This window comes from Rhodococcoides kyotonense, assembly GCF_900188125.1.
Classification (GTDB): Bacteria; Actinomycetota; Actinomycetes; order Mycobacteriales; family Mycobacteriaceae; genus Rhodococcoides; species Rhodococcoides kyotonense.
The window spans coordinates 342,265-427,587 of record NZ_FZOW01000003.1 but is presented as its reverse complement, the minus strand read 5'-3'; the positions used below and the strand labels follow the sequence as shown (position 1 = coordinate 427,587).

112 protein-coding genes and 3 tRNA genes (1 of these 115 only partly in view) are annotated in these 85,323 nt (G+C 64.3%); 93 read left to right on the top strand and 22 right to left on the bottom strand.

What is annotated here, in order from left to right; genetic code table 11:
• Positions 1-170 precede the first annotated feature (170 nt).
• From glfT1 to CHB96_RS07700, 4 genes are read right to left on the bottom strand one after another with little or no spacing between them, the layout of a single operon-like run.
• Complete coding sequence (gene glfT1 / locus CHB96_RS07715) at positions 171-1,070, bottom strand: galactofuranosyltransferase GlfT1 (protein ID WP_089244684.1); 900 nt, start codon at positions 1,068-1,070, stop codon at positions 171-173.
• On the bottom strand, positions 1,063-1,860 hold the full coding sequence (gene wzt, locus CHB96_RS07710) for a galactan export ABC transporter ATP-binding subunit Wzt/RfbE (RefSeq protein ID WP_089244683.1): 798 nt from the start codon (positions 1,858-1,860) through the stop codon (positions 1,063-1,065). The genes glfT1 and wzt overlap by 8 nt, the downstream gene beginning before the upstream one ends.
• An 8-nt stretch (positions 1,861-1,868) precedes the next feature.
• Positions 1,869-2,744: a galactan export ABC transporter permease subunit Wzm/RfbD gene (gene wzm, locus CHB96_RS07705; RefSeq protein ID WP_089244681.1), complete on the bottom strand. Its 876-nt coding sequence runs from the start codon at positions 2,742-2,744 to the stop codon at positions 1,869-1,871.
• Between the two features lie 18 nt (positions 2,745-2,762).
• A complete protein-coding gene (locus CHB96_RS07700) occupies positions 2,763-3,350 on the bottom strand; it encodes a bacterial proteasome activator family protein (protein ID WP_089244679.1) in 588 nt (195 codons plus the stop codon).
• Positions 3,351-3,562: 212 nt separating this feature from the next.
• On the opposite strand from CHB96_RS07700, the gene CHB96_RS07695 reads away from it, so the two are divergent.
• A complete protein-coding gene (locus CHB96_RS07695) occupies positions 3,563-4,762 on the top strand; it encodes a cysteine desulfurase-like protein (protein WP_089244677.1) in 1,200 nt (399 codons plus the stop codon).
• A 44-nt stretch (positions 4,763-4,806) separates the two neighbouring features.
• On the opposite strand, the gene CHB96_RS07690 is transcribed toward CHB96_RS07695, so the two are convergent.
• A complete protein-coding gene (locus CHB96_RS07690) occupies positions 4,807-5,778 on the bottom strand; it encodes an NAD(P)H-quinone oxidoreductase (protein ID WP_089244675.1) in 972 nt (323 codons plus the stop codon).
• Between the two features lie 82 nt (positions 5,779-5,860).
• Complete coding sequence (mgrA, locus tag CHB96_RS07685; RefSeq protein ID WP_089244673.1) at positions 5,861-6,895, bottom strand: L-glyceraldehyde 3-phosphate reductase; 1,035 nt, start codon at positions 6,893-6,895, stop codon at positions 5,861-5,863.
• An 85-nt stretch (positions 6,896-6,980) separates the two neighbouring features.
• Here mgrA and CHB96_RS07680 point away from each other — a divergent pair, with 85 nt between their 5' ends.
• From CHB96_RS07680 to CHB96_RS29360, 5 genes are all read left to right on the top strand, one after another.
• Positions 6,981-7,478 (top strand): MarR family winged helix-turn-helix transcriptional regulator, encoded by a 498-nt coding sequence (locus CHB96_RS07680; RefSeq protein ID WP_371828989.1) that lies wholly within the window; start codon positions 6,981-6,983, stop codon positions 7,476-7,478.
• Between the two features lie 50 nt (positions 7,479-7,528).
• Positions 7,529-7,618, top strand: a tRNA-Ser gene (locus tag CHB96_RS07675).
• Positions 7,619-7,778: 160 nt separating this feature from the next.
• Positions 7,779-9,566: a TIGR03767 family metallophosphoesterase gene (locus tag CHB96_RS07670; protein WP_089244669.1), complete on the top strand. Its 1,788-nt coding sequence runs from the start codon at positions 7,779-7,781 to the stop codon at positions 9,564-9,566.
• 20 nt (positions 9,567-9,586) lie between these two features.
• A complete protein-coding gene (locus CHB96_RS07665) occupies positions 9,587-9,898 on the top strand; it encodes a hypothetical protein (RefSeq protein ID WP_089244667.1) in 312 nt (103 codons plus the stop codon).
• On the top strand, positions 9,895-10,476 hold the full coding sequence (locus tag CHB96_RS29360; protein ID WP_141136462.1) for a hypothetical protein: 582 nt from the start codon (positions 9,895-9,897) through the stop codon (positions 10,474-10,476). Before CHB96_RS07665 ends, CHB96_RS29360 begins: the two co-directional genes overlap by 4 nt.
• Here the strand turns inward: CHB96_RS29360 and CHB96_RS07655 are convergent.
• The 3 genes from CHB96_RS07655 to CHB96_RS07645 all read right to left on the bottom strand — a co-directional run bounded on the left by CHB96_RS07655 (position 10,364) and on the right by CHB96_RS07645 (position 12,720).
• Positions 10,364-11,326 carry a pseudouridine synthase gene (locus CHB96_RS07655; protein ID WP_176444190.1) on the bottom strand — a complete coding sequence of 321 codons (963 nt, stop codon included), beginning with the start codon at positions 11,324-11,326 and terminating at the stop codon, positions 10,364-10,366. The two genes, CHB96_RS29360 and CHB96_RS07655, sit on opposite strands and share 113 nt — an antisense overlap.
• 26 nt (positions 11,327-11,352) lie before the next feature.
• Complete coding sequence (locus CHB96_RS07650) at positions 11,353-12,258, bottom strand: hypothetical protein (RefSeq protein WP_089244661.1); 906 nt, start codon at positions 12,256-12,258, stop codon at positions 11,353-11,355.
• A 111-nt stretch (positions 12,259-12,369) separates the two neighbouring features.
• Positions 12,370-12,720, bottom strand: coding sequence for an excalibur calcium-binding domain-containing protein (locus CHB96_RS07645; RefSeq protein WP_089244659.1), 351 nt, complete (start codon positions 12,718-12,720; stop codon positions 12,370-12,372).
• Positions 12,721-12,846: 126 nt separating this feature from the next.
• On the opposite strand from CHB96_RS07645, the gene CHB96_RS07640 reads away from it, so the two are divergent.
• The 4 genes from CHB96_RS07640 (at position 12,847) to CHB96_RS07625 (ending at position 16,290) form a co-directional block, all read left to right on the top strand.
• Positions 12,847-13,050 carry a DUF3072 domain-containing protein gene (locus CHB96_RS07640; RefSeq protein ID WP_089244780.1) on the top strand — a complete coding sequence of 68 codons (204 nt, stop codon included), beginning with the start codon at positions 12,847-12,849 and terminating at the stop codon, positions 13,048-13,050.
• Positions 13,051-13,109: 59 nt separating this feature from the next.
• On the top strand, positions 13,110-14,492 hold the full coding sequence (locus tag CHB96_RS07635; RefSeq protein ID WP_089244657.1) for a DUF2252 domain-containing protein: 1,383 nt from the start codon (positions 13,110-13,112) through the stop codon (positions 14,490-14,492).
• A gap of 2 nt (positions 14,493-14,494) precedes the next feature.
• Positions 14,495-15,112: a hypothetical protein gene (locus CHB96_RS07630; protein ID WP_089244655.1), complete on the top strand. Its 618-nt coding sequence runs from the start codon at positions 14,495-14,497 to the stop codon at positions 15,110-15,112.
• Positions 15,113-15,255: 143 nt separating this feature from the next.
• Entirely contained in the window at positions 15,256-16,290 is a 1,035-nt protein-coding gene (locus CHB96_RS07625) for an alpha/beta hydrolase (RefSeq protein ID WP_089244778.1), read from the top strand.
• Here CHB96_RS07625 and hisC read toward each other — a convergent pair.
• The gene (hisC, locus tag CHB96_RS07620; protein ID WP_089244653.1) at positions 16,287-17,348 is read right to left on the bottom strand and encodes a histidinol-phosphate transaminase; all 1,062 of its coding nucleotides are present in this window, start codon (positions 17,346-17,348) and stop codon (positions 16,287-16,289) included. The genes CHB96_RS07625 and hisC overlap by 4 nt on opposite strands.
• A gap of 90 nt (positions 17,349-17,438) precedes the next feature.
• On the opposite strand from hisC, the gene CHB96_RS07615 reads away from it, so the two are divergent.
• From CHB96_RS07615 to CHB96_RS07605, 3 genes are all read left to right on the top strand, one after another.
• Positions 17,439-18,182 carry a dienelactone hydrolase family protein gene (locus tag CHB96_RS07615; protein ID WP_089244651.1) on the top strand — a complete coding sequence of 248 codons (744 nt, stop codon included), beginning with the start codon at positions 17,439-17,441 and terminating at the stop codon, positions 18,180-18,182.
• A gap of 85 nt (positions 18,183-18,267) precedes the next feature.
• Positions 18,268-18,357, top strand: a tRNA-Ser gene (locus CHB96_RS07610).
• Between the two features lie 63 nt (positions 18,358-18,420).
• A tRNA-Arg gene (locus tag CHB96_RS07605) sits at positions 18,421-18,493 on the top strand.
• Here the strand turns inward: CHB96_RS07605 and CHB96_RS07600 are convergent.
• Positions 18,459-18,794, bottom strand: a complete 336-nt coding sequence (locus CHB96_RS07600) for a helix-turn-helix domain-containing protein (RefSeq protein ID WP_141136461.1) — start codon at positions 18,792-18,794, stop codon at positions 18,459-18,461. The genes CHB96_RS07605 and CHB96_RS07600 overlap by 35 nt on opposite strands.
• A gap of 139 nt (positions 18,795-18,933) precedes the next feature.
• On the opposite strand from CHB96_RS07600, the gene CHB96_RS07595 reads away from it, so the two are divergent.
• The 43 genes from CHB96_RS07595 to CHB96_RS07385 all read left to right on the top strand — a co-directional run bounded on the left by CHB96_RS07595 (position 18,934) and on the right by CHB96_RS07385 (position 46,797).
• Entirely contained in the window at positions 18,934-19,161 is a 228-nt protein-coding gene (locus CHB96_RS07595) for a helix-turn-helix domain-containing protein (protein ID WP_089244647.1), read from the top strand.
• Between the two features lies 1 nt (position 19,162).
• Positions 19,163-19,948: a BRO family protein gene (locus CHB96_RS07590; protein WP_089244645.1), complete on the top strand. Its 786-nt coding sequence runs from the start codon at positions 19,163-19,165 to the stop codon at positions 19,946-19,948.
• Positions 19,945-20,157: a hypothetical protein gene (locus CHB96_RS07585; protein ID WP_089244643.1), complete on the top strand. Its 213-nt coding sequence runs from the start codon at positions 19,945-19,947 to the stop codon at positions 20,155-20,157. The genes CHB96_RS07590 and CHB96_RS07585 overlap by 4 nt, the downstream gene beginning before the upstream one ends.
• A 31-nt stretch (positions 20,158-20,188) precedes the next feature.
• Entirely contained in the window at positions 20,189-20,422 is a 234-nt protein-coding gene (locus CHB96_RS07580; protein WP_089244641.1) for a hypothetical protein, read from the top strand.
• Positions 20,419-20,634, top strand: coding sequence for a hypothetical protein (locus CHB96_RS07575; RefSeq protein ID WP_089244639.1), 216 nt, complete (start codon positions 20,419-20,421; stop codon positions 20,632-20,634). The genes CHB96_RS07580 and CHB96_RS07575 overlap by 4 nt, the downstream gene beginning before the upstream one ends.
• Positions 20,631-21,059, top strand: a complete 429-nt coding sequence (locus CHB96_RS07570; protein ID WP_089244637.1) for an ASCH domain-containing protein — start codon at positions 20,631-20,633, stop codon at positions 21,057-21,059. The genes CHB96_RS07575 and CHB96_RS07570 overlap by 4 nt, the downstream gene beginning before the upstream one ends.
• Complete coding sequence (locus CHB96_RS07565) at positions 21,056-21,238, top strand: hypothetical protein (protein WP_089244635.1); 183 nt, start codon at positions 21,056-21,058, stop codon at positions 21,236-21,238. The genes CHB96_RS07570 and CHB96_RS07565 overlap by 4 nt, the downstream gene beginning before the upstream one ends.
• On the top strand, positions 21,238-21,510 hold the full coding sequence (locus tag CHB96_RS07560; protein WP_089244633.1) for a hypothetical protein: 273 nt from the start codon (positions 21,238-21,240) through the stop codon (positions 21,508-21,510). The genes CHB96_RS07565 and CHB96_RS07560 overlap by 1 nt, the downstream gene beginning before the upstream one ends.
• Positions 21,507-22,004 carry a hypothetical protein gene (locus CHB96_RS07555; RefSeq protein ID WP_089244631.1) on the top strand — a complete coding sequence of 166 codons (498 nt, stop codon included), beginning with the start codon at positions 21,507-21,509 and terminating at the stop codon, positions 22,002-22,004. The genes CHB96_RS07560 and CHB96_RS07555 overlap by 4 nt, the downstream gene beginning before the upstream one ends.
• A complete protein-coding gene (locus CHB96_RS07550; protein WP_089244629.1) occupies positions 22,001-22,288 on the top strand; it encodes a hypothetical protein in 288 nt (95 codons plus the stop codon). The genes CHB96_RS07555 and CHB96_RS07550 overlap by 4 nt, the downstream gene beginning before the upstream one ends.
• A 33-nt stretch (positions 22,289-22,321) precedes the next feature.
• The gene (locus CHB96_RS07545) at positions 22,322-22,765 is read left to right on the top strand and encodes a hypothetical protein (protein WP_089244627.1); all 444 of its coding nucleotides are present in this window, start codon (positions 22,322-22,324) and stop codon (positions 22,763-22,765) included.
• Positions 22,762-24,360, top strand: coding sequence for a hypothetical protein (locus tag CHB96_RS07540; RefSeq protein ID WP_089244625.1), 1,599 nt, complete (start codon positions 22,762-22,764; stop codon positions 24,358-24,360). Before CHB96_RS07545 ends, CHB96_RS07540 begins: the two co-directional genes overlap by 4 nt.
• A gap of 99 nt (positions 24,361-24,459) precedes the next feature.
• The gene (locus CHB96_RS07535; RefSeq protein WP_089244623.1) at positions 24,460-24,663 is read left to right on the top strand and encodes a hypothetical protein; all 204 of its coding nucleotides are present in this window, start codon (positions 24,460-24,462) and stop codon (positions 24,661-24,663) included.
• On the top strand, positions 24,660-24,896 hold the full coding sequence (locus CHB96_RS07530) for a hypothetical protein (RefSeq protein ID WP_089244621.1): 237 nt from the start codon (positions 24,660-24,662) through the stop codon (positions 24,894-24,896). The genes CHB96_RS07535 and CHB96_RS07530 overlap by 4 nt, the downstream gene beginning before the upstream one ends.
• Positions 24,897-24,905: 9 nt before the next feature.
• Positions 24,906-25,079, top strand: a complete 174-nt coding sequence (locus CHB96_RS29615; protein ID WP_176444189.1) for a hypothetical protein — start codon at positions 24,906-24,908, stop codon at positions 25,077-25,079.
• Positions 25,076-25,465 (top strand): hypothetical protein, encoded by a 390-nt coding sequence (locus tag CHB96_RS07525; RefSeq protein ID WP_089244619.1) that lies wholly within the window; start codon positions 25,076-25,078, stop codon positions 25,463-25,465. The genes CHB96_RS29615 and CHB96_RS07525 overlap by 4 nt, the downstream gene beginning before the upstream one ends.
• On the top strand, positions 25,462-26,259 hold the full coding sequence (locus CHB96_RS07520) for a DUF6551 family protein (protein ID WP_089244617.1): 798 nt from the start codon (positions 25,462-25,464) through the stop codon (positions 26,257-26,259). The genes CHB96_RS07525 and CHB96_RS07520 overlap by 4 nt, the downstream gene beginning before the upstream one ends.
• Positions 26,256-26,546, top strand: a complete 291-nt coding sequence (locus CHB96_RS07515) for a hypothetical protein (protein WP_089244615.1) — start codon at positions 26,256-26,258, stop codon at positions 26,544-26,546. Before CHB96_RS07520 ends, CHB96_RS07515 begins: the two co-directional genes overlap by 4 nt.
• The gene (locus tag CHB96_RS07510; protein ID WP_089244613.1) at positions 26,543-27,151 is read left to right on the top strand and encodes a hypothetical protein; all 609 of its coding nucleotides are present in this window, start codon (positions 26,543-26,545) and stop codon (positions 27,149-27,151) included. The genes CHB96_RS07515 and CHB96_RS07510 overlap by 4 nt, the downstream gene beginning before the upstream one ends.
• On the top strand, positions 27,148-27,513 hold the full coding sequence (locus tag CHB96_RS07505) for a VVA0879 family protein (RefSeq protein WP_089244611.1): 366 nt from the start codon (positions 27,148-27,150) through the stop codon (positions 27,511-27,513). Before CHB96_RS07510 ends, CHB96_RS07505 begins: the two co-directional genes overlap by 4 nt.
• Positions 27,510-27,749 (top strand): hypothetical protein, encoded by a 240-nt coding sequence (locus tag CHB96_RS07500; RefSeq protein ID WP_089244609.1) that lies wholly within the window; start codon positions 27,510-27,512, stop codon positions 27,747-27,749. Before CHB96_RS07505 ends, CHB96_RS07500 begins: the two co-directional genes overlap by 4 nt.
• Entirely contained in the window at positions 27,746-28,381 is a 636-nt protein-coding gene (locus CHB96_RS07495; RefSeq protein ID WP_089244607.1) for a molecular chaperone DnaJ, read from the top strand. Before CHB96_RS07500 ends, CHB96_RS07495 begins: the two co-directional genes overlap by 4 nt.
• The gene (locus tag CHB96_RS07490) at positions 28,378-28,707 is read left to right on the top strand and encodes a hypothetical protein (RefSeq protein WP_089244605.1); all 330 of its coding nucleotides are present in this window, start codon (positions 28,378-28,380) and stop codon (positions 28,705-28,707) included. The genes CHB96_RS07495 and CHB96_RS07490 overlap by 4 nt, the downstream gene beginning before the upstream one ends.
• Positions 28,704-29,051 carry a hypothetical protein gene (locus CHB96_RS07485; protein ID WP_089244603.1) on the top strand — a complete coding sequence of 116 codons (348 nt, stop codon included), beginning with the start codon at positions 28,704-28,706 and terminating at the stop codon, positions 29,049-29,051. Before CHB96_RS07490 ends, CHB96_RS07485 begins: the two co-directional genes overlap by 4 nt.
• Before the next feature lie 121 nt (positions 29,052-29,172).
• Positions 29,173-29,421, top strand: a complete 249-nt coding sequence (locus tag CHB96_RS07480; protein WP_141136460.1) for a hypothetical protein — start codon at positions 29,173-29,175, stop codon at positions 29,419-29,421.
• 274 nt (positions 29,422-29,695) lie between these two features.
• Positions 29,696-29,992: a hypothetical protein gene (locus tag CHB96_RS07470; RefSeq protein WP_089244597.1), complete on the top strand. Its 297-nt coding sequence runs from the start codon at positions 29,696-29,698 to the stop codon at positions 29,990-29,992.
• Positions 29,992-31,644 (top strand): hypothetical protein, encoded by a 1,653-nt coding sequence (locus CHB96_RS07465; RefSeq protein WP_089244595.1) that lies wholly within the window; start codon positions 29,992-29,994, stop codon positions 31,642-31,644. Before CHB96_RS07470 ends, CHB96_RS07465 begins: the two co-directional genes overlap by 1 nt.
• A complete protein-coding gene (locus CHB96_RS07460; protein ID WP_089244593.1) occupies positions 31,641-31,985 on the top strand; it encodes a hypothetical protein in 345 nt (114 codons plus the stop codon). Before CHB96_RS07465 ends, CHB96_RS07460 begins: the two co-directional genes overlap by 4 nt.
• Entirely contained in the window at positions 31,982-32,203 is a 222-nt protein-coding gene (locus CHB96_RS07455) for a hypothetical protein (protein ID WP_089244591.1), read from the top strand. Before CHB96_RS07460 ends, CHB96_RS07455 begins: the two co-directional genes overlap by 4 nt.
• Positions 32,190-34,208: a phage minor head protein gene (locus tag CHB96_RS07450; RefSeq protein ID WP_089244590.1), complete on the top strand. Its 2,019-nt coding sequence runs from the start codon at positions 32,190-32,192 to the stop codon at positions 34,206-34,208. The genes CHB96_RS07455 and CHB96_RS07450 overlap by 14 nt, the downstream gene beginning before the upstream one ends.
• A complete protein-coding gene (locus CHB96_RS07445) occupies positions 34,205-34,498 on the top strand; it encodes a hypothetical protein (protein ID WP_089244588.1) in 294 nt (97 codons plus the stop codon). Before CHB96_RS07450 ends, CHB96_RS07445 begins: the two co-directional genes overlap by 4 nt.
• Positions 34,499-34,587: 89 nt before the next feature.
• Positions 34,588-37,431: a 2'-5' RNA ligase family protein gene (locus CHB96_RS07440; protein ID WP_089244586.1), complete on the top strand. Its 2,844-nt coding sequence runs from the start codon at positions 34,588-34,590 to the stop codon at positions 37,429-37,431.
• A complete protein-coding gene (locus CHB96_RS07435) occupies positions 37,428-37,829 on the top strand; it encodes a hypothetical protein (protein WP_089244584.1) in 402 nt (133 codons plus the stop codon). Before CHB96_RS07440 ends, CHB96_RS07435 begins: the two co-directional genes overlap by 4 nt.
• Positions 37,830-38,077: 248 nt before the next feature.
• On the top strand, positions 38,078-39,970 hold the full coding sequence (locus tag CHB96_RS07430) for a major capsid protein (protein WP_089244582.1): 1,893 nt from the start codon (positions 38,078-38,080) through the stop codon (positions 39,968-39,970).
• 71 nt (positions 39,971-40,041) lie between these two features.
• Positions 40,042-40,860: a hypothetical protein gene (locus CHB96_RS07425; protein ID WP_089244580.1), complete on the top strand. Its 819-nt coding sequence runs from the start codon at positions 40,042-40,044 to the stop codon at positions 40,858-40,860.
• 12 nt (positions 40,861-40,872) lie between these two features.
• A complete protein-coding gene (locus CHB96_RS07420; protein WP_089244578.1) occupies positions 40,873-41,289 on the top strand; it encodes a hypothetical protein in 417 nt (138 codons plus the stop codon).
• 3 nt (positions 41,290-41,292) lie between these two features.
• Entirely contained in the window at positions 41,293-41,712 is a 420-nt protein-coding gene (locus CHB96_RS07415; protein ID WP_089244576.1) for a hypothetical protein, read from the top strand.
• Positions 41,712-42,215 (top strand): hypothetical protein, encoded by a 504-nt coding sequence (locus CHB96_RS07410; protein ID WP_089244574.1) that lies wholly within the window; start codon positions 41,712-41,714, stop codon positions 42,213-42,215. The genes CHB96_RS07415 and CHB96_RS07410 overlap by 1 nt, the downstream gene beginning before the upstream one ends.
• Positions 42,208-42,582 (top strand): hypothetical protein, encoded by a 375-nt coding sequence (locus tag CHB96_RS07405; protein ID WP_089244572.1) that lies wholly within the window; start codon positions 42,208-42,210, stop codon positions 42,580-42,582. Before CHB96_RS07410 ends, CHB96_RS07405 begins: the two co-directional genes overlap by 8 nt.
• A 12-nt stretch (positions 42,583-42,594) precedes the next feature.
• Positions 42,595-43,008: a hypothetical protein gene (locus CHB96_RS07400; RefSeq protein WP_089244570.1), complete on the top strand. Its 414-nt coding sequence runs from the start codon at positions 42,595-42,597 to the stop codon at positions 43,006-43,008.
• Between the two features lie 9 nt (positions 43,009-43,017).
• Complete coding sequence (locus CHB96_RS07395) at positions 43,018-43,461, top strand: hypothetical protein (RefSeq protein WP_089244568.1); 444 nt, start codon at positions 43,018-43,020, stop codon at positions 43,459-43,461.
• 3 nt (positions 43,462-43,464) lie between these two features.
• Entirely contained in the window at positions 43,465-44,436 is a 972-nt protein-coding gene (locus tag CHB96_RS07390; RefSeq protein WP_089244566.1) for a LamG-like jellyroll fold domain-containing protein, read from the top strand.
• Positions 44,437-44,505: 69 nt separating this feature from the next.
• Positions 44,506-46,797 (top strand): SGNH/GDSL hydrolase family protein, encoded by a 2,292-nt coding sequence (locus tag CHB96_RS07385; protein ID WP_089244564.1) that lies wholly within the window; start codon positions 44,506-44,508, stop codon positions 46,795-46,797.
• Here the strand turns inward: CHB96_RS07385 and CHB96_RS07380 are convergent.
• Both CHB96_RS07380 and CHB96_RS07375 read right to left on the bottom strand, forming a co-directional pair.
• Complete coding sequence (locus CHB96_RS07380) at positions 46,794-47,369, bottom strand: hypothetical protein (RefSeq protein ID WP_089244562.1); 576 nt, start codon at positions 47,367-47,369, stop codon at positions 46,794-46,796. The genes CHB96_RS07385 and CHB96_RS07380 overlap by 4 nt on opposite strands.
• Positions 47,370-47,381: 12 nt before the next feature.
• On the bottom strand, positions 47,382-47,585 hold the full coding sequence (locus CHB96_RS07375; protein WP_089244560.1) for a hypothetical protein: 204 nt from the start codon (positions 47,583-47,585) through the stop codon (positions 47,382-47,384).
• A 193-nt stretch (positions 47,586-47,778) separates the two neighbouring features.
• On the opposite strand from CHB96_RS07375, the gene CHB96_RS07370 reads away from it, so the two are divergent.
• The 3 genes from CHB96_RS07370 to CHB96_RS07365 all read left to right on the top strand — a co-directional run bounded on the left by CHB96_RS07370 (position 47,779) and on the right by CHB96_RS07365 (position 49,638).
• Positions 47,779-48,309: a DNA N-6-adenine-methyltransferase gene (locus CHB96_RS07370; protein ID WP_217899930.1), complete on the top strand. Its 531-nt coding sequence runs from the start codon at positions 47,779-47,781 to the stop codon at positions 48,307-48,309.
• Between the two features lie 32 nt (positions 48,310-48,341).
• Positions 48,342-48,515 (top strand): hypothetical protein, encoded by a 174-nt coding sequence (locus tag CHB96_RS29610; protein WP_176444188.1) that lies wholly within the window; start codon positions 48,342-48,344, stop codon positions 48,513-48,515.
• A 169-nt stretch (positions 48,516-48,684) separates the two neighbouring features.
• Complete coding sequence (locus CHB96_RS07365; protein ID WP_089244556.1) at positions 48,685-49,638, top strand: tyrosine-type recombinase/integrase; 954 nt, start codon at positions 48,685-48,687, stop codon at positions 49,636-49,638.
• Positions 49,639-49,646: 8 nt separating this feature from the next.
• On the opposite strand, the gene CHB96_RS29355 is transcribed toward CHB96_RS07365, so the two are convergent.
• Entirely contained in the window at positions 49,647-49,880 is a 234-nt protein-coding gene (locus CHB96_RS29355; protein WP_141136458.1) for a hypothetical protein, read from the bottom strand.
• 111 nt (positions 49,881-49,991) lie between these two features.
• Between CHB96_RS29355 and CHB96_RS07360 the strand changes: the two genes are divergently transcribed.
• The 30 genes from CHB96_RS07360 (at position 49,992) to CHB96_RS07230 (ending at position 74,528) form a co-directional block, all read left to right on the top strand.
• Positions 49,992-50,684: a hypothetical protein gene (locus CHB96_RS07360; RefSeq protein WP_089244554.1), complete on the top strand. Its 693-nt coding sequence runs from the start codon at positions 49,992-49,994 to the stop codon at positions 50,682-50,684.
• A complete protein-coding gene (locus tag CHB96_RS07355; RefSeq protein WP_089244552.1) occupies positions 50,684-51,460 on the top strand; it encodes a hypothetical protein in 777 nt (258 codons plus the stop codon). The genes CHB96_RS07360 and CHB96_RS07355 overlap by 1 nt, the downstream gene beginning before the upstream one ends.
• A complete protein-coding gene (locus tag CHB96_RS07350) occupies positions 51,460-52,011 on the top strand; it encodes a hypothetical protein (RefSeq protein WP_141136457.1) in 552 nt (183 codons plus the stop codon). Before CHB96_RS07355 ends, CHB96_RS07350 begins: the two co-directional genes overlap by 1 nt.
• A 34-nt stretch (positions 52,012-52,045) precedes the next feature.
• Complete coding sequence (locus CHB96_RS07345) at positions 52,046-52,447, top strand: hypothetical protein (protein WP_089244548.1); 402 nt, start codon at positions 52,046-52,048, stop codon at positions 52,445-52,447.
• Positions 52,448-52,455: 8 nt separating this feature from the next.
• On the top strand, positions 52,456-52,929 hold the full coding sequence (locus CHB96_RS07340) for an HK97 gp10 family phage protein (RefSeq protein WP_089244546.1): 474 nt from the start codon (positions 52,456-52,458) through the stop codon (positions 52,927-52,929).
• A 12-nt stretch (positions 52,930-52,941) separates the two neighbouring features.
• The gene (locus CHB96_RS07335; RefSeq protein WP_089244544.1) at positions 52,942-53,460 is read left to right on the top strand and encodes a hypothetical protein; all 519 of its coding nucleotides are present in this window, start codon (positions 52,942-52,944) and stop codon (positions 53,458-53,460) included.
• Between the two features lie 30 nt (positions 53,461-53,490).
• The gene (locus CHB96_RS07330; RefSeq protein WP_089244542.1) at positions 53,491-53,841 is read left to right on the top strand and encodes a RyR domain-containing protein; all 351 of its coding nucleotides are present in this window, start codon (positions 53,491-53,493) and stop codon (positions 53,839-53,841) included.
• Positions 53,842-53,844: 3 nt separating this feature from the next.
• Positions 53,845-54,414, top strand: a complete 570-nt coding sequence (locus tag CHB96_RS07325) for a hypothetical protein (protein ID WP_089244540.1) — start codon at positions 53,845-53,847, stop codon at positions 54,412-54,414.
• A gap of 112 nt (positions 54,415-54,526) precedes the next feature.
• Positions 54,527-58,753 carry a phage tail protein gene (locus CHB96_RS07320; protein ID WP_141136456.1) on the top strand — a complete coding sequence of 1,409 codons (4,227 nt, stop codon included), beginning with the start codon at positions 54,527-54,529 and terminating at the stop codon, positions 58,751-58,753.
• Positions 58,750-59,688: a hypothetical protein gene (locus CHB96_RS07315; RefSeq protein WP_089244536.1), complete on the top strand. Its 939-nt coding sequence runs from the start codon at positions 58,750-58,752 to the stop codon at positions 59,686-59,688. The genes CHB96_RS07320 and CHB96_RS07315 overlap by 4 nt, the downstream gene beginning before the upstream one ends.
• A complete protein-coding gene (locus CHB96_RS07310; protein ID WP_141136455.1) occupies positions 59,685-61,325 on the top strand; it encodes a Gp37-like protein in 1,641 nt (546 codons plus the stop codon). The genes CHB96_RS07315 and CHB96_RS07310 overlap by 4 nt, the downstream gene beginning before the upstream one ends.
• A gap of 60 nt (positions 61,326-61,385) precedes the next feature.
• A complete protein-coding gene (locus tag CHB96_RS07305; protein ID WP_089244532.1) occupies positions 61,386-61,871 on the top strand; it encodes a hypothetical protein in 486 nt (161 codons plus the stop codon).
• The gene (locus tag CHB96_RS07300; protein ID WP_089244530.1) at positions 61,868-62,941 is read left to right on the top strand and encodes a hypothetical protein; all 1,074 of its coding nucleotides are present in this window, start codon (positions 61,868-61,870) and stop codon (positions 62,939-62,941) included. The genes CHB96_RS07305 and CHB96_RS07300 overlap by 4 nt, the downstream gene beginning before the upstream one ends.
• Positions 62,938-63,393, top strand: coding sequence for a hypothetical protein (locus tag CHB96_RS07295; protein ID WP_089244528.1), 456 nt, complete (start codon positions 62,938-62,940; stop codon positions 63,391-63,393). The genes CHB96_RS07300 and CHB96_RS07295 overlap by 4 nt, the downstream gene beginning before the upstream one ends.
• Positions 63,380-63,694 (top strand): hypothetical protein, encoded by a 315-nt coding sequence (locus tag CHB96_RS07290; protein ID WP_089244526.1) that lies wholly within the window; start codon positions 63,380-63,382, stop codon positions 63,692-63,694. The genes CHB96_RS07295 and CHB96_RS07290 overlap by 14 nt, the downstream gene beginning before the upstream one ends.
• Positions 63,695-63,805: 111 nt before the next feature.
• A complete protein-coding gene (locus CHB96_RS30055) occupies positions 63,806-64,762 on the top strand; it encodes a peptidoglycan DD-metalloendopeptidase family protein (protein WP_245865327.1) in 957 nt (318 codons plus the stop codon).
• Positions 64,762-65,241 (top strand): hypothetical protein, encoded by a 480-nt coding sequence (locus CHB96_RS30050; protein WP_245865325.1) that lies wholly within the window; start codon positions 64,762-64,764, stop codon positions 65,239-65,241. Before CHB96_RS30055 ends, CHB96_RS30050 begins: the two co-directional genes overlap by 1 nt.
• The gene (locus CHB96_RS07275; protein ID WP_141136454.1) at positions 65,238-65,900 is read left to right on the top strand and encodes a C1 family peptidase; all 663 of its coding nucleotides are present in this window, start codon (positions 65,238-65,240) and stop codon (positions 65,898-65,900) included. Before CHB96_RS30050 ends, CHB96_RS07275 begins: the two co-directional genes overlap by 4 nt.
• A 38-nt stretch (positions 65,901-65,938) precedes the next feature.
• Entirely contained in the window at positions 65,939-66,319 is a 381-nt protein-coding gene (locus CHB96_RS07270) for a phage holin (RefSeq protein ID WP_217899929.1), read from the top strand.
• 190 nt (positions 66,320-66,509) lie between these two features.
• Positions 66,510-67,469: a hypothetical protein gene (locus CHB96_RS07265; protein ID WP_089244522.1), complete on the top strand. Its 960-nt coding sequence runs from the start codon at positions 66,510-66,512 to the stop codon at positions 67,467-67,469.
• Positions 67,466-67,591: a hypothetical protein gene (locus tag CHB96_RS30285; protein WP_281254399.1), complete on the top strand. Its 126-nt coding sequence runs from the start codon at positions 67,466-67,468 to the stop codon at positions 67,589-67,591. Before CHB96_RS07265 ends, CHB96_RS30285 begins: the two co-directional genes overlap by 4 nt.
• Positions 67,588-68,376 carry a hypothetical protein gene (locus CHB96_RS07260; protein ID WP_089244520.1) on the top strand — a complete coding sequence of 263 codons (789 nt, stop codon included), beginning with the start codon at positions 67,588-67,590 and terminating at the stop codon, positions 68,374-68,376. The genes CHB96_RS30285 and CHB96_RS07260 overlap by 4 nt, the downstream gene beginning before the upstream one ends.
• A complete protein-coding gene (locus tag CHB96_RS29605) occupies positions 68,373-68,540 on the top strand; it encodes a hypothetical protein (RefSeq protein WP_176444187.1) in 168 nt (55 codons plus the stop codon). Before CHB96_RS07260 ends, CHB96_RS29605 begins: the two co-directional genes overlap by 4 nt.
• A complete protein-coding gene (locus CHB96_RS07255) occupies positions 68,537-68,941 on the top strand; it encodes a hypothetical protein (RefSeq protein ID WP_089244519.1) in 405 nt (134 codons plus the stop codon). Before CHB96_RS29605 ends, CHB96_RS07255 begins: the two co-directional genes overlap by 4 nt.
• Before the next feature lie 307 nt (positions 68,942-69,248).
• A complete protein-coding gene (locus CHB96_RS29600) occupies positions 69,249-69,425 on the top strand; it encodes a zinc finger domain-containing protein (RefSeq protein WP_176444186.1) in 177 nt (58 codons plus the stop codon).
• A gap of 305 nt (positions 69,426-69,730) precedes the next feature.
• Positions 69,731-70,720, top strand: coding sequence for a PD-(D/E)XK nuclease family protein (locus CHB96_RS07250; RefSeq protein WP_089244517.1), 990 nt, complete (start codon positions 69,731-69,733; stop codon positions 70,718-70,720).
• 68 nt (positions 70,721-70,788) lie between these two features.
• Positions 70,789-71,028, top strand: a complete 240-nt coding sequence (locus tag CHB96_RS07245; protein WP_089244514.1) for a hypothetical protein — start codon at positions 70,789-70,791, stop codon at positions 71,026-71,028.
• Between the two features lie 59 nt (positions 71,029-71,087).
• Complete coding sequence (locus CHB96_RS07240) at positions 71,088-72,113, top strand: helix-turn-helix domain-containing protein (protein WP_089244512.1); 1,026 nt, start codon at positions 71,088-71,090, stop codon at positions 72,111-72,113.
• The gene (locus CHB96_RS07235) at positions 72,110-73,405 is read left to right on the top strand and encodes a replicative DNA helicase (protein WP_089244510.1); all 1,296 of its coding nucleotides are present in this window, start codon (positions 72,110-72,112) and stop codon (positions 73,403-73,405) included. Before CHB96_RS07240 ends, CHB96_RS07235 begins: the two co-directional genes overlap by 4 nt.
• A 169-nt stretch (positions 73,406-73,574) precedes the next feature.
• Entirely contained in the window at positions 73,575-74,528 is a 954-nt protein-coding gene (locus CHB96_RS07230) for a recombinase family protein (protein ID WP_089244508.1), read from the top strand.
• Between the two features lie 268 nt (positions 74,529-74,796).
• Here the strand turns inward: CHB96_RS07230 and CHB96_RS07225 are convergent, their stop codons facing one another.
• From CHB96_RS07225 to CHB96_RS07205, 5 genes are read right to left on the bottom strand one after another with little or no spacing between them, the layout of a single operon-like run.
• Positions 74,797-75,045, bottom strand: a complete 249-nt coding sequence (locus tag CHB96_RS07225; RefSeq protein ID WP_089244506.1) for a hypothetical protein — start codon at positions 75,043-75,045, stop codon at positions 74,797-74,799.
• 13 nt (positions 75,046-75,058) lie between these two features.
• Positions 75,059-75,421: a hypothetical protein gene (locus CHB96_RS07220; protein WP_089244504.1), complete on the bottom strand. Its 363-nt coding sequence runs from the start codon at positions 75,419-75,421 to the stop codon at positions 75,059-75,061.
• A 47-nt stretch (positions 75,422-75,468) separates the two neighbouring features.
• Positions 75,469-75,903, bottom strand: a complete 435-nt coding sequence (locus tag CHB96_RS07215) for a DUF2637 domain-containing protein (protein WP_089244502.1) — start codon at positions 75,901-75,903, stop codon at positions 75,469-75,471.
• Positions 75,904-75,912: 9 nt separating this feature from the next.
• Positions 75,913-76,137: a helix-turn-helix transcriptional regulator gene (locus CHB96_RS07210; RefSeq protein ID WP_089244775.1), complete on the bottom strand. Its 225-nt coding sequence runs from the start codon at positions 76,135-76,137 to the stop codon at positions 75,913-75,915.
• A 35-nt stretch (positions 76,138-76,172) separates the two neighbouring features.
• Entirely contained in the window at positions 76,173-77,054 is an 882-nt protein-coding gene (locus CHB96_RS07205; protein WP_089244500.1) for a tyrosine-type recombinase/integrase, read from the bottom strand.
• Positions 77,055-77,558: 504 nt separating this feature from the next.
• Between CHB96_RS07205 and CHB96_RS07200 the strand changes: the two genes are divergently transcribed.
• Positions 77,559-78,251, top strand: coding sequence for an IspD/TarI family cytidylyltransferase (locus CHB96_RS07200; protein ID WP_089244498.1), 693 nt, complete (start codon positions 77,559-77,561; stop codon positions 78,249-78,251).
• 24 nt (positions 78,252-78,275) lie between these two features.
• Here CHB96_RS07200 and CHB96_RS07195 read toward each other — a convergent pair whose 3' ends face one another.
• Positions 78,276-78,995, bottom strand: coding sequence for an IspD/TarI family cytidylyltransferase (locus CHB96_RS07195; RefSeq protein ID WP_089244496.1), 720 nt, complete (start codon positions 78,993-78,995; stop codon positions 78,276-78,278).
• Positions 78,996-79,279: 284 nt separating this feature from the next.
• Between CHB96_RS07195 and CHB96_RS07190 the strand changes: the two genes are divergently transcribed.
• The gene (locus tag CHB96_RS07190) at positions 79,280-80,728 is read left to right on the top strand and encodes a glyceraldehyde-3-phosphate dehydrogenase (RefSeq protein ID WP_089244494.1); all 1,449 of its coding nucleotides are present in this window, start codon (positions 79,280-79,282) and stop codon (positions 80,726-80,728) included.
• A gap of 76 nt (positions 80,729-80,804) precedes the next feature.
• Here the strand turns inward: CHB96_RS07190 and CHB96_RS07185 are convergent, their stop codons facing one another.
• Positions 80,805-81,134, bottom strand: coding sequence for an MmcQ/YjbR family DNA-binding protein (locus CHB96_RS07185; RefSeq protein WP_089244492.1), 330 nt, complete (start codon positions 81,132-81,134; stop codon positions 80,805-80,807).
• 89 nt (positions 81,135-81,223) lie between these two features.
• Here CHB96_RS07185 and CHB96_RS07180 point away from each other — a divergent pair, with 89 nt between their 5' ends.
• The gene (locus tag CHB96_RS07180) at positions 81,224-82,708 is read left to right on the top strand and encodes an adenylate/guanylate cyclase domain-containing protein (protein ID WP_089244490.1); all 1,485 of its coding nucleotides are present in this window, start codon (positions 81,224-81,226) and stop codon (positions 82,706-82,708) included.
• Between the two features lie 59 nt (positions 82,709-82,767).
• On the opposite strand, the gene CHB96_RS07175 is transcribed toward CHB96_RS07180, so the two are convergent.
• Positions 82,768-83,922 (bottom strand): beta-ketoacyl synthase N-terminal-like domain-containing protein, encoded by a 1,155-nt coding sequence (locus tag CHB96_RS07175; RefSeq protein ID WP_089244488.1) that lies wholly within the window; start codon positions 83,920-83,922, stop codon positions 82,768-82,770.
• Positions 83,923-84,149: 227 nt separating this feature from the next.
• Here CHB96_RS07175 and CHB96_RS07170 point away from each other — a divergent pair, with 227 nt between their 5' ends.
• Positions 84,150-85,323: the 5' portion of a sensor domain-containing diguanylate cyclase gene (locus CHB96_RS07170; RefSeq protein WP_176444184.1), read on the top strand. Its footprint extends 422 nt past the window's final position; 1,174 of the gene's 1,596 nt are visible here — the first part of the coding sequence; the start codon lies at positions 84,150-84,152; the stop codon falls past the right edge of the window.

Below are 85,323 nucleotides of genomic sequence, written 5' to 3'. Positions count from 1 at the left end.
GCAGCAGCAGACACATCACGAGGAAGACAGCCATCGGCGTCAGAGCGAAAACGAGTCAAACTCCTGCATCGACGAACAACTCCAGTATCACTGAGCGAAAATGTGTAGCGCCTTCTGGTCGCTCCGCAGGCTACGCTCCTGCCCTCTATACATTTTCACTCACGTAGGCGTCACCGCCTGAAATGCTCCCGACGCCCCAATCGACGCAGCCGCAACCACTCGGCCAACCCCTTCGGATTGTGAGTCGTCACGAGGAAGAACCAGCCGAATCGAATCCATTCCTGCGGCAGCAGCTTTCGCATACCGGGCTGGGACATGAGGTATCCGCGGTTGCGGTAGGTGAAATACCGCTTGGTCTCGTCGTCGGGATACTGCGTGTGCATGCGGCCGCCGAGGATCGGTTTGAACTCCTCGGCGCCGTTCGGGTGCACGTATGCCGTCGTCAGGCACGTACCGAACTTGAGGCCCGAGCGCTGCAGCCGGCGATGCACTTCCACCTCGTCGCCACGCACGAACAGCCGCAGGTCCGGAACGCCGACGGCATCGATCGTCGACGCCTTGAACAGGGCCCCGTTGAACAGCGACGCGATTCCTTCGAGCAAGTCGTCGTCGGGATTGCGCGGGTCGATCAGCTCGGACCGCAGCCGACGCCACTCGACGCCGCGTCGCAGTGGGAACGCCAGTCGGTCGGGATCGTCGATGTCGCAGACGACGGGGGAGACCTCGTCGAGTCCGTGTTTCAGCGCGCAGTCGTGCAACGTCTTCAGGACGTCGGGTCCTTCGGGGCGGCCGTCGTCGTCGGCGAGGAAGACCCAGTCGGCACCGAGCGACAGCGCGTAGAGAATGCCGAGGGCGAATCCGCCTGCGCCACCGAGATTGTGATGCGACCCAAGATAGGTCGTCGGTACCGAGGCCGACTCGACGAGCTCACGCACTGCATCCTCGTGCGCGTTGTCGACGACGACGAGATGATCCAGCGGGCGCGTTTGGCCGGTGATCACGTCCAAGGACGTGGCAAGGAGCTCGCGACGCTTGTGCGTCACGATCACCCCGATGATCTTTTCACTCACCGTCGCGCTCTAGTTCTTTCAGAATGGTCGCGACGTGATCGCCTGCATCGTCACCCTCGTAGGCGCGGACGACGTCCTCGATGCCGCCTTCCTGACGCACCTGGCCGTGGTCGATCCACATCGCGCGGTCGCACAGCTGGGCGAGGAACTCGTTCGAGTGGCTCGCGAAGACGAGGATGCCGGAACGCTTGACGAGCTCCTGCAAGCGGATACGCGCCTTCTTCATGAACTCGGCGTCGACGGCACCGATGCCTTCGTCGAGCAGCAGGATCTCAGGATCGATGCTGGTGACGACGCCCATCGCGACACGCACGCGCATACCCGTCGAATAGGTGCGTAGTGGCATGTCGAGGTACTCACCGAGTTCGGTGAAGTCGGCGATCTCGTCCATCTTGGCGAGCATCTGCTTGCGCGTCTGGCCGAGGAACAACCCACGAATGATGATGTTCTCGTAGCCGGAGATCTCGGGGTCCATGCCGACGCCCAGGTCGAACACGGGCGCCACGCGGCCGCGCACGGACGCGGTGCCTCGGGTCGGCTCGTAGATACCCGACAGCAGTCGCAGAAGCGTCGACTTGCCGGCTCCGTTGTGCCCGACGAGTCCGACGCGGTCGCCTTCCTTCAGGTTCATCGTGATGTCCCGAAGAGCTTCGACGACGACGACATCGCTGCTGTTGCGGTCGATCGTGCCGCCGGCCTTGCCGAGGAACGCCTTCTTGAGCGACCGAGTCTTCGCGTCGAAGATCGGGAAGTCGACGCACGCGTTGTGCGTCGTGATGCTGACTGACATATGAGCCCCTAAACCCAGTAGGGCACGCGGGCCCGGTACTTCTTGAGCGCGACGATCGTCAGCACCCACCCGACGATCGTGCAGCCGATCACGATGTACCAGTGGTACGCCTCCTGCGGCTCACCGATCATCGGGGCGCGGACGATGTCGAGGTAGTGGAACAGCGGATTGATCTCGACCAGACGCGCGCGTTCCGCCGCCTGACCGCCCTGATTCAACAGGCCTTGCGTCGTCCACACGATCGGCGTCATGAAGAACAGCAGTGTGACGAGCGAGCCGAGGATCGGCGCGATGTCGCGGTAGCGCGTGGCGATGATTCCGAACAGCAACGCGACCCACACGGCATTGAGCGCGAGCAGCGCGAACGCCGGGAACGCGGACAGATCGGTCCAATGGAACGACGGCCTGAAGATCGCGATGATGATCACATAGACGATCAGGTTGTGTGCGAACAGCAACACCTGACGCCACACCAGCCGGTACACGTGCACCGACAGCGCCGACGGCAACTGTTTGATCAGGCCTTCGTTCGCGACGAAGACGTCGCCGCCTTCGAGGATCGCGGCGCTGATGAAGTTCCAGATGATCAGCCCGACGGCGACGTGCGGGAGGAACGTCTTCAGGTCCATGTCCAGCAGCACCGAATACAGCAGACCCATGGCCGTGGCCTGGACCGCAGTGGCGATCGTGATCCAGAACGGGCCGATCACCGACCGTCGATACCGCTGTTTGATGTCCTGCCAACCGAGGTGCAACCACAGCTCACGCTGGCGGAACCCGGTCTTGAGATCACCGAACGCGCGCTTGAGGGTCTGCGAGTCCGAAACGGGCACGGGCACGCGCTCTCCTGCTTCGTTCTCGGGGTTCTTCGCTGGAGCCGACACGACGGTCGACCTTACCCGTCAGAGATACTGCCCGGTACCTGCGCCGCCACCTGGGGTAGCAGTCCCCGGGTTGATGCTGACCCCGGGAGGCAAGGCGCCCTGCCTCATCTGCTCGAGCTGAGCGCGCGCTGCCATCTGCTGCGCAAACAGGGCCGTCTGAATTCCGTGGAACAGACCTTCCAGCCAGCCGACGAGTTGGGCCTGCGCGATGCGCAGTTCCGCATCCGACGGGATGGCATCCTCGCCGAACGGAAGTGCGAGACGCTCGAGCTCGTCGCGCAGTTCGGGTGCGAGTCCCTGCTCTAGCTCGCGGATCGACGACTTGTGGATCTCCTTCAGCCGAGTGCGGCTGGCGTCGTCGAGCGGTGCTGCACGTACCTCTTCGAGGAGCTGCTTGATCATCGTGCCGATACGCATGACCTTCGCCGGCTGTTCCACCATCTCGGACAGTGGCGGTTCGGCGGTGTCGGAGTTCGCAGCTCGGGCGGCCGCAGCGGTTGCTTCCTCGCGGCTCAGTGCGAGAGGCTGTCCGTTCGGGCCGATCACGACGACGTGGTCACCGTTGTCGGAATTCGGGAACGAGTCCGATTGCGTCATACAGCCCATCCTTACGCGTCACGAGGGATTGCGCGACGAGCGGGGCCGATTATCCTGTTCAGGGGTCGGGTGGAGTGAAGAAGATCGTGCGACGAGCTGAAACCGTGATCCCTTTCGTGGGCCGGTAGGAGGTATGTACAGCGTGCAAGACAGCAATGCCGCCCTGTCGAACAAGGGGCGTGGCATACGCGCTCGCGAAATCAGCGCTTAGAGTGTCCGGCATGGGGTACGACGTCGCACGGGTAAGAGGGTCGATTCCCTCGTTGGGCGACGGTTGGATCCACCTCGATCCGCAGAACGGTATGCAGATACCCGATCGTGTGTCGACGGCCGTGTCCACAGCGTTTCGCGGAAGTGCTCCGACTCACACCTCCGGCCACATGTCGTCGAGACGAAGTGCAGGACTGCTCGACGCGGCGAGAGCTGCCGTCGCCGACCTCGTCGGTGGAGATCCCGCGGGAGTCGTTCTCGGTCCCGACCGCGCGACGATGTTGGCGTGGCTCGCAGAGTCGCTGTCGTCGCGCCTGGGTCTCGGGACCGGTCTGGTTCTGTCGAGGCTCGACGAAGAAGCCAATGTCGCGCCGTGGCTGCGCATCGCCAACCGTTACGGCGCACAGGTCCGCTGGGCCGAGGTCGAGATCGACACGTGCGAGCTTCCGAGTTGGCAGTTCGAGGAACTGATCACCTCGACGACGCGTCTCGTCGCTGTCACTGCCGCGTCGCCCATCGTGGGTTCCGCGCCCGACGTTCGAGTCGCATCCGATCGTGTCCATGCCGTCGGCGGTCTGATCGTCGTCGACGCCGCCGGAGCTGCGCCGTACGCGCACGTCGACATCAACGAGCTCGCTGCCGACGTCGTCGCGGTCAGTGCGTCGGCGTGGGGCGGGCCTCAGGTCGGAGCCCTCGTGTTCCGCGATCCCGGACTGCTCGACCGCATTCCGTCGATGTCGCTCAATCCGTTCGCGAAAGGTGCCGAGCGCCTCGAGGTCAGCGGACATCAGTACGCGTTGCTGGCCGGCGTCGTGTCGTCGATCGACTATCTCGCCAACCTCGACGAAGCCGCAACGGGGACGCGTCGGGAACGGCTGGAGCTGTCCATCGGGTCACTGCAGGACTATCACGACCGCCTCTTCGACTACCTGATGCGCTCGCTCGCCAAGCTGGATCACGTCATGGTCCTCGGCAACGCACCGAGCCGGATCCCGACGCTCAGCTTCACCGTCGCCGACATCTCGGCCGAGAAGGTCGCCGAGCACCTCGCGCAGAACCGCATCGGAACCGTCAGCGGAATTCACAGCGGAAGCCGTCTGCTCGACGCCCTCGGCGTCAACGACGAGGGCGGCGCCGTCACCATCGGTCTCGCGCCGTACACGACGAGGCACGAGATCGATCAGTTGGTGAAGGCGCTCCGCGCCTTGTGAGCGAAAATGTATAGAGGAGTACACATTTTCACTCACAAGGGGTTTCATCCCACCCGCAGAATCACCTTCCCGATGGCATCCGCGTCGAGAAGCCGGTGACCCTCGGCCGCGTCGGCGATCGGGAGTTCGGCGTGCACGATCGGCGCGACGCGTCCCTCCTCGATCATCGGCCACAGACGCTCGGTCATGTCGGCGACGATGTCGGCTTTGCTCGACGGTCCGGTCTCCGGTCGTCCGCGTAGCCCGGCCGCGTGTATGGTTCCACGCTTGGCGAGCAGTGCGCCGAAGTTCAGTTCGCCCTTGACGCCGCCCTGCATTCCGATGGTGATGAGCTTGCCGTCCTTGGCGAGGGCATTCACGTTGCGCTCCAGGTACTTTGCGCCCATGTTGTCGAGGATCAGATCGGCTCCGTTCGGGAGTGCGTCGACGAAATCCTCGGTCTTGTAGTTCACGAGAATGTCGGCGCCGAGCGACGCGCAGAAGTCGAGCTTGGCTGTCGATCCGGCAGTCACGGCGACGGTTGCCCCCAGCGCCTTCGCGACTTGGATTGCGTGCGTACCGATTCCGCTGCCACCGCCGTGGATCAGCACGGTGTGGCCCGATCGCATCCCGCCGAACTGGACGAGATTCGACCACACCGTCGACGCGACCTCCGGAAGTGCCGCTGCCGCATGAAGATCCAGCCCCGCGGGGACGGGGAGAAGCTGCGTCGACGGTACCGCGACCTGCTCGGCGTAGCCGCCACCGGCGAGCAGTGCGCACACTCGGTCGCCGACTTTCCAGTGGTGCACACCGTCGCCGAGTTCGGCTACGACGCCGGAACATTCGAGCCCGAGAATGTCACTCGCGCCCGGGGGCGGCGGGTACTTGCCCTGACGCTGCATCAGGTCGGCGCGATTGACCGCGGTGGCGGCGACGTCGACGATGACCTGCCCCGGCGCGGGTCGTGGATCGGGCACCTCGGTCCACTGCATGACGTCGGGGGAGCCGAACTCTGTCAGTGTTATCGCATGCATGACCAAAGCTTATGCGGCTTCGCCGCCCGTGCGTGCATAGTTGGGCACTGGGCCAACTATGCACGCACGGGCGCGCAGTGCATCAGATATCCCACAAATTGATCCCGAAATCCTTGGCGTGCTGGTCGATTCGGGCCAGTTCGTCGTCCGAGAAGTCCAGGTTCTGCAGCGCCTCGATGTTGTTCTCGAGCTGCTGCACGCTCGACGCGCCGACGAGCACCGACGTCACCCGAGGATCTCGCAACGCCCAGCTCAGCGCGAGCTGCGCGAGAGACTGTCCCCGCGACGCGGCGATCGAGTTCAACGAGTTCAACTCCGCGACGTGGTCGTCGGTGAACCAATCCGGGTTCAAGGACTTGCCTTGCGTCGCGCGGGACCCGTCGGGGATACCGTGCAGGTACTTGTCCGTGAGCATTCCCTGCGCGAGCGGTGAGAACGCGATCGCCCCGGCGCCGACGTGCTCGAGTGTGTCCAGCAGGCCGTCCTCGATCCACCGATTCACCATGGAGTAGCTGGGCTGGTGGATCAGCAGCGGAACTCCGGCGTTCGACAGCAGCTCCGCCATCTTCGCCGTGTTCTCCGGTGTGTACGAGCTGATGCCGACGTACAGAGCCTTGCCCTGCTCGACCGCGCTGACCAACGCGCCTGCGGTCTCTTCGAGCGGAGTGTCGTGATCGGGACGGTGGCTGTAGAAGATGTCGACGTAGTCGAGGCCCATCCGCTGCAACGACTGGTCGAGCGACGACAGCAGGTACTTCCGCGACCCACCGAAACCGTACGGGCCGGGCCACATGTCCCAGCCGGCCTTGCTCGAGATGATCAGCTCGTCGCGGTACCCGGCGAAGTCCTCGGCCAGGATTCGACCGAAGTTCTTCTCGGCGCTGCCGTACGGCGGACCGTAGTTGTTCGCGAGGTCGAAGTGCGTGACACCCAGATCGAATGCGCGACGCAGCACGGCCCGTTGCGTCGCGAGCGGGGTGTCGTCGCCGAAGTTGTGCCATAAGCCCAGCGAGATCGCCGGAAGCTTCAGGCCGCTCGTGCCGGTCCGTCGGTACTGCATCGACTCGTAGCGGTCGGCGGCGGCGACGTAAGGGGGTTCGATATGTGGTTGGGACATGCCACGACAGTATGCGTAACCGTGGGAATCGGACATCGTCCGTGGCGAGCTACTCATCGGTAGCTTCGTTGCTTAATATGGTCCGGTGACGGCCGAACGATCCTTTGGTCCAGGGGGGGACCCGCAGTGGCTCGATGCTGCGGAAATGAGAGCGTGGCGCGCCTATGTCGACGGCGGCCAACGATTGATGGGGGTACTCAACAAGGATTTGCAGGACGGGCACGACCTGACCATGGCGGAATACCGCATCTTGGTGATGTTGTCCGAATCGTCGGACGGGTCCCTGCGTATGAGCGATCTCGCCGACGGCGTGCTGTCCTCACGCAGCAGGCTCACGCATCAGATCCGCAGGATGGAAGCCGACGGCATGGTCGGCCGCAGCACATGCGTCGACGACGGCAGAGGCGTCCTGGCCGTCATCACCACCGAGGGGCGACGACGGCTCGCCGACGCGGCCCCGACACACGTGGCCAGCGTCCGTAAGCACCTGGTGGATCTGTTGACGCCGCACCAACTCGCGGTGTTGGGGGACATCTTCGAGAAGGTCGACGAGGCGATGACGAGCTCAGGGGCGAAGGGGTGATTGGCCCCGGCTGATCGCAGCGTTTAGGATCGTCCACGTCAGTAGACGATGGAAGCGTGGCAGAGCGGCCCAATGCACTCGCCTTGAAAGCGAGAGACGTGTAAAAGCGTCCGGGGGTTCAAATCCCTCCGCTTCCGCCAACGACGAAGGCCCCGGCAATGCCGGGGCCTTCGTTGTTTTTCAGGCGAGAGCTTCGACCCGTCGTGTGCCGCGTGGCGCGGGGATCGGTGGAGACCGGGTAACTCACCCGAACTGCCACTTCTGGCTATATTCTTCCGCTAGCCAAGATCGAGGAGCTCGATGCCCGGACTATCTCGTCGTCAGTTCATGAGTCGGACGGCTGCGTTGGCCACGGTGTGGGGAGTCGCGCCTGCCGTGCTGGGAAGTCGAGTCGCGTTCGCGCAGACACCCACTTCGAACGCTGCGTCGACCCTGACCGGAACCATTCTTCGAGCAGCCGGAGACGCGCACTCGTATCGGACCTTGCGGGCGGGACCCGGTGAGGAACACCTGCCGCGCTTGGACATTCTGCGTCGTGCGCCCTCCGAAGCGAGGGTGCAGGCCCGGCGGTCGATTCTGTACCTCGGCCACTTGTCCGACATGCATGTCATCGACGCACAGTCACCTGCCCGCATCGAGCCGATGATCGTCCAAGATCACGCGACATGGGGTTCGGCGTTCCATCCGCAGGACCCGCTGACCGTTCACGTGACCGCTGCGATGGTCAAGTCGTTCGCCGACAACACCATCAGTCCTGTCACCGGTGCGCCCCTCGGTGCGGCAACGGTCACCGGGGACAGTGCGGACATGCACTCGCATCTCGAACTACGGTGGTACATAGACATTCTCGACGGCGTCCCGGTCACACCGAACAGCGGATCGCCGACGGCGTTCGAGGGCGTCCAAGCCTGGCCCGACGCGCAGTGGGCATATCGCCCGGACGACCCGTCGGGAGGATCGTTCGGCGACTACGGATTCCCGACGCTACCGCGACTGCTGAGCGACGCGATCGCCTCGCCTGTCGAATCGGTCGGCCTCCCGGTGCCGTGGTATGCAGTGTACGGCAATCACGACACCCTGCTGCTCGGAACGTTCGACCTGTCGTCGCAGCTCTATGCCCTCGCCGTCGGTGGGGAGAAGGCATACACATTCCAGGCGACGGCAACATCGGCTCTCGCCGGATATGCGTCGACGGCCAGTCCGCTGCAGAGAATGGTCGACACGCTCGGCGTGCAAGCCGGGACTCGAAGCGGATTCCGCAGTGTCACAGCGGATCCGCAGCGTTACCTGTTCGAGCAACGCGAGTTCATGGCGGAACATTTCGACACGACCGACGCGCCAGGACCTGTCGGACATGGATTCACTCAGCACAATCTGGACTCGGGTGAAACGTGGTGGTCGACGGACATGACGGCGCACGTTCGTGCCTTCGGTCTCGACACGTGCAACGCGGTTGCCGGTGCCGACGGAGCCGTCCCGGCCGACCAGTTCGATTGGCTTCGTGGTCAATTGGAGCGAGCGCAGTCGGAGAAGAAGCTCGTGCTGATCCTGACGCACCACAACAGTCTCACCTTGGAGAATCGTGCGCAGCGACCGGGGTCGAATCAGAAGCTCTACGGGGCAGACGAATTCGTCGATCTATTGCTGAAGTATCCGGTGGTGATCGGCTGGCTGAACGGCCATACCCATCAGAACCAAATTCTCGCGCACCGAGGTGAGGATCATGGATTCTGGGAGATCACCACGGCGTCGTGCATCGATTTTCCGCAGCAACAGCAGACTGTAGAGATCGTCGACAACCGCGACGGAACACTGTCTCTGTTCACCACGGTGCTCGACCACGCATCGCCGATCACTCCAGGAACGTCCGGCGGCTACCTCGATCTCGCGTCGCAGAGCCGCGAACTGGCAGCCAACGACTGGGCCGAAAACCCTTTGATGAGACGAGGATCGGCCTTGGATCGCAACACCGAACTCCTGCTGCCTGCGCCGTTCGACATGGACACCGTCACCGACGCTTCGCTCGAGCAGCAGCATTTCGACGAGCACGCTCGGTTGCTCGCCTATGAACAGCGGGCATCGAGGTGAGGCGCCTGGTCATAGGAGTTGTGCTGGTGCTCGCTGGATGCTCGCAGGTCGATGCCCTGGCGCCGGTGGGTGGTGGTGGGATCGCCGACATGCGTTACGCCACCAACGAAGTCCTGCTCGAGAAGGGCGTCGACATCCTTGTTGCGCCGGTGTGTTCCGGGGAAGGACTCGAACTGAAGTGCACAGGTGAGACCGTGACCAACGAAACCATCACCGCGACATCCACATCCGAGGACGAGGGTACGTTCGACCTGGTCGTCGGGACCGCGACGATCTACTCGGGAGACGTGCAGAGTGTCCTCGAACGCAACGGGACGGTCGGTGCATCGTGAAGCGCGTCCTCGTGTTCGTACCGATCATCCTGGTGGGAGCGGTAATTCAGGCGTTATTGGTGGTCGGTGATCCGGTCCCGACGACATCGTGGGGCTTCATGGTCCGAGCGCTCGCTTCGACGGTGGTGTCGATCGCACTCGTCTGGCTCATCGTCGGTATCGCCAACAACCGGCTCTCCGGACGATTGTTGGTGGCTACGGCTGTTGCTGTGATCGCGGGAATCGCGGCAGGAGTCCTGAATCCCGTTCTGGCTCTTCTAGTTGCAGTGATCGCGCTGCCGGTGCTGACCGCAGCGGGATCGCTGAAGAATTCAATTCGAACGATCAGGTTCGCCCCCATTCGGAGCTTCCTCGGATTCGCATGGGCCGCTATGCTGCTCATCGTCGATGTGGTTGCGGCACTGTTACTCGGATTCTTCGTCACCGGACCTGTAGCGGCTGGACTCACCTGGATCGTGTTCGGAATCAGTGCCGTGATTCTGGCAGTGCACTGGGCGTCTCTTCACCGGAGGGCGCACGCGTCGCGACCCATTTCTCCAACGAGCGTCGCGTCTCGAATCTCCGAGGAGCGCCGCTGAGAGGATCCTCGAATTCGATTGTCGAAGCGAGCAGTTGAAGCGGATTGGTGAAATCGTCGACGGCCCGGCCCGACGGTGTTGGATACAGGTCGTCACCGATGATCGGAGTGCCGAGGGAATTCATGTGCAACCGCAGCTGGTGAGTACGGCCTGTGCGTGGATATAGTCGATAGCGGCCCAATCCATCGCGCTCATCGATCAGCTCGACCAAGGTTTCGGCATTGGGCTCTCCATGGACCTCCCGCGCCTCGAATGTGCCCTTTTCCTTCACGATTCGGCTCCTGACGGTGAGCGGATACTCTCGATTCGACGCCGCAGCGACTGCCTCGTATTCCTTGCGCACCTTACGTTCCTGGAACAGCGCTTGGTACGCACCGCGGCAGGACGGGTCTGCGACGAACAGCACCAATCCTGCTGTGACTCTGTCCAATCGATGGGCGGGCACCAAGAAGGGCAGTTCCAGATCGCGACGCAGCCGCACCAACGCGCTCTCGAGGACATGGCCGCCGCGCGGGATGGTCGACAGGAAGTGCGGCTTGTCGGCGACCACCAGCGTCTCGTCGCGGTACACGACGGACACCTCGAACGGGACGGGCGTCTCGTCGGGCAGATCGCGGTGGAACCAGACGGCCTCGCCGGGGACGTACGGAGCATCGGATGCCACGGGCCCGGACATGTCGACGATCTCGCCGGAGGAGAACATCTCGTCGAGCCTCGCCGCGGGAATCCTGCGCTGATCGGCGAGCAGGAACTCACGAATCGTCGTCCACGATCCGTCCTCCGGCATTCGAACCCTCGCCGGGTCCAGCCCATGCCGCTTCGGTAGCGGAGGTTGCTGGCGTCGTCTCACCTGTGAAGTCTAGACGCCGATCGCATTCAGATCTGCAGTGCGTCTGCGGCGGCAGTCGCCAGTTCGGTTGCATCGGTGCAGTTCTCGGCGCTCACGTAGAGCTGAGGCTGGATGCGGGCGAATGCAGCTGCGGTCTGGTTTCGCTCGGGCATGCCCTCGACCGGTTCGCCGAAGTCATATGTCAGCGAGCAGCTCGTGGTTCCGGGCCGCGTCGCGAAGGTGCGGTTGCCGTCCTGAACCATGGTGACGTCGGTGATCGGCGCGGGGGCCCGCGAGGCAATGGTGCCGAGCTGGATGCGGATGGATTCGCCCGTTTCGAACTGGCAGGAGTAGGGCGAGGTGGCCTGGGAATCGACGGTCATATCGCCCGGGAGCGCGTCGACTACCGAGCACGGATCGATGGACGCGGCCGGCTCGTCGTACGCGGATCCGATGCGCTGTGATCCGCCGGAGGAAATGTTGTCCAGGGCGGTCACAGCCACCGAAGTGGCAACCGCGCACGACCTGCCGTCGGCCATCAGCGTCAGAACCTCCCCGTAGCCACCCCGCACTGGGAAGAACACCGAGCAATAGGGAGCGTCGGACTCGTCCAGAAAGCCTTCGACGGTACCGAGTTCGATCGCGGCGAGGCCGTCGGCGGGATCGGCGTTCAGGTCGACGTCGATTTGGTCGGGCATCACCGACTGGTCTTCGGGTCGATCGGTCAGCTCGACCGAGCAGACGGCGAAGCTTCCCCACGGCCGCAGTTGTGCCACGTTCCCGAGGCCGTCGAGGTAGTCGCGATCCAGTAGGCCGCACGGTTCGAAGCTTCGAATCGACGATGCCTGGTCCTGCGGTGGATCGGTGTGCTCGGGAGCCACTTCGGGTGCGTCCGACGCACAACCAGTGATCAAGGCCGCCAGCGCGACACCCACGACCCACTTCTTCAGCACACTTGCCCCCTGAACGGCGCCCGATTTGTCCGTTACCTTAGGCCATGTGCCGAGTCCGCACTTGTGCAGGCAAAAATGCCGATGACGCCTGCACAAGTGCGGATTCGCGGACTACTCGCAGCCGATGCCGTCGCTGTCGCGGTCGAGGTGCGGGCCGTAGCCGTAGTCCCCGCGGTAGACGGGCGCCGCGCCCGCGTTACGGGCCTCGGTGCAGTTCTTGTACTGGAATCCGCTCGGGGCGGGTGCGGGCCGCGGGGCTGCCTGGGGAGCTGGTGCCGGTGCCGGTGCCGGTGCTGGGATGAACTGGGGAGCAGGCGGAGGCGGGCAGAACTGTGCCGATCCTGAGTTGCACAGGAAGTCCGTGATCGGGTCTGCCGACGCGACGGCCGGGGTGGTCACCATTGCCGCAGCGAGGACGATGCCACCGAGGCCGGCGCGTACCAGCAGGTTCTTGCGCTTCATGAAAGATGCTCCTGACGAAAAGGGGGTATTGGGTCTGATTTTCGAGCCAGAAGATTGAACAGTCAATCGAATTCATTCCCGCGAATGAACGAGTTTGAGAAGCCGGCCGGAGGCGTATACGAACGTATGAGCGAAAACAGCAAGGTCAACCAGAACCCCGAAAAGGACCCCGCGAAGTGGGTCACCGGCGACGAACCGGCCACCGGCCCGCAGGAAAGCTATCTCGGCACGCTGGCGCAGGAGGCCGACGAGGAAGTGCCCGAGAACCTGACCAAGGCCGAGGCGTCGGAGATGATCGACAAGCTGCAGGACGAGACCGGCCGCGGATAGCTCGAAATCCACCCGTATCGGATGACGACGACTCCACGCGAGAGCGCCACGATCGATGCATGACCACAACGCTCGACCGCGATGCCCGGCGTAGACGGGGTAAGACTGCCCGGCGCGCGACGCCCCTCGAATCTCTCGCCGAGCATCGCGTCGTGCGTCGTGATCCGGTTGCGTTGCTCGAACAACAGGCGGCGACGCGTGTGCCCGAGCTCGTCCCGATTCGATACGGAAGGATGTCGGCGGCGGAATTTCCGTTCTTCCGTGGGGCTGCGTTGGTCATGGCCGACGACCTGTCCCGTGCGCCCAATTCCGGCATCGCAACACAACTGTGCGGCGACGCACACCTCAGCAACTTCGGTGTCTATGCGACACCGGAGCGTCGACTTGCATTCGACATCAACGACTTCGACGAGACCCATCCCGGCCCCTTCGAGTGGGATGTCAAGCGTCTCGCGGCAAGCCTGGCGATCGCGGCCAATTCGCAGGGCTTCTCGGGCAAACAGCGACGACGCATTGTCCGCCTGTCGGCGTGCGAGTATCGCGAAACGATAAGAAGGCAAGCCGAACTCGGTAACCTTGCTGTCTGGTACTCGAACGTCGAGGTCACCGACGAACTCGAATCGGTGCACCGTCAACTGGATTCGACGCAGCGCAAGCGCACCGAGCAGATGGTCCGAAAAGCGCGGTCCCGCGACAGCATTCAAGCACTCGGCAAGCTCACCGAAGTGGTCGACGGCACGAGGCGCATCATTGCCGATCCGCCTCTCGTCGTCCCCATCGAGGACCTCGCCGACGATACCGCCGACATCTACCGGGAACTCGAAAAGCGTTTGCAGGCATACCGTTCGACGTTCCAGCACGACAAGCAGGTGCTGTTCGATTCGTTCCGGCTCGCTCAGTTCGCGCGCAAGGTGGTCGGCGTCGGGAGCGTGGGAACCAGAGCATGGATACTGCTGATGGTCGGCGCCGACGAGACCGACCCACTGTTTCTCCAGGCGAAAGAGGCACAGCAATCGGTCATCGCGCCGTACTGGCCAGGTCCGGACTACGACAACGAGGGCCGACGCGTCGTCGAGGGGCAGCGGCTGATGCAGGCGTCGAGCGACATCTTTCTCGGATGGCAACGCGGCCACGACCCCGATGGTGCGACGCGTGACTTCTACTTGCGTCAGCTGCGCGACGGCAAGGGATCGGCCGTCGTCGAGGCGATGGAGCCCAGCGGAATGGAGTTGTACGGCAAGCTGTGTGGGAAGGTGCTCGCGTACGCGCATGCGAGGTCGGGCGACCGCGTCGAGATCGCGGGATATTTGGGTTCGAGCACCAAGTTCGAGGATGCGATCACCGATTTCGCCGAGGTGTACGCGGTGCAGAACGCCGCCGATCATGCCGCATTGGTGGCGGCGATCGACGGTGGTCGGGTCGTGTCGCAACCGGGAATCTGAGGATGCTCCGACGCGAATCCTGGGGTTTCGTCATCGGTTCGCTGCTGTTCGGACTTGCGGCGGTCCCAGGCTATGCGCAGTGGGTCGGCGTGGATGCAGACAACATCACGTACTTCGTCGGCTCACTGTTCTTCACTGCTGCGGCGTTCATCGCGTTGCGGCTGAGCGGGCGACCGGTGCCGGGCGAGGAGTCACGCAGCATCGAGGTCTGCGATTGGTGGGCCGCAGCCGTCCAGTTCGTCGGCACGCTGCTGTTCAATCTCAGCACCGGCATCGCGATGGTCAGCGGGCTGACGGCGCTGCAGGCGGACAAGTGGGTGTGGCGGCCGGACGTCTTCGGATCGGCAGCCTTCCTGATCGCCAGCGGACTCGCCGTGTTCGCCACCACGGAAACGGATGCGCTGTGGGATCCGGAGGCGCGCAATTGGCGCACGACGTGGCTCAACATGATCGGGTCGGTCGCATTCGGTGTGTCGGCGATCGCTGCGTTCGTCGACCCGTCGACGGGAGAGTTGAGGAATGCGGCAGCCGCCAACCTCGGAACCTTCGTCGGAGCTGTGTGTTTCCTGGTTGCGGCCCTGCTCATGAGGCCCTTTGTAGATGTCCCAAAGAACGCATGAAACTTTTGTAGGGCCGTTGTCGCGACTACTCTGGGCGAATCTGCGGCTTGCGGCATGCCCCACCTACCGGTGGGTAAGGTGCGAGACCGATGTTGTTCGTGCCGGCGTTGCTTGCGACGCGGCGGGGGAGGATGGATCAGTCGATGCACCGTCGTGTTCTGGCTGCGCTGGGAGCCAGCGTCGTGATGACGATATTCGGTACCGGAGTCGTGTCCGCGCAGCCTCTGCCCGGAACAGGCAGCTCGGACGGCGCACTGCCGCCGTCCGCGGAGTCCCCGATCACATCCGCGCGCATCGACCATGTCGACATGATCACCCCGCGTCGTGCAGCGGTCTTCGTCGAGTCGCCTGCGATGAACAGGATCATTCAGGTGCAGGTGCTTCTGCCTGCCGCGCAAGCCGTATCGAGGCCGACGCTCTACATGCTCGACGGTGTCAGCGCAGGCAAGGAGTCCAACTACACCGAGAGCACGTGGACGCAGAAGACCGACATCGTCGACTTCTTCGCGAACAAGAACGTCAACGTCGTACTGCCGGTCGGTGGGTCCAGTAGTTACTACACCGACTGGAACGCGCCCGATCCGATTCTCGGTGTGAACAAGTGGGAGACGTTCCTCACCGCCGAGCTTCCGCCGCTGATCGACGCGCGCTTCAACGGTAACGGCACCAATGCGATCGCGGGCGTCTCGATGGGCGCGCAGGCCGCGATGGACCTCATCACCCGTCATCCGAATCTCTACACCGGAGTCGCCGGTCTGAGCGGCTGCTACGACAACTCGCAGAACAATCTGAAGGACGCGGTCCGCGCGACCGTCGCGATGAACGGCGGCAACGCCACCAACATGTGGGGCGAGAACGCCGACCCCAAGTGGATCGAGCACGACCCGTCGCGTAACGCAGAAGCGTTGCGCGGCAAGGACATCTACGTGTCCGTCGGAACAGGACTGCCCGGCCCGTACGAACTGGGGCCCGGCGGCAGCGGTCTGCAGGAAGCGGCGCAGGGTGGGCCACTCGAAGCGGCCGCGCTGTACTGCACGACGCTGTTCGATACCCGCTTGCGGTACCTCGACATCCCTGCGCAATTCACCTACCGCCCGTACGGAATTCACCAGTGGCCGTACTGGCAGGACGATCTGCGCGAGGCCTGGCCGACGCTACGTCAGGCCCTCGGCATCTAGCGTGCCGCTGCGGCTGCGTACTTCAGAAAGGCGTCGTTCTCGTGCGGGTCACCGATGGTGATCCGCACGCCGTCGTTTCCGTAGGCGCGCAAGATGACTCCCGCTTCGGCTGCCGCTTCCGCGAATGCACCGGAACGGTCGCCGAGCGGTAAGAACACGAAGTTCGAGTCCGAATGTGCGACGTCGTATCCCAGTTCGATCAGTGAGTTCCGCACCCGCTCACGTTCCTCGACGAGCGCATCCGTGCGAGCCAAGAGTTCGTCCCGTGCTGCCAGCGATGCCAGGGCAGCTTGTTGCGCAACGGAATTGACGGCGAACGCAATGCGTACCTTGCCGAGTGCGGTGATGATCGACGGATCGCCGACGGCGTATCCCACGCGCAGGCCCGCGAGTCCGTAGGCCTTGGAGAACGTGCGAAGAACCAAGACGTTACGACGCCCACGCGCCAGCTCGACGCCGTCGGTGTACTCGCCGTCCGGGTTCTCGCGGGCGTACTCGAAGTAGGCCTCGTCGAGTACCACGAGAACGTGCGCAGGGACGGCGTCGAGGAACTTCTCCAACGCGGATCGGGCGACGACCGTACCGCTCGGATTGTTTGGGTTGCAGACGAATACGACGCGCGTGCGGTCGGTGATCGCGGCGAGCATCGCGTCGAGATCATGCACGTGATTCTTGTCGAGAGGGACCTCGACGGGCGTCGCACCGGCGACGCGGGCGATGATCGGGTAGGCCTCGAACGACCGCCATGCGAACACGACCTCGTCGCCGGGGTTGCAGGTGATCTGAACGACCTCCTGGCACAGTGCGACCGAGCCGTTGCCGGCGGTCACGTTCTGCGGTTCGACGTTCAACATCGCGGCCAATTCCGCGACGAGCGCGGTGGCGAGGATGTCGGGGTATCGGTTGACGTTGGTGACCGCTTCGGCAATGGCGTCGCGCACGCTCGGAAGTGGGCCCTGCGTGGTTTCGTTGCTGGCCAGCTTGATCGCACCGGGAAAGTTGCGTCCCGGGACGTAGGCGGGGATGGCGTCGAGGTCGGTGCGAATGCGCGCGGTCACGGCTCACATTATGCGCCAAGCCACGGTCACGTTTCGTGCGTGTCCGTCGGTAACGCCTCGGGGGACGCGCGTCGGCACTATTTTGGTTCTATGTCGGGAATCTTCACTGATGTCGCTGTGCTGAGGGTCGATGCCGAGGTGGAGGGCGACGAGCCCCCGCAGTCGACCGAGGCGCCCCAGAAGGTGCCGCTGACAGCCATCGCGCCGGAGGGCAGTGTCCGTGGTGGCATCGTCGTCCTGCACGAATCGCGTGAGATCCCCGAGTCGTTGATCGATCTGCTGCGCGCTCTTGCGCTCGAGGGATGGCTGGCCGTCGCGCCCGATCTTTTCCACCGAGACGGGGTCGACGGTGAGGTGTTCGGTGACAATCTCTTCGCGGACTTCGACGCGACGTTCGATTGGCTCACCTCGCGTGGCGTCTACCCGGATTGCGTCGGAGTCATCGGTTTCGACGACGCGGGCACCGCGGCGCTGATCGTCGCGACCAACCGTCGCATCGGGGCAGCGGTCAGTGTCGCCGCTGCGGGGATCGTGGAACCACTGAACGCCGACGCCGTCGCGCTGATCGAAGCCGCTCCGTCGCTGCAGGCCCCGTGGTTGGGTCTGTACGGCGAGAACGACCCCAAGACGCCGCCTGAGCACATCGACACGCTCCGAGAAGCCGCGACGCGAGCATCCGTGGCGACGAACATCGTCAGCTACAGCGGGCTGCGGCATCGCGCCGACGCGGTACAGGCCCCTCCCGGAAGCGCCGAAGACACCGACCCAGCAGCCGACGCATTGATCGAGGCGCAGGCGCGAATCTTCGACTGGTTCGACTCGTTCCTCAGGTGAACAATGGATTGACCAGCCGTTTTGCGTTCGTGGCGTAGGCATGTGTAATCTTTCACCTCGGCGGTCCGAGAGGGCCGGCAGCCTAGGAGGCGTGCCAGAGCGGCCGAATGGGAGTCACTGCTAATGACTTGACCCTTCACCGGGTCCGGAGGTTCAAATCCTCTCGCCTCCGCCACGCTGATCCGCAAGGATCGGCATGCAGTACCGTTGGTTCGCAAGAACTGGCACAACTGAACACGCGCCCGTAGCTCAACGGATAGAGCACTTGACTACGGATCAAGAGGTTAGGGGTTCGAATCCCTTCGGGCGCACAGTGAAGCCCCCATCCGGTCCGTCCGGGTGGGGGTTTCTTGCATTCCCCTCACCGTCGGTGAGCCAGGCCATACGCAGATCGAGCACGGCCGCGAGGCGGTCCAGCTCGTCGATGTCGAATGGCTTCGGTGCCGAGTCGCCGTCGAGCTTGCGCATCAGTGTCGAGCGAGCGATGCCGGTTGCCTTCGCGACGGACATAACGGTGAGCCTTTGCTCGGCAATCTGTCCTCGGAGTCGGCGTGCGACTGCCTCGGAACGTGATTCCCCCGAACCGCGTACGAGCTCCAACTGAGTGGTCATGGGTGAAACAATATGCCCAGATATGACACATGTCTACACCTTGATGGGCGCTGTGACTCACGTCGCCGAACAACACGCATGTAAGTCCAATTGGTCGGATTCCTTGCGAAGTGCCCACGCATGGACATAGAGTCCACTCATGGACAAAACGCCGGCATCGATAGTCGCAGGGAACGTGCGCGCCGAACTCGGCCGCCGCGGCATCACCGTCCTCGCACTCGCTGAGGCGACCGGCATCTCCCGATCGACGCTCATGCGCCGACTCTCCGGCCAGGCCTCACCCCTGAACATCGACGAACTCACCGCCATCGCCAGCCACCTCAACATCAACCTCGGCACTCTCATCGGCATCGAACAGGACGCATGACATGACGACACTCGCGCCGTTCCAATACGCAGGGCACACCCTCCGCACCGTCATCGTCGACGACGAACCCTGGTTCGTACTCGGCGACCTCTGCAAAGTCCTCGGCCTCACCCGTGGCGCATCGCAGATCGCCGAGCGCCTGGACGAGGGGGTACGCCAGACGTACCCCCTTCAGACCACCGGCGGCCGACAGAACGTCACTATCGTCAACGAACCTGGCATGTACGAAGTCGTCATCCGATCCGACAAACCCGACGCCGTCGCCTTCCGCCGCTGGATCACCGCCGAGGTGCTGCCGACCATCCGCAAGACCGGCAGCTACAACACAGCACCAGCACTCTCCGGGCCGGAGCTCCTCGCTCACGCTGTCATCGAAGCCCAGGCGATGATCGCGGCGAAGGACGAACGCATCGCCGAACTCGAACCGAAGGCACACGTCGCCGACAAGATCCTCGACGCAGACGGCGACTACTCAGTCCGCGATGCAGCGCAGGCACTCACGCGCGCCGGCATCAAGGTCGGAGCAACTCGACTGTTCAACGACCTCGAGCACCGCCACTGGATAGCCCGAGCGAAAGGCGACGGCCGGTACCGCGTCCTGCAGGCCGCGATCGAGTCCGGACACATGTCGGTGATCCCGACATCGCACTACCATCCGAAGACCGGCGTCCTGGTCCTCGATCCCCCGCAGCCCCGCGTCACCCCGAAGGGGCTGCAAAAACTGCTCGACGAATACGGAGCAGCGAACGCTGCACCTCAGCAACTGCAGATGGAGACCGGACTGTGAACGCGATCGCCTCGCCCCGAGCACTCGACGAGATGGAACGCGTCCTCGCTGACAGCCGTGGATCCATGACCCTCGCCGAACGTGTCGCAGCCCGCCGCGCCATCGACGCCGCAGCAGGCACCATCTACACGCCGCCAGCACCCGAACAGGTCCACAAGGTCGCACGCACCATGCACAGCGGCATGCGCCGCATCCGCGCGACCAACTGACCTGACCCGCCCTCGTGAAAGCGCAACCGCCATGCCGACATTCGAAGTATCGATCACCCTGAAATTCGACCTCGACGCCGACACCGAACACGACGCACTCCTCGCCGCAGAGAAGTACGCCGACGCCGTCGACGTGTGCACCGCCCTCGAACGGGACGCCGACGAAGTCGATGTCGACGCCACCGTCGAACGCTACGACCGCCCCGGCGCCGACGCAGGCGACCACTGGGCAGCCGTGTTCTCCGATGAGGCTGTCGGCCTGTGAACGGGCAAGCCGGATACATGTACCTCGACCGCGACAACTTCGTCGAGATCACCAAGGAAACCTGGTCACTCAACGACGCGGCCGATGCGGCGCTGGAACACGTTGCCCGGACACGCATCCCGGTGATCGTCGTCTGGCGCAACAGTCCGGAGGATCGGTGGCAGGAGATCGACGCCGCCACCGAGCACGCGATGACAGGACTCCGATCATGAAGGCGCTCACCGTGAAACAGCCGTGGGCCTGGTCGATCATCTTCGGCGGCAAAGACATCGAGAACCGTTCGACCAACTGGTCCTACCGCGGGCGCCTCGCCATCCACGCAGGCGCACTCGAAGACCGCGCCGGCTGGTCCGACGAACGCGTCACCGAAGAATGGATGCACGCCACCGACTGGCAAGCCGACGCAATCCACATCCGCTCCGCAGTCATCGGCATCGTCGACCTCATCGACGTCCACCGCGACACCGGCTGCTGCCGACCCTGGGGCGACTCCGCGCCCAACGAAGGCGGCGGACGGGCACGCAACAACCGCACCCACCTCGTCCTCGACAACGTCACCATCCTCGACCAGCCGATCCCATGCCTCGGTGCGCAAGGACTCTGGACGCCACCTACGCAGGTACTGGAGGTCATGTGAAACGCCACTTCCACTACTTCCACCCGTTCGACACCGAAGGCACGTTCGTCGGCGCCGACCGCTGCGACATCCTCCCCGGCGGCGTCCTCGCATTCGGACGTGACGACGGATACCTGATCCTCGCTGTCGCAGCGGGCAGGTGGACCCAAGTCCGCGAACTCGACCCGAAGGACAACTGATGCCCGCGAATCTCCCACGGCCGCAATCCTGCAAAGGCTGCGGCGACCCGATCATCTTCGCCACCACCAACCCAGGCGGGAAGGCGATGCCCGTCGACGCCGCCCCGTCCGACGCCGGGAACGTTGTCCTCCACGCCACCGGTACCGACGTCACCGCGACCGTCCTCCGCAAGACACAAGTCGCCGGCGCCCGCGCAGCCGGACAGCCACTGTACGAGTCCCACTTCGCCAGCTGTCGCGACGCAGCCACATTCCGAAAGGTCTACCGATGAGCGCAGTCGAGGTCACCTACTACATCGCGAAGTGTGACGAGTGCGGACACACAGCAGACACCGACGATTACGGCGGAGAGTTCTCGGCGTTTGCCGATCACGGCACGGCGATCGAGATGTTGTCCGACGACTGGTTCACCGACGGCGACGGCGACATCTGCCCGAGCTGCACCAAGTGCGAGGTCTGCGAAACGAAGCCTGCTTACCGGGCAGACGACCACATGGTGTGCGAAGAACATGAAGACCACGACTTCAACGCTGCCGCACCAGTTCTCCCGTTGGGATTGGTCAATACTCACTGGCACAGGAAATGCTCGGACATGTCCAAGATCGGTCCGTGCGGAATGTACGTGACGGTCTCGCATGAGATCGCCGGGGTCAGCCAGTACATGCCGCAACCCGAGGGCAAGCCCGACCGATGCGTCTGCGGCAGCAAGTACGGGCCGTGGATGCCAGGCCTCGCTCCGGACGACCGTGCAGAGGGCTGGAAGTGACCGGCAAGGTAGCGAGCGAGCAAGCCCTCGCCTACGTCCGCGGCTACTACGGTGTCCCCGCCCACGTCGGAGTCCGGATCCTGTTCCTGTACACGGGGGAGTACGGCGTCATCGTCGGCGGCGAACAGCAATACCTCCGCGTCCGGTTCGACGGACACAAGACAGCAGCCCTGCTGCACCCCACCTGGGAAGTGGAGTACGCCGACAACTGCACCCACGAACACCTCGCCGACGGCATGTGCACCGCATGCGGACTGCACCTCGAAGCATCACGGATACATTGAGCACTGTCACCCAAGTCAGAAAGGCGGAACGCCGTGGCCGATAGAAACAAGTCCCGACGCGCCACGGCATCCGTCCAACAGAAACAGGAACGCGCCCTCGCCCTGCTGTTGGAAGGGAAGACGAACGACGAGATCGCGAAGGCTGTCGGCTACCGCGACCGCTCCGGCGCCCACCGCGCCATCACCGCCGCGCTGGAGCGGCACGCGAAGACCCGCGAGGATCTCGCCGACCAAGCCCTGACGATCATCCACGAACGCCTCGAGAAACTACTGTCCCAGTTCACCGGACAAGCGTTGATGGGTGACGTCCAGGCAGGCAACCTCGTCCTGAAGATCATCGACCGGTACGCCAAGCTGTACGGCGCCGACGCACCCACGAAGATCGACGCCACCATCACCACCCGCTCCGAGATCGACGACCAGATCGAGGCACTGATGACCGCGCACGACGAGGCGGACAGGCAGCGATCGAAGTGACTGTCATCGACCCCGGCCGGTTCAGTCACCTGTCCGAGGCCGACAAGCTGTACTACCGGAACCGCCTCGCGGAGGAGACCGCGAAGCGGGGGAAGCGGTCACCGTTCGCGCCTCCGACACCCGGAGCTCTCGCGCTGAAGCACGAGCCGACGACGCAGGTGCAGCGCCCGCACCTCGAGGAAATCGACAAAGCACTCACCTGGGTGAGGGACACCCCGAACGCGAAGCTAATGGTGTGGACACCTCCGCGCGCCGGCAAGAGTCACCGGATCTCGCGGTGGCTCCCGTTCTGGTGGCAGACCGAATTCCCCCGCGACCGGACCGTCCTCACCTCCTACGCCGCGTCACTCGCCCACACCCACTCGGCAGCGGTGCGAGACCTCGTCGCCACCTATGGCGCCGAGTACGGCCTGTTCCTCAAACGCGACGAGAACACACGATCCGACTGGACCACCACCGCAGGCGGCGGCCTGCGTGCCCGAGGCGTCCGAGGAGGCCTCACCGGCCAGGACATGGAACTCGGCATCGTCGACGACCCATACGCTGACCGTGCGCAAGCCGACTCGTCCACCATCCGCAAGGCAGTGGAGGAGTGGTACTCGTCTGCATTCGTCACCCGCCGTAGTCCCGGTGCCCGGCAGATCATCGTCCACACCCGCTGGCACCTCGAAGACCTCTCCGGGATGCTGCTGAAACAGGAAGGCCGCATCGAAGAAGGCGGCGAGTGGCGCGTCCTCCACCTCCCCGCGATCGCCACCGCAGCCGACCCGGAGCGCGGCTTCTACGGAGACGACGCCCTCGGACGCACGCCCGGTGAACCGCTCACCCACCCGAAGATCGACGCCGCCGACACAGAAGCACTCATCGATCACTGGCGCCGCCAGAAGCAATCCGTCACCACCCGCGACTGGGCCGCCATGTTCATGGGCTCACCAGTCACCGCCGAAGGTGCACTCCTCACTGCCGAAGTACTCGCCGCCGCCACCGTCTCCGAGGTGTCCCCACCTCGCCGAGCTGGTGTCGCCGTCGACCCCAACGGTGGTGGCCGAGACACCGCGGGAATCATCGGCGGGCACGTCGGCAAGGACGGCAAGTTCTACTGGACCCACGACCGATCAGCGCTCCTGCAACCCGATCAGTGGTCCCGCGAAGCGTGCCTCCTCGCTGATGAGATCAGCGCCGACCGGATCGTGTTCGAAGCGAACTACGGCGGCAAGATGGCCGGCACTCTCATCAAGCAAGCGTGGGCCGCGCTACAGGACGAAGGCCTGATTCCTCGCAATCACCTGTGCCCGTACATCGCCGAGGTCCACGCACGGAAGTCGAAGTTCCTCCGCGCCGAGCCGATCGCCCAGGCCGTCATCACCGGCCGAGCCAAGTTCGCCCCAGGTCACGGCCTCGCCGGGCTGAAGTCCGAGTTCGAAGTATGGGAGCCCGGCTCCACCTGGTCACCCGGCGCCCTCGACGCCGGAGTGCACCTCGCGTACGAGCTGCTGCCCGCGATCGGTGCCGGTGCGGAGACGCATTCGGTGGCGTCCCGGAAGAAGGGCGACCGTGCTGGTTCGTCGGCGGTGTCGCGTCGACGCAGACGCTGAGTAACCAGGAAACAGTTGCACTGTCACCCTGCGCGCTGTAGGTTCGCAAGGACCGGGCACCGCCAGAACCAACCGCCCCATCGTGAAAGGACCACCACCATGTACCAGCACCTCGACGACAACGACCTCCTCGCCGAGATCGACGTCATCACCCGCGAACGCGACACCCTCGACCGCATCGCCCGCGCCGGCCGTTACGACTCCCAGGACGCCGCACGCCAGGCCCGCAACGTCGGCCAGAAGCTCGTCGGCCTCCACATCGAACGGCAGCAGCGCGGCCTCGACATCGACTCCGCAGCATGAGCGGCACGGAGCGGATCGTGTTCGCCGACCAGCTGAAGACCGGCGACATCATCGTCGACAAGGTCGAACTCTCCCCGGGCGGGCACTGGCTCGACCTGCCGATCGAGCAGCTCACCGTCGGCCAGACCCGGCTCGGCGCCTCCGGCCGCGTCATCGTCACCGACGTCGAACACACCCGCACGGAGTTCCTCCGCACCAGCCAGCGCCTCCGCATCCATCGCGAAACTGACTAGGAGACAGTCATGGACCAGCACACCATCGTCGAACGCGGCGACCTCGCCGCCGACTGGCAGGACGCCGCACCCGCAGCGGACCTGCCCCGCCCCGCCGTCATGGCCGCCATCACCGCCGCCACCATCGTCGGCGCCTGGGGCATCCTCAACGGCCTCGCCGCACTGAACGGTGGTGTGCTGTGACCGTCACCGGATCTCAGCCCACCGAGGTCGCCACCCTGGAACGAGCAGCCATCGCGAAGGTCATTCGCGCCGAACTGCGCCGCTCCAACTGGAACCCCGACTCCATCGCTGACGCGATCCTCGCCGAACCTCTCCGCTTCACCTCAGCGATCCGGCCCCTGTCCGCTAGCGACTACGACGGCCACGACGTCTACAACGACAACAGCCTGTGGGCCGCCGTCCCCGCAGCGATCGGCCCCATCGACGCGATCGCCCACGCGCTCGGCAACCGCATCAACAGCCAGCTCCCCGTCGGGCAGCACATCACCCTGACTGCGACACCGAAGGCGCACACCGGCTCCCAAGCGTTCCGGTCACTCCTACGACGAATGGCACCGAAGCGATGACCGCACCGACCACCTTCCCCATGGCCGTCGCCGTCGCGGACCTGTTCGTCGACCACACCTACCAACGCGACTGCGACATGCAGCGCGTGAAGAAGATCGTCGCCGAATGGGATCCCCGACTCCTCGGTGTCCTCGACGTCTCCGACCGCGGCGAGGACCAGCAGCCACGGTTCGCGATCATCAACGGCCAACACCGTTGGGCCGCAGCAGGAATGCGCGACCCCGACACCCACCTCGTCGTCAACGTCCACACCGGGCTCGACGTCGCAGGCGAAGCGAAACTGTTCGACGACATCGACCGCAAAACCAAACCGATCTCAACCTGGGACCGTTGGCGTGCACGCAAAGCATCCGGCGACAAAGAAGTCACCATCATCGAAGAAGCCGTCGCGCAGCTCGGGCTGGAGATCAACCCGAAACCCGGCCCGAAGAACCTGCGCTGCATCACCAGCCTGGAGAAGCTCCTCCGCAAAGGCGGCCAGTCCCTCGTCGTCAACACCCTGTTCCTGATCACCGACACCTGGCCGCCATCCCAGGACGCACTCGAAGGCGCCATCGTCATGGGCGTCGGCATCCTCCTCGACTCCTACGACGACGTCGAAGCTGGCGCCACCTTCAAGACCGGGCGCCTCGCCGACGCCATGACCGAAGTGACACCACGGCAGATCCGCGCCCAAGCGCAATCGCTGCGGGAGTTCGAGAGCGGCACTCTCGCATCGATGGTCGCCGTCGTCCTCGTCCGCCTCTACAACAAGGAACGCGGCACCAAGCTCGACGAACGGGCACTCCGATGAGCGACCAGCCGGAGTTCACGCCGGCCGACTTCGAGGCGCTCGCTGGTCTCGACTTCCGGCCTGCCTGCGAGCAGTCCATCGGGGCATTCGGGCGCTGTACTAACCCTGCTGACTTCACCGCCCGCCTGCACTGCTGCAAACACGGTCACCATCCGATGCTGATCTGCCGGGGCCACATGCAGGAGGTCACCGTCGACGCGCAGCGCGCGTTCCCGCTCAACTGCACTCTCTGCGGCGTCCTGTTCGAAACATCCGAAGACTGGATCGGAAGGTTCCAACACCTATGACTGTCATCGTTCTCGGCATCGACCCCGGCGCCGTCGCGACCGGGTGGGCGCTGATGCGTCTCGACAGGGGACGGTCCCCGGTGTTCCTGGATGCGGCGACGACGGCGCGGTCGAAGCCTGCCGACTACCGCCCGACCCAGCACCTCCCAGTGGAGGCCGACTACCTGAAGAAGCTCGCCGCCACTGGCGCCCTAGTGGCACGCACAGCCCGCGAAGCCGCCACCGCCAACGGAAGACCCGTCGCACCCATCGTCGTCGGCATCGAAGGAATCACGCGCCCCAACTGGCACATGAACGGCAGAGCCGCAGCCAACCCCGAAGCACTCATCGCAGCCGCCATCGTCCTCGGCAACATCCAAGCCTGGGCCACCACCCAATTCGGGCCCTACACCGAAATACCGCCAGGCGGAAACGGCTCCGCACCACTCGGCACCTACCCGACACAACTCGTCTCCGACGCCGAACGACGAAAAGCCAACTGGCACGCCGCAATCGGAGCCAGCGGCAAACTCCGACACCAACGATCCGCATGGGACGTCGCCCTCACCGCAGCCCGCACCAACCTCAACACACACACCAGCAACACGAAACGGAGCACCACATGAGCAGCGCCACCACGGTCAAACGAACCCAGGAAGAACTCGTCGCCGAACTGCGCGCACGCTTCGGAGACGACCACAAGCAATGGGCATTCATCTGCCCCCACTGCGAGGACATCGCCACTGCCCAGGACTTCAAAGACGCACTCACCGCCAACGACAGCGACGACGACCCGTTCCAGCACCTCGGGCAGATCTGCATCGGCCGACTCCTCGGCGTCCTCAAACGCGACCAGCCGAAGGGCGGCTACACCGGACGCGGCTGCGACTGGGCAGCATTCGGACTGTTCCGCGGACCCGAGTTCGTGATCATGCCCGACGGCAAGGAAGTAGCCAGCTTCGCGATCGCACCGAGGCGCGACTCATGATCACGCCGGAGATCGCGAACCAAGTCCTCCACCACTTCAACCCCAGTGACGGTTACCCGGCTGGTGGATTCGTCACGGATCTGATCGCGCTCATCAGCAAAGCCGACCCGCGCAACAAAGCCCGGTTGGCTATCGGGTTCGGCGGCCACGTCCAAGCCGTCCTCCTCGCACAGGAAGAAGTCGACGGCATCGACCGACTGAAATACATCGCAGCAGGGGACAAGGTGACTCGATGACCTCATATGGCGACTACCCGTACGGGATGACGTTGCGGCCCATCGTTACCTGGCCCAGTGGGCAGACTGCGATACGGCAACGGTCGAACTTCTCGGCGCCATGGCGATCCACCCTCGACCTGCTCGACCGGGAGCTGCACTACCTCGGCACCGGCAACCGCAACGCTCCCGCCGTCCTGCAGATCGCGATGCGCGAGCAGGACTTCCGGCTCGACGGCATGCCCCGCGCCAACGCCGTTCCCTCGCATCCGGGTGTAATCCTCGCGATCGAATCGAACAAGGGGCCATTATCATTTCCGTGCGACCGCTTCGATCGGTGGCAGGACAACCTGCGCGCTATCGCCCTTGCGTTGGAAGCGCTCCGCAAGATCGACCGCTACGGCATCACCCCCAACGCCGAGCAATACACCGGTTGGAAGCAACTCGGCACCGCCGCCGATAGCCAGACGCCCGAAGCCGCCCTGCGCTACCTGAAGCGCGTCTCTGGTTCGCAGCTCGCGCAAACCACCGAGCAGACCTATCGCAAGGCACGAGCCAACGCGCACCCCGACCGCAACAACGGTGACCGATCCCAGTGGGACCGAGTCGAAGAAGCTGCCGCGATCCTGCGGCGAGAAGGGCGGCTCGCATGAACCAGGACGAGATCATCGAGGCCGAAGTCGAGAAGGCCGAACAGCGGTACCGGGATCGTCGTAGCGCCTTCGCGACGAACCGGTTCTTCCGCTCCGTGGATCCGCTGGGTGTCGGTCCCGAGATCAACATGGCGCACCTCCGGATGGATCTCGCCGAGATCGCCGAGCTGTACGGGTTCGACTCTGCGACAGGCGAATACCTGGCCGTCGAACCGTGGCTGACGCTGGCCCAGCAGTTGAGCACGTGGAGAGTGCCCGTGGATCTGTTCGACGCCAGCTCGTGGCGTGACTTGGACATCCGTATCGACGATCCGAGGTTCACATGACGAAGCGCACAGGCGTGCGCGCTCGTATCGGGTGGCGGCTCCGCTGCTGGGCCGACCGTGTCGACCGCGAGCACGCAACGTTCCTGACCGGATGGACATTCACGTTCGAGCCAGACGTAGGTGTCGTGTTCCGTGACGACGGGCGCGGTTGCCCGGTCTCGTACTTCGGCCCCGAATACGACCGCGCCCACGACGACGCCGGGCCGGTAGCGCCGGAGCGTGTTCACACGGCGAAGGCGTGGGTGCCGACGCAGCTCCACGCCACCCAGCTGTCACTGACTCAGCGGGATGCGCGCGCCCGGTGGTGGCACTTGCTGGGACACAAAGGGGGCGAGAACTGGTGATGTGGTGGCATCGTCTCGTCGGGCACGAGCAGGCCTGGCGTGCACACTCCGCGCCCGGCCTGCGTGGTGAACCGTTCCACGTCCTCGTCGTCACCTGCTCATGCGGGAAGGAATGGTGGAAATGAACCCGTGGTGGCTGCTCGTCGCGTTCTCGGTCGGGTGGTTCGCGTCGTGGGTGTTCGGGGGTACGTGGGTGCCGTGGCGTCGTGCACGCGTCGGTCAGTGTCCGCTGTGTTTCTCGCATCCGCCGCTGCCGGAATGTCCTGTCTGTGAGGGTGATCGACGGTACGGGCCCGCGCATCGCGGCAAGGCGCAGCAGATCTGGCTGCGTCGGTACCGGGGGCAAGAGTGGTGGAGGCGCATCCGGTGAACGCCAGTCGTGCGACTCAGACCAGCCGCGCTGTCACTGCCGGGTGTGACCGCTGTCGAACGAAGTGGACGTCCGCGAACGCGCAAGCCGTCGCCGCGAAACACCACGACACCTACGGCCACAAAACGTGGGTGGAGCAAGTACTCACCATCCAATACGGCGACGGGAAACCCGAGACCGAACAACCAGCCCTCTTCGGATAACGCTTGTCGGGAGTGGCTAGGGATACCCTTGCAGTGTTCCCTTGTCACTCCCGGATGATTGGTGCTGGTGCATGACGGTCACGGTGTTCCTGTTGGCGCTCGGTGCCACGTTGCGGGTCACACGGTTTCTCTCCGACGACTATCTGACGCGGAATGTGCGGGCGTTCTTCATCCGCCGCTTCGGTGAGGATCACGATCTCGCTTATTTGGCGGGCTGCCCGTGGTGCCTGTCCATCTACATCGGCGGCGGTATCGGCACCCTGGCGTGGTTCTACGGGGAGCATCCAGGGTTCCTGATCCCCGCGATCTGCCTGACCATCTCGTGGCTCGTCGGTATCGCGTCCACATGGTTGGACGGTGACGCCTGATGTCCGCACCGATCCGCAGGCGTCGCCCCGAATCCACGGCGTCTATCGAAGCTGCACGGCTCAAAGCGAAGTCGCAACGCACCACCATTACACGCCGCAAGATGCGGGAAGTGCCCGGCGCGATCGTCGCCCACATCAACATTCCGTACGACGGCGGCGGCGACCTCAGCCAAGGCCACCACTCGCTCACTGCGGCAGCGAAGATCGTCCACGGCGGCAACGTCGCGTCCTCCTCGAAAGCCCAGTTCAAGAAGCAGGCGTGGCAGAAAGACTCCTGGGAACTCCGCAGCCAGGTCGGTGAGTTCCGGTTCGCTGGTGACCGCATCGCCCGCGCTGTCTCGCAGGTCAAGTTCTTCGGCGCCAAGGTCGACGACCCACTCGCTGAACCCGATGCTCTCACCGAAGGCCCGGCGTTCGAACTGTCGAATGGGATGCTCGGCGACAAGGCCCGCACGCAGCAGTCCGTGAAGCGGGCCGCGCAGCAGCTCTCGTTCTCTGGTGAATCGTTGCTCGTCGTCTCCCAGGACGACAACGGACGCCACCACCTCGACCCCATGTCCACCACCGAGCTGACCGGTGCCGGTAAGACGTGGACCGTCAACGACGGCATCGAGCCACGCAAGCTCACCGACGACGAGCTCGTCATCCGCTGCTGGACACCCGACCCCGAACAGTCCGCACTCCCTGACTGCCCGGCACGCGCTGTCCTGTCCAACGCACGGACGTTGCGGGAACTGTCGAAGCACACCAGCGCCCAAGTCGAATCCAGGCTCGCAGGTGCGGGCATGCTGCTGCTGCCGAAGGAAATCGAAATCGCAGCCGGGCAAGGCGACCCCGAACGAGGAGACGAAGACGACGACGAGATCGACCCGTTCGTCGCCGACTTGATGGACATGATGATGACCGCCCTGTCCGACCCGGACTCGGCGGCCGCGCTGGTGCCGTTGATCGCGAAGGTGCCGGCCGAGTACGTCGACAAGATCAAGCACCTGACGTTCGCGACACCGCTGGATCCGCAGGCGTCGAACCTGCGGGCAGAGGAGATCCGCCGCATCGCGCTCGGTATGGACTCGCCGCCTGAGGTGCTGCTCGGTATGGGCTCATCGAATCATTGGAGCGCGTGGGCAGTCGGTGAGGACGAAGTCACCCTCGCAGTCATCCCAACAGCAGCGACGATCGCTCACGCACTCACGATCGGCTGGTACCAGCCCGCCCTCCAACAACTCGGTGTACCCGACTGGGACCGTCACCAGATCTGGATCGACGCATCGGCACTGAAGCTCCGACCGGATCGTTCGAAGGACGCGCAAGCGTTGTACGAGAAGAAGGAACTGTCGGCGAAGTCGATGCGCGCCGAGAACGGTTTCGACGAGGACGACGCCCCGGAGGACGAGGAGCGGATCAACCGGGAACTGTGGGCGCTCGTGTCGGCGCAGCCTCAGCTGGGGCCTGCTCTGATCCCGTACCTGGTGCCTGGTCTGCCTCAGGAGGTGTTGGACGCTCTGTCGGGGATCGTGCCGGACGACACACCTGAGGAAGTGAACGACACCCCATCCGACGCTGCACCGACTGACGAGCAGCATTCCCTCCCCACACGCGGTGACACCGCGCCCGCGCAAGGCGACGCCGGCACCGGGGAGGAAACTCTGTGACCACCACAACCGTCGACGAGGCCGCCTTCCTCGCCTGCGAAATGGCCGTCCTCCGTGCCCTCGAGATGGCAGGGAAACGCTGCCGAGGAGTCTCACGCGAGCGCCGCAAGCAGCTGATCTCGCAGGTGCCGGACTACCTGCTGTACATGCAGCTCCACTACTCCGACATCAGCGCTGATGCTGACCGGATCCTCGACGGCGCATGGGCACACCTCCGACTCGTCCTACCGGGCCGCACCGACCTGTACCAAGCCTGCGACCGCTACGTCCGCGACCTGCTGGCCCGCCGCACCCCACACACCAAGGCCGCGCTCGCGGCAGTACTGGAGACGTCACTGTGACCGCACTCGCTCCGACAGCCACTCATCACGAGGTCGTCCTGTGGCTCGCCGCGCACGTCGACAAAGCGATCCTCGCGAACCTCGTCGTCGTGTTTCTCGAACAGGACATCGAGCACCGGGACGGATTGCTTGAGCAGCTCGCGGAGGTGTGGCAGCTGAAGGACCCCGAGGGCTGGTTGCAGTTCTCATCCTGGGCCGCTCGACGTGCCACCGTCTAAGGGCGTCGATCCGTTCCTGGCGCAGCGTCGCCGTACTGACGCGATCCTGACGGTAGGGGAGCGGAAGGCGCATGCGGCGTTGATCGTCGCGATGACCCGCTGGCTCGATGCCGCACGGGCGTTGGTGTTGCATCAGCCGCTCGACGTACTGACCGCTGCTGCGGGTGACCAGCCGCCTGACATCGATGCGGCGCGCGCGTCGTTCGAAGTGTGGTCGCGCGCGTTGATCGAGAACGTCGAACCCGTCCTCGAGGAAGCGTTCAGTGAAGGGTTCCGGCAGCAATCCAGGGTCGCCGACATCTCCCCAGTGCACTACCAAGAGGAACACATGCGGTCGGTGCACGACCGCCTGAAGATCTGGCCCGAAGGCGCATTCGAAGAACTCCGACCCGAGCTGCTGGAGGCGATGGCGGAGGGTGAGGACTACGACCAAGTCACCGACCGCATCGGCCGGATCCTGAACATCGACGCACCGTCCCGTCGAATCCGTGCCGAGATCTCGGAGATCGACCGCAAGCTCGCCGACGAGGCCACACCGTCAGCGGAGATCGCAGGCCTGAAAGGCCGCCGCCGACAACTGTGGGAGCAGCACGACGAGTCCCTGCTGGAGTGGCAGTGGAAGGCCCGACGCATTGCCCGCACCGAAGTGCACGGTGCGATGCAGGCAGGGACGTGGGCGGCTGCTCAGGCGTCAGCGCAGGCGACGGGGAAGAAGATGTACAAGGCGTGGCTCGCGACGTCGGATGAACGCACCCGTGTCGAGCATGTCGTCGCCGAGGGGCAGATGGTTCCGTTGGAGACGTCGTTCTCGGTGGCCGGCTATCCGATGATGTTTCCCGGCGACCCATTCGCACCCGGGCACCTCGTGATCCAGTGCAGGTGCAGTATGCGGATCCTCACCGAAGACGAAGTCCAGACCGAACTGCAAGGCCAGTGGGGAGGCCGCGGCGTCGGCCCCGGCAACGCGCGCCTCGGACCCGACCTCAACGACGACGTCACCCTGGCGATCGAGAAGTGGAAAGCCGAACAGCGCGGTGAGGTCGTCGGCGACAACCGACCGCCGTGGCAGCAGGAACGCGACGCCAGGCGTGAGGCTCCGACGGAACGGAACCCTGGCTGGACGGATGACGCGTTCGGGCCGCCACAGCAGTCCGAGACTCAGTCCGAGACTGTGGTCCCCGACGACGACGAGGATGATCCGTTCGCCGAGCATGACCGCTTGTTCGATGATGACGGTGATCTCGGTGACGACGACCTGGACCGCGACGCCCCGGACGAAGAACCATCCGGAAATTCCGGAGAGTTCGACGACGAGGACGACGAACACTTCGGGCCACTCGAACCCACCACCGTCGACGGCACCGACGAAGTCACCGACGGCCTCGCACGCCGCGACGTCCAGGACTACCCTGAACCGCTCCGCGAACGCCTGCAGGAGAACGGCGTCACCGTCGAAATCGCCGACACCATCCTCGACGCACCAGCAGGCGCATTCCTCGCAGACGACGAAGTCGACGACGGCCGCCCCTGGGACACCGTCGGCGGCGTCTACCTCAACTACGGCGACCAAGGCGGCGCCGTCATCCTGTCCGGCGTCGAGCACGGTTCCGAGAACATGGCGTTCCACGAGCTCTCGCACGCTGTCGACGACAAGTACCTGCACAACCAGCCGCTCACCGTGGAGTGGCAGGAGCAAGGTGCACGGCACCTACCGGCGTCGATCCGGCCTGCCGTCCAGCAGCCGTACCGACGCCGCATCACCCGCGTCACAGACGACCCGTATCTGGAGTGGGCGCACAAGATCGTCTTCGCCGAGAACAAGGCCGATCACTACTACGTCACCGGCAGCACCGGCGATGAGCGCTCCGGACGGGATGAATGGTTCGCCGAATCGCTGGCTGCGTTCCTCGTCGGCGCCACAGCGAAGATGCTCGAAGTGTCCGGTGGGAATCGTCGCGTAGTCGATGTGCTCACCTGGACGTTCCGACGTATCCTGAAGCTGTGATCCTCCCGGTGCTCCTCCTCGACGACGGACGGTATCTGACACTGTCCGGTGAGGTGCTGCCCGCGGTAACGATGGTGGCGGATGCGCGGAAGCGTGTGTTCACCACAGCGCGCGGGGATCGGATCGAGCGGCCGCCACTGTACGCGGACCGCGATTGGGATGCCGCCCGCGAGCTGGCGCCCGGTCCTGCTGTCACGTTGGCTGAGAAGCCCGCCTCGATCAATCGGTGGGTGAAGGCTGCCGAGCGCGGCGGCCTGGTCCTCGCCGAACTGACCGCCGTACCTGCCTGACTTATTCCCTCGTGCCCGTTCGGTTCCTGCTGTCTCACGAGTGACACGGATACAGTTATCGCTGTCCCCTGTGCAGCGAGGAGTAGCGGATGAGCGCGCCGACCCTGGATCGACCCGATACCGCCGACGCGGGTACTGAACTGCCGACTGGGTGGCGTGGCCCGATCATGCCGATGAACACCCGCTCCGGTGACCGGCGCGAGTTCCTGCTGGCGGATGGCGCGGAGCCGGGTGTGCGTCCGCTGCCGCAGCCGTTGAATGCGCAGAAGCAGCTCGCGGAGAACCACAATGGTTCGACGGTCGTCGGGCTGATCACGCGTGTGTGGGTGGAGGACGGGCATCTGTGGGCTGAGGGTCCGTTCGATCTGGAAGACCCGGAGGCGCGTGATTGGGCGGCGAAGGTGGGGCGTGGGATGGCGGGCTGGGTGTCCGCCGACATGTCCGACATTTCCGTCGAGCAAGTCCCGTTGGATGAGAACGACGAGGTGATCACCGACGAGGTGTTCGCTGAGTTCGAGGCTGCTCACAATGCGTGGGTGGAGGCCGGCGCTGAAGGCACTCCTCCACCCGGACCTGATGTGCGCGAGGTGTTGTACCGCGTCCCCAGCTGGAAGCTGATGGGCGTCACCCTCGTCTCCGGGCCCGCGTTCGAATCGGCGCGCATCGAACCCGTCTACGGGGAAGAGTTCACACCCGTCCACGCCAAAGACGCGCTCGTCGCTGCAGCAGCGGTGCACACCGGAGCGATGATCGCGCTCGTCCCGTCGGAGGAGGACTGCGCACGGTTGGCGGTCGACGGTTACGAGGCACCCGAGATTCTGCACACCACCCTCGTGTTCCTCGGTGAAGCAGCCGCATGGGACGACACACAACGCGATGCGCTCGAGCAGGCCGTGCGGGAACTCGGGTTGCCGACCTCGCTGCAGGGCAACGTCTTCGGTCACGCACGGTTGAACCCGGACGGTGACGAGCCGTGCGCCGTGTACCTCGTCGAAGCCGAAGGCCTGTCGTCGCTACGAGCCGCCACGTTCGGGGTCGTCGCCGAAGGCGGACTTATCGACGAAGTGTTCCCGAAGATCCCCGACCCCTACGACAACTTTCTGCCCCATGTGACTGCTGGCTATAACCTCGACGTCGATCAGCTCACCGAGACCGGGCCGATCCGCTACGACCGCATCCGGATCTCGTTCGCCGACACCGACGTCCGAGACATCCCCTTCGAACCCATCGGAGCCGCATTGGTGGCGTCGGGGATCGTGTACGACGCTGAGGATTTCGAGCAGCCCGAACCCGACGAATACACGATGGTCACCGTCACCGACGACGGGAAAGTGTTCGGGCACATCGCACCGTGGGACGGCTGCCACGCCGCGTTCCCTGATGCCTGCGTATCCCCGCCGTACTACCCCGACGACGACTACAACGCCTTCCACCAAGGCGGCCCGGTCGCCACCACCAACGGCATGGTCCGCGTCGGGAAGATCACCTTCGGCACCGGCCACGCAGGAATGCAGCTCGGTGTGCAGGGCGCGCTCGCGCACTACGACAACACCGGCACCGTCGGCGCCCTCGTCCGCTGCCGCAACGGCGAACACGGCCCGTTTGTCTCCGGACGGCTACTGCCCGGCCTGTCGGATCACCAGATCCACACCGTCCAGTTCTCGGCGGTGTCGGGAGACTGGCGCAAACTCCGACCCAACGCGCGCACATCGGCACGCCTGGAGCTGATCGCTGTCCTGTCCGTGAACAGCCCTGGGTTCATGGCGCCGAGGAACCGCGCCTTGGTTGCGTCGGGTGCGCAGACGTTGATCGCGTCCGGTGCACTCGTCACCTCCGATCCCGTACCCGAGGTGAAGCCGGTGCCGGCGTCGAAGCGCATCGCACTCGATCAGGTCATCGCCAACGCGACCCGCGCCACCCGGTGTGCTGCTGCCGCACAGAAGGTCCGGGACGCGCGCCTGTCGATGCTCCGCAGCCGTGTCGAACACCTCAAGGCCCGCCGCGTGGAAACACCCGAAGGCGCAAAACACTACGGCCAGCCCGTCGGCTCGATCATTGTCGACGACCCAGACGTACCGAACTTGCCCGGCGGAAAGAAATCCAAGGACACACCGGACGCCCCAGACACGACAGCCGACACCCCTGACGCACCCGAAGCCGACAGCAAAGAATCGAAGATCGACCCCGAAGACTCCCCGTACCTCGACGACATCGCGGCCCTCTACCGCGGCGACATGTACTACCGCGTCGACGACGAAGACGAGTACACCAGTGACCTAGAGACTCGACTCGAGAACGCAGGCATGTCCAGCAACGAGGACTACGTCCAGGAACTTCGGGACCGTATCGACGGCCAGCGCAGACCTGTCCCTGACTGGCCCGGAGCGGAGCTCGCCCAACCCTCATCGGAGGAAGTGAACTCAATAGCTGCGCAGTGGCGGTACTCGCAGTTCTACGACCATATCGACGACTGGCGCACCGAGTCCCGAGAGCTCCAGCAGAACGGCTGGAATCACGAAGACTGGGACGAGTGGGCCGAATCCCCATCTGTCGGTCCGCTCGTCGCGGCGATCGCACACAATCCGGAGACCGAGAGTCCGATCTACCGAGGCATGTCCGTGAATCAGGAGTACCTGGATCAGATGACCCCTGGTGCTGAGTTCTCGATGGGGATGTCGTCGTTCACGACGAATGAGCGCGTCGCTGGAAACTTCGCGCGAGACCCTGCGGGCGATGGCCGGCACGCGGATCTCGGTGAAGGTGCATCCAACCCGTTGGTTATGACCGTCGAGCCCGGAGCCCGTGCGGTGAACCTCGGTGACGGTGTAGAGGAGCACGTGACGATGGGACGGTTCGCGATCGTCGAACGAGTCGAACGTGACGGCACGGTGTACATAACCCTCAGGCAGACAAGTCCATTGGAGGCGTCGTGACAGAAGAAGCACGCAACATCCTCGACGAGCCGCAGGACATCACGTTCATCACGCCGTCTGATGAAGCATTGACAGCCGCGTCGGCGAAAACCGATGACCAGAAAGCGAAGCCACTGGAACGGTACTGGACCCAAGGGAAAGGCCTGGCCCGCTGGGCCGACTCTGCGACACCGTTCCGGACGTTGGTGTCCGAACTCCGCAAGGAGATTCCCGCCGACGAGATGACACCCGAACAGATCAACGGCCTCGCTGCTACCTACTACCGAAAGGTCAAGGGGGAGTGGCCCGGCAAGCGGGGCGGCGACAAGAAGGAACGACTGGCGCTCGCAGCGCAGCGTGTACGTGTGGGCAAGCTCGCGCTACTGCGGAGCCGAATCGATCGACTACAGAAGGGCTGACTCATGGGATGTAACTGCGGCGGTAGGAAAGCGGTCACGCATCAGGTGACACGACCCGACGGAACCACGAAATCGTATGGGACGGCAGCGGAAGCGAAAGCCGCAGCCACCGCGTCAGGTGGCAGCTATGAGCGGATCGAACACTAGGTTGACGACTGAACGGCACACCACGATATAGAGTGTGCGGTGTATCGCCGCTGGCCTCGGGCCGGGCACTTGTTGCCCGATTTGACCGCAGGAGGCCCGCGGTGGACATCACCCTTCAGGATCTCGTCAACGCCGTACAGGAAGCCGAAGCCGGCAAGGGCGCCGAAGCGCTCGCCGCGTTCCTCGCCGACAAGCCCGAGCTCGACATCACTGCCCTGAACCAGGATGCGCTGAAGCAGTTCAACGAACTGTTCGACGGCGCGAAGACTTCCGACGAGGCGACGAACGCTGTCGAGTTGCTCGGTGAGGTCATCGAGGGTCTCGGCGCGGAGCAGGGTCGCCGCGACAGTGTTGTCACCGAGCGCGCGTCGCGTCTGGATGCGTTGAAGGCGAAGGTCGAGAAGACCGCCGCTCCCGGTGAGGGCGACGAGACGCCCGCCGAGGGCGAGACCACCACGACTGCTGCCGAGGATGCTTCGGCTGGCGAGGAGTCGGAGGCGGGCGAGGCTGGTGCTGGCGGGGAAGCTGCATCGGCCCCCGTCGCCGAGACCGCAGCTCCTGCAGGCGAAGCCGTTGCGGAGGCGCCGTCGGGTGAAGCACTCGCTGCGTCGAACACTCCGGCTCCGCGTCGCCGTCAGCCGCGCGTCGATCTTGCTGCGATCCGTGCCACCGCGCCGAAAGCTCAGGCCCCGGTGGAGCAGAAGCAGCTGTCGGTGATCACCGCCGCCGCCGACGTCCCCGGCGTGTCGATGGGTTCGAGCCTGGAAGGGATCAAGGGTCTCACCGAGGCCGCCGTTGCTCGCATGAAGGCACTGCCGACCGGACCGGTCGCTGGCGGCCCCGGCGGCGACGAAATCCACGGTGCCGGACAGCGCGTCTCGGCGGGTATCGCGTCGATCTCGAACATGTTCCCCGCCGAGTTCGGTGTGAATATGCGCGACGGTGACGAAGCCGCTATCGCGCTCGCCACCGACGAGTCCCGGCTGCCCGGTGGTTCGCTCGTGGCGTCGGGTGGCTGGTGCTCCCCGTCGGAGACGATCTTCGAGCTCGCGGGCGAGTTGGAGGCGATCACCAACCTGATCGACCTGCCCGAGGTTCAGGTCAATCGTGGCGGTATCCGCACCACCGAGGGCCCCGACTTCTCGACCCTCTTCGCTGGGGCCGGGATCGGTGTCGTCAAGACCGAAGCCGAGGCCATCGCTGGTTACACGAAGGCTGTGTATCGGGTGCCGTGCACCAACTTCGAGGACACCCGCGCAGGTGTCGTTCACACGGGTATCGAGGCGGGCATCCTGCAGAACGATGCGTACCCGGAGCTGACGCAGCGCGTCACCCGAGGCGCACTGGTCGCGCATGCGCACAAGGTGAATGCGGAGTCGATCCGTCAGGTCGAGGCTCAGTCGACGTCGGCCGGCACACTCGCATTCGGGCCGTCCGCCAGCACTGCGGTGCTGAACGGTCTGGTGCTGTTGGTGACGCACTACCGGTACAAGTACCGCGCCGCAGACACTATGTCGCTCGAGGTCAAGCTGCCCCTGTGGCTGAAGGAAGTGTTCCGTGCTGATCTGGCGGTCACCTCCGGGTGGTCGCGTGACGACGCACTGAAGGTCACGGACGCTCAGATCAACGCGTGGTTCGCGGTGCGGAACCTGTCGGTGCAGTGGCTGTACGACTGGCAGGACGCCTACACCGGAGTCACCGGCGGTTTCGGTGGCACCACGGTGCCGACGGCGTTCCCGACGTCGGTGAAGGCGATCGTCCACGCCCCGGGCGCGTTCATCCGTGGCCGTGGTGACGTCATCACCCTCAACGCCGTCTACGACTCGACGAACATCAAGGTGAACGACTTCCTCGTTCTGTTCGCTGAGGAGAAGCTGCTCGTCAAGCGCCGCCAGTACCTGTCCTATGTGGCGACGTTGCCGCTGGCGATCAACGGTGTGACGGGTGCACCGGCTGAGTTGACCGCGCAGGGTGTCATCGCTCCTCCTGCCTGATACCTACCTCGGGCCACCAGCCCCCCGGTGGCCCGAGGTAGCCCCACCCCAGCTATCTCAGGAGGAGTTTCGTGGCGACAGTCGCGCCCCCGAAGTACGTTGCCGCGCCGTCGGTGACGGCGTCACGGTTCGGACTGCTGTCCGCCGCAGACCTCATCCAGATCACGGACCCGCATGAACGGAACGGTGTGGAGTGGCAGTCCCCTCCCGCTGGTCCTGCGAAGTACACGCCGTATCAGTGCAATCCGGGTTCGGCGGACCCGATCTCGGTGGAGGACGGTCTGCCGGTCACTCAGGCGTCCCCGATCACCGTCTACAACGGATTCACCTGCCGCGCAGTCGGACTCTCCGAGGGCGAGATGCTCGACCATGCCCGTGCCGCGTTGGCGGGTGGGGAGCAGACCGCGCTCGAGCATGTCCTGTGGGGTGACGCAGACATCGACTTGAAGTTGATGGAGGACGGCGAAACCGACCTCCTCGCAGACGATCCCGTCTCGTTGGTCGCTGGCCTCGGGCTGCTGGAGAAGCACCTGAACGATTCGGGTGTCGGTGTCGGTGTCATCCACTCACCGCGTGAATACGCGCCCCTGTTCGCTGCCGAGCATCAGCTGGAGTCGGAGGCCGGCCGCAAGGTCACCGTCCTCGGCACCAGGTTGTCGTTCGGCTCCTACCCGGGCACAGGCCCCGACGGCACCGCCCCTGCTGCCGGTACCGGCTGGCTCGTCGCTACCGGCCCGGTTGTGGTGCGCCGCACCGAAGTCGTCCATCGACCCGACTCGTATGCGTCGTCGTTCGACCGCTCCAACAACGAGATCTTCCACATCGCCGAACGCACCTTTGTTGTCGCGTGGGACGACCGTGTCCGCGCAGCTGTACCCGTCACCCTCTAAGGAGTAGTTGTCATGCCTACGATCATTCCCGGCCCTGACACCGACGTCCCGGCGTTGGCACGCAAACTCCTCGACGCCGCCGATCACCCGTCCGAGGTCGCGACCGACACGTCGGGTAACACAACGGCTTTCGTGATCTCCGACGAGCTGGCTGAGAAGCTCGGCTACGGCACCGTCGACGTCGAAGAGCCCGAGGATGGCGACGGGCACGTCGACGTCAACGGGTCCACCGAATCCGTTGAACCCGGCAACGTCCACGAGGACAACGAGACCGTCGAAGAACCCAAGCGCGGCGGCGCTGGGTCCGGTGGCGAAGTCTGGTACGCCTTCCTCGAGGACCAGGGCGTCGAGATCCCCGACGACGTCACCGCCGACGACCGCACCGAACTGATCGCACTCTGGGATGCTCACAAGGCAGCGCAGGGCTGACACATGGCACCCGAGCTCGGCGCACTGACGCCGTTCCGGGCCGCCTGTCTGGCGGGGCCGCTGGGAGTAGTGATGCTCCTCGGCGGCCCTCGCCGTGTCGGCGGACCCTCGTACTCGACCGTCGTCGCTACCGGCGGCGAAGTCGTGTGGGGCATCGGATTCCTGATCCTGTCCGTCGCGCTGCTCGTCGCGAACCGGTGGTGGCATCGGCTCCTGTTCCACGCCTACATGGCTGCCGCTACCGGCTATGCCCTGTTCGTGGCCGCATTCATCTCCGCCGCATTCAGCATGTCCACGGCTGGACTGACGGGCATCGTCGTCTACGGCTGGGTCGCGTGGATGCACATCATCGCCGCCGCCGCTGTCTCGACCGGCGCGATCTCCCGATTCCTGCTGCGGGTACTCCGAATTCGGAGGAACTGATGCGCGCGCTCATCGTCCGGCGCGCGGGCGAGTTCGAGAAGACGACGTTCGACCTGTCGATCGCTGTCGGCATCCTGGGCCTGGTCCCAGGAACCGATATTTCGTCGGCGGTCCGGTTGGCGTTCCCGTCGTTCGCGTTCGTGTTCTTCGGCATCGTCACCCTCGCCGGTATCGGTGGCCGCATCGCAACATGGAAAGCAGACCGCGAGCGCACCATCGCCGACATCAGGCACGAATGCCAGGCCGAGTTGATCGTTCTCGCGATCCTCGGACTGTGCTGGGCGATGTACTCGGGCAGCAACTTCGTGCTCCTCCTCGAAGGGCGCTCGTCGACGATCCCGATGCTGATGGGAATCTCGATCCTCGTCGCATCGATCCGCCGCAGCATTCGTATCTGGCGGGACATCCGCAAGCTGAACCGTGCACTGGTCAATCCGAAGTCCGCTACCCCGCCGCCTCTCGGCGACCCGGACGATGAGAGCGGGGAGGTAGGAGGTGGCTGACGCCGCATCTCTGCTCGACACCATCGGCAAGGTGTTCGCGATCGTCTCCACGCTCGGCGTTGCTGTCCTCGGTACGAAGTTCTGGCAGTGGCGATCCGAAGCGCGTAAGGCGGCAGCTGACGCCGCGAACGGTGAAGCGACAGCCGGGGAGACGCTGGTTCAGACAGCGATGCAGCTGATGAACCCGGCGCTCGTCAACGCCATGGGCAAGCGCCTGACGGTCCTCGAGACGTGGGCTGAGAAGGAACGCGAATGGCAGGGCGAAGTCCTGTCCGAAGCGCGAGCGCATGGATGGACGCTGCCGGCGCCCCCGCCGTTCCCGAGACCCGGTGGCGACAATCCGCTCGCACCGAACCCGACGCCGTAGGAAGGGAGTGACATGACGACTGTGTTCGACAACTTCTCCGACGGCCGCCTCGCCGGGCTGCAGGGGAAAGTGTTGCTGCAGCCGGTCGGTGCCCGCGCGTCCTCGGACGGCACCCGCACTGTGTTGGGTGCGAAGTTTGCTGTGCTGGTGCCTGCGTCGGGTGCGTTCACGGTGAACGTCGATGCCGGGCATTTCCAGGTGTGGCGGGAGTTCCTCGGGTTCACCGACGGCCCGCATCACATCGTGGTTCCTGCGTCGGGGACGGTGCGGTTGCGGACGTTGATGCAGTCGACGGGTGCGCCTGCACCGCCGCCGGGTTCGGTGATCAATCTCGGTGGTGTGCTCGGTGCCCGGAAGGTGACGGCCGCTGAGTATGCGGCGCTCGGTGTGAACGCTGATCCTGCTGTCCTGTACGTGATCGTCTAAGGAGTAATCGTGGCTGTCTCTGGTGTGCCGTACGGGCTGGCGTTGCAGTCGTTGGCGGCGAAGGAAATCAATCTGGCGTCGGACACGCTGAAGGTGATGCTGTGCACCGCCTCGTACACGCCGAACCGGGATACGCACCGCTACAAGTCGTCGGTGACGAACGAGGTGTCGGGTACTGGCTATACAGCGGGTGGTGCGACGCTCGGGTCGGTGACGGTCACCTACGATGCGACGCTGCACCGGCTGGTGCTGAAGGCCGCGGACACGGTGTGGTCGGGGTCGACGATCGCGAACGCCCGCTACGCCGTCATCTACGACTCGACGCCGTCGACGGACGCGACGCGCCCGCTGCTCGGGTATGTCGACTTCGGTGAGAATCTGTCGTCGACGTCGGCGCCGTTCACCATCGTGTGGGATGCCACGTTGGGTGTGCTGTATCTGTCTGCGGCGTAGCTGATGTTGCGTCTCGACGGTGTGGAGCCGTCCGATCTGCGGGTCGGTCAGACGCCTGTGGTGGCGCTCGCTGTCGGGTCGGTGTTGGTGTGGCAGCGAGATCCGGGGAGTGCTCCGGTGACGGTCGCAGCCGTGCCGGTGATTGTGACGGTGAAGGTTCCGGCGCCTGTGGTGGCGTCGGGTGGCAGCGTCACCGTCCAGGTAGCTCCTGTCGTCGCGTCGCTGGTTGTGCCTGTCCCGGTGCCGTCGATCCCTCGCAGTGTTCAGGCGGTCCCCGTGTCTGCCGCTGTCGTCGTCCCCGCACCGGCTGTCGCAGTGGGTGCGCCGTCGACTCCGGTCACCGTCCAAGCTGTACCCGTCTCGGCGTCCGTCGTGGTCCCCGCACCGGTCGTCGCGATCTTCCCGACTCCGGTGTCGGCGTTCGCCTTCGGCGAGCAGTCGGGGTCGACGGCCGCGTCGAAGGTCGGCTCCTACACCCTCACCGCTGCGACACCGTCGAACGCGTGGGGAGGCGGCGCAGCGGTCGGACCGTTCTCGGGTGCGTTGGGCGCCAACACGACTCTCGCATCGTGGTCGCTCACCTTCGACGTCGTCGTCACCACACGACCCACCTCCGGTGACTTCTCGTCGATGGTGCACATCGGGTTCCCCGTCGACTACTACTTCGAGATCAACTCGGCCGGCATCTTCGACGTGTTCCTCGGCGGCGCAACCGCGTTCGAGGCACCGGCCGCGTTGGTGAACGGCACGAAGTATGCGCTGGCGGTGACGAAGACCGGGACGACGCTCGTCATCTACGTCAACGGTGTTGCAGTGCTGACGAACACCGCCATCGGGTCGACGAACGCCGCGAACTTCTCCAACGTCGCGAACGTCATCGCCGACGGCTTCTCCGGATCGATCGACAACCTCCGCTTGTTCGCCTCCGCGTTGACCGCCGCACAGGCCGCCAATGTCGCGGCCGTACCCGTGTAGACGGCTATCCTGTCCAGGTAGTGCTGCTGGCCTCGGGCCGGGCGGAGACCCACCACCAGAGGGCACGCCATGACATCTCCCACGCCGCCAGCGAACGGCGACACAGTTCCCCTCATCGGGGTCATCACCACCGTCTATCTGAAGGCCGGCGAAGTAGCGAACGTCATCTGGTCGCCGTTCTACACCACCTACGTCGAGCGCGGGTACGCGAGCATCTACACCGGGTCGATCACACCGACACCGGTGTACAGGTCGTTCTCGGATCAGGCGGTCGCGGACCTCGTCGGCACCGAGACCGCGAAGACGCGGTTGGCGCTCGAGGTGCTCATCGAATCGTTCGGCGGCGGCGGTGGGGGAGGCCTCACGGACGCGCAGATCGCGGCGTTGGTGACGGCGTCGAGCTCGTCGCTGAAGACTGCACTCGACCAGCATTATGCACCCGTTTCTCTGGCACCGGGTGGCTCCGCTGGGCAGGTGCTCGCGAAGACCGCAGACGGGGTTGCGTGGACGGCGCAGGCAGCCGGTTCCGACCCCGCCGAGATTCCCCGCCGAATCCTCACCAAGGCCCTCGCGCAACGCGGCACACAGATCGTCAACACCGGCATCATGGGCGCATCCGTCGCAGCCGGACACAACTCCACTCCCCGGTGGCGCAAGTTCTGGAACCTGCTTGGTGAGGCATTCCACGCCCAGTACAACCCGGTCGGCATCGCAGGCGGCTTCCACTCCCTGCTCACCGAACTGAATTCGTGGGCCTTCACCGGCACCACCTCCCAGGTCCGCCGAGGATTCGGCACCGGCTCGGTCGCCTTCTCGGCAGGCGCGACCGCGAGCCTGAGTCCCGCAGTCACCACCGGATTCACCGTCTACTACGCTCAAGGCCCCGGCCAGGGACCGTTCAAGATCAAGCTCGACAACGGTGCAGACGTCACCGTCACCCCCGACACCAGCGGGGCGCTGCGCTACGACGGCGTCTGGAGCTCACAGGCACTCGTCCGCCAGGGCCACACCATCAAGATCACCGCAGTCGGCGCGTGCGAGATCAACTCCGTCTACGTCATCGACCAGGACCACAACGTCGGTGTCCGGTTCATGTGCGGCGCGCTCGGCGGCAACCTCTCCGCCGACTTCCTCAACTCGACGTACGCCCCGACGCACTGGGCGCAGGTCGCCGCTCTCGCCCCGAAGATGCTCGCCGTCCACGTCGGCTCGAACGACCACAACGCCGGCGTCCCGGTCGCGACGTACAAGGCGAACCTCGAAGCGATCCTGACGCAGATCGAGACCACGCTCGGCTATCGGCCGTGGGTGCCGATCATCGCCCAGAATCCGCGCACCGGAGACTTCCTGACCCCGGTCGCTCCGTGGTCGGCGTACGTGCAGGCGATGAAGGAAGTCGCGGCAGCGCATCCGACGTGGGTCTCGTTCCACGACTACGGTCCACTGTTCCCTCAGGTGGAGGCGGACGGCGACGGCGGCGGCATCCTGTCCACCGACAAGGTGCACCCGACCACCCTCGGCCACGAGGTCATCTTCATGGAGCTGGCCCGCCAGTTCGGTGTACCGGCCCGCTCGAACACAGCGGTCACCCCGCCTGTCGGCATCCCGATCGTTCCCGGCACGTCCTCGTCCGTGACTCCGGTTTCGGTCACACGTGGCCTGGTGTCGCGGTTCTCGGCGAAGTCGTTCGCCGATTACGGCATCGCGGACGGTACAGCGGTCGCGGAATGGCCGGTCGAGCAGGGCTCGTCTCTCGTCCCGATGTCGCAGGCGACAGAAGCGCGTCGGCCCGTCTACCGCGCGACAGGGGCACCGGGTGGTCAGCCCGCCGTGCAGCTCGACGCAGCACTCACTCAGTCGATGGCATCGGCGGCGTGGGCGTCGGGCGTCGATACCCCGCTGACGATCATCGCCGTGTTCTCGCCGACCGCCACCCCCGCGTCGTCGCAGACCATCGTCTCGGGCATGGCGGCAACGAGGTACATCGCGTTGCAGAACTCGAACGACAACCGCATCGCGGTCCTGCCTGGAGCCACGACGGGCACCCTGCGCAGCGCACCGTCGACAGTCGTCGCGTCGACGATGTATGCGGTCGCGGGCAAGGTCGACGGCGCGTCGTCGTCGCTGCACATCAACAAGAAGTCCGCGACCGTCACGGGCACGCTCGTCACGACCGCCGAGAATGCGGTCGCGGGCCTGTCGGGTGTGTCGATCGGCCGCGCCGCGTCGTCGGCGACGACCGGCAACATGTCGGGCTACGTCTCGGAAGTCCTGGTCTACAACGTGGCTCTGACGCAGACCGAGATCGACACGATCATGACCGAACTCGGCACTGCATACAGTCTCGCTATCGCTGCCTAGGGAGTCGATGGCGGGAAGCGGGCGGCAAGCCGAAGCGGATGCAGTCCGTCGAGGACCACCTCACCGATGGTCATCATGTACATGCCGATGGTGTCGGTGTTCATCACGGACTGAATCTGCTTGCTCAGTTTTTCGAGGTGCTTCTCCAGCGCGGAGTTTGCGACTCCGTTGTGCACCCCGCCTGCGATATGCGCGGCGTAATCGATGATGTCTCGGACAGTGACGACCTCGCGTTCGACCAGGGCGCACTCGATTGCAAGGAACTCGCGCAGCTTGAACAGTCGGGCTCGTTCTGGGCTCGGGTGGTGCGACGGGTGCAGGCCCATGACCAATCTGGAGTCGGGTGGTCCGACGCTCAGCGAATCGAAGCGGTGGATGTCCTCCTGAATCGCTTCGAATTTCAGAGCTCCTACTCGGTAGAGCCGGTTCATCTGGTGCGCGAGAGGGTCGGCGTCGAGAATCAGTTGGCGGATGAGGCCGGATGCACGAATCAGTCCGTACTCGGATCGTTCGACGCGGGTCTTGTGGTGGAGGTCATCGCAGACATGCAGAAACAACGTGCGCAGTTCCATCGGCCGACGTCGTCAGATCTGTTCGAACGGAAATGGCTGGTCGGCTGATCTCCGCTCGCCGTCGCGGTCGATGATCTCGCCGATCAGTTCCGAGATCGGTTCCGGCATCGATCGCAGCGTGTCGAGGCTGACTGCGCCGTCGTACTCGGCGGAGTGGTACGCCCATTTGGCGAGGGTCCGGAGACTGTCGCGGGGTACCAGAACGGTGTCGGCCATGTGTTGAGTGTGACTGATTCCGTTGGTTCCGTATAGCTGGCGATGGTTCTTGATGGTTCCCGATAGTGCTGAATCATCCGTCCGAATGACTCTCTCGAAAAGGGTGCATAACGCGAGAAATTGGCGCTTATGTAGGTACACCCGTAGGTACACCAACATTGTGGGTGTGGGTACACCGGAGTAGGATGGACGCATGTCAGAAGCGCTGTTCGACTTTCCGGAGTGCCCGCCCATACCGAAACGGCGTCGTGCAATGGGAGGGCATCAATCCTCGCGGGCCGAGACGACGACCTGGCTCACGCCGCGCTTCGTGCTCGACGCGCTCGGGGAGTTCGACCTCGATCCGTGCGGCGCACCGAACTGGCCGACAGCGCAGCGGCACATCATCCTTCCAGAGGACGGTCTCGCAGCGCCGTGGTCCGGTCGGGTGTGGCTCAACCCGCCGTACGGCAACGAGGCGGCGGTGTGGCTGGAGAAGCTCGCCGAGCATGGCCGGGGGTTGGCGTTGATCTTTGCGCGTACCGAGACGCAGTGGTTCGTGTCGGAGGTGTGGGAGAAGGCGACGGCGGTGTTATTTCTGCACGGCCGGATCCGCTTCCATCGCGCGGACGGTTCGGTGCCGGATTCGACGTCGGGCGCTCCGTCGTGCTTGGTGGCGTACTCGATCGAGGATGCGGACGTGCTGCGGTCGTGCTCGTTGGCCGGAACGTGCGTGAGCCTGTGATGCCTGTAGGTACACCCACTAGGGTTCGGTCTGTGCCGAACAAGCCGAAGACGACGCTGCGGAACTTCCGGATCCCGGACGACGAGTACGCGGCGGCGAAGGCTGCCGCCGAAGCGAACGGTGAATCGCTCACTGACGTGGTCCGGCGAGCACTGTCCGGATACGCGAAACGGACCGAGAAGAAGCAGCGTCAAACGGGAGCATAAGAAAGAGATAGTTGCGCACATGCACAGTCCAGGTTTGATTGCGTAATTACGTGTATATGCCCGGTTTGTTCGGTACGGTGACAGTCCTCGGAAACGAGACGACCCCGCCCGGTGCTGGAACACCTGACGGGGTCATGCCACCCACCAGTGCTGACCTGGGAGATGACTCTTGCTCGACGCTACCGTGTACACCCCTGCCCTGCCCAACTTCGACGCCCCCGTGTCCACACAGACTCTCGACCCGGTGGATCGGGCGATCTACGCCGAAGCGTTCGTCCAACGGTGGGAGTGTGAGAACACTCGCCGCTCCTACCTGTCGGATCTGGAGGTTCTGTTCGCCTGGTGTGACAGCCGGGGCCTCGACGTGTTCGCTGTCCATCGGATGCACTTGCAGGTGTTCATGCGGTACCTCGCCGACGAGCGCGACAATTGTGCGACGACGATCCTGCACCGCATGTCCACGATCGCGCAGTTCTACGAGCTCGCCGTCGACGACAGCCTGTGCGGGAAGAATCCGACCAGGTTGTTGAAACTGCCGAAGCGTCCGACGATCCGATCCGCTGACCGTGCGTTGACGCCGCGTGAGTTCGAACGCCTCGTGTGGGCGGCCGCCGACGCCGGCCCCGTCGACTACGCCCTGGTGCTGATCATGGGGGTGTGCGGGCTGCGGGTGTCACCGACATGCTCGCTGGACGTGGAGACGGCGACGGTACTCGATCAGGCGCACCGGATGCTGGTGTTCACGAACAAGGGCGGCGAGACGATGGCGGTGCCGCAGCCCCCGATCGTCGTCCAGGCCGTCGACCGCGTCATCGACGGACGCACGACCGGGCCGCTGCTACCACGCAACGACGGGTCACGCATGACACGGCAGTCCGCGGCGAAAATACTGACCCGGCTGAAACGTCACGCCGGGATCACACGGCGCCTCACTCCACACGATCTGCGCCACACCTTCGCGGTGACGTCGCTGGAATCCGGTGTCCCGTTGGAGGCTGTCGCACTGTCGATGGGCCACAAGGACTCGTCGACGACGTACCGGCATTACGGGCGCCGCACCATCGCGAACAATCAGCATTCGGCGCACATCGTCGCCGGGAGCATTCAGGTGCCGAACCTGTGAGCTGCTAGCTACCGGCCCCGACCGTCGAACGCCGAGTCTCGGCAGTCGGGGCCGAACGGCGGCGTATAGGTGACGGCGTCGCATTCGCGGCAGCGGTGAGTCCTGTGGTGGTGGATCTCGCACGAGCAGACATGCGATCCGACGAGCACCTTCCCGGGGCCGAGGTCGTGTCCGTTCGGGCACACAGCGGGCGCGTCCTCTACCCAGCCCTTCGGCGTCCGGCGCAGGCTGTTGTGATCCATCGGGACATCGTCGCAGATGCTTGCCTCCCCACAGGCAGGTGAGCGACTATCCTTCAGGTCAAGAGCTGCTGGCCTCGGGCCGGGCGCATTACGCCCGTCCGGGAGGTTCCCATGCCCACCACCAGCTGGCCGTCCATCCGCGCCGACCGCATGCGCGTCACACGTGAGGACGTGTGCGGTGCACCGATCATCGGCCCATCGACCACCATCTCCACGAAGGGCTTCGCGTCGATCGCCCTGTCACCTCAGTACGAGGAGGGCACCGAGACGGTGATGAAGAACGCCGACGGTTCGATCGACTGGATCGACAAGCCGAAGGACGAGATCAAGTACGTCGGTGTGACGATCGCGTTCAACCGTGTGAACCCGGATCTGTTCTCGGCGATCATGGGTCACCCCATCGTCCTCGACGGCGTCGGTAACGCGGTCGGTGTCGAGATCGGTGAGACGGTGGAGACGGCGTTCGGTCTCGAATCGTGGACGGACACTCCTGGTGTCGCGTGCGCGGGCGCGAAGCCGTACGGCTACTTCGTGCTGCCGTGGCTGACCGGTGGCCGCCTCGACGACTTCACGCTGCAGAACGAGGCCGCGTCGTTCACCATCTCCGGTGCGATCACGAACGCGAACTCGCCGTGGGGTGTCGGCCCGTACGACGTCGTCCTGCAGGCGCCTGTCGCGCCGGCGACGGTGGGTGTGCCGGGGCCGCTGCTGACGCCGATCGGGCCGAAGGCGCACTTCCGGATGCTGCAGACGTTGGTGCCGCCGCCCGCGCACGCTGATTCGCCGATCGCGCTGACCGCGTAGTGGCGGGTCCACAGGGCTGGGACGTCGTACCCGCATGCTCCGACTGGGGTGCGGCGTCGACGACTCCCGAGCAGAAGGAACGAGCACTGGAGCTGGCCGTCCACATCTTGTGGTCGTTGACGGGCAAGGTCTTCGGGCTGATGCCTGCGACGGTGAGGCCGTGCTTCGGTAGCCGCGAGCATTCGACCGCGTATCGGGGTGCCGGTCATTCCGGTGCCTGGTGGTGGCCTGGGCTGATCAACCAGTCCGGGGTGTCGGGTGCGTGCGGGTGTTCGTCTCGTTGTGACTGCTTGGGTCCGTCGCAGTTGATGCTGCCCGGCCCTGTGGAGACCGTCACCGCTGTCACGATCGACGGCGAGGTGTTGGATGCGTCGGCGTATCGGGTGAAGAACCGGCGCTGGCTACTCCGCATCGATGGCGAGTCGTGGCCGCAGAATCAGGACATGCGCGCCGCCGACGACGGTGCGGGCGCGTTCGTTGTCGAGTATCTGCGTGGTGTCCCGGTCCCGAAGGCGGGCCTGCATGCTGCCGGGGATTTGGCGTGTGACTTCCTGCGGGCGTCGGCGGGGAAGGACTGCCGCATCCCGTCGCGTGCACAGTCCGTCTCCCGGTCGGGGATGGACGTGCAACTGCTGGACCCGTACATGCTGTTCGACCAAGGCCTCACGGGGCTGCCGTCTGTCGACGTGTGGATCGCGGCGGTGAATCCGACGCGGGCGCGCTCGAGGTCGCGGGTGTACTCCCCGGACATGCGCGGACCGGCGAGGTTCCACTGATGGCCGACACAGGTGTCTACGTCCTCGCCGCGCAACTGTTGGACCGTCTGACCGAGGAGCTCCACGGGACGCGGGCGGGGGAGGTGTCGTGGTCGGCGGTGTTCCCCGGCACGCAGATCCAGCCGCACTTCGGTGACTGCACGTCGGTGGCCGGCGTCCGCATCAAGACGATCACTCCGACGATCTCGTTTCCGCAACCAGCCCGGCAGATCAACGAGCACACCGCGCACGAGTACATGGTGGTGTTCGAGATGATCGTCGATCGCTGCGCCTACACACCGGCAGACAACTCGGTGCCCGACATCCCATTCCTGGACTCGATGGTGCGTGACGCGATGGACGACGCCGCCGCGATGCGCAAGGCCGCCCTCTGCACATGGACGGACCGTGACGTCGTCCTCGGTATGTGGATACCGCGTTACGGGGGCGGAGCGAACGGTGGCGCTATGGACGTCACCGTCGCCGCTGACGTCCACTGCGGCTGCGACGTCATCCCCACGCCGCTGGACGAGCTCGTGCAGCCGTTGGAAGGCGACCCGCGGTTCTACTGACCCAGGGAACAGTCAGCACCGTATCCTGGACGGCATGAGCGAAGTCACCGTACGTGCCCTGCAGAACACCGTCGAGTTCGAACCGGGGGCCGTGTTCACCACCGACCGCACCCCGAGGATCGAGCAGTTGATCCGTGACGGTCGGATCGAGGAAGTCACCGACGGCGACACCGCTGCCATTGCCTCGGAGGTGCTGACGGGTTCCGCCGCGGTTGTGAGCGCGGACGCCGAAAAGGACAGTGGGCATATCGCTGCCGTCGACCCCGGCACCGGTGAGACCGTCGAAGCGAACGTCCAAGCGGGAGGTGTTCAGTACGGCGCCGATCAGGACGACACGCCGCCAGCCGCAACGGAATCCGACACCGACGAGCCTGCTCCGGAGGAAGGGCGCAAGACCAGCGGCCGCGCCCGGAAGCCGAAGACCGACACCGAATAGGACAGGCCATGTCCCACGCCGAAATCCACCACGCCAACATCGACGCCGTCATGTCGGCGGCCGGTATGCGGTGGGGTGACCGCGTGGGGCAGGAGGTCGTCAACCGGGCACGCGCGAACTGTCCCACCGACGACGGCCGACTGAAAGCGTCGATCACGCATCTGGTCACCCTCGGAAACGACAGTGTCACACTGCGTGTCGGCTCCCCACTCGACTACGCCAAATGGGTGCACCGCGGCACCGGCATCTACGGCCCGCACGGCACACCCATCGTCCCCGTCTCGGCGAAAGCGTTGAAGTTCCGGCAGCCGAAGATGATGGGACCACTGCCACGCGGGGTGAAAAACGCTCCGAAGAATCGGCGCCCGTTCGTGTTCGCGAAATCGGTGAAGGGTTCGCCGCCGTCCCCGTTCCTGTCCGACGCGTTGAAGGACGTGTTCGGTGCAGCTGTAGTTCGAGATACACCCCACGCCAACGACTAAAAGGAAAATTCTATGGCCGCCAGTTCCAAGAAGTCCGCTGCACCTACCGTCGAGCCGGACGTCGAACCCGACTTCGACGTCGACGAACAGCGCACCGCCGACGAGATATTCGAGTCCGCGGTGGAGACGTTGGAGATCCCGGACGATCTGCAGTTCGACGTCACCGACGAGGATGACGACGAAGACGATGCGGTCGGGGAGCCGACCGCGTTCCGGATCCGCAATCAGGTGCTGCACGCGTATCAGCCGTCGCGGGGAACGCTGCTGTTGCTGATGTCGAGTTTCTCCCGCAACGCGACGGAGATCGATCAGATCAACGGCATCATGTCGTTCTACAACCGTGTCCTGTCGACGGGGTCGAAGGAGTGGCTGTACCGGTACATCGAGTCCCCGAAGTTCGACGAGGACGTTCTGATGGATGTCATTCGTGCGCTCGCGAAGCGTTGGAACGCTGAGGATCTGCTGCCGCAGAATCAGCGCACCAACCGGGCTGAGCGTCGAGCGACGCAGAAGTCGAAGCGCAAGAACTGACGACAACCCCACCGAGAGAAGGAGTTCGACATGTCGTTTACCCCTGAGCAGATCGCACAGGTCACGCACGAAGCTAACCGAGTACTTCAGGGCATCGAGGGTGACCCGGCGCAGTCGCCGCACTGGGACGATGCGCCGCAGTGGCAGAAGGATTCTGCTATCGACGGTGTCGAGGGTGCACTGAATGGCCGGACACCTGAGGAGTCTCACCAGGGCTGGCTCGATCACAAGGCGAAGGACGGCTGGGTCTACGGCGAGGTCAAGGATCCGGAGAAGAAGACGCACCCGTGCTGCGTTCCGTACGACCAGCTTCCGGAGAATCAGCAGATCAAGGACCACCTCTTCACGTCGATCGTTCGTACGCTCGCCGAGCTCGACTAGGCGGTGCCGGCTGGTGCGTGGCGTCGGCAGATCGACGCGTGGTCGCTCGACGGCCGGGCAGTCGTACTCGCGCCCCAGCCGGAACTCCGCGTCCTCGTGGGCCTGTTGTTGGCGTCGAGTCCGGTACCGATGTTGATGGGCACCTGCGGGGATTCTGTGGACGCGGACTGGTTGGCGGGCAGGATCGTCGACCCCGACAGCAAGATCACCGACGACATGCTCGACCGGATCGCTGACGGTATCGCCGACGCGTATTTCGCGCGGCCGCGTTGGCAGGCGCAGGTGATCTGGCGGCGCGGCCTCAACTCGTGGATGGACATCGACGGTGAATTGTCCGGCCGAGGTATCGATCTGATGGTGCTGCCGCCGGATCGGGCGACGAACATCGTGTACCGGATCCTGATGGATTGGGTTCGTGAGGACAAGCGGGCGCGGGAGCAGTTCGTTGCTGAACTGTCGACGCCGCCTGCCGCTGTGCAGGTCCGGAACGTGAAGGTTGTGAAGGACGTCGAGGCTGCTCACGCCGATTGGAATGCTCTCGCGGCGTTGTCTGCGCAGGCGCAGGGCGGGTAGTTGGCAGTTGTATCGCCGTCGAGCCGATACGCTGATCATCAGATAGACGAGTTCCGCCGCTGGCCTCGGGCCGGGCACCCCACGTTTGGGTGTTCCCGAGGAGGCCGCGGCAGTGACACAGCCCTTCGCGACCGCCCATGTCGATGCCGAACTGAACTGGGGCAACCTCGACGAGGAACTCGCCACCAAGGTTCGTGCGGCGGCGCTGAAAGCATCTCGGGCTGCGCAGCGTGAGCTGAACCGCATCAAGTTCACACCGAACGTCGACGTCTCCCAGTTGCGGCGTGATATTCGGATGATCGAAGGGCTGACTGCTCGGGTCAATCTCGATGTGAGTCAGGCGGAGATTCGCAGGTTCGTTCGCGACATCAGTGTGAAACTGCGCGACAACCGTCCTGTTGTTCACGTGAACCCTGTCGTCGACATGGCACGTCTGCGTGGACAGCTACGGCAACTCCCCGACGGCAAGGTCAAGGTTGGCCTGTACGTCACCAATGCCGAGGTGCGGCGGTTCGCCACTGAACTGCGGGCGATGTTGTCGCTGGCGAACATTCAGATGCCGATCGGTTTGGATGTTCGCAACGAGGCCGCGTTCATCGCGCGCATCAACGAGCTGACGCGGGATCGCACGATGAACGTCCGGATGAATCAGTCCGGCGGTGGCGGCGGTCTGGGCGGCGGCGGTGGGGGTATGGGCGGCCGGCGCAGCCCGGTATTCAGAACCCTGAAGATCGGCGGCATCGCGACGCTTGTCATGGCAATCGCTGGCGCTGCGGGTACCGCGTTGGGTGCTGTCGGTGCACTCGCCGGAGGCCTCGCCGCATTGGGGCCTGCCGCGCTCGCAGGAGCCGGAACGGCAGTCGTCGGCCTCAACGGTATCGGGGACGCGTTCTCGGCGTTCTCAGACCAATCAGCATCCGCCGGCCAGGACGCCAAGGCTCAAGCGAAAGCGATCGAGTCCGCAGCCCGTGGTGTCGAGCAGGCGGAGAAGGCGGTCGTCCGGGCGAAGAAGGACGCCAAGGATGCCGAGGATGATCTCACCCGCGCCCGTAAGGATGCGCTGAATCAGCTCGAGGATCTGAACCTCGAACTCCGCGGCGCCGCACTGTCGGAGAAGGACGCGATCCTCTCCATCCGGGAAGCGCAACGCGATCTCGCGACGGGCAAGTTCGACAACCCTGACGAACGCGCCCGCGCAGTACTGCGCGTCGAGGAGGCCGAGCAGCGACTCCTCGAAGTCCAGGCGCGGAACAAGGATCTCGCCGAGGAAACGTACGAGGCGAACGTCAAGGGCGTCGAGGGTTCCGACCAGGTCGTCGACGCGAAAGACCGTCTCGCAGAGGCGAACGACAACGTCAAGGAATCGCAGCGCGACCTGATCGACGCGATGAACGAGCTCGCCGAGGCACAGTCCCCGGCCGCTGGTGGCGTCGACAAGGTCGCCGAGGCGCTCGCGAAACTGTCGCCGAATGCGCGGGACTTCGTGCTGGCGATGCGGGATCTCGGGCCGATGTGGAAAGACCTGCGTCTCGCCACCCAGGATGCCATGTTCGCTGACCTCGACACGGTGTTCACGAATCTCGCGCAAGCGACGCTGCCGACGTTGAAGACGGGGATGGTGGAGGTCGCGGATGCGATGAACCGCGGCGCGCAGTCGTTCGCGACGTTCTGGTCGAGCGCTGAAGCGCAGGAAGGGTTGCGGGCGGCGTTCTCCGGGACGGCGACGCTGATCGACTCGTTGCAGCCGGGGCTCGAGCAGCTCAGTACCGGGTTCCTGGATATGGCCCGTGCTGCGGAGCCGGTGATGGACAAGGTCGGGCAGGGGCTCGGTGATCTGCTCGGCGGTATCGGGCAGGCGTTCACCGATGCGTTCGAGTCCGGTGCGCTGACGCAGTTGATTTCGACGTTCGGTGACATCATGTCCGGGCTCGGTGGCGGCCTGAACTCGTTGCTGGACGGCCTGATCGAGATGGGCAACATCGTCGGCCCGTACATCGGTCCACTGTTTCAGGCGTTCGGTGACGCCATCAAGGACATGGCGCCGTCGCTCGGTGTGTTGGGTGCGGCGTTCACGTCGTCGTTCACCGCGATGCTGCCGACGCTCGCCGAGTTCATCTCCGAGCTCGCTGACGGTTTGGCGCCGGTGATGCCGGTCCTCGCGCAACTGTTCAACGCGCTGGCGCAAGCGTTGATGCCGCTGATTCCGCCGCTGTCGGACATCATGGTCGTCGTCGGCACCGCGTTGGCGGATGCGATCACGGCGCTCGCTCCGGCGATGGGGCCGCTCGGTGAATCGTTCGCGTCACTGATCACGGCTATCGCGCCGATGTTGCCGATGATCGCCGAAGTTGTCTCCGTGATGATCCAGGCGTTGGCGCCGGCGCTGACGAAGATCTTCGACGCTCTCGGCCCGGTCATCGAGCAGTGGCTTGACGGGATGAAGCCTGTCCTCGAGCAGTTGGCGCCGATCCTCGCCGACGTCGCGATGCAGCTCGGTGAGGCGATCGCGGATGCGCTGATTCAGCTGATGCCGCTGTTGCCGACGCTGATCGATTCGTTCTCTCGGATCGTGCTGGCGATCGCACCGTTCATCCCTCAGCTGGTGGAGATTTGGGCTGATCACCTGCCGATGATGATCGAGTTGTTCACGTGGCTGGTGCGTGAGGTGCTGCCGAAGGTCGTCACGATTTTCGAGTTCCTGGCGCAGAACATTCTGCCGATCGTCATCGATGCGATCCGTTGGTTCGCTGACCAGTTCGCCGCGAAGATCACGTCAGTTCGGAATGCGTTCTCGGATGTGAAGGAGTTCTTCCGGACGACCGTCGATGCGATCGGCGGGTTCTTCGGCGGCCTCGCGGACACCGTCGGCAGTGTGTGGGACGCGATCCTGAACAAGATCAAGGACGTCGTCGGGAACATCGGCAACATCATCAAGGGCGCTGGGGATCTGCTCGGCAAGGTGCCCGGAATGAGTGACCGCGCCAGGACGATTTCCGGTGTCGGGCAGGGATTGATCGACTGGGCGAACATGACCACCACCGGTGGGACGGGTGGGACACTGAAGCAGGCGACGCAGATCAGCGCTTTGCAGAAGCAGGCGATTCCGCGCGGCTACGCCAACGGTGGCCTGTTCCACGGCAAGGGCGGCCCCACCGACGACGCGAACCTGATCCGCATCTCCGATCAGGAGCACCTCGCGTACGTCACGAAAGCGCAGGCGGTGTCGGGGACGACGCTGCCTCTGCTCGATGCGATCAACAACGGTTGGGTTCCGTCTGCTGAGTTCCTGTCCGCGATGGTCGGTGCCGTCCCGGGGTTCGCTGGCGGCGGTCTGGTGTCGGCGGAGCAGGTGTCGCAGTTCCCGAGGATCGCGGGACTCGAAGGCGCACCGTACGTGTGGGGCGGCATCCAGTGGGGTGACTGCTCCGGCGCTATGTCCGCGATCGCACGCTACGCGGCAGGGTTGGACCCGTTCGGCGGCCGATTCGCCACCGGCACCATGGGCGCAGAGCTCGCCAGCATGGGCGCCCAGCCCGGCCTCGGGCCCGCTGGATCGTTGAACTTCGGCTGGTACAACGGCGGCCCGTACGGCGGCCACACCGCCGGCACTCTCCCCGACGGCACGAACGTCGAGATGGGCGGCGGACGCGGTGACGGTCAGGTCGGCGGACCTGCTGCGGGAGCGGACGATCCGAGCTTCACCGATCACGCGCATTTCCCGCCCGAGTTCTTCGTCGGCGGCGACCGACTCCCAGGCCAGCCTGCGTTCTCGTACCAGTCGCCTGCAGATGCGATGGCAGGCGGCGGCTACTACACAGGCGGCGGTGGCGGCGGGGCTGGGATGGTCACTGGCGGTGGAGGAGTCAACCTGACCGGCCCGTCGTCGGCGTACTACGACCCGGCGATGGTGCAGAACGCGACCACCGGCTACTCGCTGCCGAACACGGGCGGTGACCTGTACGGCGGCTACGACCCGTACTCCATCGGCACCGGGTCGTGGGCCGAACGGATCGACGCAGCGAACCGGTGGGCCGCCGACCAGAACTTCGGCACCCAGGCCGAGAAGTGGGGCTACGAGGCAGCCGGGTCGATCATCGGGGATCTGCTGTCCCCGTTAGGCCTTGGTGGTCTCGCGCAAGACCAGGTGTCGAACGCCTACGAGGAGATGATGAAGCAGCGTGCCGAATTCAATTCGTACAACGGCGGATACGGCGACAACAAGCTCGCCGACACGATGATCTTCCAGAACCACGACGAGCGTAAAGCAACCGACGAGATGGAGCGGATGCTGAACAATCGCACCACGCCTGCCACTGTCACGACCAGGAACGGTGGGTGATCGCGGTGACGTATCCGTGTGATCCGGCAGAGAACGAACCCCGTCCCGTTCAGCTGATCCTCCGCAACGCTGCCGGGCAGGACGTCGACACGCTGAACATCTACGGCAAGGAGTACGGCGGCGAAGGAGTCACCCTCGCCGAAGGCTACGACGGTTTCGAGCACGCCGACGTCACCATTCCGCGTGAGTCCGGCGCGTACATGAAAGGTTCGAAGCCGTCAGACATTCCACGCGAGAACGAACGGATCATGACGTTCATCCTCGGCACCCAGGCCGCGACAGCAGCGCGCTGCGAGGACGTCGAAACTCGGTTGTGGAAGTTCCTGTCCCCGTTCTTCGAATGCGTCATGCGCGTCTATTCGCACCGGTCCGAGCCGCGTGAGATCGGGATCCGGCTCGAGCGTCGACCGAAGTCGATGATCAAACGGAAGGGGCCGGGCAAGAACCGGTTCGGCGCCTGGGAGATCGTCGCGCTCGCATGCAAACCGGACTGGCAGTCCCAGGAGCTGCGGTTCACGGTGAAGCGTTCGGAGATGACTCCGATCGGCGGCGGTGTCTACGAGCAGATGGTGCCGATCGTCAACTACGGTGACCAGCCGTCGTATCCGATCTTCGCATCCAACCAGCTGGAAGCTGCGACGATCGTGACGCTGCCCGACCGGAACACCGGCCGCACAGTCACGCTCCCGTCGCTGACCGCGGGCCGTGAGTTCCTCGTCCGGACAGACCCGATGCTCCGCACCCTGCTCGTCCGCGATCAGTCGCTGCAGTGGGCGAAGATGAATGCCCGCGCATTCGACGACGACCCGATCCCACGCTCGTTCATCGAACCCTATATGGCGCCGATCCGCATCCAAGGCGGCACCGCGAACACCGAAGTCACCATGTACGTTCCCCAGTTCTGGCAGCGCGTGTGGGGTGGTGAAGTCGCATGACCGCACCCACCATGCCGTCCCTGACGTGCGACCAGGTCCGCGCCGAGATCGAGGAGATGGAACGCCAGTTCCACGAGCAGATGCGCAAACCCGCATCCTGCGACATCTTCGACGGCAACTGGACCTGGGACACCCGCCAACATGTGGCCGGCGAAATCTCCGGCAACGCAGAGGAAATCCTCAACGACACCGGCACCGCCGAGATCAAGATGTTCGGCGACCACAAGCTCGCCGAGTGGATCGACGACGAGCTCGACGACGAAGAGGATGTTCACGTCCGGATCGTCGTGTCGGGCGTGCAGTGGACAGGCATCGTCCAGGACGTCGTCGAGCAGGGCACAGCGGATGGGCAAGAGTACTTCATCCTGAAGTGCATCTCCGAGTACGAGCACATGAAACGCGTTGTGTGCTACTGCAACCCGTTCTTCCCGGCCGAGTTCCAGTTCCCGAAGCTGTGGGCGTATGCGGGTCCGTCGGTGACCGGCGTGAAGACGCTCCTGTTCCTGAACCTGCTGCGCCGTTTCGCGCCGTTGTGGGCGCTGCCCGAGGATCTGTTCAACCCGCAGAACTGGCTGAACAATCTGAACCCGGCGAACTGGCCGATCGTCGTCCTCCCCGGCAACGTCCTCACCGACACATCGATGTGGACAGTCCTGTCGACGCGCATGGGCATGTTCCACGACGTCGTCGCACCGACCCTGTCGGATGCGCAACTACGTATCGTGTTGAAGCGCTGGTTCCCTGGCGATCCGCAGCCCGCGCCGACGCACTTCACATTGACGCAGCCGACGCTGACCGTCGACGTCGTCGATCAGTCCGGCTACTGCGGCCCGTCCGGAACACTCCTCGACGGTCTCCTGCACTTCGCGAAGAGTGTCGCCGACGACTACATCAACGAAGTGTCGACGCAGTTCTCGTACAACGTCAATCAGCCCGAGTACGACCTGACCGGGTTCCTCGGCACCATCAAGGAACCGTGGACGGCGTTCAGGAAAGCGCACAAGACTGGTGCGACGGGAATCGTTGAGTGGGAACGACATCGACTGAAATCGAATGCCTCTATAGCCGTTACTGGAGGTCACAGCCCTGACTGGGTGAACACGGGCCTCAAGCTCTTGGTCAACGGCGTTTTGGGTTACATCGGGGCAATGTTCGGCAACCCCGGACTGACACTCGGGTTGTTCGACTCGGTGGTCGAAGATGTCGTCCTCGCGTTCCATCGCGTGGGTAACCCTGTGCGACAGGCGAAGATGGGATTGCGTGGCCCGCCGCTCGGGGAAACGTTCGAGTCGTCGGGCGGCACAGGCTTCTCGCTGTCGGCGCTGCAGGCGATCCGGGTGGCGATGTGGCGATCACGACCCATGCAGACGTTCAAGTTCACCGTCCGCAACGGTGCACCGTACTGGGTCGGCCTGGACATGGATCTCGGTGATCGTTCGTCGTTCGAGCACGGCCGCCGCAAGAAGCTGCACGTCGAGCGGATGCATTCACGGAAGTGCTCGTGGGACCGCGGCAGCGACGCGGACTGGACGTGCTCGCTCGGAGACGACAAGCCCGTCGATCAGCCGGGTGCGATCCTGGCCCGTCAGCTCGAGCAAGTACGGCATATTGCTGCCTCGATCGGTGTTTCGTCGTGACGGAAGTGTGCAGGGATACAGTTACGTAGTATCCCTGCACACCCGTATGGAGGTCCGCCAGTGCCACCGAGACAACGCACCGTCGAGAAAGACGGCATCCTTCGGGATCCGCAGACGAACATCGTGATCGCACGCCGTCATGCGCACCCGTATATCGACGTGTTCAACGCGATCCCATCGGAGACGGGCGTTAACTTCGACATGCCGCAGGAGTTGAAACAGCTCTGCGCTCTGCATATTTTCGACAACCTTGGTTGCTCCCCGCCCACGAATCCCCGCTACGTCTATGTTCCGCCGTCGACTGCCTTGGCAGTAGGCGGACAGAAGAACGTCGGAACGTGGGAGCCGCCAGTGAAAGGACGGAAGGCTGCGAAGGAAGCCGACCCCGAACGCCCGGTCGTCGTGCCTGCCGCGACTGGCTGGTCGAAGACCAAGATCGCGGCGATGCGGGCCGAACTCAAGCGTGAAGAGCTTCGGCAGTCGATGATCGACGGCGCCGATGCCGGTGTGCGTCAGCAGTTGAAGGACGCTGAGGGTCTCGAATGACCTCGCCGGACGGTGCGCGTCCGAACAAGGCGCAAACGTACAACGAGATTTACCAGCTGCAGGACTACGACCCGGACTTCGCGGCGGGTGTCGCGAACGGTGACATCACCGGGTTGGCGAATCTGGCCCGCGGTAACCTGCTGACGAATCTGCTCGGTGGGTTCGTCAACGGTATCGCCGGTCTGATCGCCGCACTGTTCGCGGGGATCTTCGGCGGAGCTGGTGGGAGCCTGCTCGATCTGGTCGGTGGCTTGCTCGGCATCAAGAATCAGACCCAGATCAACACGGAAATCATCGCCGTTCACGGCCAGCAGCTCGCGGATCTCGAGGGTATTTCGGGGACTGGCATCATCACGCCGATCTGGGCGTCCGTCGGCGGCAAGGACATGGTCAGCTTCCCCGTAGCCGACATGCAGCCGATACCGAACATGAGCACGGCGACAACGAACCTCGGGCAGCACCGGCACCCGACAGCAGGTACTGGTAACAACACTGGTTTCGAGAACCTTGGGTCGCATGATCACACGATCGGGATGCGTCCGCCGGCGTTCACTCAGACGACCGTCAAGATCACCACTCCAGCTCGCGGCACGGTCGACTATGTGGCGCTGCGTGGCGCGTTCCTCGCCGAGCCCGTACCGCTGAATGTCCTGAAGTACATCACCGGGGCAGACAATTCACTGTTCGGTATCGACGCCTGGTACCTCGCGATCTGCGCTTACGACCCGGCGACGGGCAACGTCATCACGTTGTGGAACTCGGGTGACATCAAGAGCGTCCTATCGTCACAGCGTCAGGCGTACAACATTGCTACAGGCCTGACGTACGAGGCTGAACCGGACCACCTGATCTTCGTCGCGTCGTTGCAGATCGCACCTGGGGCGCTGCAGTCCGCGCGGGGGATCGCCTGCAAGTACCAGACCGGGATCGCCGAAGCGTCCGGCACGTTGCCGTCGGCGCGCGCGTACACCCTCGCGAGCCAGCAGACCATCCCGTCGTCGGTGGCGCTGTCGTCGCTGACACCGAACCGTGACTACATTCCCTGGGCAGGATTGGGGCCGACACCATGAGGCACACCGACTACGACCTGGCAGGGGAACCGGTTTTCACCTGGTATTCGGCGACCGCTGAAGAACTGTACGAGTTCTGTCTGCCGGTGATCGAGCAGCTGACGTCGCCGGGCGGTGTCGCGGCGCACGTGTGGCTGATCCACGAGGACGGTCACACCGAGGTGAAGCGCAGCGGCGACTTCGACGCGGAGTCGGGTGCTGATTGGCCGCTGGTCCTGATGACCGGACCGGACTTGGACTGGGTGATTCAGTGGTTCCTCGGAGACCTGTCTGCCGTCGGGCCGGAGCGTGAGCAGGCGTTGGCGGATGCGTTCGAGCGCGCCCGCATGGCGTCGAAGGAAGACTGGATCGACGTGTTCCAGCGGGCATGCGACGAGCAGCTGAACCCGCTGCTGCGTCAGGTGTTTCCGCAGTTCGGTATCCCGATGGGAGTTCTCGATGCTGACGCGTGAGCAGCTGATCAACCTACTGACACGGCACGGCGACACCGAGAAACTGTTGCTGCTGGTCGCGCAGGAAGGTCCGCTTGTTGTCGTCCCGAATCAGGACACTGCCGAGTTCCGTAACCCGTTCACGTGGCCGAAGTACGTGGTCCGGTGCGACCAGGCGGTGAACCTGGTCGCCGGTATGGGACCGGATGCTGCGCTCGACTACATCAATCAGACCATCGCGACGTTGATCGGCCCGCCTGAGACGGACGAGGAAGAGCCGACGTCGGTTATCGGGCGGATGCTTTCACGCCTGTTCGACTAGGACCGTTCAGCCTTCACCGTTCCGTCACGCGTCGGGTCTATCCTGGCTGGTAATTGCTGCTGGCCTCGGGCCGGGCGCCTCTGCTGACATGTCCTCGAGGTGACCCGGTCCATGACTCGTTTCTGGCCGCTTGCGCGCGGCCACAAGGTCACCGACATGTTCGGTTGGCAGGACTGGCGTCAGGCCGTCCACTGGGGTGTCGACTTCGGTAAGGACGGCGGGTCGGGTGGCCTGCCTGTGTTCGCGTCGCAGGGCGGCACCGTGCAGTATTCGGGCGCGGCTTCAGGCTTCGGCTCGTGGGTCGTCGTCGACCACCCGACAGGTGACGGTTCAGGCGCCACCGTGTACGGCCACGTCATCCCCGAAGTGAAAGTCGGGGAGCGCGTCGAGGCCGGACAACGCATCGCGCGGATCAATCCGACGAAGGGCCCCGGCAACGGGAACGTGTCCCCGCATCTGCATTTCGAATGGCACCGCTACGCGTACGTCGATCGTCGTAACGAACGCGACGTTCTCGATCCACTTCCACTGCTGGCCGGTGCCGCCTACCCGGGTGACGCACCGGCCACCGTGCCGCCTGTGCAGGAGACGCCTGTGAACTCGTTGGGGATTCCGTTCGGGAAATACAAGGGCTGGCGCGGTGATCCGACGTGGCTGGCGGAGGTGATCCGCGCGGCCGGGCTGCCGTTGATCGAGCACGAGGGTTGGCGGAATCGCGGGCACGGTGACTTCCGGGAAGTCCTCGGTGTGCTGTGTCATCACACTGCGGGCGGCGGCAAGAACGACTGGCGCATCGTGCAGGACGGCCGCCCTGATCTGCCCGGTCCGCTCGCGCAGCTCGTTCTGGAGAAGGACGGCACGGTCCGTCTGATCGCGGTCGGCGTGTGCTGGCATGCCGGGCGGGGGAAGTGGCCCGGCTGGGAGACGAACAACGCGAACTTCCAGACCATCGGCGTCGAAGCCGTGTCGCGTGGGACGGCGCCGTGGGACTGGACCGACGTGCAGCTCCGGAACTACAAGATCCTCTGTGCCGCAATCATGAACGCGCTCGGAAGGAGGGCCGCCTGATGGGCGACGTTGTGGGGCACAAGGAATACAGCTCCGAAGGGAAGATCGATCCTGCCGGGATCGACATGAACCAGTTCCGTATCGACGTACAGGCAATCATCGACCGGGTCTATGGAGGCGCCGACATGAACGACGACCAGAACAATGCACTGTCCGCCGTCTGGAATCAGGTCGGCGTTCCGCACAAGGTGCGCAAGGTGTTTCAGAGGATTCACTACAACGTCAAAGAGGGCGAGATGTGGACTCGCGCCGGTCTCGCCGACGTGTGGAACGAAGTGGTGTGGGACGGCTACGTCAACCCGGTCGATCTGCATGACGGGAAGATCGATCCGGACAATGCTCCGGCGAATACCCCGGTCGAGAACCTTGCTCGCCGTGGGTCGTTGATCTCGTACGTGCTGGGCACGTATCGGGAGGCGACGCTCGCTCGGCGTGCAGCGCAGGAGATCGCTGAGTTGCTGAAGGACGCCACGAAGTGACACGAGCTTACGGCCGGGTCGTTGAGCATGATGAGCGTTCTCGTCGGTTCGCGGTGCGGCCTGCGTTCGCGTTGCGGACTGTCCTGTGGCGGCACAACGCCCCCGTGTTGGACCAGGGTGAGATCGGGTCGTGCACGGGTCATGCGTTGGCGCAGTGGCTGAACTGCGAGATCGGCGCGAAGTCACGCGGCGGTGGTGGAGCGTATCTGACGTCGGATAATGCGCTCACCTTGTACGAGATGGCGACGCAGCTCGACGAGATCCCCGGGTTCTATCCACCGCACGACACAGGCTCGAGTGGGCTGGCGGTGTGCAAGGCCGGTGTCGCACAGGGCTATCTGTCGTCGTACCGGCATGCGTTCGGGTTCGACCAGTTCCTCCACGCCATGCAGTCCGGACCGGTGTTGGTCGGGACGGATTGGTTCACCGGCATGGAGTCACCGGACGACAAGTTCTTCATCCGGCCGTCGGGTGGGTTGGTCGGCGGTCACGAGTATCTGGCGTTGGGTGCGAATCTGACGGCGCAGTACGTGACGATCCTTAATTCGTGGTCGGCGGACTGGGGGAGCGGTGGCCGTGCCCGGATCTCGTTCGATGACTTCAAGACTCTCCTCGCTCGCGAGGGAGACGTGACCGTCCCTGTCGGTGTCGGCGCGTAGCTCGAAATCTACTGGAAACCAACTCGAAAGGCTCTGTCATGTCTGTTCTCGATCCGGTTCGTTCTTCTATTCCTGCGTCTGCTCGTCAGCGGTTCTATGACGTGTCCACTGCGGTGGTGGGTGCGTTGGTGTTGTGGGGTGCTGTCGATGGTGCGACGGCGGCGTTGTGGACTGCGTTGGCGGTCAATGTGATCACCCTGCTGTTCGCTTTGCTGTATGCGTCGACGACGTTGCGGCAGGCGTTTTACACCGTCGTCGTGGCGGCGTCGGGTCTGCTCGGTGCGTACGGTATCGCGTCGGATGTGCAGTTGGCCGGCGTGATCGCTGTCGTCGCCGCACTGTTGGGTACTGCTGTTGCTGGCTCCAACACGCCTGCTCTGGAGGCTGTGCAGACGGGGCCGGATTCGTTCGAGGCCTGACATATAGGTGAGGCCCCCGCGTCCGCCAGAACGCAAGGGGGGCCTCGGGCCTCGTGAAAGGCAATACCCAGTGTAGCCGTCTGTTCCTGTGTCACGAGTTTGTGTCGGGTTCGGCGGCTACACTCATGTGTGCAGGGTGACAGTGCTACTGTTCCCTACGTCAGTGTCCCTCGTGAAAGGACTTACACACATGGCTCCATCTACCGCGCTCACCACGATCGGCCGTTCCGACATCCCCGACTCCTGGGCTGAACGCCGCGAACTCGCGACCCAGCTGTCGACGGCAGGCATGCTGCCGACCCAGTACGTCGGGAAGCCCGGCAACATCCTCGCCGCACAGATGGCATCCAATGCTCTCGACATTCCGCTGTGGGTGGCGTTCCAGGAGCTGAACCACATCAACGGCAAGACCGGCCTGTCGGCGTTCATGATGCGCGCGTTGATCATCCGCGCCGGACACGACTTCGAACTCGTCGAGGACGACGCCGTTCACGCGAAGATCAAGGTCCGCCGGAAGGAATGGTCCGCGTCCAGGTTCGTCGACTACCGCATCGAGGACGCTCGCACTGCTGGTCTGGTCAAGCCGGGTGGGAACTACGACAAGAACCCGGCCGCGATGATGGTGGCCCGCGCGACGACGAAGGGCGCGAAACTGTACTTCGCCGACGTGCTGGCAGGGTTCGGTCAGTCCGCCGAGGAGTTGGAGGACGAGCGTGCAGCTCAGGCGTCGAGTGAGCGGATCGAGAAGCCCAGCGACAAGCCAGAACCCGACGCCCCGGCAGCAGCACCTACCGAGCAGACGGCCGAAGGTGACAAGTCCGACGACAAGCAGGAACCGCTCGACGTCGACGTCGTCCCGGATCCTCAGGCAGCTGACCCGGCCGCCGACGTACCCGACGAGACGCGGGAGCCGGAGACCGAAACCGAGCAGCCCGAGCAACTCCCGAACCCCGAGACCCTCGAAGAGTTCATCGACCAGGTCGTCCTCGCCCGCGACCTCCACCGCGACGACGAGCTCCAACGCCTATGGAAGCTCGGCCGGGAATCCGAGGGGGAGTGGCTCGGCTACGAGTACGAGGGCACCCCGCTGCGGAAGTGGATCCTCGACGCACGCAAGTCCGTATCGGCAGCCAAGGCCACCGGGCAGTGACGCACGCCAAGGATCTAGCACTGGTCGCCGCGTTCGCGGCGGCCGGTGTCTGCAACATCGGCGTCATCGCATTCACATGGGCGGGAAACCAATTCGAGCGAGCAGCGAGGGGGCTGTTGTGATCGACGTAATCACCATCCGAGGCACCGGTAATCCGCGGGGTGTGTTCAACGGGATGACCGGTGTCGTCGCGAAGCAGCTGAACCGCGCCAGCTTCCGGATCTTCGAATGCAATTTTCCGGCGACGATCGGGAACGTCGGAGCGGGCAACGGGATCGGCGCTCACCCGCTCGACGTGTCCGTCGAACTCGGTGTCGCCGATCTGGCCCGCCAGGTGCGTGACTCTCCGAACCCGGTGGGGCTGATCTCGTACAGTCTCGGCGGCATCGTGGCATCCCGGTTCCTGGAGGGTGTCGCGTTGCGGCGGTGGACGAATCCGAACGGTTCGCCGTTGGAGGTGGCGTTCCATCTGGGGATCGCGAACCCTGCGAGGAATGCGGGGGATCATGTGGTTCCGGTGCAGGGGTCCGGGATCCATTCGTCGCATGGCCCGTTCCCGCGGAACACGGTGAACCTGGAGCTGTGCGATGCCCGCGACATCATCGGTGCGACACCACGCTTCTCACCACTACGGAATATCTCTCGCGGCTTGTCGCCGTTCGCGGCGTTGCAGCTCAACGAGACCGACCCGTTCCGCAGTCTCGATGCGGTGAAGTCGACGGACTGGCTGTCGTGGCTACGTGAATCGTCGTACCTCGCAGCGGGCGCCGGCCTCACCGCCTACCTCGTCCCGTACGGCAACCCAGGCCGCACACCCCACACCGGCTACGCGATGGAACGCATGCCCGGACAGAACATCACCTGGACCGACTGGGCTGCACAGGAACTGAACCGGAGGTTCGCATGAACGACACGATCTTGTACGTAGACGCGTGGCATCCGTGGATGTGCGTGCCACTGCAGCTCGCCGAGCCGATCAAACGCGACGACCTGTACGCCACCGTCCGCCACACCGGGACCGGCGCTGAAACCAGCGTGCCCGTCTGCGATCTCGCGGTGGTCGCACAGTGAGCGACCTGTCACCCGAAGCCATCATCGCGGAGCACGGGTATCGCTTCGTCACCAACGCAGGAGTGACAAATCTCGAATGCGACTGCGGAAAGTTTCACACCGCAGGGCGTCAGTCGTACGACGAGATGAAGTCTGCGCACGCCGCCCACATCGTGTCTCGGTTGCGGGACGCCGGACACACCATCGTGCCCATGACGTCGCCGACCGTTGGTGATCTCGCCCATGCATTCGACAAGTCGACCGAAGCGCTCTATGCCGCATGGGAAGCGATGTCGAAGGCCCGCGCCACGATCCACGATCACCTGATCGGTGACGACGTCGCCTCGAACGCGCTCGGACAACAGCTACTTCGTGATCTCACCGCCGCTGCTGCTTCGCCTACCGCACAGGAGCCGACATGAGAGGCGCGCTCGCTCGACGGATGGCTCAACGGTGGGAACGCGCAGCCGATCTGCGAGAAACACAGCGCCTGTTCCGCGAGGCATGGTCTGGACACGAATGCCGACCAATCCACTTCCCCGCCCCTTCAGTGCAGGACGGTGAACGATGAGCGACTGCACCGAATGCTCTGAACCTGTAGGCGACGACGGACTCACACTCGGAGACTGCCCTGGCGGTTCCGGCGAGAAGTGCGACGAATGCTACGCGTGCGTGTGCGATGGGAGCTGCTGACCATGACCGCGCCTGTTTCCGCACAGGAGAACACCAATGACAGCTGACCCGTACACGATCCCGTGCCCGGAATGCTTTGCGCGGATGGGTGAACGCTGCAAGTCCATGTTCCTCGCGACAGCGTTCGACGCACTGCGCACCCCGCACGCTGTCCGCATCCTCGCGGTTACACCGCGCTACGTCCCGAGGGATTGGGAGAACACCAATGACTGACTGGAACAAGATGACCTATGACGAGCAGCGTGCATTCCTCGGGCTGTGGCAGCCGACGCCAGGGTTCGTTCTAGGGCGCATGATGCGGGGTATACGAGATGCATTCGCGCCTATGTTCGCCGAGTTCGCATCGCAAGTGTCGGCCCTGGGAGACCGGCGATGACTCCGCTCATCTGCGTGGTGTGCGTGTTCGGCGCTATCGGGTTCGCGTGCCTATGGGCTGCGCTCCGCAACGACGACCGGGACCGCCTCACCGTCCTGCCTATCGAATCAACTGAACGACAGATCCTGGAGACGGAGCTGCTATGACCGATGTACATGCCGACCTCGACTTGTCGGTGCTCGCGGGGGAATTGGAGGATGCGGTCAACGGGATCTGGGATCTCGCCGACGCCGATCATGAGCGGTCGACGCAGGCGGAGATCGGGGTGTCGGAGATCGGGCAGTGCGAACGTCGTGCCGGGTATCGGATGACAGCAACGCCGAAGACGGATCCTGTGGCGCCGTCGCGGCCAGCGTTGTTGGGGACGTGGATTCACGAGAAAGCACTCCCGTTGATCGCGGACCTGTTCGGCGGTGACGTCGAGGTGACGGTCAGTGTCGATGGGGTGCTGGGTCATTCGGATCTGATCCGGCCTGTCTCGGGTGCTGTCGAGGTGATCGTGGACTTGAAGACGTGCACGCAGGCGAAGTTGTCGAAGGTGCGTGCGTATGGTCCGCCGCGTGGTCACAAGTGGCAGACGAACTTGTATGCGGAGGCTCGTCGTCAGGCGGGTGCGACGGTCGCGATGATCGGCCTCGTGTACCTCGATCGAGCGTTGGGGGACACGGAGGTGTGGTGTGCGCGTCCGGACCCGGAGGTGACCGCTCAGGCGCGCCAATGGATACGCGACGTCCGCAACGCAGACGACCCCGACCTGTTGCCGCGTGGTGGACGCGGCCCCGGACATGATTGGATCTGCAACGACTGCGCCTGGCGGACACGCTGTTTCCCCGAAGGCGTCGCCACCATCATCACCGAAGGCGGTGACGACGCCGTACGAGACGCCGCCCAACTGCACTACGACGCCGGCCAACGCGAAGCCGCAGCGAAGAAGGACAAGAAATTCGCATCCGCCCTCCTCGCAGGCGTGACCGGTGTCCACGGCGCCTACCAAGTCAGCCAACGCCCCACAGGCCGACGCCTCGACCAGAAGCAAGCCAAGACCCTCCTCGCAGGAGCAGGCCTCGAAATCCCGATGGGCGAAGCCAGCAGCTATCCGGTCGTCAACCTCGTCGAACCCGACAGCGAATAACATGTGCCACGAGTGACTAGGGCACAGTGGGCAGTGTGTCCGGGTTACTCTGATCTGATGGAGAACGCGTGACCGTCGAAACCCTCCCCGACTGGGAGGACATTCCCGCAGTCTCTGACCGCGTCAACGACCTGATGCGGCAGAACACCGCACTGATCAACGAAGCCGTACACGTCTTCGAGACCGGTGATCTCTTCGACGCCGACACACTCGCGTACCTGCATGACCTGTGGGCCGAGTCCCTCGACGTCGAAGACAAGCTCACGAAAGCCCGCTCACCGGAACTGGATTGGTTCCACACCAACTGAAGAAACGACGATGCCCCGGAGGGTGACAGCTCCGGGGCATCAAGGTCGAACGAGAGAAGATGACCATGAGTCTAGATCAAGCCACCGACACGGCTGCGGACGTGCACTCCGACAGCGGCTACTTCGCGATGATCCCGGAGTGGGTTCTGTTCGCACCCATCAGTGCCCACGCGACGCGCCTGTACTGCGTGCTGCGACGCTACGCGGACAAGGCGAGTGGCCTGTGCCACCCGTCGAGGCAGACACTCGCCAAGCACTGCCAGACGTCCGTGAAGACGATCGACCGCGCCGTCCAGGAGCTGATGGAGATCGGCGCGATCGTGCGGTTCTCGCGGTACGTCAACGACTCCGGACAGGTCTCCAGATCCCAGAGCGACGAGTTCCGAGAGCAGACTTCCAACGGCTACATCGTCCGCTCCATCGCGCCAAATTTGACTAGGGGTAGGGACAAAAACGACCCCACCCCCCAGGGAAATCCTGACGCCACCCCAGGGACAAAAACGACACACAAACCAGAGTCACTTAAACCAGAGCCATCTTTTGAACCAGAGAACACGCGAGACGAGCTCGCGCTGATCGACCAACCAGACACCGCGCCGACTCCGAAGAGCTTTTCGAAAAAGCAGATCGAGGAACACTTCGACGTCTGGTACCAGGCCTACCCCCGCAAAGTCGCACGACCCGACGCGCTGAAGGCGTACACGAAAGCCGTCAAGGCTGCGGGCCCGGAGAAACTCCTCGCCGCCGCGACCGCCCTCGCCGCCGAGAAACGCGACAAGCAGTTCTACCCGTACCCGGCGACCTGGCTGAACAAAGGCCACTGGGACTCCGACGACCAAGGCAACACATCGCAGCTGACAGCGACAGGCATCGAACTGTGGCTGCGGGACTGCTGGCAGCGCGGCGACTTCCGCTCCGTCGAAGACCGCTCCGGACTCGCCTACCCGCAACCCGACATCCCCGCCGACCTCCCCGACCGCGACGCCGTCGCGACCTGGCTCCTCGGATACCGCCGCAACTGGATCGAAGCCAAGCGCACACAGATCACCGCCGCCGTCACACGCCGCGAAGGGATCTCGGCATGACCAACGTCAACACCCAGCTCGACTACAGCGAAGACCTCCTCGAAGCGCAGACCGACGAACGCATCCTCGGCGCCGCGCTGCTCACATTCACCACCCGCGATCTCGTCCCGGACCTGCTCGCCCGCATCGCACCAGCCGACTTCGTCGACCCACACATCGGGGAGATCTGGGAATCCGCCCGCGCCATCTCGAGCCGCGGCCAGTCGATCAGCAAACGCACCCTCCTCGCCGAACGCGACACCCCCGGCACACGGATCCGGATCGAGCAGCTCGCCGGCGAACCCATCCGCCCCGCATCGGTGTCGAAGGCAGCGCAGGCCGTCACCGAGATGGCGCAGTCCCGCCGACTCATCCAGGTCTGCAAACGCATCGCACAGGTCACGACGTCGGCGCAGTCGTACGGTGAAGCGTTCGAGTTCGCGTACCAGCAGCTCGCGCAACTCGAAGGCGGCCAAGTCCAGCCCGACGTCCAAACGCTGGACGCGGTCACCGACACGTGGCTCGCGTGGCTCGACTCACCCGACGCCGACGTCCGCACCTTCCCGACGCCGTGGCAGGAACTCGACGACCTCCTCGCCGGAGGCCTCCACGCCGGACGGACCTACGTCGTCGGCGGACGGCCTGGCGACGGCAAGTCCATCGCTGGTGTGAACCTCGCCGTGTACGCCGCGCAGCGCGGGCACCGGTCGGCGATCTTCTCCGTCGAGATGGGCAACGTCGAAGTCGCATCCCGCGTCTACGCCGCCGCCGCTGAAGTCGAGTACTCGCAGATCACGAAGCGGAACCTCGACCCGTTCAACCGCGCCCGACTGGAGGCATTCGTCGCGGCGCACCGGAACATGCCGTTGTTCCTGATCGATAAGTCCGATGTCACGATCGACTACATCGCGGCCCGCTGCCGAGCCCTGAAACGCAACGGCGGTCTCGACGTCGTGTTCGTCGATTACCTGCAGCTGCTGAAGGAAACCGATTCGAAGCAGGCCCGCGAGCGGCAGGTCGCGCACATCTCCCGGAGCCTGAAGATCCTCGCCCGGGAACTCGACGTCGCCGTCATCGTCGCCTGCCAGCTGAACCGCAACGCGGCCAACGCGGAACGGAAACCGACGCTGTCAGAGCTGCGGGAGTCGGGGTCGATCGAGCAGGATGCCGACGTCGTCATCCTGCTGCACCACCAGATCGAAGACACCCTGCCGACGGGGTATGTCGATCTGATCGTGGCGAAGAACAGGACCGGGAAATGCCACACCGTCCCGCTCCGTTGGATGGGCTATCAGGCGAGGTTGTCGGCGTGAGTGGCTGGGTGTGCGCCGTCTGCGACAAACCAGGGGATGAGGGTCACTATCCACTGTGTGTGGCCTGCAGTGAGGTGGTCCGTCCGCGACGCACTAGGCATCTGCGCCTCGCATGGTCTAGAGTGAATAGGGTGACAGTCGCAGACGTGACAGTGGAAGGTGGAGGGGCATGAGCCGCGCATACGGATGGAACACCGACGGCACCATCGTCGAAACCGAAGCAGCCGTACTCAAGCGCGTCGCCGCAGACGTCATCAACGGCAAAGCCCTACGCCCCATCGTCCGTGAACTCACCGACCAAAACATCCTCACCGCCACCGGCCGCACCTGGGAACCCATCACCATCAAACGAGCACTCATCAACCCCAGGATCATCGGCCACAAGAAAGACACCACAACCGGCGAACTCGTCGGCACCGACATCGACCCCATCCTCGACACCCGCGAATACGAACGCCTCGTCTCCATCCTCGAAGACCCCAGCCGCAAACGATTCGCCAGCGGCGGCAGAGGCAAGAAAGAAACCCGCACCCACCTACTGTCCGGACTCGTACGCTGCGGACGGTGCGGATCGAAAATGTTCCCCACCGTAGCCAGCCGCATCGACGGACGCCGACGCCCCCAATACATGTGCATGACCCAATCCGGATGCGGCGGCATCACCATCGTCGCGGACCTGTTCGAAGCAGACGTCACCGAACGCGTCCTCGCCCGACTGACCGACGCACCATTCCGGCGTGCACTCAGCAATTCGATCGCCACCGTCACCGAACACGACGTCGACGTCGAGCTCGCGACCCTCGCGACCCGACTCGAAGACCTCGGCACCGACTACGCCCGAGGCCTGATCACCCGCACCACCCTGCATTCCGCGACCGCCGAGATCGAACAACGCACCGCCGACGTCAAACGGAAGAAGCAAGCCAGCGACGTCATGGTCGACATCGAACGTGTCAGCGGCGACGACGTCATCGAGTGGTGGGAGGACGCAACCACCCGCCGCCGTCACGACGTCGCCGCTGCGTTGATCGACCACATCACCGTCAACCCGTTGTCCGAAGGCCGGCGCGGACAATCCGGACTCGACACCAACAGACTCGACTACTTCTGGAGGAACGGGTGAGCGTGCTGAACGCAGACTAGGTCGAACGCATTCTGGACTCGGCGCTCTGGTCGTCGCGCACCCCCGAGAATTTCGAAGACCCAGACACCGGTGAGCTCGTAGACATGTCCGCGTGTGTCGAGCACACCGTGGAGTGGTTCGACCCGTCGACGCGACGCACCTTCACGCAGCACGTAATTCAACTCGCAGAAGTGTCTGACCTGTTCTGGGAGTCGACGAAGCAAGCCATGATCGACGAGCTTCTGCACCGGGTGAAGGCGGATCGGGCTTAGCGTGCTGGCGGGTATTGCCCGTACCAGCCGATCGAGTTCCCGGCCATGAACTGCTGATGCTCGTAGTCCGCTCGCGCCGCCGTCATCTCGTCCTGACGGCGGCGTTCCTCTTCCGCGATCTGCCACCACTGCCACGCACGCAATCCGCAGTACCCGGCCGCGACGAGCGCGAGCACCCACCAGTATTCGATGAACAGCCCGAGCAGGAACAGGGCAACGAACATCGACACCGCGACGCGCTTCATATCGGGTTTCCTGTCAGCAGTAGCCGGATGCGGCGGCGTTCATGCCGCGGAGGATTTCGCGTTGCTCTGATTCCGGGGTGTCATCCCACTCGGGGTCCGACACCATCTCCTCGATCATCTGATCGACCGCGGCTCTGCGGTCGGTGGGTTCGCCGCCGAGTTGGTCGAGTGTGTCGTACAGATCGGTGACCGTCTGGCATGTGTCGTGGTAGCCAGAGACGGTCGAATCTTCCGTCAGCTCGGTGGTAGTGGAGCTGGCGGAAGACGTGCCTGTTTGTGACGTCCGTGGTGCTGACGCGGTCCCGGACGTCTCGGTGCTGCATCCTGCGGTTGCCAGCAGCGCGATCGCCGCAATTGCTGTGAGTCCCCTTTTCATGCGGTATGTGTATCAGACCTCCGTGTCTGTTTCCGCGTGTCGTGGTGTCAGCCCGCGATGCGGGCCGGACGAAAGGACGCGTCATCGACGATCTCCAGTTCCACCACCTCGCCCTGGCTGCGGTCGGCCGTCAGCTTGACGCACAGGTGAGTGAGCATGAGCAGGAACAGTGGTGGAACGGTGGCGACACCGACCGCGATAGGACCGGTCTCCCATGCGTGTGCAGCGTTGCCGACAAGTGAGATGCCAGCGGCCAGTGCGAGCAGTAACCATGCGTACCACCGGCCGCGTTCCATGACGACGACAGCGAGTGTGGCGACCACGATCGTCAGATCCACGACCAACGGCCAGACGAAGGACTGGGAGCTGCCGAGTTTCGCCTGAGCGGCGAGATCCTGGAGCGCGGTGAACGAAAGCCAGAACGCTCCGAGACCGATCAGGACTGTGCCTGTGAGCGCTGAGTACAGCGGTAGTCGTGACATGAAATCCCCCTAGGTTTGTGTCTCACCCGTGATCAGCCAATCGACGGGTACATCGCAGGCGACAGCCCACGCGTTGATGAGAATCCGGCGTGGCGCGGTTCGGCCCTTCTCTGCAGCACTGATGGTGTTTCGGCTGACGCCGACCAGCTCTGCGAGCTGGCCCTGCTCGAAGCCGGCTTCCTCACGCGCGATCCGCATGCGGTGGTGGATCTTGATCTCAGGCGCCTTGGACATGCGAGCAAGAGTATGCGTGCGCACAGTGGTGTGCATCAGGCGACGTCTCGATAGACCGCCGCGACAGCCGCAGCCCGGCGTTCTTCTCCGCCGACGTCGGTGTAGATCTCTGTCGTCGCGACCGATGCGTGACCGAGCAGCTCCTGCACTGCTCGCAGGTTGTTGGTTCCGCGCAATGCGCGTGTGGCATAGCGGTGGCGGAGCTTGTGCATCGTCCACACCCCTGGCATCGCTTGGGCGCACAGTTTCCCGACCCACCGAGGTGACAGGTGTCCGTCGATGTCGCCTGGGAACAGGTAGCCGGTCTTGCGTGCGCCGATCGTGTGGCCGGCCGCGCCGCGCTGGATCATCGTTGCGATCTCGTCGGTGACGGGTACCTCCCGGTCCTTGCCTCCCTTGCCGTGGACGGTCAGCATCCAGCCGTCGAATTCTTCGTGCAGGTCGTCGGTGCTGCAGACGGCGACTTCGGCTCGGCGCATCCCGACGTGGCAGGCCAGCTCGAGCATGACCAGTGTCCGGTCGTCTGCGGCGAGCTGGGACTCCTTCCATACTCGGTCCGGTGCAGGTTTGGCGCGTCCCTTCTCGGCGGACACGTGCGGTAGGTCGAGTGCCGGGTTCGAATCGATGCGACTCTCGGAGCATGCCCAGCCGAAGAAGGCCCGCATGCTGTTGCGGTACCCGCGCCGTGTTTCGGTCTTCCACTGGTCCTGTAGCCCGAACCAGTCCTTCAGCATGAGACCGGTTACTTCGGCAGGGGGCACGTTCAGTTCCCGCGACATACGCGAGACGTGCGCCCTTCGTGTGGAGATAGATGTCCATGGCCGCCCCGCTGCACGCTCGTGCGAGATGTACCCGGACAGGAGATCGGACCATTCTTCGGTGAGGGCCTTGGCTACCCCGGCAGGCTTGTAGTTCATGCACCTTAGAGGTACTAAATGACGCGCTTGTGATTTTCCCTTACTGACCATAACGAACCGACCAATTGTTTTTGTCTGTGACTGCAAGCCAGTTACTTGAGATCATGCCGCGTTATCCAGTTCCTCATTTCCCCTGGTCAGGGGGAACGAAAGTACTGAACAAGAGGTTAGGGGTTCGAATCCCTTCGGGCGCACAAGAAGAGCCCCTGCTCTGCGATCATCCGCAGAGCAGGGGCTCTTTCACTGTGTTGAGGTCCGCCCCGACCAGGGCACAAGTGATTCGTCCGGCAGGGACAGTGTTGAGCGATCCGGACGCGTGGATGTCGGTTGTCGACCGCTGGATGACGCGTCACGACGAGCACGACCGGAACCAGGTCCGCTTTGCATGGTGACTTTGATTCGGGGTCGGCGTGTCAGTTCGATAGCATCGGGTCGTTCAGGTCTCACAACGAGACAGCCGAGAGGTGCGGGTTTCCTCGCCCACGCACACCACCGAGAGGGTGTATGACGAACCGCGGCGGAACTCTCCTCATCCCGCTGGACGGGCAGCTGAACGAGTCGACATTCACGCATTTCGCAGGCGCGGCGCCGCTCGGGCACTGTCTGCGTTCGATGTTGGAGGGTTCGCACACGTTCGATGCGGTCCTCGTGGCAGCCGCGGAGGCCCACACGGTCGATGCTCGGAGCGTGATCGCTGCTGAAGGACTGAAGAACGTCCGGTTGGTGACGGCTGAAGGCAGTGGTACCAGAGCAGATTGCCTCCGGGCCGGCATGCAGGCCTCTTCCTCGAACAGCTCGTTCACCCTCGTCCACGATGTGTCGCGGCCGCTGGCCTCCTGGACGGTTCGCGATCGGATCTGCGACTCACTCGCGGCAGGCAGCGAGTTCGTCATCCCAACACTCGTGATGGTCGACAGCGTCAAATCGGTCGACCAAAGAGGAACAGTGGTCCGAACTGTGGACAGAACCCGTCTGCGGTCGTCTCAGTTTCCGCGCGGTATCGACTCTCGGACACTCACGAATGCCCTGTCCGAACACGACGACACAACCGAATTCGACGAGCTCGCATACGCATTGGACAAGGGGCTCCCGATCACTACTGTCGACGGTGACCCCGACGGCTTCGAGATGCGCGGACCACGAGACAGAGCCTTCGCCGAGGCCATCGTCTCGTGCAGGCTCGCCGGCCGACGGTGAACTTCGGGCCCCGCAGGAGAGCTGTTATCTGTTGTCCACCAACAGTTTCTCCGCCAGGAACAAGTCACGACCGTACGTGACCTTGAAGTTCTGCTCGGCACCTCGGAACGACCGCACATCCAGTTCGGAGAAATGCTCGACGCACGAGGACGTGTCAGTTCCTTCAAAACCCGATCGCGCCGCCGCGACGTACGCGTCGAGTAGTTCGGGTGCGCGGAACGCCTGCGGGGTCTGCACGCGAACCAACGACTCCGGACCGCGTCCACCCAAGATCTGCCCGCCCTCGTCGACCTCTATCAGGCCGGTCGCGGGCAGTGCAGGAACCGATCCGCCGAATTCTCGTGCAACCGACACAGCGGAACGCATCATTTCTGGTCCTGCCAGCGGCCGAGCGGCGTCGTGGATCAGCACGACATCGACGGACCCGTTTCGAATATCGTCCGCCAGGTACTCGAGGGCTTTGAATTCGGACTCGTGCCTGGACTGCCCGCCTTCGACGATCTCGACGTCGATGTCCGGCACCTCACTGCGCAGCACCTCACGCGCCGTGTCCATGTCGGCAGGACCCACAACGAGCAGGATCCGACCGATTTCGTCAGCGTCCGCCAGTGATTCCAGAGTCCACGACACCATTCGACGACCTGCCAACGGCAGATACGCTTTGTTGACGTCCCGGCCTACCCTCGTTCCTTTTCCAGCCGCCAGGACGACTCCGACGGACTCGGGAACGCGACGATCGACCATCGGAAAAGCTTAGCCTTCGACCGAACCTCCAGAGGACACCGGTGCAGGCGAAACAGGGGGCCGTAGACATGGTCGAACCGCACCACGAGTGTGAATGCCCAGAGATCATCGAGACCCGGAGAATATGCCGAAAGATAGTGGCGCGCAGCAGGATAAGCGTCGAATACCTTCACCACCGGCCCACTGCCGAAGGAAGGTGATGCTCTCGCATACATTCGTGTGACTGAAGGCGACATCGGCGGGCACCTGGAGTCGCTCGGATCGAGCGCCCATAGGATGCGACCGTGCCCACCGAAGAACTTGCCCGTTGGAATGCCCAGGAAGCGATCGCAGAGTCGATGATCCCGATCATCGGTACGTTGCATCGCTCGAAGAACGTCACGATCCTTCTGCACAGCAGGTCGCTGGTGAACAAGTCGGTGATCAGCATTCTCCGGACGCACCGTTTCGCGCGGCAGATCAGCGGCGAGGAACTGTCCGTCGACGAGACCTTCCCGTTCCTGCAGGCGCTGGCCGATCTGGATCTGCGGCCGTCGAAGATCGACCTTGCGCTGCTGGTGATGGCGTATCACTCGGACGACCGCGGTCTGTCGGTTCCCGAGTTCACGGCGGAGCAGCTCGATGAGGTGACCGGTGTGGATCCGGACCAGCCGCTGTCCGGGCCGCGGGATGTGGTGCTCTACGGGTTCGGCCGTATCGGTCGACTGGTAGCTCGTTTGTTGATCGAGAAGTCGGGCTCGGGGGGAGGACTGAATCTGCGTGCCGTCGTCGTGCGCAAGGGCGGGGAAGGTGACCTGGCCAAGCGTGCGTCGCTGCTGCGGCGTGACTCGGTCCACGGTCAGTTCAACGGCACGATCAAGATCGACGCGGAGAACAACTCGCTGATCGCGAACGGCAACGTCATCAAGTTCATCTACAGCAACGACCCGTCGGAGGTGGACTACACCGAACACGGAATCGCCGACGCGATCCTCATCGACAACACCGGCAAGTGGCGTGACCGCGACGGGTTGTCCGTGCATCTGCGCCCCGGTATCGCCAAGGTCCTGTTGACCGCACCGGGTAAGGGTGACGTGCCGAATATCGTGCACGGTGTCAACCACCTGACCCAGAGTCCCGACGAGCAGATCTTCTCGTGCGCGTCGTGCACCACCAATGCGATCGTGCCGCCGCTCAAAGCGCTCGACGATGCGTTCGGGATCGTGCGTGGTCACGTCGAGACGGTTCACTCGTTCACCAACGATCAGAACTTGTTGGACAACTTCCACAATGCGGACCGTCGTGGTCGTTCGGCGCCGTTCAACCTGGTGCTGACCGAGACCGGTGCAGCGTCGGCCGTCGCGAAGGCTCTACCCGAGCTGAAGGCCAAGATCACCGGCAACTCCATTCGTGTGCCGACGCCGGATGTGTCCGTCGCGATTCTCAACCTGCAGCTGAAGCGTGAGAGCACCAAGGGCGAGGTGTTGGACTCGCTGCGGTTGGCGTCGCTGACGGGCCCGTTGAGTCGCAACCTCGATTACACGGCAGCGACCGATGCAGTGTCGAGCGACTTCATCGGGTCGAGGGCTGCGTGCATCGTCGACGCGAACGCGGCCATCATCGATGGCGACACGGCGATCGTCTATGTCTGGTACGACAACGAATTCGGCTATTCGAGCCAGGTCGTGCGAACGGTGCAATACCTCTCCGGAATCGAATACCCGACCTATCCGGCAGTCGTATCGAAGAAGTGACACCGTGGTGAACGGGTCGCATGGGGAAGAAGCGATTTCGCGTGCCAGCTCGATCATGAATCGACGTGCAGCCGGATCACAGGTTCCGTAATCGTGCAGAAGCTCGGGATTCCCAGGCTTCGGCGAGAAGTTCGGACAGTTCTTCCGGATCCACTTGGGCCAGGCGAACGAGCACGCTGCTGTGTCCGGCGTAGTGGTCGGTCGTGAAGAATTTCTCGGGATCGGCGTGGATGAGAGCCTCTCGGTCGTCGAGGCTTGCTCTCCAGCACACGAGGACTCCGGGTTCGTCGTGCACGCGGGCAAAGATCTTGCCTGCGACATAGAACGCCGGGGTCCCGTAGCAGGGCCGCTCGGTCACCTCCGGCAGCGCGAGGGCGAGGCGTCGGACGTCGTTCTCGGTGCTCATACGGTCAGGGTTGCACGTGGCGCACGGTCGCGCTGACGATCCGACGCCGATCCGATTACAAGGGAGCCGTCGGCGCTTAGTCTGAAGAAATGGACCCGCCGGTCACCAGATATGTCCAGCGCGACGGTGACGCGCTGGCATATCAGCTGGTCGGCGACGGTGACGCCGACGTGGTGTGGTTCTTCGAGATCAACATGCATCTCGACCTCATGTGGACAGACCCGCAGATGAACTACTTGATGGAGCGCGGCAACAGCTTCGCCCGCACTGCGTTCTTCCAGCGCCGGGGGATCGGATTGTCGGCCCCGGTCGATCACCAGCCCACGATAGAGGAGCAGGCGGACGACATCCTCGCGGTGATGGACGCCGTCGGGATGAGTCGGGTGACGCTCGTCGGAGTCGCGAGCGCAGCGGGGCCGGCCGCGTTGGTCGCCGCACGCTCACCCGAGCGAGTCGCGGCGCTGGTTCTGATCCAGCCGTTCGCCGACCGGCTGATCGTGGACGACGAGGCGCTGCCTCCTGGGTGGGACCGTGAGAACCTCGAACGGTTCGTCAGCAGCTGGCGATCCGCGTACCGACACTGGGGTTCGGGTGAGAGCGCGCCGATGTGGGATCCGGCAGTCGATACACCGGTCAATCGGAGGGTGTCGGCAATGCTCGAGCGGTGCTCGGCTCCACCTGCTACCGCAGAGGAACATCTCGAACATGTTATGCGAGTGAGCTATTCGGATACGCTGCCTGCGATTCAGTGCCCGGCGCGCGTACTGCTGGTTCCTCGCAGCCCGGTATCTCGGGGTGCTGCTCGGCATGTGGCCGACAAGATTCCGAACGGAACCTTCCACGTACTGCCTCCCGCTCCGGCCGGCGCATCACTGGGGGAGTCGTGGGTTCCGATTCTCGAACACGTCGAAGAGATTACCACCGGTGCCCATCGCCCGACCTCCGCGGATCGCTTCTTCGGGGCCGTACTGTTCACCGATATCGTTGGCTCGACGGAAATCCTTGCGCGACTGGGTGACCTGGACTACCAGGCGCTGCGCGCGTCGCACGAGCGCCAGGTACGTGCTGCCGTCGCGCAGGACGGGGGTCGCGTGGTCAGCGTCGCCGGCGACGGTACCTTCAGTGTCTTCGAGAGCGCTCTCGCGGCTGTGCGATGTGCACACCAAATCTCCTCGCAAGCCGGCTCTTTGGGAATCGAAGTCAGGGCGGGTGTGCATACGGGGGAGGTGCAACGAAGTGGACCCGATCTCACCGGAATGACGGTGCATGCAGGAGCGCGCATCGGTGCTGTTGCTGGACCCGGTGAGGTCCTGGTGTCGCAGGCGGTGAGGGACATGACCGTCGGATCCGGAATTACGTTCGAAGACAATGGCATTCACGAGCTGAAGGGAGTTCCGGGGGCATGGCGGTTGTTTGCCCTGACCGAGGGTGTCGAGCGTGAATCGCAGCCCCGATCCCGTGTGCGCCTGTCTGCCGTCGACAAGGCGCTTCTGACGGCGGCCCGTCGTGCACCGCAGGTGCTGCGCGCCATGGTCCGGTTGGGTAACGCGCGTCACCGTCGTCGTCCCGGCTGACGCCATGTGCACGAAAATACGTAGCCTGCTATGTATTTTCGTGCACATGGGCGTAGCCCCTAAGGCGCCAGCACGACGACCGAATTGTGTCCGCCCATGCCGAGGGAGGACTTGACGGTCAATCCGGGCTCGGCGGGGGTGAGGCCGTCGAGGAGGAGCGGATGCGCGTCGGACACCTGGGGTGCCGCCGGAACCAAGTTCCTCTCGAATCCAAGTACAGCAGAAATGGTTTCGACGGCGGATGCCGCGCCCTGGCAGTGTCCGGCAAGGGGTTTGACCGAGTAGACTTGCGCGTTCGAGTCCAGGACCGATTCGAGCATCGTGGCTTCCGCAGCATCGCATTGAGCGGTACCCGGTCCGTGCGCGTTGAGGTAACGCACCTGATCGGGTGACGCCGACGCGTCGGACAGCGCTTCCTCGAAGCACTGCTTCACGTGCGTCAGGTTCGGGTCGATGGAGGTGGCGTGATAGCCGTCGTGTGACATCGATCCGCCGAGAACCGACCCGTATGCGCCGCCGTCGCGGCCGGACAGCACGAACGCAGCAGCCGCTTCGCCGGCGGGGAAGCCGCGGCTTCCGGCCTGGAATGGACGGCACGCCTGCTGCGGCTCGATATCCACCACTCCCACACCGAGATTCACGAAGTGCTCGACGTTCTCCGGGGTGGCGGACAGGTCGGTGGCGACGAACACGACGTCGTCGACGAAACCGGTATCGAGCCACATCTTGGCCGTGATCAACCCTGCATTGCCCGACGCGCACATCGCCGAGACCGCCATGGCCGGGCCGTGAAAACCATACTCCTGCATCATGAGTGACATCGGAGTCGACGGCATCAAGGTGAGATAGTCGCGAACGCGTCGTCGACCTCCTTCTTCGAGATAGAAACTGCGCCACTCGTCGACGTCGCCGAGAACGACCGCATGGAGCAGGCCGACCTTGCGGCCCGGCTTCCATCCCCGCTGTACTGCGTCTTCTATCGCTTCGCGTGCCGATCCCCGCATGGCGCGGCCGAACCTGCTGCTGCCGTCGGCGTCGTCGCCGCCTGTGGGCACTTTCGCCAACCAGACGGGATTGCTGCCGGGGTGGGCGAAATCGTGGTGGAGAGTCGCAGCGGCCTTGCCCGACGCGAGACCGTCCCAGAGTGGGCCGGTGCCCCAGCCGTAACCGGTGACAGCTCCGAGGCCCGTGATGTGTGCACGTGATGAGTTCATGATCAACTTTCTTGTCATCGAGGGGTTGTAGCCGCGGAAATGCGGCTTACATTTGGATTCAACGCCCGAAACCGACCGCGTATCCACCGGAGACGTCGAGGTGCCATCTCGACGAAGCGGAATCTGGGTCGGCGACGGAAAAAGTGGTTCAATCAGCAGCGGCACCGGACGGGTTTGCCGCCGAACATCCATCGGTTCGGTGCACCGCCAGTCGAGGGAGGTTTCGGTTGACGCACGAAGTGCCGCGTCCTGACCCGTCGAACTCGGTGGGGGACGACGAGGTCGCCGCCGCCGATCTGGCAGACCGCTACCGACTGCTTGTCGAACACACTCCTGATGCGATCGTCGTGCATCAGTTCGGTGTTATCCGGTGGATGAACCCTGCCGGGCTGCGCTACTTGGAGGCCGACAGCATCGACCAGGTGAACGGACGCTTCATCACCGACTTCATCGATCCGAGCTCGATCGGGCCGATGCTCGAGCGCATTGCCGGTCTCGACGGCCACGGCGCAGTCAGCAAGCCGTCCGAAGCTGTCGTGATCACTCTCGGCGGTGCGCGCATACCTGCCGAAGCGGTGTCGGTGCGCACCAGTTGGAACGGCGAGCCGGCATTCCAGGTCATTCTTCGTGATCTGACCGAGCACAAGGCCGCTCAGGAATCACTGCGCTATCACGCAGCCTTGGTCAACCATGTCAGCGACGCGATCGTCGGCGTCGCGCCCGACGGCAAGGTTTCTGCGTGGAATCCCGCCGCGGAACAGGTATACGGGCGGCCGGCTGCCGCCGTCGTCGGGAGGTCGTTGTCGACGGCCTTCGGTGTGCCGTGTGATCCCTCGGGCATTCTCGCTGCCGGTGGTCGCGTCACGGACACTCATGTCCATGCCGATGGTTCCGCTCTGTCGGTGACGGTGTCTGCAGCGCAGATGGACGACGGGTTCGTCCTGGTCTGCTCGGATCAGACCGCGGTGCGGCAGGCGGAACGGCACTTCACGACAGTCGTCGAGGCCCTCAACGAAGGCGTCGTCGTGGTCGATCACACCGGTCGAATCACATCGGCGAATCTGTCTGCGAAGCGCGTGTTGGACGTCGAAACCGGAACTCTCACAAGGCAGAACGACGACCTACCGTTCCGGGTGTTCAACACCGACCACGTGCCGATCACACCGGCCGAACATCCGGTCGTCATCGCGCGGCAGTCGAGACGGCCTGCCAGTGCCGTGGTCGGTGTGCAACGACGCCGGGACGGTCGCCGATTCTGGGTGTGGCTGACCGCGACGTTGCTCGACCCGGGAGCGTCGAGTTCTGCGGTCGTCACCACGTTCACCGACGTGACCGAGCAGCACGAAGCAGGCCTCGAACTCGCGCACGCGGCGTCGCACGACGACCTGACCGGGCTACCGA

Excerpts from the sequence above, each read along its gene's own strand:
- wzt (WP_089244683.1), bottom strand. The coding sequence starts at position 1,860 with ATGTCAGTCAGCATCACGACGCACAACGCGTGCGTCGACTTCCCGATC.
- CHB96_RS07700 (WP_089244679.1), bottom strand. The coding sequence starts at position 3,350 with ATGGGCTGTATGACGCAATCGGACTCGTTCCCGAATTCCGACAACGGT.
- CHB96_RS07695 (WP_089244677.1), top strand. The coding sequence starts at position 3,563 with ATGGGGTACGACGTCGCACGGGTAAGAGGGTCGATTCCCTCGTTGGGC.
- CHB96_RS07690 (WP_089244675.1), bottom strand. The coding sequence starts at position 5,778 with ATGCATGCGATAACACTGACAGAGTTCGGCTCCCCCGACGTCATGCAG.
- mgrA (WP_089244673.1), bottom strand. The coding sequence starts at position 6,895 with ATGTCCCAACCACATATCGAACCCCCTTACGTCGCCGCCGCCGACCGC.
- CHB96_RS07670 (WP_089244669.1), top strand. The coding sequence starts at position 7,779 with ATGCCCGGACTATCTCGTCGTCAGTTCATGAGTCGGACGGCTGCGTTG.
- CHB96_RS07645 (WP_089244659.1), bottom strand. The coding sequence starts at position 12,720 with ATGAAGCGCAAGAACCTGCTGGTACGCGCCGGCCTCGGTGGCATCGTC.
- CHB96_RS07640 (WP_089244780.1), top strand. The coding sequence starts at position 12,847 with ATGAGCGAAAACAGCAAGGTCAACCAGAACCCCGAAAAGGACCCCGCG.
- CHB96_RS07635 (WP_089244657.1), top strand. The coding sequence starts at position 13,110 with ATGACCACAACGCTCGACCGCGATGCCCGGCGTAGACGGGGTAAGACT.
- CHB96_RS07630 (WP_089244655.1), top strand. The coding sequence starts at position 14,495 with ATGCTCCGACGCGAATCCTGGGGTTTCGTCATCGGTTCGCTGCTGTTC.
- CHB96_RS07625 (WP_089244778.1), top strand. The coding sequence starts at position 15,256 with ATGCACCGTCGTGTTCTGGCTGCGCTGGGAGCCAGCGTCGTGATGACG.
- CHB96_RS07615 (WP_089244651.1), top strand. The coding sequence starts at position 17,439 with ATGTCGGGAATCTTCACTGATGTCGCTGTGCTGAGGGTCGATGCCGAG.
- CHB96_RS07600 (WP_141136461.1), bottom strand. The coding sequence starts at position 18,794 with ATGACCACTCAGTTGGAGCTCGTACGCGGTTCGGGGGAATCACGTTCC.
- CHB96_RS07595 (WP_089244647.1), top strand. The coding sequence starts at position 18,934 with ATGGACAAAACGCCGGCATCGATAGTCGCAGGGAACGTGCGCGCCGAA.
- CHB96_RS07590 (WP_089244645.1), top strand. The coding sequence starts at position 19,163 with ATGACGACACTCGCGCCGTTCCAATACGCAGGGCACACCCTCCGCACC.
- CHB96_RS07580 (WP_089244641.1), top strand. The coding sequence starts at position 20,189 with ATGCCGACATTCGAAGTATCGATCACCCTGAAATTCGACCTCGACGCC.
- CHB96_RS07570 (WP_089244637.1), top strand. The coding sequence starts at position 20,631 with ATGAAGGCGCTCACCGTGAAACAGCCGTGGGCCTGGTCGATCATCTTC.
- CHB96_RS07560 (WP_089244633.1), top strand. The coding sequence starts at position 21,238 with ATGCCCGCGAATCTCCCACGGCCGCAATCCTGCAAAGGCTGCGGCGAC.
- CHB96_RS07555 (WP_089244631.1), top strand. The coding sequence starts at position 21,507 with ATGAGCGCAGTCGAGGTCACCTACTACATCGCGAAGTGTGACGAGTGC.
- CHB96_RS07535 (WP_089244623.1), top strand. The coding sequence starts at position 24,460 with ATGTACCAGCACCTCGACGACAACGACCTCCTCGCCGAGATCGACGTC.
- CHB96_RS07530 (WP_089244621.1), top strand. The coding sequence starts at position 24,660 with ATGAGCGGCACGGAGCGGATCGTGTTCGCCGACCAGCTGAAGACCGGC.
- CHB96_RS29615 (WP_176444189.1), top strand. The coding sequence starts at position 24,906 with ATGGACCAGCACACCATCGTCGAACGCGGCGACCTCGCCGCCGACTGG.
- CHB96_RS07520 (WP_089244617.1), top strand. The coding sequence starts at position 25,462 with ATGACCGCACCGACCACCTTCCCCATGGCCGTCGCCGTCGCGGACCTG.
- CHB96_RS07515 (WP_089244615.1), top strand. The coding sequence starts at position 26,256 with ATGAGCGACCAGCCGGAGTTCACGCCGGCCGACTTCGAGGCGCTCGCT.
- CHB96_RS07510 (WP_089244613.1), top strand. The coding sequence starts at position 26,543 with ATGACTGTCATCGTTCTCGGCATCGACCCCGGCGCCGTCGCGACCGGG.
- CHB96_RS07505 (WP_089244611.1), top strand. The coding sequence starts at position 27,148 with ATGAGCAGCGCCACCACGGTCAAACGAACCCAGGAAGAACTCGTCGCC.
- CHB96_RS07500 (WP_089244609.1), top strand. The coding sequence starts at position 27,510 with ATGATCACGCCGGAGATCGCGAACCAAGTCCTCCACCACTTCAACCCC.
- CHB96_RS07495 (WP_089244607.1), top strand. The coding sequence starts at position 27,746 with ATGACCTCATATGGCGACTACCCGTACGGGATGACGTTGCGGCCCATC.
- CHB96_RS07490 (WP_089244605.1), top strand. The coding sequence starts at position 28,378 with ATGAACCAGGACGAGATCATCGAGGCCGAAGTCGAGAAGGCCGAACAG.
- CHB96_RS07485 (WP_089244603.1), top strand. The coding sequence starts at position 28,704 with ATGACGAAGCGCACAGGCGTGCGCGCTCGTATCGGGTGGCGGCTCCGC.
- CHB96_RS07480 (WP_141136460.1), top strand. The coding sequence starts at position 29,173 with ATGAACCCGTGGTGGCTGCTCGTCGCGTTCTCGGTCGGGTGGTTCGCG.
- CHB96_RS07470 (WP_089244597.1), top strand. The coding sequence starts at position 29,696 with ATGACGGTCACGGTGTTCCTGTTGGCGCTCGGTGCCACGTTGCGGGTC.
- CHB96_RS07465 (WP_089244595.1), top strand. The coding sequence starts at position 29,992 with ATGTCCGCACCGATCCGCAGGCGTCGCCCCGAATCCACGGCGTCTATC.
- CHB96_RS07440 (WP_089244586.1), top strand. The coding sequence starts at position 34,588 with ATGAGCGCGCCGACCCTGGATCGACCCGATACCGCCGACGCGGGTACT.
- CHB96_RS07420 (WP_089244578.1), top strand. The coding sequence starts at position 40,873 with ATGCCTACGATCATTCCCGGCCCTGACACCGACGTCCCGGCGTTGGCA.
- CHB96_RS07415 (WP_089244576.1), top strand. The coding sequence starts at position 41,293 with ATGGCACCCGAGCTCGGCGCACTGACGCCGTTCCGGGCCGCCTGTCTG.
- CHB96_RS07410 (WP_089244574.1), top strand. The coding sequence starts at position 41,712 with ATGCGCGCGCTCATCGTCCGGCGCGCGGGCGAGTTCGAGAAGACGACG.
- CHB96_RS07400 (WP_089244570.1), top strand. The coding sequence starts at position 42,595 with ATGACGACTGTGTTCGACAACTTCTCCGACGGCCGCCTCGCCGGGCTG.
- CHB96_RS07390 (WP_089244566.1), top strand. The coding sequence starts at position 43,465 with ATGTTGCGTCTCGACGGTGTGGAGCCGTCCGATCTGCGGGTCGGTCAG.
- CHB96_RS07385 (WP_089244564.1), top strand. The coding sequence starts at position 44,506 with ATGACATCTCCCACGCCGCCAGCGAACGGCGACACAGTTCCCCTCATC.
- CHB96_RS07380 (WP_089244562.1), bottom strand. The coding sequence starts at position 47,369 with ATGGAACTGCGCACGTTGTTTCTGCATGTCTGCGATGACCTCCACCAC.
- CHB96_RS07375 (WP_089244560.1), bottom strand. The coding sequence starts at position 47,585 with ATGGCCGACACCGTTCTGGTACCCCGCGACAGTCTCCGGACCCTCGCC.
- CHB96_RS07370 (WP_217899930.1), top strand. The coding sequence starts at position 47,779 with ATGTCAGAAGCGCTGTTCGACTTTCCGGAGTGCCCGCCCATACCGAAA.
- CHB96_RS29355 (WP_141136458.1), bottom strand. The coding sequence starts at position 49,880 with ATGGATCACAACAGCCTGCGCCGGACGCCGAAGGGCTGGGTAGAGGAC.
- CHB96_RS07360 (WP_089244554.1), top strand. The coding sequence starts at position 49,992 with ATGCCCACCACCAGCTGGCCGTCCATCCGCGCCGACCGCATGCGCGTC.
- CHB96_RS07350 (WP_141136457.1), top strand. The coding sequence starts at position 51,460 with ATGGCCGACACAGGTGTCTACGTCCTCGCCGCGCAACTGTTGGACCGT.
- CHB96_RS07345 (WP_089244548.1), top strand. The coding sequence starts at position 52,046 with ATGAGCGAAGTCACCGTACGTGCCCTGCAGAACACCGTCGAGTTCGAA.
- CHB96_RS07340 (WP_089244546.1), top strand. The coding sequence starts at position 52,456 with ATGTCCCACGCCGAAATCCACCACGCCAACATCGACGCCGTCATGTCG.
- CHB96_RS07335 (WP_089244544.1), top strand. The coding sequence starts at position 52,942 with ATGGCCGCCAGTTCCAAGAAGTCCGCTGCACCTACCGTCGAGCCGGAC.
- CHB96_RS07330 (WP_089244542.1), top strand. The coding sequence starts at position 53,491 with ATGTCGTTTACCCCTGAGCAGATCGCACAGGTCACGCACGAAGCTAAC.
- CHB96_RS07310 (WP_141136455.1), top strand. The coding sequence starts at position 59,685 with ATGACCGCACCCACCATGCCGTCCCTGACGTGCGACCAGGTCCGCGCC.
- CHB96_RS07300 (WP_089244530.1), top strand. The coding sequence starts at position 61,868 with ATGACCTCGCCGGACGGTGCGCGTCCGAACAAGGCGCAAACGTACAAC.
- CHB96_RS07295 (WP_089244528.1), top strand. The coding sequence starts at position 62,938 with ATGAGGCACACCGACTACGACCTGGCAGGGGAACCGGTTTTCACCTGG.
- CHB96_RS07290 (WP_089244526.1), top strand. The coding sequence starts at position 63,380 with ATGCTGACGCGTGAGCAGCTGATCAACCTACTGACACGGCACGGCGAC.
- CHB96_RS30055 (WP_245865327.1), top strand. The coding sequence starts at position 63,806 with ATGACTCGTTTCTGGCCGCTTGCGCGCGGCCACAAGGTCACCGACATG.
- CHB96_RS30050 (WP_245865325.1), top strand. The coding sequence starts at position 64,762 with ATGGGCGACGTTGTGGGGCACAAGGAATACAGCTCCGAAGGGAAGATC.
- CHB96_RS07270 (WP_217899929.1), top strand. The coding sequence starts at position 65,939 with ATGTCTGTTCTCGATCCGGTTCGTTCTTCTATTCCTGCGTCTGCTCGT.
- CHB96_RS07265 (WP_089244522.1), top strand. The coding sequence starts at position 66,510 with ATGGCTCCATCTACCGCGCTCACCACGATCGGCCGTTCCGACATCCCC.
- CHB96_RS29605 (WP_176444187.1), top strand. The coding sequence starts at position 68,373 with ATGAACGACACGATCTTGTACGTAGACGCGTGGCATCCGTGGATGTGC.
- CHB96_RS29600 (WP_176444186.1), top strand. The coding sequence starts at position 69,249 with ATGACAGCTGACCCGTACACGATCCCGTGCCCGGAATGCTTTGCGCGG.
- CHB96_RS07250 (WP_089244517.1), top strand. The coding sequence starts at position 69,731 with ATGACCGATGTACATGCCGACCTCGACTTGTCGGTGCTCGCGGGGGAA.
- CHB96_RS07240 (WP_089244512.1), top strand. The coding sequence starts at position 71,088 with ATGACCATGAGTCTAGATCAAGCCACCGACACGGCTGCGGACGTGCAC.
- CHB96_RS07235 (WP_089244510.1), top strand. The coding sequence starts at position 72,110 with ATGACCAACGTCAACACCCAGCTCGACTACAGCGAAGACCTCCTCGAA.
- CHB96_RS07230 (WP_089244508.1), top strand. The coding sequence starts at position 73,575 with ATGAGCCGCGCATACGGATGGAACACCGACGGCACCATCGTCGAAACC.
- CHB96_RS07225 (WP_089244506.1), bottom strand. The coding sequence starts at position 75,045 with ATGAAGCGCGTCGCGGTGTCGATGTTCGTTGCCCTGTTCCTGCTCGGG.
- CHB96_RS07220 (WP_089244504.1), bottom strand. The coding sequence starts at position 75,421 with ATGAAAAGGGGACTCACAGCAATTGCGGCGATCGCGCTGCTGGCAACC.
- CHB96_RS07215 (WP_089244502.1), bottom strand. The coding sequence starts at position 75,903 with ATGTCACGACTACCGCTGTACTCAGCGCTCACAGGCACAGTCCTGATC.
- CHB96_RS07210 (WP_089244775.1), bottom strand. The coding sequence starts at position 76,137 with ATGTCCAAGGCGCCTGAGATCAAGATCCACCACCGCATGCGGATCGCG.
- CHB96_RS07205 (WP_089244500.1), bottom strand. The coding sequence starts at position 77,054 with ATGAACTACAAGCCTGCCGGGGTAGCCAAGGCCCTCACCGAAGAATGG.
- CHB96_RS07200 (WP_089244498.1), top strand. The coding sequence starts at position 77,559 with ATGACGAACCGCGGCGGAACTCTCCTCATCCCGCTGGACGGGCAGCTG.
- CHB96_RS07195 (WP_089244496.1), bottom strand. The coding sequence starts at position 78,995 with ATGGTCGATCGTCGCGTTCCCGAGTCCGTCGGAGTCGTCCTGGCGGCT.
- CHB96_RS07185 (WP_089244492.1), bottom strand. The coding sequence starts at position 81,134 with ATGAGCACCGAGAACGACGTCCGACGCCTCGCCCTCGCGCTGCCGGAG.
- CHB96_RS07180 (WP_089244490.1), top strand. The coding sequence starts at position 81,224 with ATGGACCCGCCGGTCACCAGATATGTCCAGCGCGACGGTGACGCGCTG.
- CHB96_RS07175 (WP_089244488.1), bottom strand. The coding sequence starts at position 83,922 with ATGAACTCATCACGTGCACACATCACGGGCCTCGGAGCTGTCACCGGT.